At 59.0% G+C, this 115,343-nt stretch carries 89 protein-coding genes, 1 tRNA gene and 1 other RNA gene (2 of these 91 cut by a window edge); 57 read left to right on the top strand and 34 right to left on the bottom strand.

Features of this window, described 5'->3' with window-relative positions:
* From QEH57_RS04945 to QEH57_RS04935, 3 genes are all read right to left on the bottom strand, one after another.
* Nucleotides 1-674: the 5' portion of a TraR/DksA C4-type zinc finger protein gene (locus tag QEH57_RS04945; RefSeq protein ID WP_309005573.1), read on the bottom strand. Its footprint begins 97 nt before the window's first position; the window shows 674 of its 771 coding nt (coding positions 1-674); its start codon is at nt 672-674; its stop codon lies off the left edge, out of view.
* Between the two features lie 6 nt (nt 675-680).
* Complete coding sequence (gene ileS, locus QEH57_RS04940) at nt 681-3,416, bottom strand: isoleucine--tRNA ligase (RefSeq protein WP_309005572.1); 2,736 nt, start codon at nt 3,414-3,416, stop codon at nt 681-683.
* Between the two features lie 233 nt (nt 3,417-3,649).
* The gene (locus QEH57_RS04935; RefSeq protein ID WP_309005571.1) at nt 3,650-3,970 is read right to left on the bottom strand and encodes a hypothetical protein; all 321 of its coding nucleotides are present in this window, start codon (nt 3,968-3,970) and stop codon (nt 3,650-3,652) included.
* 173 nt (nt 3,971-4,143) lie between these two features.
* On the opposite strand from QEH57_RS04935, the gene aspS reads away from it, so the two are divergent.
* From aspS to QEH57_RS04920, 3 genes are all read left to right on the top strand, one after another.
* On the top strand, nt 4,144-5,949 hold the full coding sequence (gene aspS / locus QEH57_RS04930; protein WP_309005570.1) for an aspartate--tRNA ligase: 1,806 nt from the start codon (nt 4,144-4,146) through the stop codon (nt 5,947-5,949).
* Between the two features lie 281 nt (nt 5,950-6,230).
* On the top strand, nt 6,231-7,562 hold the full coding sequence (locus QEH57_RS04925) for an ammonium transporter (protein WP_309005569.1): 1,332 nt from the start codon (nt 6,231-6,233) through the stop codon (nt 7,560-7,562).
* Between the two features lie 87 nt (nt 7,563-7,649).
* Nucleotides 7,650-7,988, top strand: a complete 339-nt coding sequence (locus tag QEH57_RS04920; protein WP_191619053.1) for a P-II family nitrogen regulator — start codon at nt 7,650-7,652, stop codon at nt 7,986-7,988.
* A gap of 547 nt (nt 7,989-8,535) precedes the next feature.
* Here the strand turns inward: QEH57_RS04920 and QEH57_RS04915 are convergent.
* Complete coding sequence (locus QEH57_RS04915; RefSeq protein WP_309005568.1) at nt 8,536-9,372, bottom strand: hypothetical protein; 837 nt, start codon at nt 9,370-9,372, stop codon at nt 8,536-8,538.
* 131 nt (nt 9,373-9,503) lie between these two features.
* Nucleotides 9,504-9,580, bottom strand: a tRNA-Val gene (locus QEH57_RS04910).
* 141 nt (nt 9,581-9,721) lie between these two features.
* Here QEH57_RS04910 and ilvN point away from each other — a divergent pair.
* From ilvN to QEH57_RS04880, 6 genes are all read left to right on the top strand, one after another.
* Nucleotides 9,722-10,192: an acetolactate synthase small subunit gene (ilvN, locus tag QEH57_RS04905; protein WP_309005567.1), complete on the top strand. Its 471-nt coding sequence runs from the start codon at nt 9,722-9,724 to the stop codon at nt 10,190-10,192.
* A gap of 36 nt (nt 10,193-10,228) precedes the next feature.
* Nucleotides 10,229-11,104 carry a hydroxymethylbilane synthase gene (gene hemC, locus QEH57_RS04900; RefSeq protein WP_309005566.1) on the top strand — a complete coding sequence of 292 codons (876 nt, stop codon included), beginning with the start codon at nt 10,229-10,231 and terminating at the stop codon, nt 11,102-11,104.
* Nucleotides 11,097-12,620: a uroporphyrinogen-III C-methyltransferase gene (gene cobA / locus QEH57_RS04895; protein ID WP_309005565.1), complete on the top strand. Its 1,524-nt coding sequence runs from the start codon at nt 11,097-11,099 to the stop codon at nt 12,618-12,620. Before hemC ends, cobA begins: the two co-directional genes overlap by 8 nt.
* 96 nt (nt 12,621-12,716) lie before the next feature.
* Complete coding sequence (locus QEH57_RS04890; protein WP_309005564.1) at nt 12,717-13,814, top strand: DegT/DnrJ/EryC1/StrS family aminotransferase; 1,098 nt, start codon at nt 12,717-12,719, stop codon at nt 13,812-13,814.
* A 9-nt stretch (nt 13,815-13,823) separates the two neighbouring features.
* A complete protein-coding gene (locus tag QEH57_RS04885; RefSeq protein WP_309005563.1) occupies nt 13,824-14,486 on the top strand; it encodes a phosphoribosylanthranilate isomerase in 663 nt (220 codons plus the stop codon).
* 79 nt (nt 14,487-14,565) lie between these two features.
* Nucleotides 14,566-15,156 carry a hypothetical protein gene (locus QEH57_RS04880; protein ID WP_309005562.1) on the top strand — a complete coding sequence of 197 codons (591 nt, stop codon included), beginning with the start codon at nt 14,566-14,568 and terminating at the stop codon, nt 15,154-15,156.
* 91 nt (nt 15,157-15,247) lie between these two features.
* Here QEH57_RS04880 and ffh read toward each other — a convergent pair whose 3' ends face one another.
* Nucleotides 15,248-16,663: a signal recognition particle protein gene (gene ffh / locus QEH57_RS04875; RefSeq protein WP_309005561.1), complete on the bottom strand. Its 1,416-nt coding sequence runs from the start codon at nt 16,661-16,663 to the stop codon at nt 15,248-15,250.
* Between the two features lie 109 nt (nt 16,664-16,772).
* On the opposite strand from ffh, the gene QEH57_RS04870 reads away from it, so the two are divergent.
* The 8 genes from QEH57_RS04870 to QEH57_RS04835 all read left to right on the top strand — a co-directional run bounded on the left by QEH57_RS04870 (nt 16,773) and on the right by QEH57_RS04835 (nt 24,385).
* On the top strand, nt 16,773-17,255 hold the full coding sequence (locus tag QEH57_RS04870) for an Lrp/AsnC family transcriptional regulator (RefSeq protein WP_309005560.1): 483 nt from the start codon (nt 16,773-16,775) through the stop codon (nt 17,253-17,255).
* A 136-nt stretch (nt 17,256-17,391) separates the two neighbouring features.
* Nucleotides 17,392-18,564, top strand: a complete 1,173-nt coding sequence (locus QEH57_RS04865; RefSeq protein WP_309005559.1) for an aminotransferase class I/II-fold pyridoxal phosphate-dependent enzyme — start codon at nt 17,392-17,394, stop codon at nt 18,562-18,564.
* 32 nt (nt 18,565-18,596) lie between these two features.
* A complete protein-coding gene (der, locus tag QEH57_RS04860) occupies nt 18,597-20,003 on the top strand; it encodes a ribosome biogenesis GTPase Der (RefSeq protein ID WP_309005558.1) in 1,407 nt (468 codons plus the stop codon).
* Nucleotides 20,004-20,115: 112 nt separating this feature from the next.
* Nucleotides 20,116-21,081, top strand: coding sequence for a methionyl-tRNA formyltransferase (fmt, locus tag QEH57_RS04855; protein WP_309005557.1), 966 nt, complete (start codon nt 20,116-20,118; stop codon nt 21,079-21,081).
* Nucleotides 21,082-21,201: 120 nt separating this feature from the next.
* The gene (locus QEH57_RS04850; protein WP_309005556.1) at nt 21,202-21,816 is read left to right on the top strand and encodes a LysM peptidoglycan-binding domain-containing protein; all 615 of its coding nucleotides are present in this window, start codon (nt 21,202-21,204) and stop codon (nt 21,814-21,816) included.
* Nucleotides 21,817-21,831: 15 nt separating this feature from the next.
* The gene (locus QEH57_RS04845) at nt 21,832-22,824 is read left to right on the top strand and encodes a ParB/RepB/Spo0J family partition protein (protein ID WP_309005555.1); all 993 of its coding nucleotides are present in this window, start codon (nt 21,832-21,834) and stop codon (nt 22,822-22,824) included.
* Between the two features lie 121 nt (nt 22,825-22,945).
* Nucleotides 22,946-23,392, top strand: a complete 447-nt coding sequence (secG, locus tag QEH57_RS04840; protein WP_309005554.1) for a preprotein translocase subunit SecG — start codon at nt 22,946-22,948, stop codon at nt 23,390-23,392.
* A 69-nt stretch (nt 23,393-23,461) separates the two neighbouring features.
* On the top strand, nt 23,462-24,385 hold the full coding sequence (locus QEH57_RS04835) for an outer membrane lipoprotein-sorting protein (protein WP_309005553.1): 924 nt from the start codon (nt 23,462-23,464) through the stop codon (nt 24,383-24,385).
* A gap of 40 nt (nt 24,386-24,425) precedes the next feature.
* On the opposite strand, the gene QEH57_RS04830 is transcribed toward QEH57_RS04835, so the two are convergent.
* The gene (locus tag QEH57_RS04830; RefSeq protein WP_309005552.1) at nt 24,426-24,638 is read right to left on the bottom strand and encodes a hypothetical protein; all 213 of its coding nucleotides are present in this window, start codon (nt 24,636-24,638) and stop codon (nt 24,426-24,428) included.
* A 156-nt stretch (nt 24,639-24,794) separates the two neighbouring features.
* Between QEH57_RS04830 and QEH57_RS04825 the strand changes: the two genes are divergently transcribed.
* From QEH57_RS04825 to QEH57_RS04815, 3 genes are all read left to right on the top strand, one after another.
* The gene (locus tag QEH57_RS04825; RefSeq protein WP_309005551.1) at nt 24,795-26,321 is read left to right on the top strand and encodes a sigma 54-interacting transcriptional regulator; all 1,527 of its coding nucleotides are present in this window, start codon (nt 24,795-24,797) and stop codon (nt 26,319-26,321) included.
* A 162-nt stretch (nt 26,322-26,483) separates the two neighbouring features.
* Nucleotides 26,484-29,900 (top strand): MFS transporter, encoded by a 3,417-nt coding sequence (locus QEH57_RS04820; RefSeq protein ID WP_309005550.1) that lies wholly within the window; start codon nt 26,484-26,486, stop codon nt 29,898-29,900.
* Between the two features lie 335 nt (nt 29,901-30,235).
* Nucleotides 30,236-30,862: a ribbon-helix-helix protein, CopG family gene (locus QEH57_RS04815; protein WP_309005548.1), complete on the top strand. Its 627-nt coding sequence runs from the start codon at nt 30,236-30,238 to the stop codon at nt 30,860-30,862.
* A 98-nt stretch (nt 30,863-30,960) separates the two neighbouring features.
* Here QEH57_RS04815 and QEH57_RS04810 read toward each other — a convergent pair whose 3' ends face one another.
* Nucleotides 30,961-32,460 carry a hypothetical protein gene (locus QEH57_RS04810; RefSeq protein ID WP_309005547.1) on the bottom strand — a complete coding sequence of 500 codons (1,500 nt, stop codon included), beginning with the start codon at nt 32,458-32,460 and terminating at the stop codon, nt 30,961-30,963.
* Nucleotides 32,461-32,494: 34 nt separating this feature from the next.
* The gene (locus QEH57_RS04805) at nt 32,495-34,012 is read right to left on the bottom strand and encodes a TonB-dependent receptor (RefSeq protein ID WP_309005546.1); all 1,518 of its coding nucleotides are present in this window, start codon (nt 34,010-34,012) and stop codon (nt 32,495-32,497) included.
* 196 nt (nt 34,013-34,208) lie between these two features.
* On the opposite strand from QEH57_RS04805, the gene QEH57_RS04800 reads away from it, so the two are divergent.
* The 4 genes from QEH57_RS04800 to QEH57_RS04785 all read left to right on the top strand — a co-directional run bounded on the left by QEH57_RS04800 (nt 34,209) and on the right by QEH57_RS04785 (nt 42,116).
* On the top strand, nt 34,209-36,104 hold the full coding sequence (locus QEH57_RS04800) for a carbon starvation protein A (RefSeq protein WP_309005545.1): 1,896 nt from the start codon (nt 34,209-34,211) through the stop codon (nt 36,102-36,104).
* 104 nt (nt 36,105-36,208) lie between these two features.
* Nucleotides 36,209-38,005, top strand: a complete 1,797-nt coding sequence (gene sppA, locus QEH57_RS04795) for a signal peptide peptidase SppA (protein WP_309005544.1) — start codon at nt 36,209-36,211, stop codon at nt 38,003-38,005.
* Nucleotides 38,006-38,033: 28 nt separating this feature from the next.
* The gene (locus QEH57_RS04790; protein WP_309005543.1) at nt 38,034-38,567 is read left to right on the top strand and encodes an iron-sulfur cluster assembly protein; all 534 of its coding nucleotides are present in this window, start codon (nt 38,034-38,036) and stop codon (nt 38,565-38,567) included.
* Nucleotides 38,568-39,059: 492 nt separating this feature from the next.
* Nucleotides 39,060-42,116, top strand: coding sequence for a TonB-dependent receptor (locus QEH57_RS04785; RefSeq protein ID WP_309005541.1), 3,057 nt, complete (start codon nt 39,060-39,062; stop codon nt 42,114-42,116).
* Nucleotides 42,117-42,403: 287 nt separating this feature from the next.
* Here QEH57_RS04785 and QEH57_RS04780 read toward each other — a convergent pair whose 3' ends face one another.
* A complete protein-coding gene (locus tag QEH57_RS04780; RefSeq protein ID WP_309005540.1) occupies nt 42,404-43,453 on the bottom strand; it encodes a LacI family DNA-binding transcriptional regulator in 1,050 nt (349 codons plus the stop codon).
* Between the two features lie 227 nt (nt 43,454-43,680).
* On the opposite strand from QEH57_RS04780, the gene QEH57_RS04775 reads away from it, so the two are divergent.
* Genes QEH57_RS04775 through QEH57_RS04745 form a run of 7 tightly spaced genes read left to right on the top strand, consistent with a single transcriptional unit; the run spans nt 43,681 to nt 53,381 of the window.
* Entirely contained in the window at nt 43,681-45,438 is a 1,758-nt protein-coding gene (locus QEH57_RS04775) for a sodium:solute symporter family protein (RefSeq protein ID WP_309005539.1), read from the top strand.
* Nucleotides 45,435-46,511: a class I mannose-6-phosphate isomerase gene (locus tag QEH57_RS04770; protein ID WP_309005538.1), complete on the top strand. Its 1,077-nt coding sequence runs from the start codon at nt 45,435-45,437 to the stop codon at nt 46,509-46,511. The genes QEH57_RS04775 and QEH57_RS04770 overlap by 4 nt, the downstream gene beginning before the upstream one ends.
* Nucleotides 46,512-46,521: 10 nt before the next feature.
* Nucleotides 46,522-47,532: a hydroxyacid dehydrogenase gene (locus tag QEH57_RS04765; RefSeq protein ID WP_309005537.1), complete on the top strand. Its 1,011-nt coding sequence runs from the start codon at nt 46,522-46,524 to the stop codon at nt 47,530-47,532.
* Between the two features lie 16 nt (nt 47,533-47,548).
* Nucleotides 47,549-49,495, top strand: a complete 1,947-nt coding sequence (locus tag QEH57_RS04760) for a DUF2264 domain-containing protein (RefSeq protein WP_309005536.1) — start codon at nt 47,549-47,551, stop codon at nt 49,493-49,495.
* A gap of 19 nt (nt 49,496-49,514) precedes the next feature.
* Nucleotides 49,515-50,282 (top strand): SDR family oxidoreductase, encoded by a 768-nt coding sequence (locus QEH57_RS04755; protein WP_309005535.1) that lies wholly within the window; start codon nt 49,515-49,517, stop codon nt 50,280-50,282.
* Entirely contained in the window at nt 50,272-52,563 is a 2,292-nt protein-coding gene (locus QEH57_RS04750) for a heparinase II/III family protein (protein WP_309005534.1), read from the top strand. The genes QEH57_RS04755 and QEH57_RS04750 overlap by 11 nt, the downstream gene beginning before the upstream one ends.
* Complete coding sequence (locus QEH57_RS04745; protein WP_309005533.1) at nt 52,560-53,381, top strand: sugar phosphate isomerase/epimerase family protein; 822 nt, start codon at nt 52,560-52,562, stop codon at nt 53,379-53,381. The genes QEH57_RS04750 and QEH57_RS04745 overlap by 4 nt, the downstream gene beginning before the upstream one ends.
* On the opposite strand, the gene QEH57_RS04740 is transcribed toward QEH57_RS04745, so the two are convergent.
* Complete coding sequence (locus QEH57_RS04740; RefSeq protein ID WP_309005531.1) at nt 53,378-54,448, bottom strand: LacI family DNA-binding transcriptional regulator; 1,071 nt, start codon at nt 54,446-54,448, stop codon at nt 53,378-53,380. The genes QEH57_RS04745 and QEH57_RS04740 overlap by 4 nt on opposite strands.
* A 340-nt stretch (nt 54,449-54,788) precedes the next feature.
* Between QEH57_RS04740 and QEH57_RS04735 the strand changes: the two genes are divergently transcribed.
* The 5 genes from QEH57_RS04735 to QEH57_RS04715 all read left to right on the top strand — a co-directional run bounded on the left by QEH57_RS04735 (nt 54,789) and on the right by QEH57_RS04715 (nt 63,660).
* Entirely contained in the window at nt 54,789-57,206 is a 2,418-nt protein-coding gene (locus QEH57_RS04735; RefSeq protein ID WP_309005530.1) for a TonB-dependent receptor, read from the top strand.
* 170 nt (nt 57,207-57,376) lie between these two features.
* Entirely contained in the window at nt 57,377-58,960 is a 1,584-nt protein-coding gene (locus QEH57_RS04730) for a DUF4955 domain-containing protein (RefSeq protein WP_309005529.1), read from the top strand.
* A 6-nt stretch (nt 58,961-58,966) separates the two neighbouring features.
* Complete coding sequence (locus QEH57_RS04725; RefSeq protein WP_309005528.1) at nt 58,967-60,724, top strand: sodium:solute symporter family protein; 1,758 nt, start codon at nt 58,967-58,969, stop codon at nt 60,722-60,724.
* 21 nt (nt 60,725-60,745) lie between these two features.
* Complete coding sequence (locus QEH57_RS04720) at nt 60,746-61,762, top strand: hydroxyacid dehydrogenase (RefSeq protein ID WP_309005527.1); 1,017 nt, start codon at nt 60,746-60,748, stop codon at nt 61,760-61,762.
* An 8-nt stretch (nt 61,763-61,770) separates the two neighbouring features.
* Nucleotides 61,771-63,660, top strand: a complete 1,890-nt coding sequence (locus QEH57_RS04715) for a DUF2264 domain-containing protein (protein WP_309005526.1) — start codon at nt 61,771-61,773, stop codon at nt 63,658-63,660.
* 64 nt (nt 63,661-63,724) lie between these two features.
* Here QEH57_RS04715 and QEH57_RS04710 read toward each other — a convergent pair whose 3' ends face one another.
* Nucleotides 63,725-64,786 carry a tRNA-dihydrouridine synthase family protein gene (locus QEH57_RS04710; protein ID WP_309005525.1) on the bottom strand — a complete coding sequence of 354 codons (1,062 nt, stop codon included), beginning with the start codon at nt 64,784-64,786 and terminating at the stop codon, nt 63,725-63,727.
* Nucleotides 64,787-64,956: 170 nt separating this feature from the next.
* On the opposite strand from QEH57_RS04710, the gene QEH57_RS04705 reads away from it, so the two are divergent.
* The 4 genes from QEH57_RS04705 (at nt 64,957) to QEH57_RS04690 (ending at nt 68,250) form a co-directional block, all read left to right on the top strand.
* Complete coding sequence (locus QEH57_RS04705; RefSeq protein ID WP_309005524.1) at nt 64,957-65,556, top strand: phospholipid scramblase-related protein; 600 nt, start codon at nt 64,957-64,959, stop codon at nt 65,554-65,556.
* A gap of 274 nt (nt 65,557-65,830) precedes the next feature.
* A complete protein-coding gene (locus tag QEH57_RS04700; protein ID WP_309005523.1) occupies nt 65,831-67,462 on the top strand; it encodes an ATP-binding protein in 1,632 nt (543 codons plus the stop codon).
* Nucleotides 67,463-67,499: 37 nt separating this feature from the next.
* Entirely contained in the window at nt 67,500-68,072 is a 573-nt protein-coding gene (locus QEH57_RS04695) for a hypothetical protein (protein ID WP_309005522.1), read from the top strand.
* 4 nt (nt 68,073-68,076) lie between these two features.
* Nucleotides 68,077-68,250, top strand: a complete 174-nt coding sequence (locus tag QEH57_RS04690) for a hypothetical protein (protein ID WP_309005521.1) — start codon at nt 68,077-68,079, stop codon at nt 68,248-68,250.
* A 75-nt stretch (nt 68,251-68,325) separates the two neighbouring features.
* Here the strand turns inward: QEH57_RS04690 and QEH57_RS04685 are convergent, their stop codons facing one another.
* Together QEH57_RS04685 and QEH57_RS04680 are read right to left on the bottom strand one after the other, a co-directional pair.
* Nucleotides 68,326-69,567: a phosphoribosyltransferase family protein gene (locus tag QEH57_RS04685; protein WP_309005520.1), complete on the bottom strand. Its 1,242-nt coding sequence runs from the start codon at nt 69,565-69,567 to the stop codon at nt 68,326-68,328.
* 234 nt (nt 69,568-69,801) lie between these two features.
* Nucleotides 69,802-70,779: a DUF4105 domain-containing protein gene (locus QEH57_RS04680; protein WP_309005519.1), complete on the bottom strand. Its 978-nt coding sequence runs from the start codon at nt 70,777-70,779 to the stop codon at nt 69,802-69,804.
* Nucleotides 70,780-70,965: 186 nt separating this feature from the next.
* Here QEH57_RS04680 and QEH57_RS04675 point away from each other — a divergent pair, with 186 nt between their 5' ends.
* Entirely contained in the window at nt 70,966-73,764 is a 2,799-nt protein-coding gene (locus QEH57_RS04675; protein ID WP_309005518.1) for a sugar-binding domain-containing protein, read from the top strand.
* A gap of 83 nt (nt 73,765-73,847) precedes the next feature.
* Here QEH57_RS04675 and QEH57_RS04670 read toward each other — a convergent pair whose 3' ends face one another.
* Nucleotides 73,848-76,622: a hypothetical protein gene (locus QEH57_RS04670; RefSeq protein WP_309005517.1), complete on the bottom strand. Its 2,775-nt coding sequence runs from the start codon at nt 76,620-76,622 to the stop codon at nt 73,848-73,850.
* Nucleotides 76,623-76,858: 236 nt separating this feature from the next.
* On the opposite strand from QEH57_RS04670, the gene QEH57_RS04665 reads away from it, so the two are divergent.
* From QEH57_RS04665 to QEH57_RS04655, 3 genes are all read left to right on the top strand, one after another.
* A complete protein-coding gene (locus QEH57_RS04665; RefSeq protein ID WP_309005516.1) occupies nt 76,859-77,923 on the top strand; it encodes a hypothetical protein in 1,065 nt (354 codons plus the stop codon).
* The gene (locus tag QEH57_RS04660) at nt 77,910-78,134 is read left to right on the top strand and encodes a DUF6429 family protein (RefSeq protein WP_309005515.1); all 225 of its coding nucleotides are present in this window, start codon (nt 77,910-77,912) and stop codon (nt 78,132-78,134) included. Before QEH57_RS04665 ends, QEH57_RS04660 begins: the two co-directional genes overlap by 14 nt.
* Nucleotides 78,135-78,300: 166 nt before the next feature.
* Nucleotides 78,301-78,753 (top strand): YMGG-like glycine zipper-containing protein, encoded by a 453-nt coding sequence (locus QEH57_RS04655; RefSeq protein WP_309005514.1) that lies wholly within the window; start codon nt 78,301-78,303, stop codon nt 78,751-78,753.
* Nucleotides 78,754-79,066: 313 nt separating this feature from the next.
* Here the strand turns inward: QEH57_RS04655 and QEH57_RS04650 are convergent, their stop codons facing one another.
* From QEH57_RS04650 to QEH57_RS04640, 3 genes are all read right to left on the bottom strand, one after another.
* A complete protein-coding gene (locus QEH57_RS04650; RefSeq protein WP_309005513.1) occupies nt 79,067-79,576 on the bottom strand; it encodes a hypothetical protein in 510 nt (169 codons plus the stop codon).
* Between the two features lie 55 nt (nt 79,577-79,631).
* On the bottom strand, nt 79,632-80,726 hold the full coding sequence (locus QEH57_RS04645; protein ID WP_309005512.1) for a hypothetical protein: 1,095 nt from the start codon (nt 80,724-80,726) through the stop codon (nt 79,632-79,634).
* A gap of 174 nt (nt 80,727-80,900) precedes the next feature.
* Nucleotides 80,901-81,935 (bottom strand): AraC family transcriptional regulator, encoded by a 1,035-nt coding sequence (locus QEH57_RS04640; protein WP_309005511.1) that lies wholly within the window; start codon nt 81,933-81,935, stop codon nt 80,901-80,903.
* Between the two features lie 287 nt (nt 81,936-82,222).
* On the opposite strand from QEH57_RS04640, the gene QEH57_RS04635 reads away from it, so the two are divergent.
* Both QEH57_RS04635 and QEH57_RS04630 read left to right on the top strand, forming a co-directional pair.
* A complete protein-coding gene (locus QEH57_RS04635; RefSeq protein WP_309005510.1) occupies nt 82,223-87,181 on the top strand; it encodes a hypothetical protein in 4,959 nt (1,652 codons plus the stop codon).
* A gap of 319 nt (nt 87,182-87,500) precedes the next feature.
* On the top strand, nt 87,501-87,992 hold the full coding sequence (locus tag QEH57_RS04630) for a CHRD domain-containing protein (protein ID WP_309005509.1): 492 nt from the start codon (nt 87,501-87,503) through the stop codon (nt 87,990-87,992).
* Nucleotides 87,993-88,470: 478 nt separating this feature from the next.
* On the opposite strand, the gene QEH57_RS04625 is transcribed toward QEH57_RS04630, so the two are convergent.
* Together QEH57_RS04625 and QEH57_RS04620 are read right to left on the bottom strand one after the other, a co-directional pair.
* On the bottom strand, nt 88,471-89,319 hold the full coding sequence (locus tag QEH57_RS04625) for an HNH endonuclease (protein ID WP_309005508.1): 849 nt from the start codon (nt 89,317-89,319) through the stop codon (nt 88,471-88,473).
* Nucleotides 89,320-89,372: 53 nt separating this feature from the next.
* A complete protein-coding gene (locus tag QEH57_RS04620) occupies nt 89,373-89,924 on the bottom strand; it encodes a type I restriction endonuclease (RefSeq protein WP_309005507.1) in 552 nt (183 codons plus the stop codon).
* A gap of 397 nt (nt 89,925-90,321) precedes the next feature.
* Between QEH57_RS04620 and QEH57_RS04615 the strand changes: the two genes are divergently transcribed.
* A complete protein-coding gene (locus tag QEH57_RS04615) occupies nt 90,322-91,143 on the top strand; it encodes a transglutaminase domain-containing protein (RefSeq protein WP_309005506.1) in 822 nt (273 codons plus the stop codon).
* A gap of 284 nt (nt 91,144-91,427) precedes the next feature.
* Here QEH57_RS04615 and ssrA read toward each other — a convergent pair.
* Both ssrA and QEH57_RS04605 read right to left on the bottom strand, forming a co-directional pair.
* Nucleotides 91,428-91,786: a transfer-messenger RNA gene (ssrA, locus tag QEH57_RS04610) on the bottom strand.
* Nucleotides 91,787-91,975: 189 nt separating this feature from the next.
* A complete protein-coding gene (locus QEH57_RS04605; RefSeq protein ID WP_309005504.1) occupies nt 91,976-92,887 on the bottom strand; it encodes a cation diffusion facilitator family transporter in 912 nt (303 codons plus the stop codon).
* A 203-nt stretch (nt 92,888-93,090) separates the two neighbouring features.
* Between QEH57_RS04605 and QEH57_RS04600 the strand changes: the two genes are divergently transcribed.
* Nucleotides 93,091-94,602: a mechanosensitive ion channel domain-containing protein gene (locus QEH57_RS04600; protein WP_309005503.1), complete on the top strand. Its 1,512-nt coding sequence runs from the start codon at nt 93,091-93,093 to the stop codon at nt 94,600-94,602.
* A 246-nt stretch (nt 94,603-94,848) separates the two neighbouring features.
* On the opposite strand, the gene QEH57_RS04595 is transcribed toward QEH57_RS04600, so the two are convergent.
* The 3 genes from QEH57_RS04595 to QEH57_RS04585 form a co-directional block, all read right to left on the bottom strand.
* On the bottom strand, nt 94,849-97,203 hold the full coding sequence (locus QEH57_RS04595) for a glycoside hydrolase family 127 protein (protein WP_309005502.1): 2,355 nt from the start codon (nt 97,201-97,203) through the stop codon (nt 94,849-94,851).
* A 250-nt stretch (nt 97,204-97,453) separates the two neighbouring features.
* Nucleotides 97,454-98,434 carry a malate dehydrogenase gene (locus QEH57_RS04590; RefSeq protein ID WP_309005501.1) on the bottom strand — a complete coding sequence of 327 codons (981 nt, stop codon included), beginning with the start codon at nt 98,432-98,434 and terminating at the stop codon, nt 97,454-97,456.
* Between the two features lie 155 nt (nt 98,435-98,589).
* Nucleotides 98,590-99,651 (bottom strand): 3-deoxy-7-phosphoheptulonate synthase, encoded by a 1,062-nt coding sequence (locus QEH57_RS04585; RefSeq protein ID WP_309005500.1) that lies wholly within the window; start codon nt 99,649-99,651, stop codon nt 98,590-98,592.
* 256 nt (nt 99,652-99,907) lie between these two features.
* Between QEH57_RS04585 and QEH57_RS04580 the strand changes: the two genes are divergently transcribed.
* From QEH57_RS04580 to QEH57_RS04570, 3 genes are all read left to right on the top strand, one after another.
* Nucleotides 99,908-100,861, top strand: coding sequence for a hypothetical protein (locus QEH57_RS04580; RefSeq protein ID WP_309005499.1), 954 nt, complete (start codon nt 99,908-99,910; stop codon nt 100,859-100,861).
* The gene (locus QEH57_RS04575) at nt 100,854-101,057 is read left to right on the top strand and encodes a hypothetical protein (protein WP_309005498.1); all 204 of its coding nucleotides are present in this window, start codon (nt 100,854-100,856) and stop codon (nt 101,055-101,057) included. The genes QEH57_RS04580 and QEH57_RS04575 overlap by 8 nt, the downstream gene beginning before the upstream one ends.
* 130 nt (nt 101,058-101,187) lie before the next feature.
* Nucleotides 101,188-101,502: an HU family DNA-binding protein gene (locus tag QEH57_RS04570; RefSeq protein WP_309005497.1), complete on the top strand. Its 315-nt coding sequence runs from the start codon at nt 101,188-101,190 to the stop codon at nt 101,500-101,502.
* Between the two features lie 123 nt (nt 101,503-101,625).
* On the opposite strand, the gene QEH57_RS04565 is transcribed toward QEH57_RS04570, so the two are convergent.
* The 3 genes from QEH57_RS04565 to QEH57_RS04555 are packed head-to-tail and all read right to left on the bottom strand — an operon-like array spanning nt 101,626 to nt 104,342.
* A complete protein-coding gene (locus tag QEH57_RS04565) occupies nt 101,626-102,558 on the bottom strand; it encodes a prepilin peptidase (protein WP_309005496.1) in 933 nt (310 codons plus the stop codon).
* A 10-nt stretch (nt 102,559-102,568) separates the two neighbouring features.
* Nucleotides 102,569-103,492 carry a shikimate dehydrogenase gene (gene aroE / locus QEH57_RS04560; protein ID WP_309005495.1) on the bottom strand — a complete coding sequence of 308 codons (924 nt, stop codon included), beginning with the start codon at nt 103,490-103,492 and terminating at the stop codon, nt 102,569-102,571.
* 52 nt (nt 103,493-103,544) lie between these two features.
* Nucleotides 103,545-104,342, bottom strand: coding sequence for a transglutaminase-like domain-containing protein (locus tag QEH57_RS04555; protein ID WP_309005494.1), 798 nt, complete (start codon nt 104,340-104,342; stop codon nt 103,545-103,547).
* A 353-nt stretch (nt 104,343-104,695) separates the two neighbouring features.
* Here QEH57_RS04555 and QEH57_RS04550 point away from each other — a divergent pair, with 353 nt between their 5' ends.
* Nucleotides 104,696-104,905: a hypothetical protein gene (locus QEH57_RS04550; protein ID WP_309005493.1), complete on the top strand. Its 210-nt coding sequence runs from the start codon at nt 104,696-104,698 to the stop codon at nt 104,903-104,905.
* Between the two features lie 18 nt (nt 104,906-104,923).
* Here the strand turns inward: QEH57_RS04550 and QEH57_RS04545 are convergent, their stop codons facing one another.
* Nucleotides 104,924-105,304 carry a response regulator gene (locus QEH57_RS04545; RefSeq protein ID WP_309005492.1) on the bottom strand — a complete coding sequence of 127 codons (381 nt, stop codon included), beginning with the start codon at nt 105,302-105,304 and terminating at the stop codon, nt 104,924-104,926.
* Between the two features lie 111 nt (nt 105,305-105,415).
* Here QEH57_RS04545 and QEH57_RS04540 point away from each other — a divergent pair, with 111 nt between their 5' ends.
* Both QEH57_RS04540 and xseA read left to right on the top strand, forming a co-directional pair.
* Complete coding sequence (locus QEH57_RS04540) at nt 105,416-106,186, top strand: hypothetical protein (RefSeq protein ID WP_309005491.1); 771 nt, start codon at nt 105,416-105,418, stop codon at nt 106,184-106,186.
* Nucleotides 106,167-107,537: an exodeoxyribonuclease VII large subunit gene (gene xseA / locus QEH57_RS04535; RefSeq protein ID WP_309005490.1), complete on the top strand. Its 1,371-nt coding sequence runs from the start codon at nt 106,167-106,169 to the stop codon at nt 107,535-107,537. The genes QEH57_RS04540 and xseA overlap by 20 nt, the downstream gene beginning before the upstream one ends.
* Here the strand turns inward: xseA and QEH57_RS04530 are convergent.
* Nucleotides 107,534-107,947 carry a hypothetical protein gene (locus QEH57_RS04530; protein WP_309005489.1) on the bottom strand — a complete coding sequence of 138 codons (414 nt, stop codon included), beginning with the start codon at nt 107,945-107,947 and terminating at the stop codon, nt 107,534-107,536. The genes xseA and QEH57_RS04530 overlap by 4 nt on opposite strands.
* A gap of 115 nt (nt 107,948-108,062) precedes the next feature.
* Nucleotides 108,063-108,257 carry a hypothetical protein gene (locus QEH57_RS04525; protein WP_309005488.1) on the bottom strand — a complete coding sequence of 65 codons (195 nt, stop codon included), beginning with the start codon at nt 108,255-108,257 and terminating at the stop codon, nt 108,063-108,065.
* Nucleotides 108,258-108,578: 321 nt separating this feature from the next.
* Between QEH57_RS04525 and QEH57_RS04520 the strand changes: the two genes are divergently transcribed.
* The 3 genes from QEH57_RS04520 to QEH57_RS04510 all read left to right on the top strand — a co-directional run bounded on the left by QEH57_RS04520 (nt 108,579) and on the right by QEH57_RS04510 (nt 110,208).
* Entirely contained in the window at nt 108,579-109,046 is a 468-nt protein-coding gene (locus QEH57_RS04520; RefSeq protein WP_309005487.1) for a hypothetical protein, read from the top strand.
* Nucleotides 109,047-109,101: 55 nt separating this feature from the next.
* Complete coding sequence (locus tag QEH57_RS04515; protein WP_309005486.1) at nt 109,102-109,611, top strand: glycine zipper domain-containing protein; 510 nt, start codon at nt 109,102-109,104, stop codon at nt 109,609-109,611.
* 144 nt (nt 109,612-109,755) lie between these two features.
* Complete coding sequence (locus tag QEH57_RS04510) at nt 109,756-110,208, top strand: peroxiredoxin (RefSeq protein WP_309005485.1); 453 nt, start codon at nt 109,756-109,758, stop codon at nt 110,206-110,208.
* Here QEH57_RS04510 and QEH57_RS04505 read toward each other — a convergent pair.
* The 3 genes from QEH57_RS04505 to QEH57_RS04495 form a co-directional block, all read right to left on the bottom strand.
* On the bottom strand, nt 110,205-111,839 hold the full coding sequence (locus QEH57_RS04505; RefSeq protein WP_309005484.1) for a family 20 glycosylhydrolase: 1,635 nt from the start codon (nt 111,837-111,839) through the stop codon (nt 110,205-110,207). The two genes, QEH57_RS04510 and QEH57_RS04505, sit on opposite strands and share 4 nt — an antisense overlap.
* 30 nt (nt 111,840-111,869) lie before the next feature.
* Nucleotides 111,870-112,571, bottom strand: a complete 702-nt coding sequence (locus QEH57_RS04500; RefSeq protein ID WP_309005483.1) for an HAD family hydrolase — start codon at nt 112,569-112,571, stop codon at nt 111,870-111,872.
* A gap of 115 nt (nt 112,572-112,686) precedes the next feature.
* Nucleotides 112,687-115,343 carry the 3' portion of a hypothetical protein gene (locus QEH57_RS04495; RefSeq protein ID WP_309005482.1) on the bottom strand. Its footprint extends 2,398 nt past the window's final position, so only the last 2,657 of its 5,055 coding nucleotides appear in the window; the start codon falls outside the window, past its right edge — the gene reads right to left on this strand; the stop codon is at nt 112,687-112,689.

The following is a 115,343-nucleotide window of genomic DNA, read 5'->3' as shown; positions in this document are numbered from 1 at the left end:
TTCTCGATCTGCTCCTGCGTTTTCATGGAGTAGCGCGTGAAGGGCACGGCCATGAGGCGCTCGTCGCGGATGCGCTTGCCGGTCATTTCGCAGATCCCGTAGGTGCCGGCGAAGATGCGGTCGATAGCGGCTTCGATTTCTTGCAGGGCGTCTTGCTCGGAAGAGACCATGGAGAGGGCGAAGTCGCGGTCGAAGGTTTCGGTGCCGGCGTCGGCCATGTGTTGGCTGTAGCCGGAGAGGTCGCCCGCGTCGTCCTTGCTGGAGCGCTTGAGGGTTTCTTCGGCGTGGGCGGTGAGGCCGTGCTTGACGTGGTCGCGCAGCTCGATGAGCAGATCGTAGAAAGGCTTGAGGTCGGCGGGGACCTTGCTGGCGTCGCGCTTCTTGGTTTCGGGCGCGGGCGCGGCAGGGTTGTAGCCGAGGATATCCGCGAGGGAGGCGGCTCCGAAGCTTTGCTTCTGCTTCTTGGCTTCCGCTTCCTCGAGAGCCTTGCGAGTTTTTTCCTTAGCGGCGATATCCGCTTTGCTCTGTGACTCTTCCTCTCCGCGCGTGCTGGCTACCGCGAGCGCGTCGTCCAAGGAAAAGCCACCTGCTGCTGCGGTTGCTTTCTTCTTAGCTGGAGATTTAGCGGCTACTTTTTTGGCAGTTTTTTTGGCAGGGGTCTTCTTTTCGGGCATGTTTTATCAGGCTTTCTTTAAGGCTTGGTCGCAGCGTGAGCATGTGTGCTCGTTGTCGGTTCCGTTATTAAGTTGGGGTTCCCATCTCCAGCAGCGAGGGCAGCGGCCGCCGCTTGCTTTTTCTGCAGAAACCGAGAGTTCGGAGCCGGAATTGGCTGCGAGTTCGACTTGAGAGACGATGAGGAGTTCCTCGAGAAAATGTTGATAGCGACTGAGTCGGGAGAAGTCTTCCGAGGCGGAGTCGCCGGAGATCTTCACGAACGCGTCAAGGGAGCGACCGATTTCACCGGCGGCGCGCAAGGCTTCCAGTTTTTCGTTCACTTGGTCGCGGAAGGCGAAGAGCTCCACGAAGTCGTCGGCCAGGTTCACGTCCTGCCATTCTTTCGCTTCGGAGGGCCAGGCTTGGAGGACGAGGGCGTCTTCGGTGAAGTCGCTTCCTTCCTTGAAGTAGGCCCAGGCTTCGTCAGTGGTGAAGGGGATGATGGGCCCCATCAGACGGACGAGCGTTTTGAAGATATGGTAGATCGCGGTCTGGGAGGAGCGTCGCAGGGGAGAGTCGGCCGCCAGGGTGTACAGTCGATCCTTGAGGATGTCGTGGTACAGGGAGGAGAGGGTGACGGACGCGAACTGGTTGCAGAGCTGGTAGACCTTGTGGAACTCGTAGTTTTCGTAGGCTTTTTCGACGGCTTCGGCGAGTTCGCCGGCCTTGTGTACGGCCCAGCGGTCGAGTTCGTGGAGCTCGTCGATCTTGAGGGCGTCCTGCTCGTAGTCGAAGTCGTAGAGGTTCGAGAGCTGGAAGCGGAAGGTGTTGCGGAAGAGGCGATAGGCGTCGCCGACGCCGCCGAGGATTTGCTCGGAGATGCCGATGTCGGCCCGGAAGTCGGTGGAGGCGACCCAGAGGCGAACGACGTCGGAGCCGAACTTGTCCATGTAGTGCATCAGGGTCATGGCTCCGTCGCTCTTGGAGAGCTTGGATCCGTCCTGGTTTACGAGGAAGCCGTGGGTGAGGATGCTCTTGTAGGGAGCTCCGCCGGCGCGGATGACGCCAGTCCAGAGGGAGGATTGGAACCAGCCGCGGTGTTGGTCGCTGCCTTCCAGGTAGAGGTCGCAGGGCCAGTCGAAGCCTTCGCGTCCCTTGAGGACGGAGAAGTGGCTGGAGCCGGAGTCTATCCAGACGTCGAGGGTGTCGGTGCCGGCCTTGAGCGTTTTGCCTTTCCAGGATTCCGGAAGCTCGACGCCGTCCAGCAGCTCTTCGACGGTGGAGGTGTACCAGAGGTTGGTGCCGGCGGTGGCTACCTTGTCGGCGATGGCCTTGATGACGCCGGCGTCCATGTAGGCTTCGCCGTCTTCGTCGTAGAAAGCGGGGATGGGCACGCCCCAGGAGCGTTGGCGGCTGATGCACCAGTCTGGGCGGGCTTCGACGTTGGCGGTGATACGCTTTTGGCCCCAGTTGGGGATCCATTTAACCTTCTCGATGGCGGCGATGGCCTTCTTCCGCGTGTCGTTCTTGTCGATGGCGACGAACCACTGGTCGACCGCGCGGAAGATGACGGGCGTTTTCGAGCGCCAGCAGTGCGGGTAGCTGTGGTTGATCTTCTTCTTCTTGAGCAGGGCTCCCGCTTCGTCGAGGGCTTTGAGGACCTTGCCGTTGGCGGGGACCCAGCCTTTTTCTTCGAGCACGGATTCGCCAACGAGAAAGTCGGGGATCTGGCCGTCGTCGGCGTACTTGCCCTCGTCGTTAACGGGGCAGTAGATGTCGAGACCGTACTTGAGGCCGGTCATGTAGTCCTCCTGTCCGTGTCCGGGGGCAGTGTGGACGCAGCCGGTTCCGGATTCGGTGGTGACGTAGTCGGCGAGCACTATGGGGCTCGGCCGGTCGATGAAAGGGTGGTGGGGCTGGACGTTTTCCAGTTCCTCGCCCTTGAGCTCGTGCACGATCTTCCAGTCTTCGAGGCCGAGGTCGGTGGCGAATTGCTCCGCGAGGTCCTTGGCGACGATGTGGACCTTTTCGCCGGCGTCTACGAAGGCGTAGGTGAGGCGGGGGTGGACGGCTACGGCGAGGTTGGCCGGGATGGTCCAGGGGGTGGTGGTCCAGATGACGATGGAAAGCGGCTTTTCGATGCCGAACTTAGCTTTGTCGGCGATGTCGAAGGCGACCCAGATTGAGGGGCTGGAGTGGTCCTTGTACTCGATTTCCGCCTCGGCGAGTGCGGTGGCGCAGGGGATGGACCAGTAGACTGGCTTCTTGCTGCGGTAGACGAGGTCCTGCTCCACGAAGGAGGCGAGGGTGCGGAGGATTTCCGCCTCGTAGGCTGGGTTCTTGGTCTTATACTCGTTTTCCCAGTCGCCCAAGACGCCGAGGCGCTTGAACTGGGAGCGTTGCACGTCGATCCAGTGTTCGGAGAAGGCGTCGCACTTGTCGCGGAGCTCGGCGGTGGGAAGGTCCTTGCCTTCGGCCTGCAGTTCCTTGGTGACCTTGTGTTCGATGGGGAGGCCGTGGCAGTCCCAGCCGGGGACGTAGGGCGTGCGGAATCCTTGGGCGGCCTTGTAGCGCAGGACGATTTCCTTGAGGGTCTTGTTCAGGGCGTGTCCGAGGTGGAGCTCGCCGTTGGTGAACGGGGGACCGTCGTGGAGGAGGAAGGCAGGCTTGTCCGCGTTTTTGTCCTGCAGTTTCTGATACAACCCAATCTTGTTCCAGTGCTCGACTCTGGCTGGCTCGCGCTTGCCAAGATTTGCCCTCATCGGGAAGGCGGTTTTGGGAAGATTCAGGGTATCTTTAAAGTTATCTGACATGCCCGTTTTTAGGAATGCGCGGATACTGGCTACGGGGGGAGGCGTGTCAAGGATGGAGGGAAATGGATTTGCGGGCGGCCGCGTCGGTCGTCTTTCTCCTTCCCTTGCAGTTGGATAGGGGAAGCCTTCGATCCGGCGTCCCGCTCTGGATCGGCAAAAGGCCCGGCTAAGGCTGCGTCCCGTCACAGTCCGACGGCGCTGCGGATGCTGTGGTAGAGCTGGTGGGTGTTTTCGGGGACGATGCGGTCGACCACGATGGAGGGGGCGTATTGGTGCTCGATGTCGATGTGCAGTCCGTCCTCGGAGCCGGGGGACACGAAGTCGGAGATGAAGTCCATGCCTCCGCGGGGGCGAAGCCACTTATAATAGAGGTCAACGTTCTCCGATTGGCTCTCTATGAGGATGTCGGTTTTGAGCCGGAGGCTGCAAATGAGGGTGAGGTCGCGAAAAGACGCGAACCAGGTTGGGGGATTCAACAGTTCGTCTCTTATTATAATAGTCATAGCGCGGCGCGATTTGCCCAGTGCTTACGCGTTGCGGTATCCAAGCCTCAACTGCGCCAACTTGAACAACGGCGGCGCGGTCGGAGCGATTGATAGGATTTTCATCGGCGGGAGAATGGGTTTGCTTTCTCGGGGGGGATTTGCCCAATGTGCTGCCCTTTTTTCCAAGAGCTATGAAACGAACACATCATTGCGGCCAACTTCGCTCAGGCGATGTTGGAAAATCGGTATCGCTGATCGGTTGGGTGGACTCCATCCGCGATCACGGCGGCATTCTCTTTATCGACCTAAGAGACCGCGAGGGCCTGACTCAGGTGAAGGCGAATCCGAATAGCGACGATGCCGAGTTCAACGCGGCGATCAATCGTCTCAAGCCGGAGTCGGTCGTCGAGTTCCATGGCGAAGTGGAAGCGCGAGCCGAGGGCACTACCAACGCCAAGATGCCTACGGGCGAGATCGAGGTGCAGGTCAAGGAGGTGGTGATCCACAACATCTCCGAGACGCCGCCGTTCCCGATCGACGACGAAAAGGGCGATAAGGTCAACGAGGACATGCGCCTGCGCTACCGTTACCTCGACCTGCGTCGCAGCAAGATGAACAAGGTGGTGCGTATGCGCCACGCGACGACGCGCTCCATCCGCGACTACATGGACACGAACGGTTTCGTGGACGTGGAAACGCCGATCCTCTTTAAGAGCACGCCGGAAGGCGCTCGCGAGTACTTGGTGCCGAGCCGCATCAATCCGGGCGAATTCTACGCGCTTCCGCAGTCGCCGCAGCAGTTCAAGCAGATGCTGATGGTGGCCGGAGTGGAGCGCTACTACCAGATCGCCCGTTGTTTCCGCGACGAGGATTTGCGGGCGGATCGCCAAATGGAGTTCACCCAGCTGGACATCGAGCTCTCGTTCATCGACCGCGAGGACATGTACGAGCTGATGGAAGGCTTGATGAAGCAGGTCTGGAAGGATGTGCTCGATATCGATTTGCCGACCCCGTTCCCGCGCATGTCCTTCGAGGATGCGATGAACCGTTTCGGCGTGGACAAGCCGGACACCCGTTTCGGTCTGGAAATCCAGGACTTCTCCGAAACCTTCGCGAACTCTTCTTTCAAGGTCTTTCAGGCGACGGTTGCCAAGGGTGGCGTCGTCAAAGCCTTCAAGGCTCCGACTTTGGCCGACGTGACGCAGGGCGAGATGAAGCACCTCGAGGAAACCGCGAAATCTCTCGGCGCCAAGGGGCTGGCTTTCATCAAGGTGGCCGAAGGCGGCGAGTGGAAGTCTCCGATCGTGAAGTTCTTCTCCGACGAGGAGAAGGCGGCCCTCAGCGAGCGTCTGGAGCTGGAGGAAGGCGATATCGTTTTCTTCGCGGCTTCCGATTGGGAGCAGGCCTGTGCGATCTTGGGCCGCACGCGTCTCGAGTGCGCGGAGCTTCTTAAGAAGCGCGGTCGCCTGGAGATCCCAGCCAACCAGTTCAATTTCCTTTGGGTGATCGAATTCCCGCTCATGTCCTACGACGAGGAGCGCGGCGGTTTCGCGGCGACGCACCATCCGTTCACGGCGCCAGTGCCGGAGGACGTTCAGTACCTCGACAGCGATCCCAAGCGGGTTCGCGGCCAGCACTACGATCTCGTGCTCAATGGGGTGGAGCTCGGCGGCGGCTCGATCCGTATCCACCAGACCTCCGTGCAGAAGAAGGTCTTCGAGGATGTGCTCAAGATTCCCGAGGACGTGGTGAAGGAGCGTTTTGGCTACATGCTGGAGGCCTTCAAGTACGGCGCTCCGCCGCACGGCGGCATCGCTTTCGGTCTCGATCGCCTGGTCATGATCCTGGCTGGCTTGCACAGCATCCGCGATGTGATCGCCTTTCCGAAGACGCAGAAGGGCCAGTGCCTCATGACCGACAGCCCGACGCCGGTGACCGAGAAGCAGCTCAAGGATCTGCACATCGACACTACGGTTCTGGCCGACGACGAAGAGTAGTTCGGGGCAGCCTTCGGGACTGATTGCAAATACTTTAGGGGAGTCGCTCAAATTCGAGCGGCTCCTTTTTTGTGCTCGGTCACATTTGAGCGCCCGAGCGAGGGCGTGCGGTTGGATCTACCTAGATCACTGCTTGGCAGTAATAATATTCATGGATCTAGAGGGGCTAACTCGCGATTTTTTTGGGAGAGGAGGGCGCTGGCATGCCAGTTGCTAAATGCTCGGGGTTGTTGATCTGCACGAAGCAGCGTCAATTCCTGAATAACAACTGATAGATCCACATGAAAAACCTCCTTAGAAATGTATCTGTATTGGCCCTGGCGGGAGTGGCCGCTGCATCGGCCTATGCAGCTGACTACGAAAGCTACGAAGCCTTCGCCGAATCCGACGGCTACGCGCTTTTCACTGTAAACAACCTTTGGCTGCTTATCTCCGCTGCATTGGTTTTTACCATGCACCTCGGATTCTCCACTCTTGAGGTGGGTCTCACCCAGCAGAAGAACACTGTAAACATCCTCTTCAAGAACGTGTTTATCCTTGCGGCGGGTGTGCTCACATACGCTTTCTGGGGCTTCAATGCGATGTATCCAGGTTTTGCTGACGATTCCGCTGGCATCTTCGCGATGGGCAGCTGGTTCGGGGTCGACAACGCTGACGTCTCCCTCATGACCGACAGCTACGCTGCCTACACATGGTGGACGGACTTTATCTTCCAGGCGATGTTCGCCGCGACTGCGGCCACGATCGTGTCCGGCGCGGTTGCGGAGCGTATCAAGCTCTCTTCCTTCATGGTTTTCGCGGTGATCCTCGTGGGCTTCGCTTACCCGCTCGCAGGTTCCTGGAAGTGGGGCGGAGGCTGGCTCGACCGCATGGGCTTCTACGACTTTGCCGGTTCTTCCATCGTACACGCCTTCGGCGGTTTCGCGGCGCTCGCTTGTGTGCTCGTCCTCGGCCCGCGTAAGGGCAAGTACACTAAGGACGGCAAGATCAAGCCGATCCTCGGCCACAGCATGCCGCTCGCGACGATCGGCGTCTTCCTCCTCTTCCTCGGTTGGTTCGGGTTCAATGGCGGTTCGGTTCTTTCCGCAGATCCTTTGCTCGTCTCCTACGTTTTCGTAACGACTGCTCTGGCAGCGTGTGGCGGCGCCATCGCTTCCATGGCGACGAGCGCGATCGTGCTCAAGAAGCCTGACCTTTCCATGGCGCTCAACGGTATCCTTGCCGGTCTCGTGGGCATCACGGCTGGCGCTGACTCGGTCGGTGTCTTCAGCTCCATCATCATCGGTGCGGTCGCTGGTGTGCTCGTGGTCTTCGCCATCCTCTTCTTCGACAAGATCAAGATCGACGATCCGGTCGGCGCGATTTCGGTCCACGGTGTCTGTGGTATCTGGGGAACGTTGGCAGTAGGGATCTTCGGTGACTTCAGCGTCGGCGTTCAGCTTATCGGCACGCTCACCTACGCGGCGTTTGCCTTTGTCTTCTCGATCATCGTCTTCGGCGCGATCAAGGCAGTCATGGGAGTTCGGGTCTCGGAAGAGGAAGAATTCGAAGGGCTCGACATCGGCGAGCACGGTCAAGAAGCCTATCCGGACTTCTCCATCACTTCCCGCTAGGGAATGCCTGTAAGGTTAAGAAGGACATTTACTTGCATAAAGTAACTCAATCCGTACTAAACATCTAACCCTCAAAGTTATTTCCCTATGAAATTAGTTGTAGCCATTATCAAGCCCTTCAAGTTGGAAGAGGTTAAAGAAGCGCTCTCAGAAATCGGCATCGAAGGTATGACCGTGACCGAGGTAAAGGGTTTCGGACGCCAAAAGGGTCACACGGAAATCTATCGCGGAAGCGAGTACACCGTGGACTTCCTTCCAAAGGTTAAGATCGAGATCGCCGTTCCGGATGATATCGTCTCTAAGGCTGCGGAGGCTATCGTGAAGTCTGCGAAGACTGGCAAGATCGGCGACGGCAAGGTTTTCGTTGTACCTCTCGAGGAAGCGATCCGTATCCGTACCGACGAAGCTGGCGACTCAGCTCTCTAAGCTTAGCCCGCAAGGTTAATTCCTTTTCTGGCCGACTTTCCCGCAGGGGAAGGTCGGTCTTTTTTTTTTTGTTCATCATCAAAAGCATTGGGATTGCCGTTTGGCTGTGGGTCCGTCGCCGTGGGGACGAAGCTCAAAGAGCGAAGGCTGCTTGCGGCGTGCCGCAGATCGCTGCTCTAATATCCTGCATTGCGGCGTGGCACGAGCGCCAGCCCTGCCCTCGGGAGCGTTTCCCCGCGCAAGGGTGGTGAACTTTTTTTTCTTGTTTACGGGGAAAGGGGAAAGGCGGCGGCGCTTAGCTTCTGCGCAAAAATAATATAACGTTGGGTTTGGTTTGCGCGCGAGGCGGTTTGCGCGTGATGCCTGTGGGGCGTGCTTGTGCGTTCGGAGCGTGTATGGGCGGCGCGTTGGGGTGTTGGAGCGGGCGTTGGGGCGTCGCTGCGCGTGGGAGCGTGGCGTGCGGCGTTGGGGGAGCTGGGGGCGTCGCTTTTTTCGTCGGGCGATGGGGCGTGCTGGGGTGTTTGGCGCGGGTGCCGGGAAGACGGCTTTAGGCGACGCCGGGCTGGATGCCCTTGATTTTGTTGCGCAGGGCTTGCACGTCCTCGGGGATTTGCAGGCCGGCGTTGGCTTCGAGCGCTTCGAGCAGGAACATGTTGGCTCGCAGGCGCTCGCATTCGTGGCTTTGGTTGGCAATGCGGGAGCGACGGATGGCTTCCCCGGCGCGTACGGCGAGGTTGAGGGCGATTTGTTGCTCGCGGGTGAGCGGCGATTCCTTGACGACGAGTTCTTCCGCTTCCGCTACCAGGCTTTTGTAGAGGGTGGAGAGGTGTTGGATGAGTTCTTCGCCGCTGAGTTTGTCTTGTTCCGGAGAGTAGTAGGCGATCGCCTTCTTGAAGGTGTTCGGGTGGATGGCGGAGACGTACTGCACGGTGTTGACGTGCTGGATGAAGCGGAAGATGCGGAGCGAGTTGGGCAATTCGGCTAGCATCAGCACCATGTAGAGCAGGTAGAAAATGGTGAGCATCAGCTTGGCCCCCACGAATAGGGAGAGTCCGAGCAGGACCAGGTTGAGGAAGAGTCCGGTGAAGAGGACGATGATGGCCAGGACGCAGCGGTCGAACTGGCGGGCAAAGGGAACTGGGAAGGGCTTGAGTACTTTGAGGTCGTAGTAGCGGGCGGGGACGTCGCCGTAGACGATTCCGAGCAGGTAGAGGATTAGCGGGATGAAGAGCATGGGCCAAAGCCAGCCGCCCGTCTCGTTGATGCCGCCCCGGTAGTATTCGAAAAGCGTGCCCCCGAAGAGCAGCGCGACCGCGAAGAGCATGGCCTTTTTCCAAGGCGTGATGGGGATTGGGTCTGGCTTCGGTTCGGCTTCTGCAGGCATGTTGAGAGGGAAAAGGCCTTCATTGCATGGGCGAACGCTCCTTGTGTTTCAAGTAGAACTTGATCGCGGCGCCGTCTCTTTGGGCAGGTTCTCCGCCTGAGGCGGGAACGGATTCTTCGCGGAGCGAAGAATGGTGGACGGGAAGGGACTCGAACCCCCGACCTACTGGGTGTAAACCAGTTGCTCTAACCAACTGAGCTACCCGTCCGATGGGAAAGGCCGCAAATAAGAATCTGCCAAAGCGCCTTGGCAAGGCAAAATTTAAGAAAATTGAGTTCGGGGTAACATGCTCCTTGCATGCCCCGAACCCCTCGGCTAAGAAGTCGCCCTTTTTTAAACCTGATCTCTCATGCGACACACCATCTCCGTCCTCGTAGAAAACAAATTCGGCGTACTCGCGCGTATCGCGGGCCTCTTCAGCGGCCGCGGTTTTAACATCGACACTCTCAACGTGGCTCCGACCCACGATTCCGAGCTGTCTCGCGTAACTGCTGTAGTGCGTGGCGACGATGCTGTGCTCGATCAAATCACCAAGCAGCTCAAGAAGCTGATCAACGTTGTCGAGGTGCACGACTTCAAGACCGGGCAAGCGGTTTCCCGCGAGCTGGTTATGGTGAAGCTCAAGACCGACTCCACCAATCGCGCCGAGATCATCCAGATCTGCGACCTCTTCCGCGCGAAGATCATCAGCGTGACGCATTCCGACGTGGTTGCGGAAATCACGGGGGACGAGGGCAAGATCGAGGCTTTCCTGAATCTGATCGAGTCCTTCGGAATCATCGAGCTTGGCCGTACGGGCAATCTCGCCATGGAGCGCTAGGCTCCGCGGCTTTTGTCTTCTCAGCAAACTCTCAAGATGATCAAACCCGCTCGGGAATACGTCATCGCCACGCGCAAGAGCCCGTTGGCTATGGCCCAGACGCATCTGGCCAAGGAGCTCTTCGAGCGTGGAATGCCGGATGCGATCTTTCGTATCGAAAAAATGGTGACTACTGGCGACAAGCGTCAGGAGTGGTCATTGGAAAAGCAGGGCGGAAAGGGGCTCTTCACGAAGGAGCTCGAAGAAGCTCTGCTGGAAGGTCGCGCGGATTTCGCGGTACATAGCGCCAAGGATCTGCCCTCCGAGATGCCGGAGGGCCTTTCTCTCGCCGGCTTCTTGCCGCGCGAGACTTGCGAGGATGTTTTGATCCTACGCGAAGGCGTCGAAAGCCCCAAGCTCATCGCGACCGGGAGTCCGCGTCGCCGTATCCAGCTGCGCTACCTGTTTCCGGAAGCTGAGTTCACGGAGATTCGCGGAAATGTGGATACGCGCCTCACTAAGATTGCTCGGGGCGATGCCGATGCGACGGTTTTGGCCTCGGCCGGCTTGAATCGCTTGGGAATCGAGTCGTGGGAAGGCGTAACTTTTCGCACCTTGAGCTTGGACGAGTGCGTGCCGGCGGTCGGTCAGGCTGCGGTTGCTATCCAGTGCCGTACGGAAGATGTGGATACGTTTGCAGCCCATCTCGATGAGGAGACGGCTATTGCGGTCAATCTCGAACGAGCCTTTTTGGAGGAACTCGGGGGCGGGTGCCAAGTCGCCTTTGCTGTCAATTACGTGGGCGGCAGCTTGCGGATTTACCACAAGCAGTGCGGCAAGGAAGTGCGTTCTCTCCCGATGGAGTACGTGGCGACTCGCTACAAGAAGATTGCCGCTAAGCTGATAGAGCAGCTCGAACTCAAGGATGCCTAAGGGAATCGTTTATCTGGTTGGGGCGGGACCTGGAAATCCGGACCTCCTCACCGTGCGGGCCAAGCAACTGATCGAGACGGCAGAAGTCTTGGTCTACGACTACCTTGTTCATCCTGCTTTTACCTACCTGCTGCCGGAAGGCTGCGAACAGATCTGCGTGGGCAAGCGAAAGGGGTTTCACTCCAAGAAGCAGGAGGAAATTCAGGATATCTTGCTCGCGAAGGCCCGGGAGGGAAGGCGGGTGGTGCGCTTGAAGGGCGGGGATCCGTTTATCTTTGGACGCGGCGGCGAGGAAGCTATGGCGCTTGCCGCAGCGGGAATTCCGTTCGAGGTGGTTCCGGGCATTACCTCTGCGATGGGGGCGTCTGCGTTTAGCGGAATTCCGCTGACCAACCGCAATACGAACGCGACCTTGGTTTTCGTAACGGGCCACGAGGATCCAGAAAAGATGGATACGACGGTGGACTGGGGGAGCTTGCCCAAGAAGAACGCCACGATTTGCATCTACATGGGGGTCGCCAATATCGAGCGGATCTCCGGTCGTTTGATGGAGGGCGGTTTTCCGGGGACGACGCCGGTCGCGTGCGTGGAGTGGGCGACCATGGGGCATCAACGGATTTGTCGCGGAAAGCTGGATACTATTTCAGATACGACCAAGGCCTTTGGCCTGAAGGCTCCGGCCATAATTATTGTAGGAGAGACTGCTGCTATGAGTGAAGATTTGTCATGGTTCGAAAAGAAGCCGCTGCAAGGGCGCAAGCTCGTCGTTACGCGTAGCCAAGGGCAAGCGAGCGAATTGAGTTCGATGCTGGAAAAGCTGGGAGCGGAGGTGATTGGCCTGCCTTTGATCACGATTTCCGGAAATGTGAATCCGCAAACCGCTGAAGATGTGTTTTCGGAAATCGCATCCTACGATTGGCTCGTTTTTTCCAGTCCGAACGGGGTGCGCTATTTCTTCGAGGCTTTTTTTAAGCGCTTCGAGGACATTCGTTCCTTAGGTTTCCTGCGGATCGCGGCGGTGGGGAAGTCGACTGCGAAGGAGATCAAGAAGTATTACGTCACCACCGACCTGATACCGGACGAGGCCAATGCGGAGAGCTTGGCGGAAGCCTTGGTCGCCACGGATAGCCTCGACAGCGCCAAGGTGCTGGTCGTCGCTGGAAACCTCGGCCGCGACGTCTTGCTGGACAAGCTCGAGGAGGCGCGGGCCATCGTGGACCGTTTCGAGGTCTACAAGACGGAGCAGACGGATCTCAGCGAAAACCCGGCGGCCAAGATGTTTCGCGAGCAGGGGGCGGACGGGATCCTGTTCACGAGTTCCTCGGGCGTGCGTTCTTTCATCGACCAGGCGAAGCACCTGCAGCTCGGTCCCGACGCGCTGCGCCCCAAGACGATCAGCATTGGTCCGATCACTTCGGCTTCGATGAAGCAGATCGGCATGCCGGTCGACCTCGAGGCCAAGGAGGCCAGCTTGGAAAGTTTGGTCGACGCGGTGGTAAAGCGTTTCGGAAAGTGAGTTTTTGATTGTGGGAAGCGGCCCGGCGCCGCGATTTAGGTTTGGCGATCGCGAGGCAAGCTCGCTTTTCGCCTTTGGATTTCTGTTTTTTAAATTATGAAGGTTCCTTTTATCGATCTCAAGCGGGCCCATGAGCCGCTGAAGGAGGAGTTGCTCGCAGCGTTTGCAAACACGCTCGACCATGGCGGTTTTTGCTTGGGGCCGGATGTGGATGCCTTCGAGCGAGGGTTCGCCGAGGTGCAGGAAGTGGCGGGCTGCGTGGGTGTTGGCAGTGGGACGGAGGCGTTGCACTTGATCGCCCTAGCCATGGGCATCGGCCCTGGCGACGAGGTCATTGTGCCGGCGTTTACTTTTATCGCATCCGCTTGGTTTGCCCAGTACGTGGGCGCCAAGGTTGTATTTGCCGATATAGACCCCAAGACCTATACCATCGATCCGGAGGGACTCGAGTCGCTCATCACGGAGAAGACGAAGGCGATCGTGGTGACTCATTTGTTCGGTCAGGCGGCCGACATGGAGCCGATCCTGGAGCTGGCGTCGTCCCGTGGAATCAAGGTGGTGGAGGACGCGGCCCAGGCTCACTTGGCCCGGTACAAGGATCGCTCGGTAGGTGACATCGGAGATGCGGGTGCCTTTTCCTTCTATCCGACCAAGAATTTGGGCGGCCTGGGTGAGGGCGGCGCGGTCACGTCGCGCGACGCGGGGATGCTCGAGCAGATCAAGATCCTGCGGGCGCATGGCTCCAAGGAGCGCTACCTCAACCATTTCGTGGGCTACAACAATAGATTGGAAGGCCTGCAGGCGGCTTCGCTCAACGTGAAGCTTCCGCACTTGCGCGGGAAGACGGCTCGCCGCCAGAAGATCGCCCGCTGCTACTTGGGCGGGATCGACAATCCTAGCATCGCCTTGCCGGTGCCGGCTCGCTACGGCGAATCGGTCTACCACATGTTCACCATTCGCCACGCGGAGCGGGATCGCTTGAAGGCGTACTTGGCGGAGGAGGGGATCGGCAGCGATATCGTCTATCCTTATCCGCTCCATCTGCAGCCGTGCTTCAATTTCTTGGGTTACAAGGAGGGCGATTTCCCTGTGGCGGAGGAGTTGGCCAAGACCTGTCTCAGTCTGCCGATCGTACCGGAGCTCACGGACGAGGAGGTCAATTACGTGATCGAAAAGCTCAACGCGTTCGCCTAGGGTGGCGGAATGGTAAACGGAATCCAGTTCAAGGTTTGCGGGCTCACGCGGGCCCGCGACGCTCAGGCGGCTGCGGAGGCGGGAGCGGATTACTTGGGGTTTATTTTTTATCCCAAGTCGCCGCGCGGCATTCGGCTGGAGCGCTACCGTGATATCTTGCCCCGTTTGCCGGAGGTGCCGAAGGTGGCGGTGACGGTGGCTCCCGACCTTTATTCGCTGGCTCAGCTCGAAGGGCTCGGCTTCGACAAGTTCCAGATCCATTTCCCGATAGGGATCGTGGAGGAGGTCGAAGGCTGGTCGAAGCTCGTGGGGAAGGAAAGGCTGTGGTTGGCACCCAAGATGGCTCCGGGCGTGGCCTTCGATCCGTTGCTCCTGCAGCATGCCAGCGGAATTCTCTGGGATGCGTTCAAGCAGGACCAGGACACCTATGGCGGGACTGGGACTAAGAGCGATTGGGGGAGCTTTGCGGATAACCGGAAGCGCTATCCGGAAGCGAAGTGGATTTTGGCGGGCGGAATCTCGCCGGAGAACGCGGCGGAAGCCTTGGTGGAGACCGGGGCGGATGTCTTGGACTTCAATAGTTCACTCGAAATTGAGCCCGGGCTGAAGGATCTTGAACGAATTTCGCAGGTCAGAGTCTCTTTATCGGAAGCTGCAATGGGGAACTCCTAGTTTTTTAGTGGAGTTTTTACCCTTAGGCTACATTTATAGAAACGCTAATCTCTGCCCCAGACGCCCTATGCCAAAGACATTGCGACACAGAACATTCGTTATCGCCTCGCTCTTTTCCGTCGCATCTCTGTTCGCCCAGGATGCGGAAGAGGTCTCGCCGCTCGTGAAATCCGAAAGCCAGGCAGAGGAGAAGGCTCCTCCTGCGGAGGAGGCCACCGTGGGGACGAAATCTTTCGACGCGGAAACGGTGAACGAACTTTTCGAGACCTACAAGGCGGAGAACGAGCGGGTCGCCAAGGAATTTGCCCCGCATATGAACTTCGACGACCTTGAGGTCATCGAGCTCGGAGCGGTCAACGCCCAAGCCTACGAGGTTCGCAATCTCGACTTGCTCATCGACAAGCTGGATCCGCAGCCGCGTCGCCGCCTGGCCCGGCTGGCGGAGCTCGATCCGGTCGCCGCGGCGAACATTCGCGTAACGGCTCGCGCCGAAGAGCGCTTCTTTGCCGGAGAAAATGACTACGGCAACGACATGAACGCGGGGTCGACGGCGAACGTCGATTTCCGCAAGGTGGGCTCGGCCTTGAGCGACGCCTTGAAGAAGGCTAAGGAATCGATGCGCGAAAAGAAGGCTACGGATGACCAAGCTGCAGTGCCGACGGGCGACTGAGGCGGTTCGGTTCGCTGAGCAAATATTTTGAAAGGCGACTCCTTGCGGGGTCGCCTTTTTCTTTGGTTTCTGCGGCTCGGGGCGGCGTGGCCTAGAACTTTAGGTTGTCTAGGTTGGGCATGCCGGCTCCGCCGCCCATGCCTCCCATTTGGTTGGGGTCCATGCCGGAAGCTTTCATTTGCTTCATCATCTTCTTCATGTTGCCCATCTTCTTCCCGCCGCCTTGCATCTTCTTCATCATCTTTTTCATCTGCATGTGCTGCTTGATGAGCTGGTTGACTTCGGCGAGCTTGGTGCCGGATCCGCGGGCGATGCGGGTGCGGCGGCTGGAGTTGAGAAGCTGCGGCTTTTGGCGCTCGACCTTGGTCATGGAGAGGATGATGGCCTCGCTGCGCTTCATCTGCTTTTCGGCTTTGTCGTCCATGCCCATGTTGCCGGCCATCTTGCCCATGCCGGGCAGCATTCCCATGATGGAGGACATGGAGCCGAGCTTTTTGATCTGGCTGAACTGCTTGAGCATGTCCTCGAAGTTGAAGTCGCCCGCCATCATACGCTCGGCCATGTTGGCGGCGTCCTTTTCGTCGATGCTTTCCTGGGCCTTTTCAACCAGCGAAACCACGTCGCCCATGCCGAGGATGCGGCTGGCCATGCGGTCCGGGTGGAAGACGTCGAAGTCGTCGAGCTTTTCGCCGGTACCGGCGAACTTGATCGGCACTTCGGTGATCTCCTTCATGGAGAGGGCGGCGCCGCCTCGGGCGTCGCCGTCGAGCTTGGTCATGACGATGCCGGTCAGCTGGACGGCTTCGTTGAAGGTCTTGGCGACGTTGACCGCTTCCTGGCCGATGGCTCCGTCGACGACGAGCAGGACTTCGTCCGGATTGACGCGTCGCTTGAGCTCCTTGATTTCGTCGATGAGCTGCTCGTCGATCTGCAGGCGGCCGGCGGTATCGAAGATGATGAGGTCGTCGCCGGAGGCGGTGGCGACGCGGAGGCCTTCTTCGCCGATGGCCGGCACGTCGGGAGTGCCGCGCTTGGCGAAGCAAGGGACGTCGATCTGGCGGGCTACGGTCTCGAGCTGGTCGATGGCGGCCGGGCGGTAGACGTCGCAGGCCACGAGGTGCGGCTTGTAGCCGTCCTTCTTGAGGGCCTTGGCGAGCTTGGCGGAGGTGGTGGTCTTGCCGCCGCCCTGCAGGCCGACCATCATGATCTTGAGCGGCTTTTTCTTGGAAAGTTCGGTGGAGCCTTCGCCGAGCAGGGCGGTGAGCTCGTCGTTGATGATCTTGATGATCTGCTGGCCGGGGGTGACGGTTTTGAGCACGTCTTGGCCTACGCATTTCTCCTTTACGCGTTCGATGAAGGCGCGAGCGACCTTGAAATGCACGTCGGCGGAAAGCAGGGCGGCGCGTACTTCCTTGAGCGCTTCGGCCATGTTTTCCTCGGAAAGCTTGGCGGTGCCGCGCAGGTGGCGCATGGCGTTAGTGAGCTTGTCAGTCAGGCTTTCGAACATAAGGGGGAGACGTTAGGGCGAGAGATTGGATTGGTAAAGAGGAAGCTGAGCTTGCTTGTGAATTTCCTTCTGGATCTTCTAGAGGAAACGCGCAATGTGACGGCCCATTATGAACGAGGTATTCAAGCTGCTAGCAGAGGGCGAGCGACTCAACGAGAGCCAGATGGCCGAAATTCTCGGCTTGTCCGTGGAAGAGGTTGAGGCGCAGCTTGCTGTGTTGAAGGAGAAGGAGCTGCTTCTCGGCTGGATCCCTGTGCTCAATCCCGAGAAGGACGATTCCTTGGCGGTGCGCGCCGCGATCGAGGTGAAGATCTCTCCCGAGCGCGACGGCGGCTTCAATCGCCTGGCCCAGCGGATCAGCCGCTTCGACGAAGTGGAGTCCTGCTACCTGATGTCCGGCGGCTACGACTTGCTGGTGGTGGTGAAGGGGTCGTCCTTGCACAAGGTCGCCAGTTTCGTTTCCGAGCGCCTGTCGACCATCGAGGGCGTGCTTTCCACCGCGACGCACTTCATGCTGCGAGCCTACAAGGAGCAGGGTTACCTGATCGAGCAGCCAGCAGAGGACAAGGCACGTCTCGACGTGACGCCGTAACGGGAAGCGAATCCATACTTCGTATCCTTTCGAGCGGCCGCGACATTTGTCACGCCGCTCTTCCAGTTTCTATACGTAACCGATTTTCGAATACGCAGCCGCCAAGGAGCTGCATTTCACCAAAACCATAAATATCATGTCTCAAGCTCAAAACCGTTTTATCGCCGATCATGTTATCGGGCTCCCGCGTTCGGGAATCCGCGACTTCTTCGAGCTGGTGGCGGCGATGAAGGACGTTATCTCGCTGGGTATCGGCGAGCCGGACTTCACCACCCCCTGGCACATACGCGAGGCGGCGATCTACGCATTGGAGAAGGGGCGCACGCACTACACGTCGAACCTTGGCTTGATCGAGCTGCGTCGTGAAATCTCGGCCTACGTGGGCCGCAACTTCGGCTTGGAGTACAATCCCAACAACGAGGTGCTGGTGACGGTGGGCGTTTCGGAGGCTATGGATATCGCCTTGCGAGCGGTCTTGAATCCGGGCGACAAGGTGCTCTACCAAGACCCTTGTTTCGTGTCCTACCATCCGACGGTTTTGCTGGCCCATGGCGTGGGCGTGGCGATCAAGACGGATGCCGAGTCGGCGTTCACCTTGAAGGCGGAAGAGGTCAAGAAGTCCTGGGAGCCGGGCTGCAAGGTCCTGCTGATCAACTTGCCCTGTAATCCGACTGGCGGCGTTGCCGAACGCAAGGAGCTGGAGGAGATCGCCAAGTTCGCGGTGGAGAAGGACATGCTGGTCATCAGCGACGAGATCTACGCGGAGATGACCTACGAGGGCGAGCATGTGAGCATCGGGATCTTTCCCGGCATGCGCGAGCGCACGATTTTCTTGCATGGCTTTTCCAAGGGCTGGGCCATGACGGGCTGGCGCCTGGGCTACGCTTGCGCTCCGGCCTATTTGACCGAGGCCATGATGAAGGTGCACCAGTATTCCATGATGTGCGCTTCGATCGTGGCCCAGGATGCGGGCATCGAGGCGCTGCGCAATGGAGACGAAGCGGTGAAGACGATGCGCCAGGCCTACCAGCGTCGCCGCGACCTCGTAGTGCGCCGCTTCAACGAGATCGGCCTCACTTGCCACAAGCCCAACGCAACTTTCTACGCCTTTCCTAACATCACTTCGACGGGGCTCGACTCCACGACTTTCTCCAAGCGCTTGCTTGAGGAGGAGCGCGTGGCTATGGTACCGGGCACCGCTTTTGGCAAGTACGGCGAAGGCTTCGTGCGCTGCAGTTTCGCGACCGGCTATGACCAGATCGTGGAAGCCTGCAACCGCATCGAGCGTTTCGTCAACAATCTCAAGTAGAGCGACTTCTTTCGCGTAACAACTTTCTGGATATGAACTTCAATGTGGCAATCGTAGGCCGACCTAACGTCGGCAAAAGCCGCCTTTTTAACCGATTGGCGGGCAAACGCATTTCTATCGTTCACGATATGCCGGGGGTAACGCGCGATGTTATCACGCGGGATTTGGACGATGGTTATACGCTCATGGATACCGGAGGCATGGGCCTCGTGGAGGGGATGAGCGATACGCCGGGCAAGATCGTCAATGCGGTAGAGGGACAGATCGACTTCTCTATCGATGCGGCGGACTTGGTCCTCTTCGTCGTCGATGGTCGCGAAGGCTTGATGGCGCTCGATAAGCAGATGGCCGAGCGCCTGCGTCGCAGCGAGAAGCGTGTCCTGCTGGTGGTGAACAAGGTCGATACCGAGACGACTGCGATTAACGACAAGGAGTTCTACCGCTACGGTTTCGGCGAGCCGCATCTGGTATCCGCGGAGCACGGACGCGGGATGAGCACCCTGAAGAAGGCAATCCTCAAGCTTCGCGACGAAGTGGCAGGACCGCCGGTGCCGGAGGAAGACGACGGCAAGAAGGTGTTGAAGGTGTGCTTCATCGGACGTCCAAATGTGGGCAAGTCTTCCTTGAGCAATTGCTTGGTTCAGTCGGAGCGCTTCATCGTGAGCGACGTTCCAGGCACCACGCGCGACTCGATCGAAATGCCTTTCGTATGGAAGTCGAAGCGCGGGGAAGATTGGCACTTCATGCTCACCGACACGGCGGGCATTCGCAAGCAGACCAAGCTGAATTCCTCGGTCGAGTATTTCTCGCGGGTGCGTTCGCTTGACGCGATTCGCGACGTGGACGTGGTCTTCATGGTGATCGATGCCAAGGAAGGTCCGACCAATCAGGACAAGGCGATTGCGGGCGAGGCGACCAAGGCCAACAAGCCGGTGGTCATCGTCGTGAACAAGTGGGACTTGGCCTTGGAAGCTTGGGAGAAGGAAGAGATCGACGGTTTCGAGACTGAGAAGGATTTCCGCGAAGCCTTCGAGAAGGGTATCCAGCGCGAGCTGTTCTTTGTACCCGGATCTCCGATACGTTTCGTTTCCGCCAAGGAGGGGATCGACGTGGAGAAGATCCTGCTTTCGGCGCGTCAGCTCAACAAGCGCCAGAACCGTCGCATTCCGACCGGCCGCCTCAACAACAAGCTCTACAAGATGTCCGAGCGCCTGCCTGCTCCGAAGCGGGACGGAAAGCGCTTCCGCATCTACTACGCGGTGCACACCGGAAACTATCCGTATCGCTTCAAGATCTTCTGCAACCAGGCCAAGAAGCTGGACGACTCCTACCGTCGCTTCCTTCTCAAGGGGTTGGTGCAGGAGTTCGAGCTCGATGGATGTCCCATGGTTTTCGACTTGGTTAACAAGACGAATCCGTACGTGCGGGACGAAGACTAAAGCGGCGAGGTTCGCTTGCTCGCTCCGAGGAGCGAGCGGGATCGATTCTTCGTGGACGCGGACTCTGGCTCCGCGCTAGTTTTTTTTTGAGATGGCTTTTCGAATGATATTCATGGGGTCGGACCCCATCGCTTTACCCGGCTTGGAGTCGATTGTCGCAGGCAAGTGCGGCGACATCGAGCTGGTTGCGGTCTATACGCAGCCCGATCGCCCGCGCGGCCGTGGCAAGAAGGTGGTACCCAACGAGATCAAGACCTGGGCGCTCGAGCGTGGTTTGCCTGTCCATCAGCCGGAGAAGGTGGGCAAGGCAGAGCGTTTGGAGATCGAAGCGATGCAGGCGGACTCTATCCTGGTGATGGCGTACGGCCATATCCTGTCGCAGAAGCTCATCGATACGCCCAAGCTAGGTATTTGGAATTTGCATACATCGCTCCTGCCGAAGTATCGCGGAGCCTCGCCGATCCAGTGCGCGGTGGCGAGCGGCGATGCGGAAACCGGCGTTTCCCTGATGAAGCTCGTACGCGAGATGGATGCCGGGCCGGTACTGGACGTCGAGCGGGTGCGTATCGGAGAAGAGGATACCGCTTTGGACGTGGAGGCTCGTTTGGCGGCGGCTTGCGCGCCGCTCTTGCAGCGCGGTTTGCCGCGCGTGCATGCGGGGACGGCGGAGCTGCAGGAGCAGGACGTGTCCCAAGTGAGTTTCGTGCGCAAGCTGGGCAAGGAAGACGGGGAGTTGGACTTCCGAGCGTCCGCGGGCGTGCTGGCCCGGCGCATCAACGGCTTGTTTCCCTGGCCTTCCACGCGCGCCTGCCTCGGCGAGGTGTCGATCAAGGTTGGCCTCGCGGTGGCGGAAGACCAGTCGTTCGACCAGCCTGCGGGCACGGTCATTGGGATCGAGCCGGGAGGCTTGCGAGTCGCTTGCGGGGAGGGCTCTTTGCTGCTCAAGAAGCTGCAGCGGCCCGGCGGCAAGATGTTGCCCGCGGCGGATTTCGTTCGTGGTTTCGAGCTGCCGGAGAATGCGGTATTCGAATCGCGCGAGATGACGGAACTTGTCAGTTCCGAGCACGTCAGGGGATAGGAGTTTTTGTCGTGGGCGGGCGTCTGCCGTCCGCCTTTTTCGCGTGCGGCGCGACAAGCATGCTTCCGCATCCGCTAAACGCTTGTTTTCGAAATCAGATTTACCCAGCATTCCCGTATCATGAAACGATTCATCCCGTTATTTGCCGTCTTTCTTTTCGCTTCGGTTTCGCCTGTCTTTCAAGCGAGCGCCCAGTCTTCGAATTTGCAGTATCAAGTGGCGAACATGGTAGAGGACCAGCGCTTGATGATGGAGCAGATGCGCGGCTTGTTGGCGGAGATGGACGAGATGCGTCGCGAGAACGCTCGGCTGCGGGCTTTGGTGGAGGATTTCGAGGCGAAGGCCGCTCGCCAGTCCGGCAGCTATGCAACGGTGGCCCAGGTCAACGAGCTCATGCGCAAGACGGCGGCGGACTTGTCGGCCCGGGACGATGTGATCCAGCGCGAGTTGACGGCTATGGTGAACCGGGAGCTGCAGAAGTTTGCCAAGGACGTGCGCGAGGCGGTGAGCTCCGTCCCGACCGTGGCCAAGCCGGATCCCAACGTACGGACCAACTTCAGCGACAACTTCCCGTCGACAGGGATTCCCTACGACGTCGCTCCGGGCGACAGCCTGGCAGGAATCGCCAAGAAGTTGAATTCTCGTATCGACTGGATTCAAAACGCCAACAAGATCTCGGACCCTCGACTCCTCCAGGTCGGTCAAAAGATTTTCGTTCCTCAAGCATCCGAATAGATCCCCAGACATCACATGGCGAAAGCGAAACCCAGATTGGGTAAAGGGCTAGCCGGCCTCATCTCCGGCAACACTGCGAACAAGGCGACCGCACCGGCTGCCAAGACTTCCGCTCCCGCGAAGGCTCCCGCCAAGAAGGCGGCAGCCGCTCCTGCCAAGGCAAAGGAGACGGCCGCTCCGGTCGCCGTCGCCAAGGAGCCGTCGAGCAGCCCCGACTTTTTGGAATTGCCGGTTTCCAAGGTGGAGCCGAATCCGCACCAGCCGCGCCGCGAGTTCGAGGAGAGCCAGCTGACCGATTTGGCGGAGAGCATCCGCAGCGAGGGCTTGATCCAGCCGATCGTGGTTCGCGAGGTGGATGGCCGTTACCAATTGATCGCGGGCGAGCGTCGTCTGCGGGCTTTCAAGATGCTGAAGCTCGGCAAGATCCCGGCTCGCATCATCAAGGCGGGCGACTCTTCGTCCGCTTCCATGGCGCTGATCGAGAACTTGCAGCGCGAGAACCTGAACCCGATCGAAGAGTCGATGGGTTACGCGAGCTTGCTGAGGGATTTCGATTTGACGCAGGAGCAAGTGGCGGAGCGAGTGGGCAAGGGTCGCGCTACGATCGCGAATTCGCTGCGTTTGCTCACGCTTCCGGACGAGGTGCGCGGCTACCTCTCCACCGGCTTGCTTTCCACGGGGCACGCCAAGGTGCTGCTCGGGTTGGAGGCCAAGCAGGAGCAGACTTTGATCGCGCGTCGCATCATCGAAGAAGGTGTCAGCGTCCGCGGCGCGGAGAGCTTGATCGATTCGATGAAGCGTTCGGGCAAGGGCAAGCAAACCGGCGGGCGCAGCGTTTCGGCCGCGGAGGCGGCTGCCATCGAGGACATCGAAAAGCGCATGGTTTCCTATTTGAACGCCAAGGTGGCCCTCAAGCACGCGGCCAAGAAGGGCAAGATTGTCATCGAGTACACGGGGAACGACGACCTGCAGCGAATCCTCGACCGGATCGGTTTGGAGGAGCGCTAGGGCGTCTGGATTGCCCGATCGCTGCCCTTTCTTGCTACATTATATAATAACAATGGAAACGCCTGTCGGTTTCGGTACTTGACAAGGCAATTTCCTTTTTCGACTGTCTCCGGCTCAAATTATGGAATTTCTCAACGCCTTTCTTACAGTAGTACTGGTCCTCGTTTCGATCTTCATGATCCTTTTGGTTCTCATGCAGCGCGGTAACGCAAACGGTGGCCTAGGCGCTGCAATGGGTGGTGGCATGGCCGAGTCGGCCTTGGGCGCCGAGACTTCGAGCGTGCTGTCCAAGTGGACCAAGAACACGGCGATCGTTTTCTTCGTTCTCGGATTCGGCCTCTATCTCTCCAAGCTTCACCAGCACGAGCTCGCGAAAGTCGAGCAAGACGGAGCGCTGCCCGCTATCGAGGCGTCCGAGCCGAGCCCCGCGTCCAACGCGTTTCGCGAGCTAGTGTCGCAGGCGGAAGAGGCGGCAGAGGAGACGGAAGCTGACGCAGCTGCAGCCGCGACCGAAGCGGAATCCGCGGTTGAGGAAGCTGCCGAAAAGGTACCAGCGACTGCCGAATAGCGGACGTTCGGGAAACAATTTCAAATGGCCGGGTCTACCCTTCGCATGGGAATACGCCCGGCCTTTTTTATGTCTACTGCCAAGGGAATTTTAGGGATCGCCTTATTGCTCGCCTTGACGGCGGGGGATCTTTCCGCTCAGCGGCGGCATGGATCGAGTCCCTTGGATACGCTAGGGGAGGAGGTCAGCCAGGCGGAGGGATTGGAGATCCTGAATACGTTTCGTCGCCTAGGGATCGCGGGGGATTTCCGCCTCAGCTTCAAGCTGGAGGTTCGGCCCCGCAAGGATAAGACCCGAATCGTCTCAGGGGTTCTGCTGGGAACCCAGTCGCAGTACGGTCCGCTCTCGCGTATCGATATCGCTTTGGAGCCTGCGGACGTGACGGAGCGCGGCAACTTGGTGCCGGCGAAGGTGAAGCGCCTCTTGTTGCAGAACGGGATCTTCGCGAATGCCTTGGAGATGAACAGCTGGGAGCCGGACAGGGAGGAGGCCCGCCTTATCGAGTCGGACGCATTCTTCGAAAAGCTGGCCGGCAGCGATTTCACCATCTTCGACTTGCTGATGCCGTTTTCGTTTTGGCAGGAATTCAAGTACGAGGGGCGTACGACGATGCGGAGTCGGCCGACCCATGTTTTTAGCCTGTATCCGCCGGAGGGCGACAAGGCCCTGCGCGAACGCATTTCGCGGGTGAAGATTTATTTGGACGAGGAATTCAATGCCTTGAATCGGGTCGAGATCTACGACGGAAGCGAGGAGTTGGCGAAGACGATTACGGTAGTTGCTTTCAAGATCGTGGACGGTCAAGGCGTCTTGAGCCAAGTCGACGTGCGCAACGAACTGACTCGCGACAAGACCCGTTTCCGGGTGCAGGATGCGGCGATCGGAGTCGATGTTCCGGATTGGGTTTTCGAGCCCGAGGGGCTCGAGCGCGATATCTACGGCACGGAACTGGCTCGCCTGCAGGCTCCGGCGAAGGAGCAGGAAGTGGAGTAGCGCCGGAGGGGGGCGGCGACGGTCGAAGGGAGCGGCTTTCTTAGTAGAGGGCGCGTTCTGCGATTTGGGTGAGGCTGTCGCTGAGCGGACGTAGCAAGCGAAAGGCGTGGTCGAGCTTCCGGTCGTTGTTGAGGACGCCCATTTTCAGGATGCCCGAGCAGAGTACGGCGGTTCCTGCGATGCCGATGCAGCTAAGGCAGATCTTGGTGAAGCGGAGGGAGGCGTTCGAGTGAAGGGTTTTTAGCTTGCTCATGCGGCCGTAATTGCATGGGTGGTGCCAGATGATTTGAGGGTTTTTGTAAGTCACTCATATATAGCTGGATAGCTGCGCTTGGGATGTTTTGTAACGGGAGCAATCCGATTGTTAGGCAATCATTGACGGGAGCGGGCGCGCAAATAGTGTACAGCGATGCCACAAAAGATCTTTACCCGAGACCAATGGCCGCTTGCCCAGAAGCTGGCGGATATCGTTTATTGCAATCCCTTCGAGGAATCGCGTTGGGAGCTGGAGCGGGAGTGCTTGGGCAAGGATTACCAGGAGCGCGAGAGTTATGTAGGGCCGGGCGAAGCGGAGGAGCTCTTGGCTCCGAATTTGAAGAAGCTGATCGCTCTGGCGCTTTCGATGATGGAGCCGGCTCGGGCTAAGCTTTCGAAAGTGAAGGACGTTTCGCCGGCGGAGAGCGCGGCTTACGAGAACCTGGTCCATTTCGTGGTCTACCACGAGTTCATGGAAAAGTACGACAAGTTGATCGAGTCGTCCTTGGAGGGAAAACCGCAACCGGGTGGCGTGTCGTTTTATTATGAATACAGAGATCGCCAGCGATATTTTCTGTCGGTGCATGCGGCGACCCGCTTTTCTCCGGAACAGGAGAGCCTGTACTTCGCTCTCTATTTCCAGCTGCGTCGCGCTTGGCTGAATATTTATCGGTATTTGGTGGGGGGATCGGAAGCGATCAGCGCTTTGCGCGGCCGCATCTGGAGCAGCTGTTTCACGCACGACATGCGGCGGTATCAGAGATCTCTATACAATCGTATGAGCGATATCGTGACTTTGATCACGGGTCCTTCGGGAACGGGTAAGGAATTGGTGGCTCGCGCCGTGGGCATGTCCCGTTTCGTGCCTTTCGATCTGCAGGCTGGTAAGTTCGCAGTGGATTTCGGGGCAGCGTTTTATCCGCTCAACCTGTCTGCCCTTTCGCCGACCTTGATCGAGTCCGAGCTTTTCGGGCACCGCAAAGGCGCCTTTACCGGAGCCTTGCAGGATCGCGAGGGGTACTTCGAGGAGTGCGGTCGCTTTGGCACGGTTTTCCTGGACGAGATTGGCGAGACGGATGCGTCGATTCAGGTAAAGCTCTTGCGTGTATTGCAGACGCGCCAGTTTCAGCGCTTGGGCGATACCTCGTTGCGTCCCTTCGTGGGTAAGGTGATGGCGGCCACAAATCGGGATCTGCCGGACGAGATTGCGGGCGGAAACTTTCGGGAGGACTTCTATTTTCGTTTGTGCGCGGATCGCATCCGCACGCCTAGCCTTCGGGAGGTGCTCGCGGGGAAGGGGAGCGAGTTGGAGGTGCTGGTGCGGCATATCGCCATCAAGGTGGCAGGCCCGAGCGACGGGGATTCGTTAGCGGACGAGGCGACTTCGTGGATATCCAAAAACCTGGGACAGGCCTACCGTTGGCCTGGCAACTTTCGCGAGCTGGAGCAGTGCGTACGCAATATTCTGATACATGGGAGCTACGAAGCGGAAGACCTGAGCGTGAGTCGCGACGATGCGGTTCGCGTGCAGGAAGGCGCCGATCAGTCGCTGACGGCGAACCAGTTGCTGAGCCGCTATGCCCAGGAGGTGTATCGACGCGGGGGAAGCTACGAGGAGACCGCGCGGATCCTGCAGGTCGATCGGCGCACCGCCAAGCGCTATGTGCTAGGTGTGGAATAAGGCGCAAACAAGCCTTCAGCTGGTGGGTATGCGCATAATTTGTAGGTATGGGTTGTGTAGTTAAGGTTGGGTGTTTTGGTGTTGTGGATCTGGTAGGTTTTGTAAGGCGTTGATAATCAGGCGTGGATCCGGCCTTGGCGCGGACTGAGCGAAGGGGAGTGCATGAGCACACATGCACCTCTCTCTTCTTCGTATCGATTGATCGTGACCCAAGGCTTGAATGCCTTCGGGGACCACGTCGCAAAAATAACGGCGTCGGCTTTGGTGGCTGCGACCTTTGTGGAGCGGCAGGCTGCGGTTTGGGTAGGCGTTATTTCGGCTCTCTACGTTTTGCCGTACATCTTCTTGGCTCCGGTGGCGGGGCGTTTGAGCGACCGTTATTCCAAGGTTGCGGTGGTGCGGGGAAGCCTGCTTTTGCAAACTGCGGCGATGACGCTTTTGGCGGTGAGCGCCTTGCTGCACTCCTTCGCTGGCGTGCTGGTCTCCTTGGCTGCCGTGGCTTGCCAGTCTAGCTTTCTGGCTCCGTCGCGAAACGCATTGCTGAAGGATCTGTGCGGAGAGGCGAAGATTGGTCAGATGATGGGCTTGCTCGGGTTGGCGGGCGTGGGCGCGACTTTGGCAGGTTTGGCTTTGGGTGGTTGGTCCTTCGATCAGGTGTGGGGGGTGCTGGGTTCTCCGTGGTCGGCGGCTGCGGTTGCGGGGTTGGCCTCGGCGGCAATTTCGGCTACGGCCTATGTCGTGGTTTCGGGGATACGCTCTGGAGCGGAGGTCGGGCGCGAGTCGCGGGACCGTTTTTTATCGGTAGCTCGCGAGGTGTTGGGCCGTCCCGCGCTCCGTTGGTCTTCGTTGGGCTTGGCTTGGTTTTATGGAGTAGGGGCTTTGTTGGTGATGATCCTGTTGCAGGATAGTCGTTGGGATCATGGACAAGAGATGGGGTCTGCGAGCCAAGGCGGAATGATGGCGGCTTTGCTGGGCTTGGGGGTTGCGATGGGAAGTGGCATGGCTGCTTACCTTTGTCGGAAGCGGATCGAAGTCGGTTTGTCGTTCGTGGGAGCCGTGATGCTGGCGGCATTGGTCCCGGCAACGGCTTTGCTTTGGGAAGCGGGTCCATGGGCGGTGGGCTGCGTCTTTTTGTTGGGCGTGAGCGGCGGGCTTTTCTCGGCTCCCTTGAACGCGCTCTTTGTCGCATCGGCCCGCGACGAGGTACGGGTGGGATCGATCGCGGCGAACAATCTATTCATTAACTTGATGTCGGGGGCCTTCGTCGCTTTGGGGTCTGCGATGGGATACCTAGCCTGGAGTCCGCAAGCTCAGCTTTGGGTGGTAGCAGCGACCGCAGTGCTGGTGCTGGGCTTTATGGTCGTCTTGGTTCCGGAAAGTTTGGTTCGCGTGCTTTTGCTGGGAATCGCAAAGGTGATTTACCCGATGCGCTTGAAGGGCTTGGAGCGAATGCCGACGGAAGGAGGCGTATTGATCGTGGCGAATCACGTGAGTTATGTGGACGCATTGTTGATCTATCTCGCGTCGCCCCGTCCGGTTCGCTTTCTGGGTACGGACGAGATGCTGCGCTTTCGCTTGATGCGTTGGGCGTATCGAAAATTCAAGGTCATCGCGGTGTCGCCGAAGGGAGCGAAGGAAGCGGTGTCGAAGTCGGTGCAAGCGTTGAAGGCGGGCGATGTCGTCTGCATCTTTCCGGAAGGAGCTCTGACGCGTACCGGTATGATCATGCCGTTCAAGAAAGGCGCGGAGTTGATGGCGAAGCTTTCGGGCGCCGCGGTGTTGCCGGCATCTATCGATGGGATGTGGGGTTCGGCTTTCAGCTTCGCGGATAAGCCGTTCCGTTATCGGGCGGGCATGCCGCTGCGTCGTCCGGTTTCGATTTCGTTTGGCGATGCGTTGCGCGGTGGCGATGCGAATACGGATGCCATGCAGGATGCGGTTGCGAAGCTGGGGTATGAAGCGTTTTCGAGTCGGGCGGAGCTGGGCGCGAATCTCGGCGCTCTTGCCTTCGCTGCGCTCAAGCGACGTTTGTTTTCGCTGCGTTTGAACGACCGGGGCTTGGGGGCTTTGAAGGTTCGCAACTACGCTCTGCTTGGCCTGGGGCTTGGCTTTGCTCGCGTGATGGAAAAAGCGGATACGGCGCGGCGAGTTGGGATTCTGTTGCCTCCTGGCTTGCCAGGTTTTGCGGCCAACCTCGGCGCTTTGTGGGCGGGGAAGTCGAGCGTGAACCTGAATCCAACGGTGAGTTCCGACGTTTTCGAAGCGATGCTGAAATCGGCGGATTTGCGAACGGTGGTCACTTCGCGGAAGGTCTTGGGGCGATTTGGCGAGCTGGACTTTTCGGGTGTCGACTTGCTGTTCGTAGAAGACGTGATGCCGCAGATGCGCGGTCCTCGTTTGCTTTGGGATGCGTTTGCTTGCGCCATTTTTCCGGCCGCTTGGTTGCGTCGCTTGTATTCGATTCAGGATACGGGAGGCGACCGAGAGGCGACCTTGCTGTTTTCGAGCGGCAGCTCGGCGCAGCCGAAAGCGATTCCCTTGTCGCACCGAAACCTAGTGGCGAACGTGACCCAGTTGTCGGAGTGTTACTTGATGCGATCCTCGGATCGCGTGTTGGCGAACCTGCCGCTGTTCCACAGCTTTGGCCTCACGGGAGGCCTGTGGCTGCCTTTGCTGAAAGGGATGCAGGTGGTGTCGACGCCGTCGCCTTTGCAATCGAAGGAGAATGTGGCCGCGATTCGTGAAGAGTCGGTGAGCGTGATGCTGGGAACGCCGACCTTTTTGCGCGGCTACTTGAAGCGGGCGAGCGCGGAAGACTTTGCGAGTTTGCGTTTGACGATCGCGGGCGCGGAAAAGCTGCCTGTCGAATTGTCGGCGCAATGGGAGTCGCGTTTCGGCATTCCCGTTTTGGAAGGCTATGGATTGACGGAGTGCGCTCCGGTGGTTGCGGCGAATTGCTTGCACAGTCGGGAGATGCTGGGGCGCTATGCGCTGAGCCAAATTGGATACAAGCTGGGGACGGCGGGGCGTCCTTTGCCGGGCGTTTGGCTGCGTATCGTGGACGAGGAAAACGAAACGCAGCTGCGAGCTCGCGGCGAGTCCGGACGCATCTTGGTGAAGGCTCCCAATGTCTTTCGCGGGTATTTGGATACGGTAAGCGAAAGTCGGTTCGTCGGCGATGGCTGGTTCGATACGGGAGACGTCGGGCGATTCGACGAGGACGGTTGCCTTGTGATCGAAGGGAGGCTGTCTCGCTTCTCGAAGATCGCGGGTGAAATGGTTTCCCACACGATGGTCGAAAACGAAATCGCCAGCCTGTATCCAGAGTTGGGCTTGTTCGTGGGCGCTCGCGATTGCGAGCGCAAGGGAGAGGCCTTGGTGCTGTTGGCTACTGGGGCGATAGATCTGAGCTCACTCGCTCGTTCGCTGCGGGAACGCGGGATACCGAATTTGTGGATACCGCAAGAGGTCTTGCAGGTCGCGGCCCTGCCGCAGTTGGGGACGGGTAAGTTGGACTTGAAGCGCTGCCAGCGCCTTTGCGTGGAGCGGTCGGACGTGGAGCTAGGAACCTTGGTCTGATGGTCGCGAGAGGGTTCGGAATTGTGGATACGGTGAATGCTGTATCGACGATTCTGGTACTTTCAGTGTTTGACGAGGGTAGGCTTATTCTTGGGAAGTATTACCCATGTATCCGGTTTTATGATCTGGATACGCGAATTCGGAATGCGGGATCGATTGATGCCGAAAATCTGAATACGGGCGAATTTGGCCGCAATTTTTTGTAAAAACCGGCTGTACCCAAAAAATACTAACAGAAATAAGATTGAAAAACTAAGGTTTTTGGGTAATTGAACGCTAACTTAGGTTTAATAATTCTCACCGAATAAACCGTTAATCCAAACCATACTAAAGTTATGGCCGCAAAAAAAGGCGCTGAGAGTTCTCCTCTCACATTCGATCTAAAGGCAGATTTGATCGCTGTCCTCGACAAGTATCAAAAGCAGCTCGGTGTATCCAAAAGCGAAATTATTCGCCACGCGATCGCTGGGTTTGACTACGCTGGATTCGCTCCAGCAGCAGAAGACCACCGTCAAATTTCGGTACGTCTTCCGCTCGACCAAAAGAAGGAGCTCGTAGCGCTCGCTAAGGGCAAGAAGGTAAGCATCGGCGAACTGCTTCGCGCAGCTCTCGAGAAGCTACCAACTGTTCCTTCCAAGTCTGGAATCGAAAAGGCTGCTCCGAAGCCAAAGCCTGCCAAGAAGGCCGCTAAGAAAGCTGCCAAGAAGGTGCCTGCTAAGAAGGCTGCCAAGAAAGCCGCTAAGAAGGCTGCCAAGAAAGCTGCTCCTAAGAAGGCAGTGAAGAAGGTAGCTGCTAAGAAGGCTGCCAAGAAAGTAGCCAAGAAGGCTGCGAAGAAGGCACCTGCCAAGAAGGCGGCAGCTCCTAAGAAGGCCGCTAAGAAGGCTGCCAAGAAAGCACCTGCTAAGAAGGCGCCTGCCAAGAAGGCTGCCAAGAAGAAGGTCGCTAAGAAAAAGAAGAAGTAGTCGCTTCAATCCTTTTCAAAACACAAAAGCCGAGGCTGGTTAGCCTCGGCTTTTTTTTGCGTTGAATCTACGGCGCTACTTGGAGTCGCGACCGCGCTTTAGAGCGGCGCTTTGCGGGCTTGCTTGATGGCTTTCTTCAGGGCGCGGATGACGGTATCGAGAACTTCGATGCGGGCCAGCATTTTACAAGTGGCGGGGACTATGTGCCATGGGGCGTAATCTGTATTCGTTTTTTCGATCATCTCGTTGATCGAGTCTTCGTACATTTCCCACTTCTCGCGATTGCGCCAGTCTTCCTCGGTGATCTTCCAGTTTTTGAGGGGGTCGAGCTGGCGGGCTTCGAAGCGTTCGAGTTGGGTATCCTTGTCGATGTGGAGCCAGAACTTGAGGATGGTGGTTCCGAAGTTGGCGAGGTGGAGCTCCATCTCGTTCATCTCGCGGTAGGCGGCTTGCCATTCCTTGTTGGAGCAGAGGGCCTCGACGCGTTCGACGAGCACGCGGCCGTACCAGGAGCGGTCGAAGATGGCGATCTTGCCGCGGCGTGGCATTTCCTTCCAGAAGCGCCAGAGGTAGTGGTGGCTGAGCTCGATCTTGGTGGGAGCTGCGACGGGGTTTACTTCGTATCCACGCGGGTCGATGCTTTGCACGAGTCGCTTGATGCAGCCGCCTTTGCCGGCGGCGTCCCAACCGCAGAAGACGATGACGACTGGGATTTGGTGGGTGTGGATTTCGTGGACGAGCTCGTGGATCTTGGCCTGCTTCCGTTTGAGGGCGGCCTTGTACTTGGCCCGATCCATGGCTTCCTCGAATTTGGTATCGCCGAGGTAATCGTGGCCGATGTACGGAATCCACTGGTGGGTGACGCTTTTGTCGGCCGGGCTTTGTAGCGCTTTTTTCTTACGGTTGATGGCGCCTTGGAGGTGGTCGATGATCCGGTTGTAGATTTCGATGAGGGCGCCCTTGAAGTTTTCGGTGTCGATGGTGTGCCACTTGGCGTAGTCGCGGTCGGTGGTTTCGATGCCTTGCATGGCGGTATCGCGGTAGCTGCGGTACTGGCGGTGGCGCCGCCAGTCCTTGGCGGTGACGCGCCAAGCGGTCTTGGGGTTCTCTTCCAGTTTGCGGAAGCGCTTGGCCTGGGTCTTTTTGGATACGTCGAGGAAGAGCTTCACGATTTCCACGCCGCTGTCGTGGAGGTGCCTTTCGAAGTTGATGATGTCGGACCAGTACTGGTCGAGCTGGTCTTCGTGCAGCTTGCCTTCGGCCCAGGCGTCGAGCACGAGGTAGTAGGGGCCTCGGTCGTAGAACTGGATCTTTCCTTGGCTGGGGGTGTTGTTCCAGAAGCGATGGAGCAGGGGATAGTGGCGCGGCTCTTCGTGGGAGGCGTGGGTGGAGTAGACCTTGAAGGAACGGCTGTCGATCTCCAGCAGGATTTGGTTGAGCAGCTTGCCTTTGCTGGAGGCGTCGAGCCCTTCGATGATGACGAGGGTGGGGATTCCGAGGCGACCGGCTTCGCGCTGGACGACGCCGAGCTTTTGGGCAAGGAGCTTGAGGGGCGACTTGGTGGATTCGCTTGGAGTGGGGTCTTGGGTGTCTGTCATCTTGGCGTGAGTGGTTGTGGGCGTTTGCGGAAGCTTATGCTTGCTCGCTGTATCCAAATAATTGTTTCGATTTGATGAATTCGATGGCGGCGGGCGGGACCATCTTTTCCCAGATGGGGTCCTTTTCGGCGATGGCGCTGAGAATGTCTCGGGAGAAGATTTCGAGCAGCTCTTCGTCTATCCCGCGGATGTGCTCGATGTATCCGTTTTCCAGTAGATGGAGGTAGAGGTTGGTGAGCTGGGGCTTTACGCGGAGGTTGTTGCAGGTGATGAGTAGGTCGTCGGTGAGGCCGCCTTTGGTTTCGGCGGGGCCGCCGTTGTTGGGAGGAACGGGCTGGCCGTTGTTCTCGGCGTTCTGGATTTCCAGGTAGCGTCGATAGGCCTTCTGTTTCATGGGGTAGATGTAGAGGCGTACCGAATTCTTGAGGAGGCGGCCGAAGGATTCGAGGATGCCGCCGGCGAGGTGGGCGTAGTACTTTTCGTTGAAGACCTCGAGCAGGTTATTGATGCCCATGCAGACGCCGATCATTTCGCCGGTGTATCGACGGAAGTAGGACGTGAGGCGGTAGAACTCGAAGTAGTTGGAGATGAGCACGTAGTTGCCGGTGGCGCCGATGGTGTCGATGCGGGCGAGGTAGTCCTCGTAGTCGAGCTTCCCGGAGGCGAGCAGGTTGTTCATGGTGATCTCGGCGAGCACGATGACGTCCTTGCCTTGCACGGAGGGCTCTTGGATGAATTGGGCGCCGGAGCACTTGAGCATGTCGATGTTGACGCGGGTGACGGGGCGGAAGCTGCCGCGTTCGACGAGAATGGCCTTCTTGTAGAGGGCTTCGGAGGGTTGGGTGATTTCGCCTTCGGGGGAGAAGAGCACGGCGTTGGTGAGGCCGCGTCGCACCAGGTGGAGGTTGGCGATGCGGTCGTCGACGCCTTTGAAGGCGGGGCCGCGGAACTTGATGAAGTCGACTTCGATGCGTTCGTTGCCGACGTTGTCGACGAGGGATTCGATGAAGGCTTCGACGTTGTCGTGCAGGTAGAAGGCGCCGTAGATGAGGTTGGTGCCGAGGATGCCGACGGCGTGCTGTTGCTGCACGTTTTCCGGGTCCCACATGCGGCAGTGCAGGAGGATCTCGCTCGGCTCGCCTCCGGGGACGGACTGGAAGCGGATGCCCATCCAGCCGTGGGTGTCGTCGCCGCCGCGGTAGCTTTTGGCCTTCATGGTGTTGGCGTAGGCGAAGAAGGTCTTCTCGTGCCCGACGTCCTCTTTGAGGCGTTCCTCGAGCAGGGCGTACTCGTGGTCGATCATCTTGATGACGCGCTCGAGGGAGACGTAGCGGCCGACTTTACCGTAAATCGAATCGCTGAAGGTCATGTCGTAGGCCGAAATGGTCTTGGCGATGGTGCCGGCGGCGCCTCCGGCCTGGAAGAAGTTGCGGCACGTTTCCTGTCCGGCTCCGATTTCGGCGAAGGTCCCGTATTTCTCGTTGTCGAGATTGATAGTGAGGGACTTACGGTTGGTGGTGAGAAACTCTTGCGGTTCCGCGTGGGTATCCATGTGCGTGGTTCTTAGGTCGTTGTTTAGGCTGCGAGCTGGGGAATTTCTACGGGGCGCTGGGCTGAGTCAAACTGGGATCCGGCTTGCCGGCGACAATTGCGCGACTGGGCCGCTGGGGAAAAGGATTGCCTAGGCGATGGCGAGGGCTTGGATAGCGGGGCTTTCTGCATTTTGAACCGCGTACCCTGTTTGCGTTATGTCTACCCTTTTGATCGCCCTTGGCGTTGGCGTCCTCTACCTGATCGTTTACCATACCTACGGCCGTTTTCTGGCACGCAAGATCTTCAAGCTGCGCGATGACGTGGAGGCGCCGAGCGTGGCCTTGAACGACGACGCGGATTTCGTGCCGACGGATAAGTTCGTGGTTTTTGGTCATCACTTCACTTCCATAGCAGGAACGGGGCCGATCGTCGGGCCGGCCATCGCGGTGATCTGGGGCTGGGTGCCGGCCTTGCTGTGGGTTTTGTTCGGCTCGGTGCTGCTGGGCGCGGTGCATGACTTTGGTTCGCTGGTGGTATCGATGCGCAATCGCGGCCAGACGGTGGGGGAGATCTCGGGGCGCGTATTGAATCCGAGGATACGTTTCTTGTTTCTGTTCATCCTGTTCCTGGCTCTCACGATCGTGCTGGCGATTTTCGGTTTGGTGATCGCGGTGGTTTTCAAGAGCTACCCGGGAGCAATCTTTCCGTGTTTGGTGCAGATCCCTTTGGCGGTGGCGATCGGGGTTTGGTTGCATCGCAAGGGGATCGGCCTGCTGCTGCCGTCTTTGATCGCCTTGGCATTAATGTACCTGTCGGTGGCCTTTGGCGACAAGGAAGGTTGGATCCATGCCTTCAACATGACTTTGGCGGCGTGGCCGGTGGCCCATTGGGTGGCCTTGCTGCTGGTGTATTCCTACGTTGCCTCGGTGCTGCCGGTCTGGTCCTTGCTGCAGCCGCGCGACTTCATCAACAGCTTGCAGCTGATCACGGCGCTGGCCTTGGTGGTAGTAGGCCTGGTGGTGGCGGCCTTCGCGGGCGGGAGCCCGATCGGGGATTCGGAGCTGCGTCCGAGCCTGGAGATCGCGGCCCCGGCAATTCGCACCGGGGTGGCGGGGGCTCCGGTAATGTTTCCCTTTCTCTTTATCACCATCGCTTGCGGAGCGATCAGCGGATTTCATTGCCTGGTCTCGAGCGGGACTTCGAGCAAGCAGCTGCGTTGCGAGACGGACGCGCAGTTCGTGGGATTCGGATCGATGTTGCTGGAGGGCTTTTTGGCGACCTTGGTCATTCTCGCGTGCGTGGCCGGCTTGGGCCTAGGCATCCAGGGCGCGGGCGGCGAGGTGCTGCTGGGCGAAGCGGCCTATGCGGCGCGTTACGAGTCTTGGGCGGCTGCGGGCGGTTTGGCGGCCAAGGTGGGCGCTTTTGTGGACGGGGCGGCGAATTTCCTGAAGGCGCTCGGTTTGGCCCCGCAGTTCGCGGTTGCCCTGATGGGCGTGCTGGTGGCCTCCTTTGCAGCGACGACGCTCGATACGGCCTGCCGTTTGCAGCGCTACGTGGTGCAGGAGCTGGCCGGGACCTTCGCGTCGAAGGACGGGCGAGGCCGGCCGGTCCTGTCGGCCAATCCGCTTTCGTGGCTGACCGATAAGCACGGGGCGACGATTTTCGCGGTGCTGGTCGCGTTTTGGATGGCGGCGATTCCGCCGGAAGGGATGGAGTGGACTTGGGCAAACGTGGGGAAGGGCGGTTTGATCTTGTGGCCGATGTTTGGAGCGACGAACCAGCTTTTGGGCGGTTTGGCCTTCCTGGTGATCGCCTTTTGGATGTGGCGTCGCCGTTTGCCGGTCTGGTTCGTGGCGATCCCCACGGTTTTCATGCTGGTGATGCCGGCGTGGGCGATGGGCTACCAGCTTTTCACGGAAGGCGGTTGGCTCGCGGCGGAGAGCAAGAACTGGCCCTTGATCGGCATCGCGGTGTCTACCATGGCCCTGGAGGCTTGGATGGTGGTGGAGGCGATCCTTTGTTGGCCGAAGGCGAAGGGCGTTCTGGAGGAGGCCTTGGAGCCTCTGCCGGGGAAGGGCGCCGAGATGGACGGCGGCCGTTCCTGCTGGTAGCGGGCGCGAGGCAGCGGCTGCCTTGCTCCGCGGCCCTTGGTAGTTTAGGTTTGCGACTAGGCGCCGATGTGGGTGTCTAGGTTGTTTATCATCTATCTGTAGCTATGAAGGGATTTTTTAAGACGTTTTTTGCGTCCTTGCTGGCGATCGTATTCGCGGCGGGTGGTTTGGCGCTTTTCGTGATGGTTTTGTTCGGTGTGATCGCGTCGATGAGCCAACCGGTACCGCAAGTTGCGAACGGCAGCGTGCTGGTCTTCGACATGTCGGCCACCGTGCAGGATCGTCCGGTGGGCATGACCCGCGACGCGATCATGGACGAGGTTCTGGGCGGGGAAGGGCAGAGGAGCTTTTCCTTGCTGTCGCTCAAGCGGGCCTTGGTGGCGGCTGGGAAGGACAATCGCATCAAGGGCTTGTTGTTGACGGGGTCTTTCTCGACCGACGGCTACGGCTCCGGTTTCGCGGCATTGAAGGAAGTGCGGGAGGCGATCGAGAGCTTCAAGGAGTCCGGCAAGCCGGTTGCCGCTTACCTGGTGTATCCAAGCGCTCGTGACATGTACGTGACGGCTGCTGCGGACACGATTTACATGAATCCGGAGGGAGTGGTTTCGGACACGGGCATGTCGATGAGCTATCCCTACCTCGGCGGTTTCATGAAGAAGTACGGCATCGGGGTGCAAGTGACGCGCGCGGGCGAGTACAAGGCGGCAGCGGAGAGCTTTGTGCTGGAGGGGATGAGCGAGCCGTCCCGGGAAGCGAACGCGGCCGTGCTGGAGGACTTTTGGTCGGAATACTTGGCAGTGATCGCCGCAGGAGCGGGGATCGAGCCGGAGCTTTATGAGCGGAAGCTCAACGAGCTGGGCATGTTGGTGGCGAAGGACGCCCTGGAGCTGGGACTGGTCGACGAGCTGCTCCATACGGACGAGTTGATCGCCAAGATGCAGGCGGTTTCGAGCGTGGACGAGACGTCCCATTCCTTCGTGCAGACGTCGCTCGACGCTTACCTGCCCGCCACGGTGCGTCCGGAGTATTCGAGCGATGGCTTCGTGGCGGTGATCTATGCGGAGGGATCGATCGTGAATGGGGAGGGCAAGGACGGCCAGGTGGGCGGCAGCTCGCTAGCTCGGGAAATTCGCCAGGCCCGCCAGAACGACAAGGTGAAGGCGATGGTGCTGCGGGTAAATTCGCCGGGCGGCAGCGCCTTGGCCAGCGAAGTGATCCAGCGCGAGGTTCGACTGGCTAAGGAAAAGATGCCCGTGGTCGTTTCCATGGGTTCGTTGGCTGCGTCGGGCGGGTATTGGATTTCCGCATACGCGGACAAGATCTACGCTCAGCCCAATACCTTGACGGGCTCGATCGGCGTGATCGGCGTTTTCTTCAACTACGAGGAGCTGGCCTCTACCCATGGCGTGAATTTCGATACGGTGAAGACGACGAAGCATGCGGATTTGATGGGTCAGTTCCGGGCTAAGACGGACCGCGAGATGGCGCTGGTGCAGCGTCAGGTGGATCTGGTGTACGATTCCTTTCTGACGAAAGTCGCGGAGGGGCGTGGCCTGGAGGTGTCGGCGGTGGCGGAGATCGCGGAAGGGCGTATCTGGTCGGGAGCCGACGCTCTGGAGCTTGGCTTGGTGGACGAGTTGGGCGGCTTGGGCGACGCGATCGCCTTTGCGGGTGCGGAGGCGGGCTTGGGGGAGACGCCCGCAGTGATGGAGCTTCCCAAGGCAAAGAACTTCTTGGACGACTTGTTTCAGAACGTTTCCAAGCAAACCGCGGATGCTTCGGCTCGCGGGGCCTTGCAGCCTTTGGTTGACCTCTACCGAGAAGCCAGTGAGATGAGCTCCCGCTTTAACGATCCGAAGGGCGTGTATGCCGTTTTGCCGTACACGATCTCGATCGACTGAAATAACTTACCTGCTAGAGGAAAACGAAATGGAAACGGTACTTACGAGAGACTGTAGCGCGACGGCGATTCCCGCCGGAAACGCGGTGACGCTGGAAAAGGGGACGGGAGTCTTCATCACGCAGACTTTGGGCGGTAACGTCACGGTGCGTACGGATGCGGGCTTGTTTCGCATCGCGAGCTTGGATGTCGATGCTTTGGAGGAGGTTGACTTGGGGGAAGACGCGGCTGCGGCCGGCGATAACGGCGAGTCCTTGGAGGACCAGGTGTGGGGCGCCTTGCGTCAGTGCTTCGATCCGGAAATCCCCATCAACATCGTCGACCTCGGATTGATCTACGATTTGCGCATCGAGAAGGCGGAGGCCGGGCAATCGGAAGTGTTCGTGAAGATGACTTTGACGGCCCAGGGGTGCGGCATGGGGCCGGTGATCGCGGAGGATGCCCGGACTCGTATCAAGCAGTTGGATTCGGTTTCGGAGGCTACGGTGGACATCGTCTGGGATCCGGTTTGGAACCCGCAGATGATCTCCGAGGAAGGCCGCAAGATCCTAGGGATCACTTGATGGAAGGCCAACCCGTTTAGCGCTTGGGCGTCCCGTTGTTCGCGGGGCGCTTTTTTGCGTCTGGAGCCTGGCTTGCGGGGCGCAGCAACGCTCCTGCGAAGCAATTTTTCTTTTTTGCAGGTTTTTGAAAGTGCGGCCGGGCGAACAATGTTCGCGGCTGGGAGAGGCCGGAGGAAATTCCGAAATGAGGACATCTGCCCAGTTCCCCGCTGTTAGAGTGAAACGCCCTCCGCTAGGGAGAAGTCCCTTGGGGGCAGTCGCTGCTAATTCTTATAATGACGGAGATTATAATTATAAGTTTTATTTGACAAACGGTCCTTTCTGATAGTTATTAGGAGCCACAGTCGGATTGGATTGAACGTCCGTCTGTCTGGTTTCCCCCAAGAACCCTAACCCTATCGACTTATGAAACTATTTTCTCGTACGAGAATTGCGCGAGTTTCTGCCGACGCATGTGCGTTGCCTCGCTTTCTAACTCTACTTGTCGCCGTATTGGCTTCGGGTATTAGCGCCTTCGGCCAGGACACCGGCCGTATCACTGGGCGTGTAAAGGATGCCGTATCTGGACTCTATGTAGAAAACGTAACCGTTAGCGTTTCGGATACGGGCAACTCCACTCGGACTGGCCCGGACGGAACCTACCGCCTGACAGGCGTTGCCCCTGGCACGGTGTCCTTGGACATCGAGCACTTGGGTTACTTCGCTCGCACTATTATGGTAGACGTGCAGGCAGGGCAGAGCGTAACGCCGGCGACGATAGAGCTGAAAAGCCGCAATACTTTCGACGACGACGAAGAAGTCTTCGAGTTGGCGGCATTCGAGGTGAAGAACGAAGTCGACGCCTACAGCCGAGCGATCAACCAGCAGCGCGTGTCCGACTACAACGTCAACGTGGTCGACTCCGGCGCCTTTGGCGACGTGACGGAAGGTAACGTGGGCGAGTTCGTTAAGATGTTGCCTGGCGTGAACATCAACTATGTCGCGGCGGATGCTCGTACGATCACGGTTCGTGGCATGGCGGACAATTTCACGCCGGTGACGGTGGACGGCAATCGCATGGCGAGCGCCGCGTCCGGCGCCAAGGCTCGCGATTTCGAGCTCGAGCAGCTTTCCATCAATAATATCGAACGCGTGGAAGTCGCTAAGGTTCCCACTCCGGACATCGCGGCGGATTCGCTGGGTGGCGCGGTAAACCTCGTGAGCAAGAGCGCCTTCGAGCGTGACGGTCGCGAGATCAAGTATCGTGTATACTTCAGCGGCAACAGCGAAGATTTGGACCTGGGATCCACTCCAGGTCACGGCGACTTCAACAGCCATAAGATCAAGCCAGGTTTTGACCTGACTTATGCGGACGTCTTCAAGGACGGAACGTTGGGCGTTATATTCAACTACACGAACTCCAATCAGTTCAACGAGCAGCATCGCGTTCGTACCCGTTGGGTAACGGATAATTCAGGCGACGGCATCGGTACCCCAATGCTGCGCCGCTACTACATTCAGGATGGTCCTAAGTACACTCACCGCGAATCCTATCACATCAAGTCCGACTATAAGTGGGGCGAGAACACTGTCATTTCCGGCAGCTTGCAGTTCAACGATTACTCTTCGGAATTCCGTAATCGCAATATCACTTGGGATACTAATATCACCTCGACAACTGATAGCGATGGCAATGATCCGGACTCCGTTATCTCTCCGACTTATATGCTCGGCGACGTAGGCCGCGGCGACATCGACCTCGGCGGTTCCTGGAGAAACAAGTACGGCGACACATGGCACGGCGATTTCAAGATCAAGCACTACGGCGACGTGTGGACTTACGAAGCGGGAGCATTCTCCTCTACCGCGACTAACTTCTACGACGACTTTTCCCAAGGTATGATCATGGCGGTCATCGGTGACGACGATTACACCGGACGCTTTGAGTTCAGTAACGTTGGCGATCCTTATAATGGCGTAGTTCAATATACGCCTACTTTGACGCTCTATGATTCTAGCGGTAACGTCGACCCGACCTATGGTGTCGCGAGCCTATCGACTTTTGACTTGGACGAGGTGCAGACCCGCGAGCAAGACGCTCAGGACGATTTCACCGGGTTCAACTTCGACATGAAGCGCAACATCCGTGTTGGCGAAAACACAGGTTACTTCAAGATGGGTGTTCGCCAGCAGAAGCAAGAGCGTCACGCCAACCGCAACCGTACTCGTCTGCGTCACGTAAATTCGACATACGACGATACTGGATTGCCTGCGGAGCAGATCTATTCTGGGCAAGACGCTCTCTATATCGGCCCTGGCATTATCCAATGGCCTGACTACGAGGATATCTACGATTACTACGCAGCGAACCAGGACAACTTCGAATGGGGTAGCCGCACGACTGAAAACATCGTTGAGCTCGCGAACCAGCGCTACACGGCTGAAGAGAAGATCTCTGCCGCGTACATGATGGGTCAGTTGAACTTCATGGATTCCAAGCTGAAGCTTACTGGTGGCGTACGCTACGAGAAGACCGATATGACCGGCGAAGGTGGTTACTTCGATGAAAGCCTCGGGGAAGGGATCGCCGATGAAACGGAACGCCTCATGGCTCAGTGGAGCCAGCGTAAGGTATCTAGCACTAGCTACGATGACTTCTACCCAAGCCTCCACGCTGTTTATGACTTCAACGAGCATTTCTTGATGCGTCTCGCTTATGCGAACACAATTGGACGTCAGGATTTTAGCTCTATCATTCCACAGTTCGAAATCGATCGTCCTGCGGAAGATGAAATGGAGTCCGATGGTGTCGTGGAATTCAATAACACCGGCTTGCGTCCTCAAGATGCCGACAACTACGATCTAACCTTCGAGTACTACCCACAATCGGGCGGTTCCATCTCGGCTGGTTTGTTCCGCAAGGAAATCTCCAACTACATCGTAAGCTACAATGGTATCTTGAACCAGCTGAGCGATGCGGAGTTCGCTGCCTTCGATCTGCCAAGCTTCTTGGCTGACACTCCTGAATATCGATTCGAGACTCAGGTTAACGGTGGCGAAGCGACCATCGATGGTATGGAGTTCAGCTACTTCCGTTCTCTCAAGGGAGCTGGAATGCCTGATTGGCTGAGCAGCTTCAGCCTATTGGCCAATGCGACCTTCATCGACGTGAAGCGCAATGTTAACGGCTCCGTGATCCACGAGTTGGAAGACATGGTGGAAGAGAGCTACAACCTCGGCCTCACCTACGACCGCAAGCCGCTGAAGATCCAGTTGAAGTTCAACAGCAAGGGCGAGCAGCTCGTCGGAGGTTTCTCGGACATGAGAACCTACGATTCGAATGGTGATTTCGTGGAGAACTTCCAGCTCTACCGCGATCGCCTCGAGCAGGTCGACCTGAATATTGACTACAGCATCAACAAGAAGACTAAGATCTTCGTGAGCGGCCGCAATATCTTCAACAAGGAGCAGAAGCAGTTCGTTGCTAATGCTGACCGTAGCATCGTGGTTCCTGAGCGTATCGAAGAGTTCGGCGTACAGTGGGCCTTGGGCGTAAAGGGCAAGTTCTAGCCCCCCCCCGCCTTTTAAGACAGTATCTGAGTTTTAACTACGAACGCGTAGTCCGAAAGGACTACGCGTTTTTTTTATTGTATCCGTGAAATCACGGGAGCCGCATTCCTTGCAGGTATCGGGATATCAAATACCGGCTGATTGGGAAACGCAGGGCGAAGCTCCGGTTTTATCCGGTCGGCTTGGCGAGCGTTTTCGCAGCAGAGCGGATGGCCTTTCTTGGAGGGACGGGCCAGTGAAAGGGAATCCTTCGAACGGACGATTGGGCGATGCCCCAATCGGTCGCCCTACTGGGGGGCGGGGCCGGTCGATTCGCGCACCTTGAGGTGGGCGGGCAGAGTTACGTCGGTCAGGCCGGCGGAATCCGCTTCGATGGATTGCGTCAAGATGCGTCCCGCCTCGCGTCCCATCGCTTCGGGGTCGGCTCCGGCAGAGGTGAGGGTGGGGTGCTCTTCTTCGCAAATTCGGGTCATGTCGAAGGCGGCGATGCTGACGGATTTTCCGATTTCCACCTGATGCTGCAGGAGGAGGTTGATGGCGCCTCGGGCCATGAGGGCGTTGAGGCAGATCCAGGCGGTGGGCCGTTCTCCTGTCTGCTCGAGTATCTGCTTGGCGGCGAGGTAGCCCTCGTTGCGGTCGGCTCCGTCGAGCGTTACTTTGGCTGCCTCGCTTAGGCTGAGCCCCCGTTTGGAAAGGGCGGCTTCGACGGAGTTGAGTCGATCGTCGTGGCGTCCACGGGGGCGGCCGCCGCCGAGCCAGGCGAATTGCCGGTGGCCGAGGTCGTAGAGGTGCTTGACGAGCAGTTCGCCGGATTCGTGCTCGTTGGAAAGCACGGAGTGGCACTGGCCGGAGGCGCGGGCCGAAATGTAGACGAGCGGCCGTCCGGTCTCCAGCACTTTGGCGAGGAAGCCGGGATCGACTTCGCCCATGATGGCGATGCCGCGTACGGAGTCGGAGAAGTGGGACGCGAAACTGCTTTCGGACTGGTTGATGTCGTCCTCGGAGCCGAGGTAGACGGTCTTGAGCTTGTGTTCGAGCAGGTGCTCGTGGAGGCCTTGGTGGATGTGGCTGAAGAAGTTGCTCTTGTTGGCGAGCTTGAGGGGGGAACGCAGGATGTAGCCGATGGTGCGCTGCTGCAGTTCGCTGAGGTTGGCCTCGATTTTCATGCCCTTGGGGGCGTAGCCCTGCTGGGCGGCTAGCTCGCGGATCGCGTTGTAGGTCTTTTCGGAGATTCCCTTGGTGTGGCCGTTGAGGGCCATGGACACGAGGGCTTGGGAGCAGCCGATCTCTTTGGCGATCTGGGCTTGGGAAATGCGTCGTTTCTTCGGTTGGGTCATAAGGAAGGCTGAATTTATCAGTTTTCTCTTTATATATATCAGAATCAGTGGATTGGAAGCCGCAATTCAAGGCAGCGGCGCCTTCCTTATTCGTTGTTACTTACTTAATGAGTTGACTCTGATAAAGGCTTATAATTATAAGTTCACTTGTTTTAAGCGAAACCCCGTTTCTCGCGCTAGACTGTTCCCCCTTCGGGCGGCGCGAGAACTCTTAACTTATCAGCCTTATGGATATTACCCTCACGAATTTCGATTACGGCGTCGTCGCCTTTTATTTCTTGTTCATGTTGGCGATAGGCTTGCTCTTTCGTAAGTTTATCGGAAACACGAGCGACTTTTTCCGTGGCGGAGGGCAGATGTCCTGGTGGATGGCGGGCAGCAGCGCTTTCATGGTGCAGTTCAGCGCCTGGACCTTCACCGGTGCGGCGAGCAAGGCCTACAGCGACGGGCTTTTGGTGCTGGTCATCTTTTTCGGCAATGCGGTCGGCTTTCTGGCGAACTACTGGTATTTCGCGGCGAAGTGCCGGCAGACCCGAGTCGTCACGGCGGTGGAGGCGATGCGGATTCGCTTCGGCAAGACCGCGGAGCAGGTTTTCACTTGGCTGCAGCTTCCCATCGGGACGCTTTACGCAGGAATTTGGTTGAATGGACTCGGCGTGTTTTTCAGCGCCGTCTTTGGGTTCGACATCAAGACGACCGTTCTAGTTACGGGCTTGGTAGTGCTCATTCTCTCTGTGACAGGGGGGAGCTGGGCGGTCGTCGCGTCGGACTTCATGCAGGTCTTGGTTTTGATGCCGATCAGCGTGGTCGCTGCGTTTTTCGCCCTGAGGGAAGTGGGCGGGGTGAGCGAGTTGGTGGAGCGCTTCCCGGCGGACCGCTTTTTTGGCGGCGACACGAATTACTCTACCTTGATTTGGATTTGGGTGGTGGTGATCTTGCTCAAGCAGTTCGCTTCGACGAACAACTTGATGGACGCGTCCCGCTATCTCTGCGCTCGCGATACCAAGGAGGCCCGCAAGGGGGCCTTGCTGGCCTCGGCTCTTTTCGTGATCGGGCCGGTCGTTTGGTTCGTGCCTCCCATGGCTTCGGCGATTTTGTATCCAGATCTTGGGGAAATGTTTCCGCAGCTTACGAACCCCCAGGAAGCCAGCTATGTGGCGATCTGTATCATGACCTTGCCGGCTGGCATGCTCGGCCTGCTCATGTCGGGGATCTTTGCGGCGACGATGTCGTCGATGGATAGCGGCTTGAATCGCAATGCCGGTATCTTCGTGCGCAATTTCTACTTGCCGTTGATTCGCCCGAAGGCGGACGAGAAGGAACTGCTTTTGGTAGGCAAGATCGCCACCGTGGTCTTTGGTCTGTGTATCATCATGGCCGGTATCCAGTTCAGCCAGCTTAAGGATATCGGCTTGTTCGACTTGATGCTGCAGTTCGGGGCGCTGGTCGCCATTCCGATGCAGGTCCCCTTGATCTGGGGTATCCTCGTGAAGCGAGTGCCGGACTGGGCGAGCTGGGTGACGATCGTAGTGGGGCTTTGCGTTTCCTTCGTGATCAAGACCTGGATGACTCCGGATTGGGTGCAGAGCTTCCTCGGTTTGGAAACCTCGTTCTCGGGGCGCGAAGCGAGCGATCTGTCTTTGATCCTCGGCGTGGTGATCAACCTTACCGTCGGTTCGGCCGTGTACTTGGGGTCGTCCATCTTCTACAAGGACCAGAGCGAGGAGCGCAAGGAGGAGGTCGACCGCTTCTTCGAGGATTTGCACACTCCGGTGGAATCGAGCGAGACGGGGTCTGAAGAGCGCGACTCTTCCCAGGGCAAGGCTTTGGGTATCCTCTCCATGATCTACGGCGGTTTCGTTTTCCTTCTGGCCGCGATCCCTAACCCGATGCTGGGACGCTTTGCCTTCATGTTCTGTGGACTGGTGTTGTTGGGAATTGGATACGCATTGATGCAGACCGGAAAAGGAAAGGCGAAAGCATGATGCTAACGCGAAAGAGTCTCTTGCCTTTGCAGGCAAACCGAGTGTGGCGCAGCTATTTGGGCGGGTGCACCTTGGACCGAATCGAAGGCAAGCCGGCTCCGGCCGATAGCCATTATCCGGAGGATTGGATCGCTTCGCTCACGCGGGCCAACAATCCAGTGGAGAGCGATCCGGACGAAGGTTTGGCGAAGGTGCATAACGAGGAAGGCAAGCTGGTTCCGTTTAGCGACCTGGTAGCGAAGGAGCCGGAGTTTTACCTGGGCAAGGAGCACGTGGAGCGTTTCGGAACGGATATGCGCATCTTGGCGAAGTACTTGGATTCGGCGATCCGCCTGCACTTCCAGGTTCATCCCACGGCGGACTTTTCCGCCAAGCACTTGGGCGTCAACAAAGGGAAGACGGAGGCGTACGTGATCTTGGCCATTCGCGAGGAAATCAAGGATCCTTACATCTATGCAGGGTTCCAGCGTCCTCCCAGCCGCGAGCAGCTGAAGCGCTGGATAGAGACGCAGGACATCGCGGCCCTGGAGTCGTGCTTCGACAAAATACCCGTTAAGGTCGGGGACGTTTTCCTGATACCCGGCGGCTGTCCTCATGCTTTGGGCGAAGGGATCTTGATGGTCGAGCTCATGGAAGCCAGTGACTTGGTAGTGCGATTCGAATTCGAACGGGGCGGATACGTGCTGCCCGAGGACTCGCGCTTCATGGGGCGCGGTCTCGACTTTTGCCTGAACGTCTTCGACCTGGAACCGAAGCAGGCTGCGGACTTCGTTTGCGAGCCGCGTGTCCTGCACGAGTTTGCGGACGGATCGGTGCAAAGGCTTCTCGTGGGTGCGGATCGAACTCCTTGCTTCGAGGCTCGCTCGACCCGTATCGAAAGAATGGTTACGAAGTACGAGGAGGGATTCTACATCCTGGTAGTCACTGAGGGATCGGGAACGATCGAAGTAGGCGGGCAGCTTTGCGAGGTGAAGCAGTACGACCGAGTATTCATCGCGGCGGAAGCGGGTGAGGTAACATTTAAGACGACGGGAGGGCTCGAGTTTCTGGAGCTGGCCGGTCCTGTCATTTGAGGAATTTGCAATGCAGTCTACGAATTTAATAGTATTGTCGCAGATCGAGATCGAGACCTTCCTCGTGGAAGGCCGATTGGAGCGTCTGCGCGAGTTGATCGCTCCTTGTCGCGTAGTGGACGCGGAGTCCTTTACGGACGCGTCGTGGCTTGAGCTTCTGAAGGAAGCGAACCCGAAGATTTTGGTTGCGGGTTGGAAAACGAAACCGTTGCCGGCGAATGCCTGCGCGGAGATCGCTCCAGCCCTGAAGTACATTTGCTACCTGCCGGGGTCGATCCGTAAGCTCGTGCCGCGCGAGCTGATCGAGCAGGGAGTCACGGTTACGAATTGGAGCTCTTCGATCAGCCGTACGGTTGCGGAGTGCGCCTTGCTGCTAAGCTTGGCCTGTATGCGCCGGGTTGCCTATTGGTCGCATCAGATGCACGACCAAGGGGGATGGAAGGACGTGAAAACGGTGACGCAGTCGCTGTTTGACCGCCGCGTTGGTATCCACGGCTTCGGAGCGGTGGCCAAAGCTCTCTTGCCGCTGCTAAGGCCCTTTACCGATAAGATTTCCACTTATACCGAAGGGGTGCCGGAGTCGGTCTTCAAGGAGTACGGCATCCGGCAGGAAACGAGCCTTGAGCGACTCTTTGCGGAGAACGACGTCGTCATCGAGCTCGAGGCCCTCACGCCCGAGCGCGAAAAGATCGTCGACGAGAAATTGCTGCGCAGCATCCCGGCTGGCGGCGCTTTCGTGAACGTAGCCCGCGGGGCTTTGGTTGACGAGGATGCTTTGTTCCGAGTGGCTCAGGAAGGTCGATTGCAGGTCGGCTTGGACGTCTATACGGTCGAGCCCTTGCCGGCCGACCATCCGTTCCGCGGCTGCCGCAACATCGTCTTGCTGCCGCATTTGGGCGGGCCGTCGACGGACCGTCGTCGCGATGCCGCGGACCATAGCTTGGAGAATCTGCGTCGCTTCCAAAGCGGCGAGCCGGTGCTGCAGCCGATCACTCTAGAGATCTACGATCGCTCAACTTAATCGAATCTACAGGAAAATGGATACAATCGAAATGTTACCGCGCTTTTTTGATGGTGCAGACGCTCGGCGGGATTCGGTTCCGTCGTCGTACCGGACTTGGCAAAACCACGCTCGTTCCCTGATCGAGCCCTTGGCTGCCTTGATGGAGGAGGGCAAGTCCCAGCTCGATATCGAAGGGATGGCGAGCGATCACGATGAGAATGCGGACCGGCTCGAAGCCTTGGCTCGCCCGTTCGTTCTCTTTTGCCACTGGGAGCGTTCCACTCGCTATTTCAAGGACGAAAAGGACGATGCCTTGCTAGGCAAGTCGAAGGACTGGTTTCGCAAAGCCCTGTTGCTGGGAAGCGATCCAAACTCGGATCAGTTTTTTGGATACGCGGCGAACTTTCATCAGCATTCCGTAGAGATGGGGTTGCTGGTGATCGGCTTGGAGCTCAGTCGCGATTGGCTTTGGGACGAGCTAAGCGATGAGGAGCGGGAGCAGATCTTGTCCTGGCTCGAGTCGGACGTGGGCAATGGGCACCATTGGAACAACCATATGTTCTTTGGCATCTTCGTGCTTGAGTTCCTGCAGCGCGAAGGCCGTCGCCGGGCTGCTTACCGTGGGGTGGTGAATCGCTGGTTCGAGGAGCTGGAAGGCATGTACGCCGACGAGGGATGGTACATGGACGGCATGAACCAGGCGTTCGATTTTTATAACGCCTACGCGTGGCACTACTACAGCTTGTGGTGGGTGGCCCTGTATGGGGAAACGGATACGGGACGTTGCGAGCGCTTCAAGGCCCGCACCCGCCGCTTTCTGGAAGATTATCCCAACTTTTTCGCCAAGAGCGGTGAGCATCCCGCTTTTGGTCGCTCTATCGCTTATCGCTTCAATGCGACCGCTCCGTTTGGTCTGGCCCAAGCTTTGGGAGCTTCGCCCCTCGAGCCTTCCCGCGCTCGTGGCCTTTGCCAGCGGAGCTTGGAGTTTTTCTTGTCGAAGCCGATCCAGCAAAGCCAAGGATGCTTGTCGTTGGGCTGGTATGACGAATTCCTGCCGATGGTCGAAGTGTATTCGACGGGTGGTTCGCCCTATTGGGCCGCCAAGGCCTTCTCGCCGCTTTTGCTTTCGCCGGACGACGCGTTTTGGAGCGAGGAAGCTGCTCCGGTCGAGGACGGGAAGGAATCCCGAGTCCTCGCGCTCAAGGCGCCTTGTTTGATCGTTCGCCAAGTGGACGGCGAAGTTGAGATTATTAACGCCGGATCGCAAATCGCATCGACGAACACCCGTTTCGGTCCGCACAAGTGGGGCCGCTTGAGCTACAAGAGCGCTTGGGGCTTCGCCTTGTCGAAGGATCCAGCGATGTATCCATTGGATGGAGGCCTTACCGCCCAGAAGCTTGGATCCTCGGTCGTATACGGCCGCCACTATACGGCTCCCTTCGCGATCGAAGAGGATCGCATGGGTTGCTTGTACAGCCTTGGCGGTAAGCAGGAGCAGTTTCAGGTATCGGTTGAAACGAGAGTTTGGTGGAAGGGCAACTGGCAGTTGATTGTCCATCGCGTCATCGCCAAGGATGCCGCGACGCTGCGGCACGGAAGCTACGCGTTGCCGGTGGCCGCTGAGCAGAAGGCGGACCTTTCGAATTCCTTCCCCAGGGCTGCGGCAAGCAACGGAGAGCGTTCGCTTGCCTTGCAATCGGTTTGTGGCTTCAGCTCGAGCTTCTTCGATGCGCGACTGAGCGACTCGGACGGCCCGAGGCGTCACATCCAGACGCCTTACCACGCGACGGCCGTGCTCGAAACGGAAGTGGCTGCGAACGAGACGCGCGACCTCGCGGTCTTGAGCTTTGCAGGGACCTGCGAGGAAGAGGGGCAGGCTTGGTCGTTTGATTCCTTGGAAGACGGGGTCTGGCGTTTGAGTCACCCGGTTCATGGTACATGGCTAATTGAGGACGAATCTCTCCTCGCTGTAAGCAAATAGTAGATACAAAGGAAAAATTATGATTTCAGAAAAATTGAAGGGTAAGCGAGTACTCGTGACAGCGGGCGCTCAAGGTATAGGAGAAGCGATTTCGCGTCAGTTCATCGAGGCAGGAGCCTTGGTGGCCATCCACTATTTCTCCAGCGATAGCGTGGCCAAGTCGTTGGTAGAGCTCGCCGAGTCGAAAGGCTTGAAGGCGGTCGCGGTGCAGGGAGACCTGTGCAAGCGCGAGGATGCCCAGAAGGTTGCAGCGGAAGTGAAGGCGGCTTTGGGCGGTTTGGACATTCTGGTGAACAACGCCGGTTCGCTCATCGGCCGTCGCGATCTGGGCACCATCGAGGATTCCTTTTGGAAGTCGGTCTGGGACGTTAACGTGACCTCTAACTTCCTGATCACCCAAGCGGTATTGGACATGTTGGTCGTCAACGAGAACAGCAGCATCGTGAACCTTTCCTCCTTGGCTGGCCGCAAGGGAGGCCATGCTGGATCGATCGTCTACTCGGCTGCGAAGGGCGGCATCTTGACCTGGACCCGTTCGCTCGCCACCGAGCTTGGACCGAAGGGCGTGAGGGTAAACGCAATCGCTCCGGGCCTGATCCTGGGGACGTCCTTTCACAATACGCACACGACGCAGGAGTCGGCGGAGGCGACGATCAAGTCTCTGCCGCTGGAACGGGCCGGCAATCCGGACGACGTGGCCCGCGCGGTGCTTTTCCTAGCTTCTGAATACGACGGATTCATCAGTGGCGCGACTTTGGACATCAACGGAGGCGTATATGGTTGCTAGAATTTTATCGCTAGGGGTTGCGGCAGCTATCGCTGCGAATGCGGCCTTCGGATTGAACGAGCGCGAGTACTACTACACCTACGACGGCTTCGAGCTTCCGAGCCAGGTGACCATGCCTGCGAAGGAAGTCCATCCCTCGCTTTGGTTTTCGGCGGACGAGGCTGCAGCCCTTGCCAAGAAGAAGGACGCCGACGATGTGGCGGCCGCTTATTGGAAGGAGCTGGCAGGGAGCGAGTTCGTATTGGCGGAGCTGCCGCCGATCCCTTCGCTGGTGGACGACAAGAAGGTCGTGCACAAATACTACGGAACGCTTACCCAGGTCGCGGCCTACAACGCGTTTCTGTATCAAGTATCCAACGACGGAAAGAAGCAGGCTTACTTGGACAAGGCGGTCGAGGCGCTGAAGCGTGGCTACGCCGGACCGCTTTACCAGCTGGACCCGATCGTCAAGGGAAGCGCTGTGGACGAAATCTACCAAGGCGTTTGGGCCCAGAGTTTTGCTGCGGCTTACGACTGGGTGCAGCCGGCTCTGTCCAAAGAGGACGACGCGATTATCCGCGGTCATCTGGTCGAGCATACTCAATACATGTATGAGAATCTTTGGTCTTGGGCAGGCAGCCCTCATAACCACCTTTCTAAGCCGGCTTGGGGATTGGGAAGCATGGCTTTGTGCTTGTCGGACCATCCCGATGCGGAAGCTTGGTTGGAGAGGGCCGTTGCGGCCTCGAATGCCAACACGCGTTATTTCTTTAGCGGAGATGGCGTGTACCGTGAGGGTTCGTTCTACTACCTCTTTTCTTTCATTAATTTCGTTCCTTTCCTGTATCACTACGAAAATGCGGCAGGCTTCGATGGATTCTCGGTTTTCCAGCCAGCGTTCGAGTGGCCGATCGTTACCCGCAATGGGAAGGGATGGACGCCGAACATAGAGGACAGCTTCATCAAGCCGTACCCGTCTCAGTTGGTTGCGGGAGCATTTCGCGATAAGCCTACGAGCTTGCATTCCAGCGCTCCGCTTTCCGAAGTCCTCCAGTGGAACTTTCACAGCACCGACTATTCCGCTTTCGACAAATCGGAGGCGAAGACGGGGTACAACTATACGGGGGCCAGTTGGGATTATCCGAAACCCTTGATGGAGTACTTGTGCTACCAGCCGGACATCGTCGCGACGCAGCCCGATGTTTCTCCGGTGCAGTTTCTCGAATCGGGACAAAGTGTCTTTCGAAGTGATTGGAACTATAACGATCCGAATTCCCGCACGCTTTTGTTCCAGGCCGTTGCGGAAGCTGACAACCACGAGCACTACGACCACCTGAGCTTTATTTTGCAGGCTGAGAATCAATTGATGTCATCGGATTCCGGATACACGAGAGCGAGCTATGGTCAAGCGATCCGCAGGGAATGGTACTTGACCGCGGAAGCGCACAACGTGGTGCTGGCTAACGGCAAGGCTCCCGGCGATGTTGCCCCCAACTTGGCTCCGATTTCGCGTTCGCGCTTGGTTTCCCCGTTTTTCTCCTGCGAGATCAAAACCGCTCGCTATGCGGACGGCGGCGAGCACCAGCGCTTGATCGCTATGCTGGAAGGGGATCGCTTCGCGGTTCTCGACCAGGTGGAGCTGCCGGCAGCGGGCCAAGTGGAGATTGTCATGCATGGCGGTCGGGCCAGCCTCGACGTGGTGGACGATTTGTACGCTTGGTCGTATCAGGACGACGACTACGGCTCCGCTGCTGGGTTGCGTCAATGGTTCTGGGGCAAGGGATTTCGGACCAAGGAATTTTCTGGCGAGCTGACTTACATCAAGGGCGACTACGCAGCCTTTCCTTACCTCAAGCACATCAAGAACGGGACGGCGGATGCCTTCGGCTTGACCTTGCTCGATCCCGTCGCGGCCACTGAGCAGGGCGAGGCCTACGCTTACGAACGCAAGTCGGAGACCGCGGTGGTGGTTCGCAATGCGGCCGGGAGCGAATGGATCGCAGCCAATCGCACGGGCGCTGCCATCGGCGAATCGGTTTGGAAGACGGATGCCCTGTTCTCCTTTTTCAAGGTTTCCGATAGCGGCCTGCTGCGGGCGGCGGCCGTGGAAGGCGAGTACGTTCGCATTAGCAAGGACCTCGAGTTCCAGTTCAACGGGCCGGCTACCATCGCTGTCGAGTCCGGGGCTGCCGGCTTGCAGCTTTACTACTCGGTTGCCAATCCGGTGCAGGGAATCGCCCGCGTTTCGGGAAAAGTCTATCGACTTGATCTGAGCGATAGTGGTTTGATCGTCTTCCAATGAAGCTAGCCTTTACTACCTTAGCCTGTCCCGAATGGGACTTGGAGACAATTATCCGCAAGGGAGCCGAGTACGGCTTCGATGGAGTGGACTTTCGGGGAACCGGTTCGGGGATCGACATCACCGAGCAGCCGGAGTTTACCGCTGGCATCGAGGCGACTCGGGCATTGATCGCGGAGAGCGGATTGGTCGTGAGCGGAGTGAGCTCCAGTATTCGCATTTGCGATACGGATAAGCTCGAAGCGAATCTGGAGGAGGCGCGGCGGACCATTCCCGTGGCGCTTGCCTTGGGAGCGAAGCAAATTCGTGTTTTCGGATACGGTGACGAGGGCGCCTCGCGGGCTGAGTGGGTCGCGCAGGGGGCTCGCTGCATGCAAGCGATCTTGAAGCTGGAGGGCGCCGAGCAGCTCGACTGGCTGCTGGAAATGCACGACTACTGGGTGGATTCGGCGGACTGCCGAATGTTGCTCGACGCGGTGGGGCATCCTTGCTTTCGGATCCTTTGGGATATCGGCCACACGACGCGGATCGGTACGGAGTCGCCCGAGACCACCTTTGCTCAGCTGGGATCCTTTATCCCCTGCGTGCACCTCAAGGATGCGGTTTTCGACGAGAGCCATGAGTTCGCGATGAAGGACGGCTGGCGCTACGTCCTGCCGGGCGAGGGGCAGCTTCCGCTCGCCAAGGCGGTGGCGACGCTTAAGTCAGGCGGCTACGCGGGCTGGTACGTATTCGAGCACGAGAAGCGTTGGCATGCGGACTTGGAAGAGCCGGACGTGGCCTTGCAAGCATACGTGAAGTGGTTGCGGAGCCTTTCCTAAGCGACAGGGCTGGGCTTGGCGGCGGCGCTGGTGTCGCGCACGCTGAGGTGGGCAGGCAGGGTTAGGTCGCAGAGCGATTCCATCTCCTGCTCGATGGCCTGCATGATGATGCGTCCTGCTTCGATGCCGATCTTCTCCGGGTCGGCTCCGGCGGAGGTGATCTCAGGCCGTTCCTCGATGCAGACGCGGGTCATGTCGAAGGCGGCGAAACTGATGTCGCCCGGGATGCGGAATCCGTTCTGGAAAAGGTAGTTGATGGCGCCGCGGGCCATGAGGGCATTGAAGCCGATCCACGCGGTCGGCATGGCTAGGCCTTTCGCTTGGGCGGTCTGGTGGATCTGCTGGGCCGCGTCGAAGCCTTGGTTCCGGTCCGCTTCGATGGTGGCGATATTGAAGTCGGCTTCCAGGCTGAGTCCTCTTCGCTGCAGGGCCTGCAGCAGGGCTCCGAGCCGCTCCTCGCGTCGTCCGCTGGGGGTGCCGCCGATCCAGGCGAAGCTGCGGTGCCCGAGCTGGTAGAGGTGCTCTACCAGGAGTTCCGCGGTATCGGCCTCGTTGGAGAGCACGGAGTGGCATTTGCCGGTTTCCCGAGCCGAAATGTAGACGAGGGGCTTTCCGAGCAGCCGAAGCTCGTCGAGCAGCTTTCCGTTGATCTGGCCCATGACGGCGACCGCTTTCACGGTTTCGGGCAGGTGGTCGCGGAGCGAGCCTTTGCCGGCCTTGAAGTCGTCTTCGGAGCCGAGGTAGACGGTCTTGATCTGATGCTGGCTGAGGTGCTCGTGCAGGCCTTGGTGGATGTGGCTGAAGAAGTTGCTCTTGTTGGCCAGCTTGAGAGGGGAGCGCAGAATGTAGCCGACGGTGCGGATGCGCTCCGCCGCGTCGTCGTCGAGCTTCATGCCGCGGGGAGCGTAGCCATGCTGGGCGGCGATTTGGCGGACCCGTTCCAGGGACTTGGGGGCGATGCCCTTGGTGCGGCCGTTGAGGATGAGGGAGACCAAAGCTTGGGAGCAGCCCGCCTCCTGGGCGATTTGGGCTTGGGAAACTCTTTTATTAGGTTTGGCGGCGCTCATGATCGAAACAAACTAATATCTATAAGTTTATTAGGAGCAAGGTTTAGTTAATAAAACTTCGAGAACGCTATAAGTAACGGATAGCTAGTGATTAATGTTATTAAACGGATTCGGTAGGGTCAGGGTTTTAGTTGATAATATGAATGATAGGCTTAATAATTATTAATTTTAAATTGACGAGGCGGCTTTTCTTGGGCGTGTTTCGGAGGGTCGCCGCGCTGTTTCGCGGCGGCGTCTTGTCCTACTAGGGGAGCGCTGTCTGGCGCTTCTCAATCGTCGGCAACAGGCCTGAGCCTGTTTGGCGATCCTACCAGAACCCCCCAAGAAAACAAAACTCATCATGAAACTGAGTCCCCTTGAGAAATTGACCCGTCGCGGGTCCAAGCTAGGAGCGGCTGTGGCCGGTTCTTTGTTCGCTGCCTCTTTGGCGACGCCTGCCTTTGGGCAGGACGGAGAGGAAGAAGTCTTCACCCTGAGCCCGTTCTCGGTCACGGCGACCGACGAGGGCGGCTACTCGGCGGCGGAGTCCATCACCGGCTCGCGTATCCGCACCCGCATCGCGGAGCTGCCCTATGCGGTCAACGTAGTGACGAACGAATTTTTGGAGGACTTCGCGGCGGACTCCTTGGACGACCAGTTCGCCTACGTGAGTTCGTTCGCGGGCGACGAGGTGGAAGGATGGTACCAGCTGCGAGGATTCAAGCAGCAGACGCAGCTCCGCAACGGCTTTACCCGCCTTGGTTTGATCGATCGCGTCACGGTTTCCCGCGCGGAGGTGATCAAGGGGCCGGCGGCCGGAAGCTACGGCAAGATCAATCCGGGCGGCATCATTAACATCGTGACCAAGTCTCCTTCCGCGACCCCGCAGCAGGAGTATTCCGTAGAGCTCGGCACCGACGACTACACGCGTCTTGCGGTGGCGACGACCGGGCCGCTCACGAAGGACGAAAAGCTGCTCTACCGCTTGGACGGCGCTTGGCTGACGCGCGACGACTGGGGCTTCACCGGTCGCGACCAGTTCGCGGTATCGGGAGTGCTGGAGTACAACGTATCCGAGAACACCCAGATCACTTTGGAAAAGGAGTACCTGGAGCGCTCGCAGGCTCGCGGGCGTTCGCTGCTGCCGATTCGCAACAGCGACGGGGGAGAGTACCTTCGCCTCGCTACGGAGCTTTACGACTACAGCTTCCTCGGCTCCGAGGAGATCAACGATCGCGATATCGATACCACGGATCTGCGCTTCTCCCACAAGTTCAGCGAGACCTTTTCCATGCGTGCGGCCTACAACAACTACGACCGCTACTTTGACCAGTTCACCGGCTACCCCGGCGAGGTCGCGGTGGACTTCGGCGATCGTACGGCGGATGAAATCACCGCGGAAGTCGTTTTCGAAGAAGGCGTCGTGCGCTATGTCGAGCCGGTCAACTACGAGATTTGGGAATCGGGAGATTCCTTCCAGGTCGACTTCCTCAAGGAGTTCAACACGGACCGTATCCAAAATCGCCTGCTCGTTACCTTCGACAAGAACGAGCAGCGTGACATCCGCGTTCGTTCCCGCTTGAACCGCAATACTACGGCGGAGCAGCAAGCGATGTTGGAAGAGCGCTTCGGAATCGATATCACGAACAAGGACCTGCGTCGCAACTCCTTCTTCAACGCCGTGCAGGACCGTCGCTTCGACGTATCCAATCCCGACTACAGCTGGATCGACCAGCAGTCCCGCGACCTCATCCGAGAAACCGACACCTTCGGAATCGTAGGCGACAACACGGATCCGGTCGGTATCGGCGTAGTCGATACGAATTCGGATCGCACGGTTGACGTGGAAGGCGTGTTCATCGCGAACCAGATGAAGGCTCTCGACGGCGACTTGAACATCAACATGGGCCTTCGCTACGACGAGGTGACCACGGACCTGTACAATGCTCCGTTCAGCTTGAGCTCCTCGGCCCAGAACACGCCCAGTACGACTAGCGAATCCGTTTCGGAGCAAACCTACCAGTTCGGCGTGAACTACAAGCTGGCCGAAGGTTTGATGGTGTATGGAAATACCAGCACGTCTTTCTTGCCGAGCCGCGATTTCAACACGGTGGATCCGGTCACGGGTGAGCCTTTGGCCGAAGCGCAGATCTTCGAGAACGAAAAGGGCGATGGCATGGAGATCGGGTTCAAGGGCGACGGATTTGGCGACAAACTTTCCTTCACCTTGGCCTACTTCGACATCAAGCGCGAGGACGTGGTGATCAACGTGAGCGCTCCGGACCCTGCAAACCCGGGCGAGACCTTCACCTACAAGGCCCAGAACGGCTTGGAGCAGGCGACCGGCTACGAATTCGATTTCAACTACAAGGTATCCCGCTCGCTCAGCGTGACGGGCGGTATCGGAATCGTGGATTCGGAAATCGCCATCACCGATAATCCGAATCTGGAAGGCTTGCCGGTCGCGGAAATTCCTGACTACAGCGCCAACGTCGTGATGAAGTACAGCGTGCGGGAAGGGAAGGCAAAAGGCTTGTTCTATACCTTCGGCATTCGCGATACGGGGGAGTCCCGCTACACGAATTCCAGCGGGCGCCATGCGATCATCCAGGATGGCTACACCCTTTTCGAAGGCGGGGTCGGCTACAACTGGGGCGAGCAGCGCAAGCACACGCTGCAGCTTACCGCTAAGAACATCTTCGACGAGGAGTACACGCGGGCCTCGGCGAAGCGCGGCGACCCGCAGCGCTTCATCTTCCGCTACCGCGTCAAGATGTAGGTCTTGGTCGAGACCATCGATTTCGAGGGCGGGAGCGTATCCCGCCCTTTTTATTCCTACTATTGCGAATGAATCTGATTTGGCTTTCCTAACAGGCAGTTCCGTTCTGGTTTTCGCCGCAGCGTTCCGGAAAGCCCAAGCCGTGAACCCTTTATCGAAAAAGCAAAAACATGAAGTCCCTTTCTCCACTGGTAATTCTCGCTTCGCTCCTATCCATGCCGGCTTGTTCGGACGGCCGGGGAGAGTCGGCGCTTTGGCGGGAGTTTGTCGAAGCTTCGGAGCGGGGAGGCTCCGCGACCTTGCCCGACTATTCCTATGCGGGCTACGACTTCATGGATTCGCCGATTCCGGCGGGGCCTGCTCGGGTGTTCAAGGTGGAAGAATTCGGGGCGAAGGCGGACGATGGCGTATCGGACCGGGATGCGGTACAAGCTGCCTTGGACGCAGCGTCGAAAAAGGGCGGGGTGGTCCTTTTCCAAAGAGGTAGGTATCTGCTGAATACACTGGACGGGGAGGAAGCTCCGCTCCGCTTGAGCCAGGGCAATGTGGTCATGCGCGGGGCGGGTTCCGGAGAAGAGGGGACCCACCTGGTGTTCGAACGCCACCTCGAGCCCGAGTTTCCGGACCGCATGTATTCGACGCCGTTCATGTTGCATGTCGAGCCGACGAATACCCAAGAGCGATTTTTGTCGAAAGTGGTCGGCAAGTCCGAGCGCGGTTCCTTCGAGCTGACGGTGCAAGATCCGTCTCCCTTTGCTGCGGGCGACTGGATTACGCTGCGCTTGCGGGATCCGAAAGCGGTTCCCGCCTTCTTTGGCGACCGCCCAATCCGGCCCGAGTGGAAGCGCCTGGTCTCCGACGGGATAGGCGTTTCCGAGCGGCATCAAATTGTATCCGTAAACGGCAATACCCTGCGCCTGCGGGCTCCTTTGCAAGTGACGGTCGATCCGCAGTTCGGTTGGTCGGTGCAGGACTATCCGGCGATTGAGGAAGTGGGGATCGAGCAGCTGCGTTTCGTGGGCGGCTGGAAAGGGGACTTCGTGCACCACCGCAGCGCCTTGGACGATGGCGGTTGGAGCGGGATTCGCCTGCACAGTGTCAGGAACGGTTGGATACGCGATGTCGTGATGAACGACTGGAACTACGGTATTCGCATGGACGATTGCTCGGCCTTTAGCGTGCTCAGGTTGCGGCTCGGAGGAACGCTGGGCCACCACGCCGTGCACGCTCGCGGCGGCTACGGCGTACTCTTCGGCTTGGTCGCGGACACGGCGGGCCATTTTCACGGGCCTGGAGTAGGCTATATGAGCGCCTCTACCGTCTTCTGGCGTTTCGAGCATACGCCTAAGAACTCCTTCGATGCCCATTCCACGGGGCCGTACGCGACCTTGCTGGATTCCTGCCGCGGCGGTTGGAGGTATGGGCGCAGCGGCGGACCTTTGGTAGGCATGCCGAACCACCTGCGCGGATTGACCCTATGGAACTTCGAACGCACGGGAGGCGAGGAGACTGAATTCGATTTTTGGAGACAGGAGTACAACAAGCGCGACCTGTTCCTCGATGCCAACATCGTAGGGTTTCATGGGAAGGAAACCCGTTTCAACGAAGCCAACTTGGGCACCCTGGAAAGTCTTGGCCAGCCGGTGCAGCCGGAGTCTTTGTTCGAAGCTCAGCTCTCTTTGCGATTGGGTCGTGTGCCGGCTCACTTGGAAAAGGAGCTGGAGCTTTGGCAGTCCGCTTCCTCTGAAAACTAATTGATTATGGATATATCCCTTACCCAATTCGACTACGGGGTAGTCGGCTTCTATTTCCTGTTCATGCTAGCCATCGGGCTTCTGTTTAGGAAGTTCATTGGCAATACGAGCGACTACTTTCGCGGGGGAGGTCAGATGTCGTGGTGGATGGCTGGCAGCAGCGCCTTCATGGTGCAGTTCAGCGCTTGGACCTTTACGGGAGCGGCGAGCAAGGCCTATCAGGACGGGGTGCTGATCCTAGTCATCTTTTTCGGCAACGCGATCGGATTCCTCGCCAACTACTGGTACTTCGCGGCGAAGTGTCGGCAGTCGCGGGTGGTGACTCCAGTTGAGGCGATGCGTATCCGTTTTGGAAAGACAGCGGAGCAAATGTTCACTTGGCTGCAGATTCCCATCGGAACCTTGTACGCGGGGATTTGGCTGAACGGGCTGGGCGTTTTCTTTGCAGCGGTGTTTGGCTTCGATATCGAGACAACGGTTTTGGTGACTGGCTTGGTGGTGCTTTTCCTTTCGGTAACGGGGGGAAGTTGGGCCGTGGTCGCGTCGGACTTTATGCAAGTTCTGGTGCTGATGCCGATCAGCGTGGTTTGCGCCTTTTTCGCCTTGAAGGAAGTCGGTGGGGTCGAGGCATTCGTGAACGAGTTCCCAGCGGACCGCTTGTTTGGCGGCGATACGAATTACTCGGCGCTCATCTGGATCTGGGTGGTGGTGATCATCGTCAAGCAATTCGCCTCCACCAACAACCTGATGGATGCCTCGCGCTATCTCTGCGCTCGCGATACGAAGGAGGCGCGAAAGGGGGCCTTGCTCGCGTCGGCGCTGTTCGTGATCGGACCGGTGGTCTGGTTTGTTCCGCCGATGGCCTCAGCTATCTTGTATCCAGATCTTGGATCGATGTTTCCTCAGTTGAACAACCCCGAGGAAGCCAGCTACGTCGCCATTTGCATCCTGACCTTGCCTGCCGGCATGCTGGGCTTGTTGATGTCGGGCATATTTGCCGCAACCATGTCCTCGATGGATAGCGGCTTGAACCGGAATGCCGGCATTTTCGTACGCAACTTCTACTTGCCGATCATTCGGCCCAATGCCGACGAGAAGGAGCTGCTCTTCGTGGGCAAGATCACGACCTTGGTGATGGGGGGCTGCATTATATTGGCAGGTATCCAGTTTAGCCAACTCAAGGACATCGGCTTGTTCGACTTGATGCTGCAGTTTGGAGCCTTGGTGGCCATCCCGATGCAGGTGCCTCTGATCTGGGGCTTGGTGGTGAAGCGAGTGCCGGATTGGGCCAGCTGGGTTTCCATCGTGCTCGGGCTCTGTGTATCGTTTATGGTGAATACGTGGATGACGCCGGAGTTCGTCCACGAGCTGCTCGGTTTGGGCACGGAGTTTTCCGGGCGCGAGGCGGGCGACCTGAAGCTAATCCTAGGCGTCGTGATCAACCTCTCCTTCGGTTCGCTGATCTATCTCGGCTCCAGTTTCTTCTATACGGAACCGTCGAAAGAGCGGAAGGCGGAGGTCGATACCTTTTTCGAGAACCTCAAGACTCCCGTGGAAGCGAGCGAAACGGGATCGGGCGAGAAGGACGCCTCTCAGGGAAAGGCTTTGGGTATTCTCTCCATGATTTACGGCGGGTTCGTGGCCTTGCTCGCGATCATCCCGAATCCGCTCAGCGGCAGAATAGCCTTCCTCTTTTGCGGAGGAGTGTTGTTGGTAATTGGATACGCCTTGGCTCGTACGGGGAAGCGCCCCGTGAAGCCGTAGTCGAGGCATAGGACCGTTTTTATGAATCTGAAATCAACCAATCTCATTGTCGTTACTCAAAGGGAGAGCGAAACCTTCCTGAGGGAGGGACGTCTGGCAAAGATGGAGCAACTGCTGGAGCCATGTCGCGTGGTGTCGGCCGAGGATTGCTCGCCGCAGGAATGGGAGTCGGTGTTGCGGGAGGCAAATCCGGAAATCGTCGTAGGCGGCTGGGCTATGAGGCCGCTGCCGGCGAATGCCCTGTCGGAGTTGGCTCCAGCCTTAAAGTATGTCTGCTACCTGGCGGGCTCGGTGCGCCACCTCGTTTCTCGCGAGCAAATCGCAGCAGGGCTGCTGGTAACGAACTGGGGGAACTCGATCAGTCGGACCATATCCGAATGCGCTCTTTTGCTTACGCTCAGTTGCATGCGGCGGCTTACCTATTGGGCCGAGCAAATGCATGACAAGGGAGCCTGGAAAACTCCGGCGACCGAGACCCAGTCTTTGTTCGACCGCCGCGTGGGGCTGCATGGCTTTGGGGCAATTGCCAAGGAATTGGTGCCGCTATTGAGGCCGTTCACTTCCCGCATCTCCGCCTATACGGAAGGAATGCCGGACGAGGTGTATCAGGAATATGGAGTCGAAAAGGCCGATAGCCTGGAAGCCCTTTTCGCGAACCACGACGTCATCATCGAAGTGGAAGCGTTGACGCCGGCGCGGCACAAGATCATCGGCGAAGCGTTGCTGCGCAGCATTCCGGCTGGCGGGGTCTTCGTGAACGTGGCCCGAGGCGCATTGGTGGACGAAAACGCTCTGGTTCGGGTGGTCAAGAGCACGGATTTGCAGGTCGGCCTGGACGTATTTGCGATCGAACCGCTACCGGTGGACCACCCCTTGCGCGGCTGCCGCAACGTGACCTTGCTGCCGCACCTCAGCGGGCCGACCACCGATCGCCGCATCGATTCGGCGGATCGGGCCATCGAGAACCTGCAGCGGTTTCGGGAAGGCAAGCCCCTTATCGCTCCCATCACTTGCGAGGTCTACGACCGCTCGACCTAAACCTTTTCATGAACGAAGATTCGATTCCCACCGCCGACTCCGTGCCGGCTAGCTACCGCTATTGGCAAAACGCCGCGAAGGGCTTGCTGGAGCCATTGCTCGCATTGATGCAGGAAGGCGAAGCCCATATACCGATCCAGGGCAAGGCCAGCGACCACTGCCTCGACGCCGATCGCTTGGAAGCTTTTGCCCGTCCCTTTTTACTCTTTTGCCACTGGGAGGTTTCCTTGAGGAACTACCGGGAGGAGAGCGACCTGGACGCCTTGGAGAAGGGGAAGGCTTGGTTTCGCAAGGCCTTGCTCCTAGGGACGGATTCGCAGTCTGATCAGTTTTTTGGATACTCGACGAACTACCGGCAGCACTCGGTGGAAATGGGGCTGCTGGGAATTGCCTTCGAGATGAGCCGCGAGTGGCTGTGGGATGGGCTGGACGCGGCGGAACGCGAGCAGGTTTTGCTTTGGCTGGAGTCGGACGCGGGTAATGGGCATCACTGGAACAACCATCTCTTCTTTGGCGTTTTCTTGTTGGAGTTTTTGGCGGCGGAGCGTGGGGAGAATCCCCGCTATCGGGCCGCGATCGATTGGTATTTCGAGGAGCTGGAGAGGATGTATTCGGGCGATGGTTGGTACATGGATGGCAGCAACCAGGCCTACGATTTCTACAATGCCTATGCGTGGCATTTTTATCCCTTGTGGTGGATACGGCTCTATAGCGAGAAGGACGTAGAGCGATGCCAGCGCTTTTCCGATCGTACCCGTTTGTTCCTGGAAAACTACAGCCTGTTTTTCGCGGACAACGGGGAGCACCCTGCGTTCGGAAGATCCATCGCCTATCGTTTCAATGCGACGGCGCCGATTGCCTTGGCCTACTTGGTGGGCGCGTCGCCGCTCAGTCCTGCGGAATCGCGGAGTTTGTGTACTCGCAATCTCGAGTTTTTCCTGACGCGGCCGATCGAACAAAGCCAAGGCTGTTTGTCGATAGGTTGGGTGGACGAATTTCCCGAGCTGGCGGAGAGTTACTCCTGCGGCGGCTCTCCCTATTGGGCGGCCAAGGGCTTCGCTCCCTTGCTGCTGCCGCCGAGCGATCCATTTTGGACGGAGGAAGCAGCTGCGCCGGAAGGAGATCGCAGCGTTGCCTTGCAAGGCCCGAACTTGGTTGTCCGCAAGGTGAACGGCGCTTCGGAAATCGTTAACGTCGGTACGCAGATCGGTTCCTCGAATACCCGCTTTGGCGTCCACAAATGGGGTCGCCTGAGCTACAAGTCGGGCTGGGGCTTCACACTGCCGAAGGGTGATGGCCTGTATCCACTGGATGGATCGCTGACCGCTCAAATGAAGGGAAGCGAGCTTGTCTACGGTCGCCATGGTACGGTGCCTTTGGCGCTGGAGAGCGAGCGCATGGCCTGCATGTACAGTTTGGGCGGCAAGGTCGACGGGCTGCAGGTGAGCGTCGAAACGAGCCTCTTTTGGAAGGGCGATTGGCAGCTCGCGGTACACCGGTGTCGGGCCTGCCAGGACGTGACGCTGCGCTTTGGTTCGTATTCGCTTAGCTATGACGAGGATCAATCGATCTTGGTTGAACGTGGCGAAACGATGGTGGAGGCGCGGACGGACGAGAAGGCGATGGTGTTGCAGATGGTAGCGGGTTACGAAGCGGTAGGGCTGGACGAGCGAGCGAGTGAAAGCGACGGACCGCGCCGTAGCATTCAAGCTCCGTTTCACGTGACAGGACTGCTGCTCGGGGAGCTGGGGGCGGGCGAGTCGGTTTGCTTGGTTAGCCTAAGTTACGCCGGGGCGAACAGCGAGGCTGCGAAGCCGTGGAAGATTCTGTCCTGCGACGATGAATACATTCAGGTCGAGCATCCGACGCTGGGAGTCTGGGAAGTCCGCGACTTCTAGTTGATCCCGTAGCGCGGAGGATTTGCCCGCGTTTTAAGTCGAGATCGCTGGCTTCCGCGACGCGCTAGCTTTCGCAGTTGGGGCGGGCGATGACGCCGGCGTAGGGTTCGTCGGCGAAGAGTCCGTCGCCGTCTTCTGGCATGTGGCGGTCGCAGATGTCGAAGAGCTGGCTTTTGCTTTTCGCCCGGCGCATTTCGTAGAGGAACTTGCCTTCCGGGTCCACGCCTTGGCCGACGAAGTTGAGGTACTTCTTCATCTTGTTGACTTGGGCTTGCTCGGGCGCGTGCGGCTTGGCGACGGCCGCGTAGAGGTCCTTGACGTAGCGGTTGACTTGGTGAAGTGGGATTTTGGATACGGGGAGGCCGGCTTGGTCTTCGCGTATCTGGCGGAAAATCCAGGGGTTGCGGATTGCGTGGCGTCCGACCATGACGCCAGCGGCGCCGGTGTAGTCGAGGACCCAGCGGGCTTTGGCGGCGGAGGTGACGTCGCCGTTGGCGAGCAGGGGGCAGTTCACGCGTTCGGCGGCTCGCTTGATGAAGTCGTAGTGGACTTCGCTGCGGTACATTTCCTTGACGGTGCGCCCGTGGAGGCTGAGCAGGTCGACTTGGTGCTTGTTGACGAGGTCGAGCACCGCTTCGAAATTTTCGGTATCGGCGAATCCGATACGCATCTTGACGGTGAAGAGTCCGGATACGGTTTGGCGCAGGGCGCCGAGGACTTGGTCGACCTTTTGCGGGTCTCGCAGGAGGCCGCCGCCGCATTGCTTCTTGTAGACGGTGGGTGAGGGGCAGCCCATGTTGAGGTCGACGCCGGCGATGGGGTGCTTCTGTAGCTCCTTGGCGGTGCGGGTGAGGTGGAAGATATCCTCGCCGATCATTTGGGCGAAGACGGGGCGTCCGGTGCGGTTTTCGGTGACGGCCTCGAGGATATGCTTTTCGAGGCGGGACTGGACGTGCACGCGGAAGTACTCGGTGACGAAGTAGTCGGGGGCGCCGCAGTCGGCGATGACGGCCATGAAGGGCTTGTCGGTGACGTCCTGCATGGGCGCGAGCGCGGTGAGCGGCTGCCCGTCCTGGATGGGGGCGGGGAGAGGAGTCTTGGCTCTGCTTTCGTTTGCTGCGCTCATGGGAGCGGGTTGATGGAGCGAGTCGGGCAAAAAGTGAAGGGCGAAATTGAGGGGGCGGGAGGCCAGACCTCTGCCCGTGCAATCCGTTTTCGGTTTTCGCGGCGTCTAAAGGGGAGTGCGCGGCAAATGGAAGTTGCTTAGGTTTAGGAACTTCGCTTTTCTGGCCGGCCATGGAACCCGTATCGAGCTCTCCACTTTCCCTCAACGCGTTCGTCGTCAAAGAGCATGTTGGCATGTTTAAGGCGGCCAACAACTACGACATGTACGATCCGGAGAGCGGCAGGCTGGTGCTGGAGTGTCGCGAGGAGAAGCTGGGGGCCTTCACGAAGCTGCTTCGCTTCACGGACTACAAGCGGATGACGCCTTTCCACATCGAGATTCGGGAACCGGGCGGGAAGACCTTGATCGAGATCAAGCGCGGGGGTTCGTTCGTGCTCTCGGAGGTGGAGGTCTTCGATGGTAACGGCGAGCTGCTGGGCAGCTTCAAGCAGAAGTTCTTTTCCCTCGGCGGCAAGTTCGACGTGTATTCGGCCTCCGGTGAAGTGCTCTGCTCGCTCAAGGGCAAGTGGACAGGCTGGGATTTTTCCTTCGGGATCGGCGGTACGGAGTTCGCCCACGTGAACAAGCAATGGTCCGGCTTCGGCAAGGAGTTGTTCACATCGGCCGACAATTACCTGCTGCGCATCGATCCCTCGCTGGGGGCGGACCATCCGCTGCGCAAGCTGATCGTTGCGGCGGTGATGTGTATCGACATGGTGCTCAAGGAGTAAGCGGACGTTCTAGGCGCTTCATGCGCTTGGGGTAATCTGTCTGGAACTAGGGCGAAGCACTTATTCGCGAAACTTCCGGCCCCGCGTTTGAAATTGGGGCGTTTATCGATATAAGTAGGGTTCCCGGACACGGGTTATGCCGAGAACGTTCTGTCGATGGAGTTCCGGCCTGAATTTTAATCCCTTTCTCATGTTGAACCGTTCGCCGCTTGACCGCTCTGTCTCCTATCAAAACGATTTACCGCAGGCGGAAAGGGGGTGGCTTGCCGCCAAGTTGAGCAAGCTGCCGGGCATCGCCGCGGCCCTGGCGGACTGCCAGGATGTGGACGCGGTGATGCGCGAGGCGGTACTGCAGGCCCAGACGCGTCTGGGATTCGCCCGCTTGGGAATTTGGCTGTTGGAGGAAGGCGGCGTTTCTGCGGTTGGCACCTATGGGGTAGGCTTGGACGGGAAACTGGTGGACGAGCGGAGCGACCGGATCTTCGACCACTCCGGTTTTATCCGGAACATGATGGAGTCGTGGAGGGAGCCGCCGCACTACTTCGAGAAAGCGATGGGAAACCTGCGTTCGGCGGAAGCGGCGGTGATTGGGAGGGGGCGTCACGTGACGGTACCGCTCTTGGAGAAGGACGAGGTTTTTGGCTTCGTAGCGGTGGACGATCTTCTGCCGACCGATTGCGTGAACGATCGGACGGGACCTTTGCTGTGCCAATTTGCCCAGGTAGTCGCGTCGGCCTACCGAGCCCGCAAGAGGGAGGACGAGCTGGCCCGCCTGCGAGAGGCGGCGGCCGAAGCGGAGCGGGTGCAAAGCGAGTTTTTGGCGATGATGGGGCACGAGGTTCGTACGCCGTTGAACGCCATGATGGGTTATGCCCAGTTGCTCAAGTCGCGTCGGCCCGGGGGGGAGGTCGAGGGGATCGCCAACACGATCGAAGATAGCGGGCACCACATGAAGGGCTTGATCGACAGCGTTCTGGAGTACTCGCACCTCTCGAGCGGCGACGTGAAGCGCTGGTACAAGCCTGGGGACCCGATCCAGGTGCTGGAGTCGACGGTGCAGAGCTTCGAGGAGATGTATCGTTCCAAGGGCTTGGATCTGGACCTTTGCTTCGAGGGAAAGCGCGTTCCGGTGCTGTTCGACGCGGTAAGCTTGCGGCAAGTGGTTGGCAACCTCCTGCAAAACGCCTTGAAGTTCACGGAGTTCGGCGGCGTGCAGGTTAGGGTATTCTCGAGAGTCGAGAGGGATACCTCCGAATTTTTCATCGAAGTGAAGGACACGGGCATCGGCATCGACCAAGAGCACCAGCAGAGGATCTTTGAGCCGTTCCGGCAGGTAAGGCGCGATCGGGAGCGTTCCAAGGGAGGGATCGGCATGGGGCTGGCTATCGTGAAGCGCCTCGTCGCGGCTATGGACGGCGAAATCGCCTGTCGCAGCGTGGGCGAGGTCGGCACGGTGTTCACCATCGACCTGAAGTTCGAGAATGTGATGCCGGTCGAATCGGGAGACACGGGGGACGGAAGCGTTAAGGACAGGGCGAACCTACGGGTGTTGATCGTAGAGGACGACGAGATCAACTTGGAGGTGCTCCAGTCTATGGCGAAGTGTCTTGGTTTCGTGAATACAGACTTTGCTCGCAACGGCGTGGACGCTCGCAAGCTGCTGGCGGAGCACCCTTACGATATCGTATTGATGGATGTGCAGATGCCGCGGCTGGATGGGCTGAGCCTTACCCGTATCGTTCGTTCCGGTGAGGTTTGCCCGATCAACCGCGAGGTGCCGATCGTCGGCGTGACCGCCTACTCGAGCAAGCACGACCGGGACGAGTGCTTGATGGTAGGGATGAACGACTACCTGCCGAAGCCCATCATGCTCGACTCCTTGCGTCGGGTGATGGATCTGGCCTGAGCAATTTGGCTTTCTCTTTCCGGCAGAAAGGAGTTTTATGATGCTTGTTATGGCGGGAGTTAAAACGATCGAGGACGCTTACGACTTTATCCAGGAGGTGGGGATCTGCACGATTTTCAGCGAGGGTGTGCAAGGAGTGAGATCTTTCTGGGACGCGGTGGACCTGCCGGATCGAGAGGGCGGACGCACGAAATGGGGCGCCCGCATGGAAGCCGTCTGGGCTTGGAAGACCGAGTTGCCGACCTTGTATCCAGACGACGTATACTACGGAAAAATCCCAGGCGGGCATGCGGCGCTGATGAGCATGCGCTACCTGAAGGAGGTGCACTTTCCCAAAAACGCTCGCCCAGTGTCGACCTGCAAGCCGCTCGCCCAGCAGGTGTACGAAATCGTGCGCTTGAGCCCGGGGACCACGGCGGAGATTCGCCGGGAGGCGATGGAGCGCTTTGGTTGCAGCAAGAGCCGTTTCGATACGGCGCTCAAGGAACTGCAGGTGAGCTTGAACATGGTGCGGCTCAACGAGCCGGATTTGAAGAAGGACACGTGGGTTCCTTTCGAGGAGGTGTACGGCGAGCTCGGCCTCGAGAGGGAAGGGGGCTCGGATGTTTGAAAACGTGATCGGGTTTCTTTTTTCCGCCCTGCTGGGGATCGCCCTCGTGGTGGTGATCGCCCTGCTGGCCCGCCGGGAGATGGTTAAGCATACCAAGGCGAACGAAAAGGATCGGGAGCGCGAGAAGGCGGGCGAGGCGGAGAGTCGCGGCGCCGACGACGGTCCGAACGTGGGCTGAACGCTCCAGCCCTCGGCCCGGACGCTAGCTAGCAAAGCCCCGGCTTTTTTGCGGATGCTGGCGGGAAGCCCCGGCTTATTGAGGGATGGTGCCTTCCACGCCCGGATGTGGCTTGTGCAAGGTGCGCAGCTGTTCGCTGAGCCAGATCTTGCGCTTCCAGCGGGCGTTCTTGGAGGACATGTCGATTTGGTAGAGGCTTTCGTCTTCGCCCTGGGGCTCGTCGATCTTGAGGATGCGGCAGAGGTTGAGGGCCAGCCATTTCTCGATCTTCAGCACGACCAGCTTCTTGCGCAGGCGTCCTTGCACGTCGCGGTTGAGGATGGTGGGAATTGTGTTGAGGGTGAGGATTTCGTCGATGGCGGTGTTGGCCATCTTAACGCGTCCTTCTTCGCTGGCGTAGAAGTGGCTGACCGCGAACACGGTTTTGCCGGGCTCGATCTGCTTGAGGAATTGGCAGGACTTCACCACGGTGGAGCCGGTGCGGACCATGTCGTCGAAGAGGATGATGTCGTGTCCGCGGATGTCCTCGAAGGTGGTTTCGCTCTCGGCGTGCAGCTTGATTTGCACTTCGCGCTCGCCGGTGCGTTCCTTGTCGAGCAGGACGAACTTGGCTTTGGGCAGGCCGAGTCGCTTGAACATTTCCTTCACGAACTCGCGGGCTCCCTTGTCCGGGGCGCAGAGGGCGAGGCCTTCGCCTTCGTCGCCGTAGTCGACGATGTCGGAGTTGAGGAAGTAGTCGACGTAGATCTCGTAGGGGATGAGGTCGTAGAAGCGTCCGCCGAACACCTCGGTGAACATGCTGCGTACGGACTTGGAGTGGTTGTGCACGGTGAGGACCGCGTCGACTCCGGAGAGCTTGAGCAGCTCGGCGTAGAGCTTGGCGGTGAAGGGCTGGCCGTCGAATTTCTTGAGGTCCCGGGCGTCGCGGTCGTGGGCGGTGTTGCCCAGCTCGGGGCGGGCGCCGCGGTCTTGGGCACTGTAGAAGAGGTCCGGCTCTACCAGGATGACCTCGGCGGCGCCGTTTTCCTTGGCGGCGCGGGCGATCATGAAGGTGCGCATGGCGAGACTCTGGCGGCTCATGCCCAAACTGCTGGCACTTACGATGATGATGGATTTGCCTTCCATCTTGTAGCCGATTTTGTCGAAGTCGGTCTCGTCGGAAATGAAGCGCGGGCAGAACTCGGTGTTGGCGAAGCGTTTCATGCTGATCTTGTCAGCCACGTCTTCGAGCTGTCCCATGCCGTAGGCGACATCGATTGCAAAAGGGTCGTCTGAAGAGTTGCCGACGACGATGTATTTCGGATCCAAGAATTTCACTGCTAGCTTTCGAGAACGGGAGGAGGGAGGAAATCGAACGCGGGTTTTTCCCGAGAGCCCAATGATCAAGCGGTGGATAAGGAGGAGGGCGAGTCTTTTTCTTGGAATAGGGGATCTTCGGGGGCGTTAAAGCGAGTATCCTCGGCTTTCCCGATTCCGCGTCCTTCGGCGCAACGGGGGGCTCCCTGCGGAATCCTGGGCGATTCACCGTGGGTCCCTCGGGGGATCCGTTGCCTAGGGATTAGGGGCGAGCGGGGCGAAATGCGGGCGGCTGCGAATTTTGTCGTCGATGCGGGAATTTTCCTGGGTCGCGGGCCAGTCCAGCTCCGTATCCAGATAGCCGAGACGGTGGAGAACTTGGCCGATCCTTGCGGGAAAGAGGGTGTCGAGAAAGGGGCTGAGTGGCTCGTCCCTCATGCGGTTGACATGGCCTAGGAGGGTAGTGGCGCAGTTTTGCCGCAGGGTCGCGTAGAATTGGGGCCGCTGGTGTAGGTCGTTCGCGGCGCGGCACAGCTCGAGGAGGAGTTCGCGGGCGAAGCTTTGCTCGACCCGCAGGGGAAAGGAGTAGACGCGGTCGCCCCGGTGCAGGACGCGCAGGCCGAGGAGGTCGCGCTCGCTGCCGAAGAGGTAGATCAGCTCGAACTGGCGGGCGGCGCCGCCGAGTAGGCTGTAGTCTTCGCCGACCTCCCGTCTGGCCTCGACGGAGAGGGCGAGCTTGCGGCCGTCCGCAAAGCCGAAGCTGAGCATGACGTGGGCGGCCCGCTCCGAATCGCCGAAGGGCACCACGATCAGGTCGAGGCCGGAGAGCTGGCTAAGGTCGAAGGTTTCGGACCTCCAGCGTTCGCGGAAGGTGTCGGCGGATTGCCAATCGAAGTCGCGCAGCTTGCTGGCGTGGAGCTGCTGGTCCTGAATTTCGAAACGGGCGAGCTGGGCGAACTCCGGCATCCAGTTCCGCTCGTTGCTTGGGGCCTGCCAGGCGTAGCTTGCCGCTGTCACGACGCTGAAGCCGAGGATGAGGCCGGCGGCTTGCTTCAATCCCGAGTAGCGGGCCAGGGCCAGCCAGGGCAGCAAGGCGCCGAGCAGGGAAACGAGCGGCGGGAGGCCCAGCCTCTCGCCGAAGTAGAGGGTGGAGGCGAGGAGGGGAACGAACAGGAGCGCCCAGCCGCAAGCCTTGGCGGTACGGCGTATCCAATTGTTTGTGTCGCTCGTCATCTCAAAATCTCAGGTGGGAAGGGGAATCGGTCGCCGTTCTTTGTGCAGGCGAGCTACGAGCTTGTCGATGCGGGAATGGCCGGGGAGTGTGGGAGTGGGGCTAGCTCGGAGGGCGTAGAAGTCGTACGATCAGAAAATCTGAGGTTTGTCAGGCTCGGGACGGCCGCCATATATCTCGGATATCCCATGTCGATCCTACGAACGAACGAATCTAGAACTCTCTCGCTTGCTGGCCAATGGCGCCTGGCCTTGGATCCGCTGTGCGTCGGCGTATCCGAAAAGTGGTTTCAAAAGCGCTTGGAAGCGCTTGTTTCCTTGCCTGGATCCCTGGATGGCCAGGGGAAAGGCGATGCGGTGGACGTGGGCACGGAATGGACCGGTACCATTTTCGACCGATCCTTTTACGAGGCGCCGGAATACGCTCCTTACCGCGAAGCTGGAAACCTGAAGATCCCGTTTTGCTTGCAACCGGAAACGCGGTACGTGGGGGTGGCCTGGTATCAGCGGGATGTTGAAGTTCCAGCCGACTGGGCGGGCCGGAACATCCGTCTGCGCTTGGAACGGGTACATTGGGAGCTTGCCGTTTGGCTCGATGGAAAAGCGCTCGAAGGAGGCGAGAGCTTGTCCACGGAAGTTGAAATTGATTTGGGGCGTTTGGAGCCGGGTCGCAGCTACCGTTTATCCCTGCGGGTCGACAATCGGCTTCGTATTCCGGTGGGCGAGAATGCCCATAGCGTGAGCGACCATACTCAAGGAAATTGGAACGGCCTGATCGGGCGTATCGAATTAGTGGCTACGGATTCGCTGCGATTGCCTTTCCTGGATATACATCCCGAGGTCGAGACCCGTTCTGTCCTTGTTCGAGGTCGGCTCGAAGGTCGAGCGCTTGAGGAACCGGTGGATTTGAGAGTGAGAGCGCTCGCCCGCAACGATCAGGAAACGCAGGCTGAGACCGAATGGATCGTCTCGCAGCAGTGCGAAGTGGACGGGAAGGGAGCGTTCGAGAAACGGCTTGAGCTGGGCGAGAGCGCCTTGTTGTGGGACGAGTTTTGCCCGCATCTTTACGAGTTGGAACTGCGGTGCGAGGGCGTCTGCGAGCGGGAGCGTTTTGGCCTGCGGGATTTCTCGGTCGAGGGAAGCCAGTTTTGTATCAATGGAGCGAGGACGTTTCTGAGGGGGACCTTGGACTGTTGCGTGTTTCCTTTGACCGGTCACCCGCCCATGGAGGTAGAGCCTTGGATGGAGATTTTGAGCCAAATCAAGCGACACGGCTTCAATCACGTCCGGTTCCATTCTTGGTGTCCTCCGGAGGCGGCCTTTGTAGCGGGCGACGAATTGGGGCTCTACTTTCAGGTCGAATGCGCGGCCTGGCCAAATTCCGTAGCGGTACTAGCCTTTAACTCCCCCGAAGGCATCGGCGATGGAAAGGAGGTCGACGCATGGGTCTATCGGGAGGGCGAGCGCATCCTTCGCGCCTACGGAAACCATCCTTGTTTCGTCATGATGGCTTGCGGAAACGAACCTGGGGGACCTTGTCACGAGTCCTTCCTGGGCGATTGGGTAGAGCATTTTCGGGCTCGGGACCCGCGTCGCTTGTACACAGGGTCGGCAGGGTGGCCGGAGTTGGAGGCGAACGATTTTCAAGTCATATCCGAACCCCGCATCCATCAATGGGGCGACGGTTTGAACTGTCGTCTGAATGGAAGCCCGCCTGCGACGACTTTCGACTACGAGAACTGCGTGGCGAAACGCCAGGTGCCTGTCGTGGCCCACGAAAACGGGCAATGGGCGGCGTATCCACCAGTCTATGACACGGTAAAGTATGCTGGCCACCTGAAAGCGAAAAGCTACGAGTTGTTCGCCGATCGCCTCGCGGCGAGCGGACTTTTGGAGCAGGCCAGAGCGTTTGTGAAGGCGTCAGGGAAGTTACAGGCCTTGTGTTACAAGGAAGAAATCGAGTCTGCTCTGAGAACGCGCGGTATAGGCGGATTCCAGCTTCTGGGATTGCAGGACTTTCCCGGGCAGGGTACGGCGCCGGTCGGCTTGCTTGACGCGTTTTGGCAGAGCAAGGGGTACCTCGGCGCGGAAGCGATGCGTCGGTTCTGCAGCGATGTCGTAGTTCTTGCTCGCTTGCCCAAGCGGGTCTTTGCGACGACGGAGAAGCTGGAAGTTGGAATCGAGTTAGCTCACTACGGAGGGCAGGATTGGAGCGATGCGGTAGTGGCCTGGAGGCTGCTTTCCGAAGTGGGTGACGTTTTGGTGGGAGGCGAATGGGACTGCCCGCTCTTGAGGCGCGGGCGTTTGTGTAAGTTGGGGTCTTTACAGTGTTCCTTGCAGGGGATTCCGGCTCCGGCTCGCTGTCGCCTAGAGGTAGAAGTTCGCTGCGGCGATCGAGCAGCTTGCAACGACTGGGATCTTTGGGTTTATGGCGAGATCGTAGCTAAAGCTAGAGAGTCCCTTCTTGTATCCAGTATTCCTGACGCGATTGCCTCCTTGGAGGCGGGAGAGCGCGTCCTATTGGTCGCGGACCAGTTGCTTAAGGGCAAGGAGGTCGCTCTCGGATTTACTCCGATCTTTTGGAATACGGCTTGTACCCAGCAGCAAGCGCCGCACACCCTGGGAATTCTTTGCGATCCCAAGCACGCTGCGTTTCGTTCATTTCCGACCGAGGGCCACACGAACTGGCAGTGGTGGTATGTCTTGAAGGGGACAGCGGCGATGGATCTGGCCCCGTTGGGCGTAGAGGTGGAACCCATCGTGCAAGTTATCGACGACTGGTATCAGGGCCGGCGCCTTGGGCTGGTTTGGGAAGCTCGGATGGGGAAGGGGAAATTGCTTGTGTGCAGCGTTGATCTACGGGAGGTGGACGGCTGTCTCGTCCGCAAGCAACTTCGAGCCAGCTTGCTCGAGTACATGGATAGCCCGGACTTCGAGCCAAAGATATGTTTGGCTCCGACGGACCTACTTAAGCTCGAAGCGGATTAGAGCACTGCAGAGTGTGGCCAACAGTCGTCGCCCTGCGAGCTGACATCGCGAGAGAGCGGGCCAGCTCGAAGGGGAGGCTTCCCTTACTTTCCGCTTAGGGCTTCAGGGATGAGGGCGGAGACCTGGATGGCGGCGAGGCCCCACTGGGCGGCATCGTTGGTGGAGACCCATGCCGCTTCGTCGACGGGATTGAGCGCGTCGGAACCGTCGATGCGATGGGTCTTCAGTTCGACGCGGGAGCCCCATTCGTTTTTGTAGAAGGCGTCGACGGCCCGTTTAGCGAGGCTGGGGTCGTCTTTCATGTAGGAGGCGTAGGCGGTGATGCGGGAGTGGGAACTCTCGAAGCCGGGTCCGCGGAAGGTGATGCCGAGGGCTTCCTTGACTTGCTCGTCCGGCGCGTTGCAAAGGGTGCAGTACTGCAGCCAAGCCGCTTCGAACTCGGGAACGTCGAGGCACTGTATCAGTTCGGCGCATACGGCAGGAAGGCCGAACATGATGCTCAGGTGCGAGATGCGGTCCGGCTTTTCGTCGATGGGCACCATTTTCTTGCTCTCCGGATCGTAGTCGAAGGCGGTGGTGAAGAAGCCCCATTTGGAATTGCCGATCGCTCGCATGGTATCCTCGATCCAGCCGCGGTACTTGGGGTCGCCGGTGCGTTCCCAAGCGGTGAACCAGTTGGATACGGCGGCTCCGTAGTCGGTTCCTGGAGACATGATGGACTGCTCGGGAGTGAAGGGTTCGCCGGGGAGCTTGCGGCGCGGGTTGAGGGTGCCGAGAGCCTTGTCGGCTTCGATGACTTCGTCGAGCACGTCGCCGGTACGCTCGTCGGTGGTGAGGAAGTAGTGGAAGCGCCGGTTCATGGCGGTGCTGATGCGCAGCTGCTTGGCGCTGCAGCCCCAGTGTTGTACGTTGTGGCGGGTGCCGAGGCCTTTGAAGCGGCCGAGGTGGTAGATGTCTACGTCGCGGTTGTGGCGGTTCATGGCCTCTGCCAGGCGGAAGGCTTTGCTGTCGCCGGTGCGGAGGAAGCTGTACCAGAGCCACATGTCGGAGGAGAGTTCCGAGTTGTCCCAAGCGTAGCCGCCTATGTCGTAGCGCCAGACATGGCGGTCTTCGTCGTAGGTGTGCATGACGTCCCCGTAGTCCCAGAATCCATACCAATGGCGTTGTTCGACTTGCTCGTGGTAGAAGTCGACGGACCAGTCTAGGCGGTCTTCCAGCTTGGAAAGGGCGGGAGTGGAGCGCTTGGGCAGGTCCCACATGATGCTGAAGACTTTGGCGCGGTGGAGGTCTTCGGGGCTGGGGACGAGCTGCGGCGGATGGGCGGTGAATTGGGCGAGCTCGGCCAGTCGCTCCCGAGAAGGGGTGGCATCGTGGGCCCAGAGGTAGATGTCGGTGCTGCGGGCGACTCCATGGGGAGTGCCGAAGCCCGGCTCGTAGTCTTCGTAGGTGATGTTGAGGGCGTCGAGCTGCTTGGCGTAGGGCTTGTCGGGTACGCTAGTTTTGATGCCGGGAATATCGGTGCCGGGGAGGGGGCCTTCCACGTCTTGGCCGAGGCCGTCGTGGTAGAAGCGGATATCCATGGGCGGAGAGTCCGGGGACCACATCCAAAGGGTAACCTCGGCCGCGTCGGTGGCGGCGTCGCGGATGTCCAGCTGGGTGGGATGAAGTTTCCAGAAGTCGCGCATGCCGAAGGAGACGCCGCCGCTGGCCCCACCTACGTAGCCGAAGCCGTTGGCCCGCTCGCCTTGGTCGGCGGGGATCCAGCCTTGGCCGGCCTTGGTCCGCTTACGCAGGGAGAAGCCGTTGGCGTTGGGCTGAGCGAGGGTGAAGTCTCCCCAGGTAGGTACCCAGTGGATACGGCTGCTTACGTTGCTTGGCCAAGTGGTGATGTCGGGCACCTTTTGTCCGGCGACCTGGGCTTTGCGTACCTCTTCGCCGGAGTCGCGTCGCAGTCCGGTGAGGCCTTGCACGGCTTCGCCCCAGATGCCTTCACCTTGGCCCGCGAAGCGGACGTGGCGGTCGTAGAACGCGTCTCGCATGGGGACGTGGAATCGCACGCCGAGGGAGCTGATGAAGTCTTTGTTCTCGTCGCCGTCGAAGACGAATGTATGGGCCATGCGGATACCTTCGGAGCCGGCGTGGAAGTAGAGTCGCACGGAGAAGGGCAGCCAATCGCGTTGGCCGGAGGTGCGGTGGGTGCCGGTGACTTTGACCACGGCTCGCACGGGGCCGGACTGTTCGACGGATACGGTTTCGATCTCGCTGGTGAAGGTTTCGACCCGGGCTCCTCGTTCCGGTGAATCCTGGCGGCTGCCGGCGAGCAGGCCGTCGGTGAGGATGGGCTGGCCGTTTCGGGTGACGGAGGAGATGAGGGCGGCTCCGCTGTGCGGCAGTTCGCAGCGGATGGCTCCGGTGTCCACGAGGGTGGAGGAACTCGATTCGCTGACTCGGATGGGGTGGGAATGGTTTGCGGGCGTACCAGCGGCGATCTCGTAGTGGTCGGCTGCGGGCGCGTCGGGGGCGAGGGCGTGGCCGGTCCACTTCAGGCTGCCGTCGGGCCAGGTGGCGGTGGTCCAGCTTTGCAGGGGCACCGGGGCGCCGTCAGGGGTCTTGAGGGTGAAGCTCGTGTCGGCGGGGCGCTGCCCCTGGGGCCAGGCTACGCCGAAAGCGGTGCCGGCGTGGGCTTGGGGTTCGCCTTCGAGCCAGCGCAGCTGGTTCTTGCCGGCGACGGGCTTGGGGTAGCTCTTTGGGGTTCGGGTCCCTGCAGAGCGGTCGTCCGCGCCGGATACGAGGGACTTCGCGGAAACGGCGAGCAGGGATGTGGCGGAAATGAAGCTGCGGCGGCAGATGTTTTTCATGGGCGTTGTTGGGGGCCTTGGTTTTAAGCGGGACGGGAGTGGGGCTGAATCGGGAGACGGTCGGGAGACGGCAGCATAGCTAGCTTTCCCCGTTTGTCATACCGCAGGCATACTAACAGGAAAGGCGGGCCCGGGGGCGAGAACTACATTTGTCAGACAGTAAGAGGGGTTGCCTCCTAGCTGCTTTTTGGCGCAATGTCGTCCTCGGAATTCAACGCTAACTTGGAAGGACTCTTATGGCTTTAAGATTGGGCGAATACGTGCTGCGGGGTGAGATCGACAACCGGCGACGCTACGCGACGACGGGCTGGCTGGAATTGAGGGGCAGCGGAGACGTTTTGCGTCTGGAGCTGACCGGCGACCTGGACGATGACCTGAAGGGGAAGCTCGTTCGCTTCGAGTGTTCGAAAAGTGGATACAAGTCGCTCGAGGAAAAGGCAGCCGAGCCGGGCCAGTTCCCGGATCGCTACGTCGGCGCCACGGGAGAGATGACGGCTGAGCATCGGGTGAAGCTGTTCGACTGTCCGATCGAGGAGTTCTACCTTCGCTGCAAGATGGGAGAGCCGGCCCCTACCTTTTGGCGGCGCTGCTTGTACCTGGAGTGGTTTGGCAATTGCGGCCGGGTACTGGTGGAGTTGGCGGACGCTACAGTTTGGATCGTGGAAGGCGACGAAGACAGCGAGCGGATGCTGCGCTTGCCGGATATCACGGAGGGACCGGAGGAGCTTGAAGCCGCCGAGGACGAAGAGGCGGGAGCGCCGGAAATCGAAGTGGTGGAGATCCAGCGCCTCGACGACGAGACGATGCGGGTGACCCGCTCGGTCGTTGCGGAGCAGGAAAGCGACAGTAGCGACGAGGAGGATCCGTATTCGCTTTTCTCCGACGACTTCAAGAAGATGCTAGGCGTGTCCGGAAAGCAGGAGGGCGAGGGGGAAGCGATGTTTCTCGAGGAAATGGAGACGATGGAGGAGATTTGGGAAGGGAAGGCCAAGGGGGATCGACTCGGTGCCTTGCTGGGGCCGGCTCCGGATTGGGAAAAGGCGAGCGACGAAGCGGTGGAGGCTGCCCTGAAGGCGGCGATCGGAGCTCTGGGCCTGTATAACGTTGCGTATCACGTTTGCGAACACATGTCGCCGCGGGAGGCTTGTCGCTACCTCTTCGAGGAGCTGGGAGATTGCGAGGTCCACCATCAAATGCAAGGGACCTCTTGGTTCAGCCATTTTTCGACCCACGAGGGCTGCAAGCAGTGCGAGGAAGAATTTACAAAGGAATGGGAGGACGATAACGATGGAGATCGATGAGGATAAGCTGGACGAAACGGTACTGGCCTTGCTGCACCTAACCCTGCACGACGGCTGCCGCGCTTGGAAGGGGCACGATTGGGAGGTGATGAACCGGCTATACGAGAAGGGCTTTATCGACAACCCGAGGGGAAGGGCGAAGTCGGTGCTGTTTACGGAGGAGGGCCTGCAGCGCTCCCAGGAGTTGTTCGAGCGCCTGTTTACGAAGTAGGGCTTGCAGGCTCGAAAGGGAGGCGACCTCCAGCGCCGGCGGTCCAATCGGGGTGTGGCATTGAAAACTGCACGGCTGGGGTGCGGATTGCAGGAGTCGAAGGGCGTTTCGCAGGCGTAGCGTAGCGGCGATGGGCTCTGGCGCGAGAGATGCGATAGGGATGCCCATGAAAACGATATCCCAGAAACGAACTGTATTTTCCAAGCATCTCGCAGGCCTCTGCTGTGTCGGAGTGGTCGGCTTCGGGCTGGTCGCTTGCTCGTCCTCCGGCTACCACGAGCGTCGAGGGGCCGCTGCTGGCGCCGCAACGGGAGCCATCATCGGTGGTATCATCGGTCACCAGTCGGGCGAGGACGGCGAAGGTGCGGCGATCGGCGCCGCGGCCGGCGCTATGATCGGCCGGGAAGCGGGGCGAGCCAAGGACGAGTCGGACTACCGTAGTTCGGACGAGCGATCGGTCGACCGGGCGATCGACTACGGAGACTTGATGACGGACGCGGAAAAGGATCGGGTTCGCGCCCGAGCGGGCAAGGACATCATCGTTGACTGGGCGGCCTACCTGACCCCCGACGAGAAGCGCAAGCTGATGGACCGGGCCGGCACTTCGGTCGGCGGTTAGAGCGCTGGCGCCGCGGGACGCTAGAGGTCGAGGCGCGGTCTGGAGCTCTGCGTGACGTGGAACCGCTGGTGGTGTGGGTCCTTTGCGTTTTTCTGCAAAAAACCTGTCACCTCGGGGAGGAGGCGGGGCACTTGTTGGTATAAGTCAATTAACAACGATAATCCGCTTAACCACCAACACTATGATACTCGTCATCGCTTACTCCGTTCTGATTCTTGTCTGTCTTTCTTGTACCCTGATTGCGGATACGAAAAACGCTTAATCGTTTTGCTCGCTCGCATTGCGAGTTGAGCCTCCGGAGCTCGGCCTGTTTTCAGCGCCGGGCTCCTTTTTTGCGTCGGGGTGCGGGGGCGGTTGTACTGGCGAGGCGGCGTCGCCGGGAGCGGGGGCGCTTCTTGGCGAGGAACGAAAGCCAGGCGAAGCTATCGTCGGGCAAGTAGCTGAGCCAGCGGTACAGGGGATAAAGGATGGCGACGATGACGATGAGCCAGAAATGGATCGGATCGAGATCGCGGATGGCTAGGAACAGGCTGAAATCGCTCTTCTTGCCCGCTATGGCACGGTTGCCTAGGACGATCACGTCGATCTCGGAGCCGACCCGGTGGCCGCGGGCGGCGGTGACGTCGAGGCGCCTGCTTTCGCCGGGGAGCGTGAAGTAGCTGCGTTGCTGGTGGCGCCTCGGGGACCTTTTTTCCGTGATGGTGACGCGGTGCTCGCTGCCGTTTTGGGCAAGCGAATGAGCGTTGGTCCAGAAGTAGGAGAGGAAGAGGATCGCGGCGAGGGGAAGGAGAAGAGTGAACTTGGAGGGGCGTTTGTCTTTCAAGCGTTCGGGCTGCTTTTGCTTTCTCGGTCGAAGGGGAGTTTTGTTAGGGATCCTTTTAGTCGTTTGTGGTGCTTAGGCGATAAAAGTAAGAATGCGTATCGGGGACTTGGATACGGACTTGTCCGTTTTCGAGTTGAGTGCCAGGGTGCAGCTGTTGTCCGTCGCCGTCGAGGAAGGCCGTGTCGGGAAGGGGCACCCAGGCGTCGGCGTGCAGATTGGAGCAGGTTTGGATTTGGAGGGCTCGGCGCGGGCCGTTGCTGGGGAGCTGCAGGGCTAGGACGAGTTGATTGGATTCGAGTTGGAAGCTCCAAGGGAGCTTTCCGGCGTGCTGGGCGGGGAGGTCGAAGGCGAAGAGCATCTCCAGGGGAATGCCGCTGGGGTTCGTGCTTGTGGCGTCGCCGGGGCTGTAACCGTTTTGGCTGAGCCACTGGCCGAATGCGTTGGGGGCGGTGAAGGTGGCTTCGGCGCGGCTGAAGCCTGCAATGCTGGAGGTCAAGGTGCCGTTGTTGTCGGGCAGGGATTGGGAACGGCTTTCGTCAATTTCGCTAAGGAAGGTGACTCGGTAGTCGCTGGTCGTTTGGTGGCGGGCGGTTTCTACGACCGAGAGCGTCAGGTCGGCGCCGGTCGCGGGGTCGATGCGGTCGGGCGGATTGTTTGCTACGTTGATCTGTTGGGTTTGGGTGCGGCCGTCCAGGGTTATCTTGGCGGTGAGTATTCCGGCGATCGGGTAGGAGCGGAGGCGTTCGGGCTCTAGGATGCGGCCATCGCTGGCGACGGGGTGGGCGGCACCAAGGGTGTCGAGCCTCATGCGCAGGGCCGAGCTGCTCTTTTCGAAGATAACCTTCTTGGTGCCGACGCCGGGGATGTAGACGTTAACTGTGTTTTTGAAGGCGGTGGGCGATTCGCTGATGTTCGCACCGGTGAAGCGGATAGCGGTGACGCGGTTCGTGGAGGGGTCGAAGCTAAGCTCGGCGTCGAGGGTGCCGCTGTGGTGGATCGTTTGCTGGGAGGTGTCGCCTTTGCTGTAGCTAACGGTTCCAGTTCTCTCGCTGTCGACGAGGGTGAAGGTAACCGGGACCTCGGCGGCGCAGGCCAGCAGGGTCGCCAGCAGGGTCGCGCCGGTAGCGAGCAAGGTGTGGATTCCAGTCACGAGTTTATGAAACCGAGGATGCTCGATTAGTCAATCGAGGGGCGCTTGCAGGCCTTGGTGGCCGCCCGCTCGCATTGCGCCCCGACCGCAAGAGGTGAGGATTGACACTTTTAAAGAGAGGAAGCCGCCCGTGCGGTTGCCGATGGGGATGGAGGCGAAGGTCCCGCGGTGTCTTCAGCTGGAAGCCGTCAGGCCGAGTGGGGCCGGCGGGCTTGCGGCGTCGGGGGCCGTTAGGCCGTTGCTCTCGTCCTGCGGAGCATCGCTGGCATCTGGGAATGGCGCGTTGCCGGACCGGCGATATTGAGCGAGGATTTCTCGGTACCTTCTTGGCGAGTAGCCTTGGCTCTTCTTGAAGATGCGGGTGAAGGAGATCGGGTCGCTGTAGCCGAGCTGTTGGGCGATGTCCTTGACGCTCAGGTTCGTTTCGTAGAGCAGGTCGCAGGCTTTGCGGATCTTGAGTCGGATGAAGAAGGCGAGGGGGGATTGGTTGGTCTTTTCCCGAATGATCCGGGTGTAGTGAGGCACGGATTGGGCGGCGCGCTCGGCGAAGTCGGCAGTGCCGAGATCCCGGTGGAGGTTCTGCTGCATGAAGCGGAGGGTCTCCATGGCCCGTGCTTCCGAATTGCGGGCATCCCGGTGGGTGGGCACTTCGTGAAGCTTGATGGCGCTGACGATTTGCAGGAAGGCGGCTGACAGAGCCTGCAGCCCTGCGTCTGTGTAATTGTATTGGGTGCAGGAATAGGCGGCTTCGAAGGCGTTGAGTATCCGGTCCGTGTCGGGGATGAGGAGGATGGGCTGCTTGGGGCTGAGGCCCAGGGTTTCGGCGACTCGGGCGGATTGGCTGCCGTCGAAATGAATCCAAAAGAGCGACCAGGGGGTGTTTCGCTTGGCGCGGTAGAGGTGGGGGTGGTTGGCGGGGATGACGACCGCGTGGCCCGCTTCGATGACGTGCGACCTGCCGAATACCTGGAGTCGGCCCTTTCCCTCGATGCAATAGAGAAGGATGTGCTGGGGGGCTCCCGAGAGGCGTTTTACGAAGTGGGAGGGAGCGTTTCGGAAGGAGCCGATATGGGTGACGAACAGGGATTCGACAAGGGGCAAGGTACGGCAGCGCTCGACGACGGCGTCGGGAAGGATCGTGAGCCGCTGCTTGGAAAATCCGACTACGACGTCTGCTGGTGTTGCTGGGCGGCTCTCTGGCTTGAACATGTTGCGATGGCAACGATCAGCTACCTTTCGCGCTTTCATTTTGAAAGCTAAATTTGAAGGCTGGCAGCGGTAATTTCGCCGGCCCGAGCGGGATGGTACGGGACCTTCCGTATCCCTAGCGCTCGAGGAGCGTGCCTGCCCTTTCGTCGCGCTTGTCAGAAGGAAGTTTTTTTGTTTTATTAAGGCACTCTATGAGCTCTTTGTCGCCTTTTCGCTGGTCGCCGTTGTGCCTATTGTTTTCCCTTTGCTCTCTTGCTTCGCTGTGGACTGCCCGAGCAGAGGAGATCGTGCTCTTCCCCTACACCGTGGGTTCGGACTCGGGCACAGCAATCTACTCGGTGGAAGAGGGGAGCTGGCGTTGGTGGTACAAGAATGTCATGCATTCCAAGGTTTCCCCGAACGGACAGGAGGTGGCCTACGTTTTCCAGAATGGCGATCAACAGGACTTGCTGGTGGCGTCTTTCGACGGGCAGAACCCACGGGTCGTCCGGGGCGGATTGAGGTTTTTGTCTTCGTTGGCGTGGTCGCCGGACGGAACGCGACTCGCCTTCAAGTCGGGACTCATCGATGACGAAGCGGTGCGCGTCATCAACGTGGATGGCACCAACGAGCAGGTGCTGGAGACGGATATCACGGGTACGCAATTATATTGGTCTCCAGACGGAACGAAGGTGGCCTACTTGGGAAAGCACATCGGCTTCAACGGAACGCTCTTCAACTACCAAGGGGGCGGTCCGTCCATCTACTATTTCGATTTGGCAGGAAACCGGGAGGTGGGCCCGTTGTTTATGCCTTATGGTAGTCGAAGCACGAGCGTTTTTCCCTACACCAACGAGCACGATGTCACGCTGGACTACACGGAGTGGGTCCACACTGCGGTTGACGTTTCGAGTTTTCTCTGGGACCCCTCGGGAAACTACTTCCTTGCTGCGATCAGCACCTTCAGGACGATTTATCCGATCAACCCGAGGAATTGGTCGAACGTCGGAAACTCCTTCGAGGAGGCTCGCCAGTATGTGGGAAACCTGGCATTGATACCGGTATCGGGAGGAGCCCCGAGGTATTTGACTTCCAATTCCTTGGGGCGAGACGTGCGGTCTCGGGGGGCGCTTTCGAATCTCCAGCTCTACGCCTGGTCGCCCGACCAAACCGAAGTGCTGGGCAGGTACACTCCTGGCAGCGTGGAGAACGTCGTGATCGGTCGCGACGGGAGCGTTAAGCCGTTCCCGTTCGTGGATGGGGTAATTTTGAATTCAAGCGTCCAGTGGGTGGAGCGCAACACCTTGAAGCTTGCCTTGGAGCTTTCGGAAACCGATGTCGCGCTCGGCGAGGTGGTGGAGGCGACCTTGACAGTCAGCTCGACGATGGCGGATCCGTACACCATCGCTTTCGACGACCCCTTGCTGGTGCCGGAGGTCGATGGGGTGGTGGCGATCGAGGAAGTGGATACGCCGGAGCCCTTCGTGCTCGATGCGGACGAGCCGAGTCGCAGCTTTTCCGTTTTGGTCCTCATGGAGAAGAAGGGGGCGGTGTCGCTTTTCAGTTCCGCGGTGGGCACCGGGCCGGATGGGGAGACGATCTCGCTGATCGCGGATGCGAGGCTAACCAGTTCGCCCTTGGCGGTCACGCTTTCGGTCACGCCGGATGAGACGGTGGTCAACCAGACGGAAGACAGCAAGAAGACGGATCCTTGCCTGCAGCTGGAGGCGGATCGGGATCCGGAGTCGGATTGGACAGACTGTATTGAAATTGTGGCTACGGTGAAGAACGAGGGCGAGGAGACGGTGACGAATGTCAGTTTTCCTGGCGGGGAGGATGTGCTGAGCCTGATCACGAGCCTCGACCTGGACGAGCCGGGAGTGCCCTTGGTGCAGCTCGCCTTCGACCCCAGCTCTGGGATCGACGATCAGACGGGGCTGGCCAAGCTCGTCGACCTCGAGCCCGGCGAGGAGCTCACCTACACCTGGCAGATCGGCACCATCGGAGCGCCTGCGGAGCTGGAGCTGGAAGGCCTAGCGATAGGCGGGCTGGGCGAAGGCAACGTACGTGGGTACAAGGAAGCGGAGTTTAAGCTGATCGAAGAAGTCCTGCTGGAATGGGGGATCAAGCCGCGTGACAACCGTACCAGCTATCTCTCGGGCCAGAACGTCTGGGTGGACGCCTACATCGAAAACGTATCCGAGGAATCGGGGAGCCCGCAGGATCTTCTTGTCATGGTTTATCAACTACCGGAAGGAAATGTGGGTGGCGGCTATTTGGTGGAGAGCGAGGAGAATCTCGCCCAACGCAAGCCAAGCGAGGATCCCGATACCTACCAGTTCTTCGTGCTGCCCGCCGAAGGCGAGACGCGAAAGGACCTGCAGGCCTTCTTTCGGACCTTGGAAACGGACAAGCCTTCGACCGGCCACGTCGAGTACGGAGTGCGGCTTTGGGTGATCGAGGAGGACGAGACCTTGTCGGACGCGGACGACCAGGCGCTGCTGAACGACGAGGAGGGCTGGAGGCGCGCGTTCGAGGTTAGCCTCGCGGCCCAGCCGATGCCGGACCGGACCTACTTGCTCGACGATTGTCTGGATCGAGGGTGGCCCGCTGCCCTGTGCGGGGTGAGCAGCGGACTGGTCAACAAATTCGGTCCGGGCTTGATCGACCTCTTGGCTTACGGGGTGGACCTAGGCAAGGACACCACCAACCTGAGCATTCTCATGCTCTCCGAAACGGTCGAGGCTATGGTTGACCTGTGGGAAGGCATCCAGGGGGACGAAGCGGCGCTGGCGGCGTTTACGCAGGAAATGTATGTGAACTACCGGACCCTGGTGGAGCTCGGCGTCATGGCGGGCGACGCCGGATCGAAGACGCCAATGGCGATCGAGCAATTCAGCCAGATTGCGATCGGAGCTTTTGCCGACTTTATGTACAAGCTGGAGACGGGCGACGCCGAGCAGCGGCAGATCCTCATCGGCGAGTTCCTGGGAGCGAATCCGGATCTGGTCCTGGAGCCTTTGATCATGCTGCGTGGCTTTCGGTCGATGCGCATCGCCATGCATGAGATCGCAGAGGGCAGCGCCGACAACTTCATGGCGGCCGCCCAGAAGCAGCGGGCCGAGCAGGTCCTGAGCACCACTGCGACGCGCGTGGATAACGCCTTCAGCGCGGGAACGGATGCAGCCAAGGCTCTGCGGGCCGGTGATGTCCTGACCGACAGCATGTTGCTGAAGATCTACGGCATCAGCAAGAAGCAGCTGAAGGCCCTGCAGGAGATCGCCCAGGAGTTCGACATCGTATTGACGTTCCGGTCACGCAATCCCTTGTCGGTCGACTTGCTGGAGAAGGGGCTCGCTCGCTTCAAGCCGCAGGCCTTGAAGCACAAGACCATCAACGACATCGACATCGAGTTTCTCGGCTATCCGGAAAACGCCCGGGCGACCATCGGCATCGTGGAGCCTCCCAAGTCCCTGCAGGGGATCGCGGACGAGGAGGACTTGCGCAAGGCGGTGGACGCCTATGTCGACGAGCTGGCCAAAACCCACCCCAAGCTGGCCGATGACGACGTGCTGCGCTACGAAGTGGCGGACCGGCTGAAGACGCGAGCCGAGGAGTGGGACGAGCTGGTGCCGAAGGATAAGGTCACGGGCGAGGTTGCCGAGACCTACAAGATCTCCGTGGCCTTCGACGCCCAGACGCAGTTTGCCAGCAAGGCCGGCAAGTCGATCAAGGTGGACGATGTGCGAACCGTTCGCCAGAAGCCGATCGAGTCCTTCACGGACCCGGTGACCGGCGAGACGCGGCGACGGTTCGAGTTTTCCACTACCGGCCCCGCTAGCGAGGGCGCCGCAGCCTCGGAGTTCAAGGCGATCACGGGCGACGTCGATTTCCTGGCGATTCTAGAGCCGAACGGTATGATGATTACGAATACGAAACGCCGCGTCGAGATCTACGAGGCCCTCGCCAGCGCCGTCGGTATCCAGCACGGGGAGAGTTTCACCTTCTTCCTGCAGCATGCCCGGGAGAAGTACTTGCGCTGCTGCGTAGCCGGGGCGCCCGATGCGGAGGCCATGGTGGCGATCGGTCCGGGCAAGCGCCAAACGCCGCGGGCTGCCTATTTCGTAGACAATTCCTCCCTCATGCGGGACGGGCCCAACAAGCGTTTTCTGGGCGTTCAGAAGACGGTGCGCGACAAGTTTTTCCGACCGGTGCGCAAGAAGGGCGAGCCGGTGAAGATCCGCCGCGAGGATGTGAGCGGCGAGTTCATGTTGCTCGACGGTTATCCGCAAGGAGTCTCGGTGAAGGCGAACTTGATCAGCTATTTCCAGCCCAAGATCTACCGCCAGCTTTTGTCCGAGTGGGTGAAGCGTTTCACGTTCTTCTCCCCGACTTATGTGCTGCGCGTGCTGGAGGGCAACGAGCCCCAGTCCGACGATCAGGCAAGTGACCCGCGTATCTTTTCGGCGAATACAAGCAGTCGCGTTCAGCCTTTGTCGGATGGCGATGCGGTATTCAGCGTGGATGGGCCGATCTTGCAGATCGACGAAGCGACCGGCTTGGAGTCCCTGCGGGTGTGGACGGAAGGCGAGGGCTGGCAACCGATCGATCGGGCCAGCGCTTTGGCGTGGGGCGATGCGTCGCTCCCGGACCTCGGTCCGGCCTCGCCGCTGGCGAGCCCTGCGACTGCAGGCGCGGTTGAACTGGAAACGCTCAGCCTGGCTGAACTCGAGGCGACGGGACGCTTGTTCGAAGTGGGGGACCGTGTCGTGATCGATCCAGGACGGACGAACGAGGAGTACGCAGTCGTGATTTCGGTCGAGCCGCTGTTGTTGAGTGGTCCGCTGGCCTTTGCTCACGAGGAAGGCGCCATGGTCGCTTTTGTGGAAGCAGGGGTGGTCGATTCCGACGGAGATGGACTTACCGATAGCGAGGAAGCCCTGCTCGGGACCGATCCAGGCTTGGTCGATAGCGATGGCGATGGCCTGAGCGACAAGGTCGAGCTTGCCTATGGAACGGATCCCTTGGACCCGAGCTCACGCTTCGAGTTTGCGGATACGCTCCTTGCTGGAAGCGGGGGCGAGGGACTGCTGCAATGGAAGGCTCGGGCGGGCAAGCTCTACACCTTGGAAGGTAGTTACGATTTGGATACCTGGTTTCCGCTTGAGACGAGGGCAGCCGAATCGGATGGAATGATAGAGGTGCTGGTCGATTTCCTCACCGATGACGGGATTACGCGATTCGTTCGCCTGCGCCTAGGGGACTAAGTAATCGGTCTCCTCGCGAAGGGGGGCTGGCTGGCAGGACGAACGGCGTCCAATGGAAGTATCGAGTCAAGAAGACGGCCGCTCATTCGCCGATGATCCAGCCACCGTATTACCGTTAAGTAGGCCTTACACAAATGGCGTTTCTTTACGGAAAAGGGATGCCCTAGCTTATGGGGCCTAATAACGATGCTTCGCAAGTTCTTGAAGGGGTGCGTGTACGGGGATTGGACCACCAGACGGGCCAGCTTTGGCACTGCCGATGCTGTAGTGCTCCTGTACTCATCGCTATCTCTGCGTTTGCAACTTAACCCAACCAAATATGAAAAAATTAGTCACCCTCATCGTTTGCCTGACTTTTGCGGCAGCGTCCCAAGCTGTTGTTTACAATCTAGAAGCTACCCTGAGTGGGACTCAGGAGGTTCCGCCCAATGCTTCCCCAGCGACTGGCTCTGCCACCATAACTTACGACGATTTCACCAAGGTGCTTTCGTGGGCAATTAATTGGTCCGGACTTCAGGGTACGCTCACTGTCGCCCACTTTCACGGTCCAGCTGCCGCAGGGGTTAACGCAGGCGTCCGGCTGCCTTTGCCTTTGGTCGGGAATTCTTCCATCAGCAGCGCCGTAATTTCAGATGCGGAGGCAACCAATTTGCTGGCTGGCAACTGGTACATCAACGTTCACACGGATCAATTCCCGGGCGGGGAGATCCGCGGTCAAGTTTACCGAACTCCCGATGCCGGATCGACAATCGCCCTCCTTGCGGCGGGCTTGCTAGGATTGGTGGCGCTTCGTCGCAGGTTCATGCGGTAGTTGCTAATCGAATACCGACACTCACAGGGCCACCTCATGCAGGTGGTCCTTTTTTTATCTGCCGCCACTGGGGGACGTTCAAGCGAAACCGCTCGCAGCGCCGATTGCGCACCTACATCTTTCTGTTAGGGTGAAGTCTGCTTCACTCTTCAAAGGGTGTCTCGGAGGGTGCATTTGCCGAGTTTTAGCTGTATTCAAAGATCCATGCAGGAAGGTTGATTTTCCCCCTTTTTCGGTGTTTTCGGCTTTAGATCGACGGGTCGAACTAGCGATGATTCGTCCAATGGGAAATTTGCTCCGAGTAGCTGAGCTTTTCAGCTTGGCGGGTCTTGTTGAACTTGCCTCCGGCGAAGTGGTGCGGCGGAACTACGCGGTCCGAGCTTCCACCACCGGGGATGCGTTCGTCCTTGCTTGTCAGCTTCGCCTGAATCGTCGCACTCCCGACTTGCCGGCCGAACAAATATTGTACCGCTTACGCTTAGGCCACAAAAACGTGGGTGCGATGGTATTCCAAGAAAGCCTGTGAGGGTGTAAACCGGACGGGTAGGGCGATTCTTTTTCCTTCGAACTGCAGAAAGTTCTCTGAGATAGAAGTCACGGACGTGAGATCTCGAATATTCTTGGATACGACAACCCTAAGTTTTTCATCTAAGGTGATGAGGCCTTTGTCGAAAGCGGCGTCTTGGGTTTTGGCGAGGCAGAGCCCGTTGCTCGGATTGAGTTTTTCTTCGGCATTGCTCAAAGCCCAGGGTTTGATGTGGCTAGCGGTTAAGAGTGGGGGCAGGGGATTTCCAGTTATGCAGCAGGCGCTTCGGTAGTTCTGCAGCGTCATTTGACGGAAGACGTTCTGGTTGAAGCGGGCTTTTATAGTGCGGAGCGTTTCTTTGCCTTCCTGGCCTTGCCAATTCTCAAGAAGGTTCTTGGGGATCGTAAGCTTTCGCTCGAGTTTTGCGGATAAGTCTTTCGCGTCGCCTTCGAAAGAAGCGTAACGCTCCAATAGCACGCTCTCATAGGCATGTTGAATCAAGAACTCCTGATACGCTCGGATGGCGGCCGTGCAGTAGCCGTTTTGCAGGTAGCTTCTGGGGATCCCACGAACCACCCAAATGCTTTTCCGTCCGAGGTGCTTTTGCTGGTTGGTGACCTCGTACAGCTCGTTGAGGCGACTGATGGAAGTGACGGAGTAGATGTCCTGGCAGTCCTCGAAACCGAGCGGTTCGTATTCAATCATCCGCGACAAATGCTCAAGAGCCTTGAGGTAGGAGCTCGCCTTCCCGCTGCCGGGAAGGTTGATGGCTTCAAGGTGCTGTTGGAAGAGTTGTCGCATCGAATCCGCTAAGGGGGATTTGAGTTTTGAAGAATGCCTCTTGGTGCCTGTGGTCAGTTCGGTGACGAGCGCAGTGGGGAGGTTTGTGGCGGTGGAGTGGGGCTTTTGCCGGAGCCATCGTCGTAGTAGTCGTAGGTGGCGATTTCCTTTTGCTCGTCGGTGTAGCCTTTGGAGCATCGATAGCGTTGCCAGAGCTCCTCGAGGGAGAGAAATTGGTCGAGGGGGATCTCGCGTTCGACAGGATCGGAAAGGTCGGTGCGATCATACTCGAGGAAGTCGTATCCGTTTGACGAATACGCGAAGGGGATGTCGAGAACTTTGGCGTATTCAAGGACTTGTGACATGCCATGGCCGAGCGCATGCTTGTTGTCCTTGGCCTCGATGACGGCGAGGGGAAGGTTTAGTTTATGGAAGAGCAGGTAGTCGGCCTTCTTGGCTTTGCCGCGATGGATGGATTTGCCTCTTACGGTGACGCGACCGGCCGTGAGGTAATGCTCCTCGAGGACTTGCGTCATAGTATCCCAAGAACCTTGCTTGTCCTTGTCGATGGCGGGAGTTATGAACTTGGTGCGGATATCGGCTTCTGTGAGGGCTTTTTTGTTCATTTCACTCGAGTGGATGCTCAGAAAAAAGGCCCTGAGTGTAGATTTGCGAGCTAAAGGTTTTTACTTAGGAGCGATTTCTTTGGTCTGAGGAAAATCGAGTTTACCGAAACGTATCTTACAGTGGATGTCTTAGGCTCGCGTATCATGTGCTATTCCTCGTCTATTCGGTCAGCTGTTGCCGGATCGTGTATCCAGTAATCAGAGCTAGCTCAAGGTTGGGGCCCTTCGACACGCTCAGATCTCTTCGTCGAGGATGATCTATGCTTCTAAAGGAGGCTCTGGGGCGTTGTTGCATGGCTGCTTCCGCGACTGGGGGGCAGGCAGCGGGGATTGTGAGAGCTAGGGGTAAATTTCCGGCGGGTTCTGTCGAATGAGTCTGTGGAACTGACTCTTTGATATGGCTGCGCGAAAATATGGATCTGGATACACGCCAACGGTGAGGGAGCTGGCTTGGTTCGGTGCGTGGAGCTTGCTGGTGCTCGCCTTGGTTTACTTGGCCAAAACCCATTTGAATTGGGAAGCTCGTTCGGACGTGGCAGAGGTTGACGCCAGGGGAATGGTCGCGGCCGAGCCCGTTGAATTGATTGGTCAGCCGCAGATCGAATTGGGAGAGGCGGCAGTTTTGGAGGTGCCGGTTTCGGAACGCTCGAGTGGCCATGCGGTGACATTGTCGTCGAGCGCGATGTCTTCAGTGTTGGAGAGTTCGAGCGTGGAAACGGTCGCGAGCGGTAAAGGAGGCTGGAGACCGGATAGTGCGGAGGTCGCAGGGGATGCGCGACGGATCAATCCGGAAGAGGTGCGGTGGCTTCAGGAGAGATTGGACGCGTTGGAGTCTGGGGTGACTTCGCTGTCCGTTAGCGAAACCTATGAAACGGTACGGAGGATTGCTCGGAGGGTGGGTGGCATTCCGTATTCGGCACAGTCGCACGGTTGGGGATTGCCGGAGGAGACCTTGCGTCGCAACGAAGGGGATTGTGCAGACAAGTCGCTGCTCTTGGCTGAGCTATTGGTGAAAGCGGGAGTCGAGGAGGTTGCCCTGTGTATTGGCGTATCCGAAGACTACCTACCTGGCGAGCCGGGGCACGCATGGGTGCAGGCGATGATCGGGAAGCGGCTTTGGCGAATAGAATCGACCAATGGTCACATGCGAGTGGCGAACTCGGACTGGATCTTGGACAAGTTCGAGCCAGTGGCGACGATCTGGCGAACGAAGGATTAAGGCCTAGGTCGTGACCGTTGGAATCGCCCCAAAGGGCGATGCAATCAAGTGCGTATTAGGAAATGGCTACGGTGGATTGTGTGTCCTCCTGCACTCTGCGAGTTTCCGCCTTCGACAAGACTTCTTACTGGCGGAGCCAGCCGAAGCCGTGCGCAGAAGCGTTATGCGCAGGAGAAAGCGCTTGCGCAATGAGGTCTGAATGGGCCCACCGTCGTCGAGACTATGGCGGGCAGCCTTCGCCAAGACTTCTTACTGGCGGAGCCAGCCGAAGCCTTGGCGAAGGCTGGTGGAGGTGGCGGGAGTCGAACCCGCGTCCCTCGAGCCTTCACATAAGGCGTCTACATGTTTGTTTTCGTTTTTGATCTCGCCTCTCGGTCGCGACGAAACCGCGCTACCTTCGAGGCCAGCCTCTTGGTGAAGTACGGCCGAGGCGCAAGAGGCGCCCGTTCTCGGCTATGCTCGCTGGTCGTCGCTCCGCTCCGCCTAGCGAGTATCGGCGGGGGAACGTAGCGCTATATTAAGCAGCTAGAGGCATTTCTTCGTGTGTGCCATTTGTGTTTTTGATAGACGATTTAAGAGGCCAACTATCATCCTCTACATGCAGCCAGATGCTCCAACTTGAGGTCGAATCCGGAACACCCCCATTAGCCAGCGTCGCTGGTAAATCGCGAAAAAGTGAATGGGTGAAGTTGGAATCGGAACTTCGGTTGTGGTTGCCGCTTGGGAGCGGCGTCTTGACTGGAAGTCAAAGAACAGGCCGCCGAATGTGGCGGCCTTTTTTTAGAAAGCAAGTTTTTGCTTGGGTTCCCGCTGGGCGCAGCGAAACGGGGTCCTAGTGGGAGGCCACGAGGCGGGTTTCCTTGCGCCGGGAGGCTTCGGAGGCGCGCTCGAACTCGAGGGTGCTGTGGGTGATGGAGAAGCGTTCGGCGAAGAGGCCTTTGAGCTGCCGCTTGATGTCGCGCTGGCGGTGGGTGATGTCGTCGTAGATGACGACGTGGGCTTCGAGGGCGCGGTGCGACTCGTCGAGCTCCCAGACGTGCAGGTGGTGGAGGTCGTTCACGCCGGTGATGGATTCGGCTTGCTCCTTGACCTGGGTGAGGTCGATGTCTTCGGGAGTGGCTTCCATGAGGGTGCGGCTGGTCTGGGCGAGGCGCTTGAGGGAGCTGAGGATGATGAAGGCGGCGATGGCGAGGGTGAGCAAGGGGTCGATCCAGGTCCATCCGGAGAGCAGCATGAGGGCGCCTCCGAAGAGCACGGCGAGGGTGGGGGCGGCGTCGGCGAGCTTGGGCTGGAGGGCGGCCTTGAGGTTGAGGCTGCTTTTCGTGGTGGCCCAGAGCAGGCCGACGGTGGTGAGGTCGACGAGCAGGGCGATGCTGGCGCCGAAGACGACCCAGCTGCTGGCGACGGGCACGGGATTTGCGAAGCGCTCGATGGCGTGGCTGACGAGGAAGAGCCCGATAATTACGAGCGCGGTGAGCTGGATGAGGGCTCCGATGAGCTCGGCCCGGCGGTAGCTGAAGGTGTACTTGGCGTTGGGGCGCTTGCGGGAGATGCGTTTGGAGATGGAGGCGACCACGAGGGAGGCAGCATGGTTGGTGTTGTGCAGGGCATCGGCGAGCAGGGCGGCGCTGCCGGAGAGCAGTCCGGCGACGAATTGGAAGACGGATAGGCCGAGGTTGGCGGCGATGCTCCAAGGCTGCGGGCGCGACTGGGCGTCGGCTTGGGTTGGGTGCTTGTGTGGCATGGCTTTGTCGATTCGGTTTTCTTGTCTTTTGCAGGGTGGGTTTTGCAAGCTGCATGGGCCCGGGGCGGTCTTGCCCCGGGCGAGCCGCTTTTCATCGTTGCATTACAAGGTTCGCGCCAACTGGGGTGTTTAAGTTAGAGAAGGGGCGGGAGTTATGGAAAATCTCAGTTGCGGGCGGGGCGGGGTTGGGTAGGGTTTGCTCTATGTTTGACCTGTTTACCCCATTGTTGCTTCAAGCGGAGTCTTCGAAGAGCGCGACTTGGTCCGAGATGGCTGAGCAGTGGATCGTTTCGGCCTGGGAGTCGTTTCGCGGCTTGCTGGTAGGAGAGGACCTTTATATCCAGCTCGGGGCCATCGCGGGCGTGGCGGCCCTGGCCTACGTGCTGCACTTTGCCTTGAAGCCTTTGTTTCGGAAGGTCACGGAGGCGATCGAGGAACGGGACGACTGGGTGGAGTCGGCCATCGACTGGGTCAGCGACAACTTTTTCCGCATTGCCTTGGCGTCCTTGCTTTGGTCGGTGTCGATCTACTTCGACGGGCGCAACGAGCAGCTGGCGGTGGTGGCGGCTCTGGAGTCGGGTCAGCCGGCGGCGGCCGTGATGGCCGAGGGGCAGGTGGCGGCCGAGAAGGCGGTCGAGGCCAAGAACTACATCCTTTTGCGGGCGGCGGCCAGCTTGGCGACCTTGATCCTGCTGTCGGGGGCGCTGCCGCGTCCGATCCGTACGCGCGCCTACTTCAAGACGCTCTATTTCGTGACGGCGGTGCTGCTGGTGTTGAATTTGCTGGGGGTTTGGGAGGTGATCCGCGATGGGCTGGATAGCCTGCAGGTGCTGCCGGTGGCGGAGGGCGAGTCGACTCGGGTGACGGCCTTGACGATCGGTAAGGGTATTTTTGTAATTCTAATCCTGATACCGCTGACGGGCTGGGTGATGCGTTTGGGAGAGGGGCGCGTGAAGAAGTCGCCCGCTTTGACGCCGGCTTTGCAGATGCTGGTAATCAAGGTGTTGAAGGCGATGGTCGTGGTGGGGGCGATCCTGTTTGGGATCAGCTCCATGGGGATCGATCTTTCGGCGCTAGCCTTCATGGGGGGGGCGGTCGGCCTGGGCTTGGGCTTCGGCTTCCAGAAGGTGGTTTCGAACCTTATCAGCGGGGTTATCCTGCTGAGCGATCGCTCGATCAAGCCGGGCGACGTGATCGAGGTGGACAACACCTACGGCTGGATCAACAAGCTGAGCGCTCGCTACGTGAGCGTGATCACGCGGGACGGGATGGAGCATTTGATCCCGAACGAGACTTTGATCACGGAGAAGGTGACGAACTGGTCGTTTAGCGACGACCTGGTGCGGGTGCGGGTGCCGTTTGGCGTGTCCTACCATGCGGACGGGAAGAAGGTCATGGAGTTGGCCAACCGGGCGGCGGCCGAATGCAAGCGCGTGGTTCGGGACAAGCCGCCTAGCTGCTGGCTGTTGAATTTTGGCGATAGCTCGGTGAACTTCGAATTGAGAGTTTGGATACGAGACCCTGCGAATGGGTTGGGCAGTATTCGCAGTGAAATTTACATGCGGTTGTGGGAGCTTTTTAAGGAGAACGATATCGAGATCCCATTCCCGCAGCGCGACATCAACCTGCGCGGCGGCAAGCCGATCGAGGTGGTGATGAAGCAGCCTGACGCGAAGCCCGAGGAAACGGCTGAAGCGAAGCCTCAGGAGAGCTAGCGGGGACGTTTGCTCGCAGGGTGCGCCTTCCTTTGGGGAGGGCGCGAAGGGGATTTCGCGGAGGGTTTGGGATTGTTGGGTTTGGGGCGGTGGAACGCTCGCGGAGATGATCTTGCAATGCGGCGTGCCCGGCGGTCACGCCCTACCTTTTGGGGAGGCGTAGGGGGAGGTTGTGGATCGTGTTTTTGGGGAGGTGGAACGCTGGCGGGGATGATCTTGCAATGCGGCTTGCCCGGCGGTCACGTCCTACCTTTTTTGACGGCGTAGGGAAATGCCGAATACCATAGGGCTCGGGCGTTGGTCTATGGTTTGGATGCGTACGGTGAGTGGCTTGCCGGGAGCTATCAGTTCGGCGGGGATGGGGAAGGCGATCTCGTCGAAGCTGTCGGGGTGCTGGGCGGAGAGCTCGAGAGCGCCGATTTTGGTGCCGTTTACTTGGATGCTGCAGGCTTTGCCCCATTCGCTGCCGAGATACTTAAGGGCGATCTCGAGGGGAGCGTCGCCGGGCTCTCTCATCGTGTATTCAAACCATTGGGACGTTTCGCGGTAGCGTTGACCAAGTTGAGCGCCGCTGCGGGCGTCTTCTCCGCGGTAGTCGTGCTCGACTTCGGATTGTTGTTCGCCGGGGGCGATGCTGTCGAGGGTGCGGGCAGCGAGGGCGAGCTGGATTGATTCCTTTCGGGCGAGTTCGTCCTGGATGCGGGCGTAGCTCGAGGCGTCGACGCTTTGCCAGTAGGTGGTGTAGCGGGTTTCGTGGATTTGGTGGAAGGGCTCCAGGAGGATGGGGCGGTCGGGGGCGGGGCGGATGTCGCCGCTTAGCTGGAAGTGTAGTGGCTGACCGGTTACGAATTTGGCTCGGGAGGCGAGTTCGTGGGAGTCGCCGATGAGCATGGGGGCTTGGTCGAGCGGGAGGTAGGCGCCGGGGGCGATGTGTTCCATGCGGCCGTCGCCGGCGAAGAGGCCGGGCGTTTCGCCTTCGGACACTCTTTGGGCGAGCACTATGGGGCCGTAGAGAAAGGAGAAGAAGGGGGATCCGTCGGGGAGTTGCTCGGCGCGGATTTGCATGGGGAGGTTGATACGGAGGGTGTCGCCCGCTTCCCATTGTCGGGCGATGCTGGCGTATCCGGAATCGTCTGCGGAAACGGGGATCGCTTTTCCGTTGAGGGTGATTTGGAAGGCGTCGGTGGTCCAAGCCGGGCGGCGGATTTTTAGGGCGAGCTTCTTTTGGGCGGGGGCGGCGTGGATGGTTATTAAGGTGGAAGGGGATTGGGGAAAGGTGGTGGTTTGGCTGAGCTGGAGGCCTTGCTCTTGCCAGTCGAGCGAGCTGGCGAGGAAGAGGTTGAGGTAGAGGGTGTCGTCCTGCTTGGCGTATACGAACTCCGAATACCGACCTGGGTTTTCGATGCCGGAACCCACGCAGCACCAGAAGGCGTTTTCCGGAACGGAGTAGACGCGGTAGTGACGGGGACGCATGGGGGTGAAGTAGACGAGGCCGCCGGTTTGTGGGTGCTGGGCGGAGAGGATGTGGTTGTAGAGGGCGCGTTCGTAGTAGTCTACGAGGGAGGCGGAGGGCTCAGCCTGGTAGAGCAGGGTCGTGAGGCGGAGCATGTTGTGGGTGTTGCAGGTTTCGGGGCCTTCGCGGGATTCGAGCATGATGCGAAAGTCGTCGGCGGGATGGAAGTGTTCCCGCACGGAGTTACCGCCGATGGAAACGGAGCGGTGGTTGACGACGGTGTCCCAGAAGAAGCTGGCGGCTTGGTGCAGTTCCTCGTCGTGGGCTGCGAGGGCGGTGCGCTGGAAGCCGATGACCTTGGGGATTTGGGTGTTGGCGTGGAAGCCGGTGAGCTTGTCTTCGCCGGCGAGGAGGGGATCGAGCAGTTCGCGGTGGGTGAAGCGGTAGGCGAGCTCGAGGTAGCGTTTGTCGCCAAGTTTTTGATACATCTCTGCGAAGATCTCATTCATGCCGCCGTGCTCGGCGAAGAGCATTTGCTGGAGCTGCGCTTCGGTGAGCTTGGAGGTGACCGCGTAAGTCCAGTCGGCGAGCTTTACGAGGAGGTCGCGTGCTTGTTCGCTGCCGGTGACGAGCCAGGCGTCCTTGAGTCCGGCGTAGGTTTTGTGGAGGTTGTACCAGGGGACCCAGGCTCCGTTGAGAGAGAAGCGGTCGGCTTTGATCTGGCCGGCCTCGAGCTGGGCGATGAAGCTTTGGGAGTTGGGCACGCCGCCGAGGTAGCCGGTGCCGTGGGCGTCTTGGCAGCGCTCGAGTTCGCCGAGCATGTAGTGGAGGCGTTCGAGCAGGAGTGGGTTGTCGCTTTGCAGGGAGAGGGTGGCGTAGGTGGAGAGAAAGTGTCCGGCGGAGTGGCCGTCGAGACCGGAGGATTCCCAGTTTCCATATTGGGGAGCTTTGGGTTCGAGGCCGGCGGCGATGTGGAAGGGTGCGAGCAGGCGGTCGGGATCGTGGGCGAGCACGTAGTCGACGTTGGTCTCGATGGATTGGCGGAAGGGGCCGGCCTCGATGGTGACGGCGCTGGGATGGAAGAGCTCGGCGGAGGGGAGCGAGGCGTGAACGGCGAGGAACGTAATGGCGATGGCAAGGTTTCGCATAGGACTGGCGTTGGCGGTTTGCTTGGCTGCGAGCGCTGCTTGGCGGGGCTCTTTTGGAAGCGGACGCTAGGGCAGGTGGCGGGGCTTTGCCAGTCGGAGGCTTGGCTGGGGGGCTTAAACGTTAAGTGGAGTTTCTGGGTTCTAGGTTTTGGGTGCTGGGTGTTTGGGAGCTGGGGTTGGGGGTGGGACGAAAAAAACGCCAGTCGCGGAGGCGGCTGGCGTTTGGGGGAGAATGTGGTTGGGCCGGAGCTTAGAGGAGGTCGGAGACCATCTTCTTTTCTTCGAGCAGTTCGGCTTCGGTTTCCTTGATCTTCTGTTGGCTGAACTCGTTGATCTCGAGGCCTTCGACCACGGAGAGCTTGGAGCCGTCGCTCTTGATCGGGTAGGAGTAGATGAGGCCGGGCTCGATGCCGTATTGGCCGTCGGAGCAGATGCCGACGCTGAACACGTCGTCCGAAGCGGTGGGCTTGATGATGTTGGCGACGGTGTCGATGGCGGCGTTGGCGGCGGAAGCGGCGGAGGAGAGTCCGCGGGCCTTGATGATGGCGGCCCCGCGCTGCTGCACGGTGGGGATGAAGTCGTCCTTGTACCAGGCTTCGTCGGTGATGACGTCGGTGGCTGCCTTGCCGCCGATGGTGGCGTCAAAGTAGTTTGGATACATGGTGGAGGAGTGGTTGCCCCAGATGGCGAGGTTCTTGACTTCGGCGATGTCGACGCCGGCCTTGAGGGCGAGCTGGGTCTTGGCTCGGTTTTCGTCGAGCTTGGTCATGGCGAACCAGCGATCCTTGGGGACGTCCGGCGCGTTGTTCATGGCGATGAGGCAGTTGGTATTGCAGGGGTTGCCGACGACGAGGGTGCGGATGTCGGAGGCGGCGTTTTCCTGGATGGCCTTGCCTTGGGAGGTGAAGATCTTGCCGTTGATGCCGAGCAGGTCCTTGCGTTCCATGCCGGCCTTGCGGGGGACGGAGCCGACGAGGAGAGCCCAGCTGGCGCTGTCGAAGCCTTCGTTGAGGTCGCAGGTGGGGACGATGCCTTTGAGGAGGGGGAAGGCGCAGTCTTGCAGTTCCATGACGACGCCTTCGAGGGCTTTCATGGCAGGCTCGATTTCGATGAGCCGTAGCACGACCGGCTGATCCGGCCCGAGCAGTTGTCCTGACGCGATGCGTACGAGGAGGGAGTATCCTATTTGGCCGGCGGCGCCGGTGACTGCCACGTGTACTGGGTTTTTCATAGCGAGCTCGAAGCTAGGCGGGCTCGTAATGAAGGCGAATCAAAAGAACAAGCCGCGCTAATAAATAGCGCGGCCTGTTGGGGGAGATTAGCTGGGCTTCAAGCGACCTTAAGCATGGCGTACCAAGACGGCGCGCCGGGCGCTCGGACCTGACCTTAGGCGGATGCGAAGCGGGCTCCCATCTTCTCGTAGGCGGAGAGGATGGCGGCTTCGGTGGTTTCCCAGTCGATGCAGGCGTCGGTAATGGACACGCCGTAGGCGAGCTCTTCCTTGGGCGCGGGGAACTTTTGGTTTCCGGCGTGCAGGTTGCTTTCGACCATGACGCCGATGATGGAGTCGTTGCCAGCGGTGATCTGCTCCATGATGTCGTCGAGCACGATGGGCTGGCGGTTGTGGTCCTTGTTGCTGTTGCCGTGGCTGCAGTCGACCATGATGGCGGGAAGCAGGCCGGCTTTCTTGAGGTCGGCTTCGCACTGGGCGACGCTTTGGGAGTCGTAGTTGGGGCCGCCGCTGCCGCCGCGCAGGACGACGTGGCAGTTGGGGTTGCCCTTGGTGGTGACGGCGGATGCTTGGCCGTCGGTGTTGATGCCGAGGAAGGTTTGGGAGCCGCTGGCGGCCTTGATGGCGTTGACGGCGACGCCAACGGTGCCGTCCATGCCGTTCTTGAATCCGAGGGGCATGGAGAGGCCGGAGGCCATCTGGCGGTGCGTCTGGGACTCGGTGGTGCGGGCTCCGATGGCGGCCCAGGACACGAGGTCCGCGATGTACTGCGGGGTGATGGGGTCCAGGAGCTCGGTGGAGGTGGGGAGGCCGAGGTCGATGACTTTGCGTAGGAACTCGCGGGCGACGCGCAGGCCTTTCTTGATGTTTTCGCTTCCGTCGAGGTCGGGGTCCATGATGAGGCCCTTCCAGCCGAGGGAGGTGCGGGGCTTCTCGAAGTAGACGCGCATGACGAGGCAGATGCGGTCCTTGACCTTTTCGCTCAGGGCGGCGAGGCGTTTGGCGTATTCGAGGCCGGCTTCGGTGTCGTGGATGGAGCAGGGTCCGATCACGACGAGAAGGCGCTTGTCGCCGCCGAAGATGATCTCGTGGATCTCGTCGCGCGACTTTGAAATGAACTCCGCTTGCGCTTCCGTCTTGTCGTACTCTGAGATGAGCTGACGAGGGGTTGGGAGAGCGTCGGTGCGAGTGACGTTTATGTCGGAGGTGTTCTTCACTGGAGGCGTTATTGGTGAAGCTGGCAGCAAATTTCAAATGGAATTCCCCTAATTCTGCAGGAAAGGGGGTGGAATTTGGGCAAGAAAAAGGCGGATCGCCTACCCCTAAGCGATCCGCCACTCGTTTTCTTAGTTACCCCAAAATTCTCGCTAGGCGAGAAAGTGTTTGTTGTTGCGGCGACTTGATGGAGCATTTTTTACCTCTGTCAAATATAAATTCGCAGGCGTTTGCGGAATCGCGCAGCCTGTTTTTCCCATGCCTAGATCACGTTATTTCAAGTACCAAGCCGGGGCGCAGTTGAGCGTTTGCGGACCGGATGCCCAGGAGTTTTTGCAGGGGCAGTTTTCCAACGATCTGTCCGCCATGACGGTGGACCAGGTGGTTTACGGGCTTTGGCTCAACCGCAAGGGGAAGATCGTAGCGGACAGCTTCGTCCTGCGCCGCGGGGAGGACCAGTTCGTCCTGCTGAGCTATTTTTGCGGAACCGCTGCGATCCACGAGCGGCTCGATGCCTACCTCATCATGGAGGACGCGGAGCTGGAGGCGGCGAGCGAAGGTCCGCGCGGAATCAGCGTATGGGGCGAAGCGGCACAGGCCCGGGCCTGCGCGGCGCTGGGGATCGAGCTTCCGAGCGAAGGCGCCTTTTGCGAAGGGCAGGGCCCTGTGGTTGCGTTTTGGGGACGCCGTGGCGCGGAGCCCGTCTTGGAAATACTCTTTCTAGAAGGGAAGGGAGGGGCGGAGGCTCGTATTGAAGATGTGGATGCGTGTTTGGCTGAACTCGGGGCCGAGGCATTGTCGGAAGATGAGCTCGCGGCGCTGGCGATTGAAGGAAAGACGCCGCAGATCGGGCGTGGGTTTGGGGAGCTGGATTTGCCGCAGGAGCTCGGACTGGAAGTCGACGCGGTTTCGTTTCGGAAGGGCTGCTATCTGGGGCAGGAAGTGATGGCTCGCTTGCATGCGATGGGCAGGGTGCGCAAAGGATTGCGAATTGTGGGTATCGAGGATCCCACTACTTTTTCCCAGGCGGAGTTGCCAGTGGACCTGCTGGACGATGCCGGCAAGCGGCAGGGGCAGCTGCGCTCGGTGGCGTATTCGAAGTTTGGAGGCGTGGGGTTGGCGGTCGTCAGCAGCGGTTTCGACGGGGCTTGCTTGCGGGCTGGAGAGGTGGAAGTGAGCTTGCGGAGGGAAGGAGACGCGAGCGATGACTGAGGTCGAACAAGTGGCGGCGGCGCTGCGTCAGCTCGGCGCCGAGGAGGCTCAGGCTCAGGTTATGGCGGCTCAATTGATCAAGCGGGCGGGCCAGATCGCGGAAGAGCGAGGGATCGAGAAGGTTGCGGCATTGGCTGAGCTTTTGCGTTTGGTGAAGGCTGGCAGGGAGGGCGAAACGCACGAACCCAGTAACTAAGGGGGCTGGAGGCCCATATTTATCGCGAAAACGGCGCGTTTTGTTTTGACCGATCAATTTTGCCGTATTCAGTTATCCCTCGAATCTATCTCTGGTTCTACCCTAACATAGCTATAATAATACTCCGCATATGAATAAATCTGAACTTATTGCCGAAATCCAAAAGAATCTAGGAGACTCCTCCAAGGCTGAAGCTGAAAAGGCTTTGAGCGCCGTGTTGTCCTCTATCAAGACTGCTGTTAAAAAGGCGGCCAAGGAAGTTAAGCTCCGCGACAAGGATTCCAAGGACGCTGTTGCAATCCAGCTCGTTGGTTTCGGCACGTTCTCCGTGGGCAAGCGTTCCGCTCGCACCGGTATCAACCCGCTCACCAAGGAGCCTCTCAAGATCAAGGCTAGCAAGAACGTTAAGTTCAAGGCTGGCGCTGGCTTGAAGGAGCAACTCTAGTCTTCGACGCTTAGAATTTAATGAGACCCGTGGTTTAATCGCCACGGGTTTTTTCGTGCCCGCAGCTTGGATACAAATGCGAAAGCGGGGGGGACGTCGCTGAGATTGCCGGAGGGCCGGCTTTTAGAGGCGTTGCGAGATCTCGCGGTAGAGCGTTTCGAACTGGGAGAAGTATTGGAGGACTTCCGTTTCAAGCAGGAAGGCGTAGAGCAGGGCTCCGCCGGAAAGCATGGGGCCGAAGGGTATATGGCGTTCTAAGCTTTGGTCGTCGTCTTCGCTTTCCGTTTTGGGGGTGGCCGGGACGGATGGTGTTTCCGTTTGGGGTCGGAACTTTTTGACGATGCTCCAAAACAGCAGGCCGATGCATCCCAGCAAGGCACCGCCGAAGATGGAGAAGATGGCTCCTTGCCAGCCGAGGAAGGCGCCGATGCCGCCGAGCAGCTTGACGTCGCCGAAGCCCATGGCCTCCTTGCGCAGTATGGCTTCGGCTAGGAGGGCGATCCAGAGGATGGTGGCGGATCCGATGAGGATGCCGATGGCGGAGTCCAGGGCAGCCTTGACGCTGGCGAATGCGAATTCGCTTCTGGCGACGTCGTGTAGTTCTGGAACCAATACGGAAAGTCCGAAGCCGATGGCGGCGAGGCCGATGGAAAATCGGTCTGGGATTTCCATGTGGTCGAAGTCGATGAAGCTGGCGCAGACGAGCATGGCTGAGAACAGCATGAGGCAGAGCGCCTTCAGTGGGGAGTGGGAGAGCCAGGCGGCGAGGAAGAAGAAGCCGGTCAGGGCTTCGACGAAGGGGTAGCGAAAGCTGTAGGCTCCGCCGCAGCAGCGCGCTTTTCCCCGCAGAATGAACCAGCTGAGGATGGGGATGTTGTCATACCATGCGATGGCTTGTCCGCAGGCGCAGGTGGACCCTGGGCTTACGATGGATTTACCTGCAGGTATTCGATAAATGCATACGTTTAGGAAGCTGCCGACGATCGCTCCCATGACGAATGCGAAACTGGGCATGAGCCAGGGAAACTCTCCTTCGATAAACTGCAGCGTATCCATCTTTTGCGGGCTAGTGGCTTTGCAGAGCTTGGTTGGCGGCCGCTTGCATGATATCGGCGGGCGCCTCGGCGCCGGTCCAGATGGAGAGCGACTTGGCTCCTTGATGGACGAGCATGGCGAGGCCGTTGCCGGCTTGGCCGCCGGAAGCGACGACCGCCTTCATGAGGGCGGTGGTGGGCGGGTTGTAGATCATGTCGAAGCAGGTCGCGTTTTGCGGTATCTTGCTTTCGGGTATCGGCGTGGGGTCCTCTGGCTTGAGTCCGAGCGAGGTGGCGTTGACTAGGAGAGCGTTTTGCGGGAGGGAATCGATAGCGTTGGGGGCGAGGGCCTGCAGGGGGATGTTTGCCGCGCTTGCGATGGGAGCGAGTTCGGAAATGAGCTGCTGGAGCCGATCTTGGTTTCGGTTGACGATAGTCAGGCTGGCGCAGCCGGACTGGAGGGCTTGGATGGCGGCGGCGCGGGCGGCTCCGCCGGCGCCGAGAAGGATAAAGTCGGAGCCAGCGATTTCGCGGTCGAGCTGGATCTTGATGCCTTGGGCGAGGCCGTAGCCGTCGGTGTTGTAGCCGGCGTATCCAGTTTCTTGGCGCTTGAGGGTATTGACGGCGCCGATGGGCTGGGCGGCTGGGTCGATGCTTGCGACTGCGGGGAAGGCGATTTCCTTGTGGGGAACGGTGAGGTTGAGTCCGGCGAAGCCTTTGCTGTGGAAGATGGGGAGGGCTTCGAGGAGCTGCTCGGGCTGGATCTCGAAGCGGAAGTAGCGCCACTGCGCGAGCTCCGGCTGCGATGTGGCGAGCTGCGCGATGGCGGCGTTGTGCATCTGCGGGCTGATGGAGTGGCGTACTGGTTGTCCCAATACAGCTAGGCTGGTGCCGGGAAAGTTCCAGCGGCGCAGGTCTTCGAGCGTGTAGGTTTCGTCGGCTGAGTAGCTGAGCATCGGAGCTATCGTTGCGTGCCCGCTTTCTCAGGCGAGAAAAATATTGCCCGGATTACTTGCTGGGGGAGGCGCTGTGAGCGGTCTGGAAGTCTTGCACGAAGCTGGCGAAGAGCTGGGATTGGCCTTGCTGTCCGGCCGCAGCGTAGTGGTTGGCGAGATTTTGGCAGCAGCGCGTGAGGACTTCGCGGATGGGGCTGGGGGCGATGTTTCCGAGTTGGGCGGCGGAGAGGTAGCCGCTGGAGTAGTCGAGCAGCTGGCCCGGCGCGATGAAGTGGCCGCGCTTGAAGGCATCTATATAGAAGGGGAGGTCTTCCTCGAAGGAGCCGACCAGGAAGTGTCCGGGGTAGGCGATGGGGTCGAGGTCGGCCCCGACGCGTTGGCCGACGAGGAGGTAGAGGATGGAAAGGGTGATGGGGAGTCCTTTTTTCGTTTCGAGGACTCGGTTGAGGAAGCTGTTGTCCGGATTTTCGTAGTCTTCCGCGTTTCCGCGGAAGCCGAACTCGTGGAAGAGGACGCGGTTGATCATCACGCAGCGTTCGCGCGGGGAGATCGGGTTGGCGATGAGTTCTCGGCAGCGGTTGGCGATGGCGTCGACTTGGGTGCAGATGTCCGCGGCGGTGACTTCCGGGTAGGCGACGCGGCAGAGCATGATGATGCCGGTTTCCAGTTCGTAGTTTTGGGAGCGGATGAACTTGCGGAACTCTTCGCTCGGGTTGGCGTTTTCCACTTCGCGCAGGATGCGCCGGGCGTGCAGGGCCAGCATGCGGTTGCTGCCGTTCGCGAGTTCGTCGAGGAAATCGCAGGCGGGGGTGCCGATTTTGGTGAGTTCTGCGACGAGTGCCTTTTGCACTACGGGACTTGGGTCGTCGAGCAGGCTTCTGAAAGCGTCACGCCTTTCTGTTGTAAGGTCGATAGGTGGCACATCTTTTAGTGTGGCGATCGGCGGGGGATTGGCAATCGGTTTGGGCGCGGATTTGCGAGAATTTTAGCGGCGCTGCGAGGCTGGGTGTAGTTGCGGAGTGGGGATGGGGGAGGGCGCGGAGCGTTTTCCCTGCCGCGGGTATCGGCGTTTGGATGAGAGCTTGCTAAAAAAGCGCGAAAGGGGCGGTCTCGATTTAAGTGAAGGTCGTAGACGCCGTTTAACGTAATGGGGATTATTGAATCCACCGAAACAGAACGGATTCTGACAAACATCACACGAGCATGGAACAGCTCTATCCAAGAAACATTTTAGAACGGCACTATCCGATCTTGCGCGAGCAGCGCGAGAGGGAAGAGCGCGAGGAAGAGGAGGAAGCTCACCAGTCATCGGCTGGGAAGTCTCCTTACTTTAGCCCGCGCGAGCCTTCGCTGCACGAGAACGAACCGCTACGTGGCGGGTCGGTTGGGCGTACGCTGAATACGATCGCCTAGGATCGCGAAAACGAGCGGCTAAGCTTCGAGCCCGGATTGTACGGTCTCGATCAGCTGGCTCGTCGAAAACGGTTTGGAGATCAAGCCGGCTATTTGTCGGTCGCCCAGTCGTTCCTTGATCTCTTCGCCGAAGATGCCGCTCATGGCGAAGACCTTGAGGTCGGGGGAGACGAGGCGCAGCTTGTCGTAGAGGTCTTCGCCGTAGCTGTCTTCCAGGTTCATGTCGAGCATGCAGGCGGCGATGGAGTCTTTGTTGCTTTCGAGCACGGCGAGGGCTGTTTTGGCGTCCGAAGCTTCGAGGGTTTCGATGTCGATGCTGTTCAGGATCGCTTGCAGTACGGCGCGGATACCTTCCTCGTCGTCGATTATCAAAATAGCTCCCTTTGCTGCTGCTTGCATAGGTGTTTTTGTTCGGTTAAAATCTCGTTAAGTAAAGCCCTTACGGCGAGATTGTTTGAATTTAGCGCAAACGCTTAGAGGCGAAAATTGTGAAAACCCTTACGTCACCACATGGTGAATACGGAGCGCTTTAGCGTCGCTCGGATCGGCGGGACTGGACGGGATAGTTTTGTTGCTTTCCGCAACCCGCTGTGGATGGTCGGTGGGGAAATGACGCGACTTCAGTTCAAGATAGCGATCGCCTCGGCGCTCTTCGTATTTGGCGTGCTCGGAGCGTGGGCGCTTTGGCGTTACCGCGAGTACCTGAATCGCGAGCAATTGATGGCGGTGGTGGAGTCGTTTGCGGCGATGGGGCCTTGGGTGTTCTTCAGTCTGATGGCGGTGCTGCCTTTGTTTTGGATGCCCTTGTCTCCGTTTTTGATTTTGGCGCCGGCCTTTGGGATCGAGACGGCGATCGTGGGCTCCACCTGCGCCTTGACCTTCAACGTGCTCATTTCTTGGTTTGTATCCGGAAAGTGGTTTCGTCCGCTTTTCGAGCGGTTGGTGAACCGCTTCGGTTATTCGGTGCCGGACATCTCCGGTCGGCGCATGCTGGGGTTCGCCTTGTTGCTGCGGATCACGCCCGGGGTTCCGTTTCCGCTGCAGAACTATTTGCTGGGCTTGGCTGGGATGCCCTTGGGCCAGTATTTGGCGGTGTCGCTGCCGATCATCTGGATCATTTCCTCGAGTCTTATCTTGCTGGGCGAGTCGATCATGAGCGGCAATGCGCGTTTGGCGATCATTGGCATTTTTGTAGCGGTAGCTGTGGCCTTGGGCTTCCGTTATTGGAGGGGTAAGCTGGAAGCGAAGAACGGTATAGGAAATGGCGAAGCAGAAGCTTGAAGAGCTCTTTGACGACGTGCCCCGGGTCTCGGTCTCGAAGTACACGGCGGCTATCAAGAAGATTTTGGAGGGGCGGATTCCGCCGGCCTGGGTGATCGGCGAGATCTCGAACTTGCGCAGCCAGAGTTCGGGGCATCTGTACTTTTCGCTGAAGGACCCGGGGGCTCAGGTGCCGGCGGTGATGTTTCGCGGGCAGGCCTCGCGGCTTGGCTTCGTTCCGAAGGAAGGGATGCAGGTTTTGGCCCTGGGCGAGATCAGCGTGTACGAGCCGCATGGCCGCTACCAGTTGATCGTGCGGGAGATGCAGGAGAGCGGCGAAGGTCGGCTCTTCAAGGAATTCGAGCGGCTGAAGCGAAAGTTGGCGGACGAGGGCTTGTTCGATGCGGCCCGCAAGAAGCCCTTGCCGGCTTTGCCGTTGCGGGTTGCGATCGTGACCTCGCCTACGGGAGCGGCGCTGCAGGACTTTATCCGGATCTTGAAGCGTCGCTCGTGGGGCGGGCGCTTGCACGTGTTTCCGGCAAAGGTGCAGGGGGCGGGATCCGCCCAGGAGATCGAGGAAGCGATTCGCTACGTGAACGAACTGGGTGGCTACGACTTGCTGGTGATCGCCCGTGGCGGTGGAAGCATCGAGGACCTGTGGTCGTTTAACGAGGAACGCGTGGCTCGCGCTGTATCCGAATCGTCGATACCGGTGATTTCGGGAGTGGGGCACGAGATCGACTTTACCTTGGGAGACTTCGCTGCTGACGCTCGGGCGGAGACGCCGTCCGCCGCGGCGGAGATGATTAGCAGCTCCTATATCGAAACGGTGGACCGGCTGGAGGCGGCTCGGGTGGGCTTGCGCGATGCGGTGGACGAAGGGCTGCGGGAGTACCGTCGGGAGGTCGATCGCTTAGGCCGGGCCTTGAAGGCGGTTTCGCCTGTATCCGCTTTGGAGCGGGCGTTTCTGCGGGTGGACGAATTGAGCTCCCGCTTCGGGGCGGCTTTTCGCGCGGCGGTTTACGATCGCCGGAACGAGTTGCGGGCTTTGGACGAGCGTCTGCGGGCTCAGGACGTGGGGAATCGGATTTCCCGTTTGCGCGAGCGGCTCGATCGCTTGGAGCGTCGCCTGGACCGAAGCTTGGTGGAGCGGGTGGTGGCCTTGCGCTCGCGGCTCGACGTGGCGGGGGCGACCTTGCGGGCGATCAGTCCGGAGGCGACCTTGAAGCGTGGATACGCGATCTTGGAGGACGAGTCCGGCAAGCCGTTGGCGTCGGTGTCTTCGGTCAAGAAGGGGGCGAGCTTGCGGGCGTCGCTAAGCGACGGGCGCCTGACCGTGTCGGTGGACGCGGTGGAGGCGAAGGACGTTTAAGCGGCGACCTGGATCTCGTCGAGGACGTGGGTGGCGAGATGGATGTTCGAAACCTTCAGGATGAGGCGGGAGCTGGATCCTTCTTCGTCTACGCTGGCGTACATGTAGTCGATGTTGATGCCGGCTTCGGAGAGGGCGCGGGTAAGGAAGGCGAGCTTGCCCTTGCTGTCCTGGGTTCGGATGGAGAGGACTTCGTCGATTTCTACGGAATGGCCGGCTTTTTCGAGGGATCGCTTGGCTGCGACGGGATCGCAGGCGGTGAAGCGGAAGCGTCCTTGGTCGCTGCCTTCGGATACGGTGAGAGCGTTTAGGCTGACGTCGTGAAGGGCTAGGGTATCGCTGAGGGCGGCGATGGCGCCGGGGGTGTTTTCGATGGAGATGCTAAGCTGGGTCTTGATTTCGTAATTCATGGGTTCTGGGCCGGCTATGGAGATCCTTGTTAGAGCGAGTGGTTCCTTGGGTGAGGCAAAAAGAAAACCGGAGCGGTGGGCTCCGGTTCGAAAAAGCTAGTTTTATCGGTAGAGCTCAGTCAAGTGGGGAGCCGAAGGAGAGTCCGCGGCGCGTGAAGTAGCGGGCGATCCGGTCGTGGCGTACCAGGCGCTGCAGCTGCGGGCGCTTGAAGCTAACCGATTTGGCGGCGGCGTTGCCGTTCGAGTCGGCGAAGCTGAAGATGCGAAGCGGAGGATTGAAGAGGGTAGTTCTGGTTTTGAGTTCGTTCATTTGAGGTTTCTTGAGTTAGGACTGAAATCTAAGGGTAGGTCCTTGTTCTGTAAAGAGTTGGGGAGGCATTTTCCGTTAATTCGACGGGTTTGATCAGATTTTGACTAATCTCTTGTTAAGACGCCTGAAACGGGACTTGGTTGCGCGAGCCTTGACTAAAACCTGCGGTTTTTCTCTAGTGATAAACTCTGTTACCCCATTTCCGTTACCGCTATGAAACATTTGGCTTTCCTCTCCTTGCTTGTGTGCAGCTTTTTAGTCCTGGTCGGGTGCGCTTCGAGCAAGCGTCCGACGGTCCATTTCCCGGCCGGACATTCGGGGATGGCCCATAAGCTCGAGAAGGGAAGGATCGTGGGGGTGCGGGATGTGGTGATCGACGGGCAGTCGAGCTTGACGGGCGCGACGCTGGGCGGGGCAGTCGGCACGGCGGTCGGGGTGGCGGCGGTAGGGCCGATCGAGGACCAGCGGGACCTGCGCCAAACCATCGGCACGGCGGCGGTCGGCGGGGCGGTGGGAGCGATCGTGGGGCAAGTAATAGAGAAACGGCTGACGGAGCGGCGCGGGCAGGAGCTTTCGATCGAGATGGAAGGGGGAGAGCGGCTGGTGGTGGTGCAGGAGCTCGGCGAACGGAGCTTCGAGGAAGCGGAAACGGTTTACGTCTACACGACCCGGATGGGAAACTCGCGGGTGTTTCACGAGGACGAGGATCCGTACATGGATCCGGATACCAAGGCCTATATCGTGAACGACGAGCTGGAGGAGGCGGAGTTCGAGCCCGTCACCTGGTGAGCGTTTCGTTACTTGCCTGAATCCAAGCCTAGGCTTGCTACGTAATATCTTTTCGATGGACAAGAACATCGCAAAAGCGACGCGCTTGATGGCGCGAGTATCGGTAGGCCTGGCATTGCTTCTGTCTCTGCAGGGGTGCGTTTCCAAGGCTTACCAGACTGTTCCCCGCACGACGTCCGGAAAAATCCAGCAGGTAAACAGCGGTACCGTCGTGGCAACACGGACGGTCGTGATCGATGGGGAGGCCGGATACCTTGGCCGCACCAGCGGAGCGATCGTGGGATCGGCTGTTGGCCAGACTGCTGGCAAAGGGACTGGACGAACCTTAGCGGCGGCGGGTGGGGCCGTCGTGGGAGGGATCGTGGGTGGAATGGTCGAGAAGGAGCTTAGCAAGAAGGTAGCTCAAGAGTTGACGGTGGACTTGGACGATGGCCACACGGTGGTGGTCGTGCAGGAAACCAAGGACGTCGGATTCGTGGAAGGAGATCGCGTAAGCGTAACGCACACCCCTTCCGGGGAAGCCAATGTGTCGCATGCCCACTACGAGACGGACGGAATCTACTGAAAGGTATCGAGAGTTATGGAGTGCGGTGGGAACTGCTAAACTCTAGCTCTAGACAAGCGGAGACAGGTTTTGGCCTGTCTCCGCTTTTTCTTTATTGTTGAACGTGTGAAGGCAGGCGCGGGCGGCGTTCGTTCTTCCCTAGGTATGAGCTTGAAGATAGGGGACAAGGCGCCGGGATTCCGGTTGGAAAGTACAGGTGGGGGATTCGTTTCCTTGGAGGATTTGAAGGGGAAGCCCTTTGTCCTCTACTTTTATCCGAAGGACTTCACCTCGGTCTGCACGAAGCAGGCCTGTTCCTTTCGGGACCAGTTCGAGCATTTGCGGGAACTGGAGGTACCGGTGTTTGGAGTGAGTCGCGACAATTTGGACACGCATGCTCGATTCAAGCAAGAGCATCAGCTGCCCTTCGAGCTGCTGGCGGATGTGGATGGCTCGGTTGCCAAGGCGTACAAGGCGCGGATTCCGCTCGTAGGCGTTAACAAACGAGTGACGTATCTGGTAGACGCGGAGCAAGCGATCGCGGCGGTGCACGACGAACTGCTGGGGGACGAGTCCCACGTGGCTGCGGTGCTGGCGGCTCTCACGCAGCGGTCTTAGTTTGAAGGGAAGTGGGAGACGCTCTCTTCGAGGCCTCCGGGGCGATTACGGGCAAGCCAATAATGGCGGTAGCGTTCGATGTGATCCTGAGGAAGGGGCGGCGGGCTTTGATAGGAGAGGAGGGCGATCCCCTTTTGGGCGGCGTAGGCGAGGAGGTCGCGAGCGAGCGCCAGTTCACCGTTTGCTTGGAGGGCTTGGAGCGAAGCGAGGGCTCGAGCGAGCTCTTCGTGGCGGAGTTGCTCCTTTAGGGCGGCGTAATCGGCGGGCTTCGCGAAGAGGATCTTGTTGAGCCAGCTTTGGTTGTGCAGGTAGCTCGAGAAGCCGCTGGCTATTTCGCTGAGGCGTAGAATGGTCGCGTATTCAGATTTCGATACGGGATGGGGAATGAGCTGGGTAGCGGCGGCTTCGAGCTCGAGGGGGCGAGCGCAGTCGGCGTTCCAGGCGCGTTCGGCGGCAGCGAGGATGGGGACGATGCTGAGGAGGTGGGACTGCTGGTGCCCGTTGTCGCCCCAATCAGTGAGCAGGAGCCCTTGGGCGGAAAAGCGTTGGGCGTTGGTGGCGGCTTGGTCGATATTTGGGAGGGCGGTATAGAGGCGGCCGCCGATGCTGTTCCAGGTGGAGGTGCCGGGCACGACCATGAAGGTGGCCTGGGCGCGGCGCATTGCTTGGCAATGGTCGGCGAAGGGGTGGTCAACTTCGTAGCCCCAGAGAAGAGCGGTAATGTCTGGTCCTAGTTCGGTGGCGAGTTCCGGTTGGTTGATGATGATGTCGCCCCAGAACTGCATGGAGTAGCCGCGGTCTCGTACTTTTTTTTGGATACGCAGCAGGTGGTCGAGATAGACGCGGGTTTTGCCGCGTGCGGCGACTTCGGCTGCGGAGTAGCCTTGGCCGAGCTCCCAAGGCTCGTCGCCCCCCACGTTTAGCTGGCGGCTGGTGAAGTTGGGGAGGAGCTCCGCGAAGAGGGAGTCGACGAAGTCGGCGGTTGCGGCGGTGGGCTTCAGGGTGCTGCCGTATTGCTTCCAGCCGGCGATGGGGTGCTCGAAGCCGCGAGGAGATTCGGCGAGATGATGGTACTCGGGGTGGCGAAGCCAGCGCTCCATGTGTCCGAAGCTGTTCTGGTTGGGGACGAGTTCGATGAAGCGCTCGCGGCAGTAGGCGTCGAGCTCTTGGATGTCTTGAGGCGAAAGGGGAGATGCGTCCTGCCAGACGCGTGGGTGTTCGCGGTAGGCGAAGGTGTGCTCGGTGTAGAGCTGCAGTTGGTTGTACTTGAGGGAGGCGAGGAGGTCGACCAGTTGGAAGAGCGATTTTTGGGTGGGGACCTTGCAGCGGGAGATGTCGAGCATGTAGCCGCGAACGGGAAGGTCGGGCCAGTCCGAGATTTCGAGGCAGGGGATGTTTCGAGGGTACTGGTTTAGGATTTGTTGGAGGGTGGCCTGGGCGTGGTAGGCAGCCTGGGGCGTTGCGGCGTCGATTTGGATGCCGTCGGGCGAAATGGATAGGGTGTATCCGTTTCCTGGAGCTGTCTGGCTTTGGGTGGAGACAGGGGCAGCCGGTACGGCAAGTTCGCCAGAGTGGAACGCGAGGCGCTTGGGAAAGGGGAGAAGGTTTATCCTTTTATCCGCAGAAGTCACAGGCGTATGGGATGATTGGGAAATGGCTATTCAAAGGGATGCGAGGAGCTCGGGTAGTTGTTTGATGGATGCGATCTCGTGAAACTTGCTGTGCTCGTTGGGGACGGTTTCGACGCGTTCGTGCTCCCAGGTGAGGTGGTAGGGGATGTGCACGCCGTAGCCGCCGAGTTCGAGGACGGGAAGGATGTCGGATTTGAGGGAATTTCCGACCATGAGGACTTGGCTGGGCTCGATGCCGTGTCGCCGAAAGATGCGGGCGTAGTCTTCGCTGTTTTTGTTGGATACGACTTCGATGTGCTTGAAGTGCGAGGCGAGGCCGGACCTGGCGATCTTGCGTTCCTGGTCGCGGAGGTCGCCCTTGGTAATGAGGATGAGGTCGTGGGTTTGGCCGAGGTCGGCGACTGTTTCTGCAGCTCCGTCTATGAGCTCGACGGGGTGGGCGAGCATGTCTTTGCCGAAGTCGATGATACGGCGGAGCTCTTCCGCTGGGATGGCTCCGTCGGTGAGCTTGATGGCGGTCTCGATGCTGGAGAGAGTGAAGCTCTTGACGCCGTAGCCGTAGAGCTCGAGGTTGCGCATTTCGGTGCGGAAGAGGGTGCTCTCGACAGTCTCGGCGTCGTGGTACTCGGCGAGGAGCTGGCAGTACTTGCGATGGTGCTCCTCGAAGAGGTTTTCGTTGTGCCAAAGCGTATCGTCGGCATCGAATGCGATGGTGTGAAAGGTGGCTGTCATTGTTCGCTGTTCGCGGTAGCTTGCGGACCGTTTTTCATTATCAAAATGAGACGGAATGTATCTGGTTTTAGGATACGGTTTTGGTTACGGTGGGTGCGAAAGTTCCTGAAGCGCTTTACTGGAAATTTCCTGCGGGATGTAGACGGACGAAGACTTTGGAGGATTGAGGTGTGAGTGGGATGCTGGTCGTTTTCTTTTCGGTGGAGTTGCGAGTGGTTATGGGGGCTACTTCCCAGTAGATTAGGTCTTCTGAATAGAATAGTTCGAAGCTTGTTCGTTCGTTTGGCGTCCACGAGCATTCCAATGTCGAAGGGGTCGCTTGCGCTTCTAGTTTTGGGGCTTCGAGGATCTGAGTACTGGGATTTTTGGTCGATACAGTGAAGGAGGGAAGCTCCAATTCTCCTTCGTCCCAGATCATGGTAACTGAGTAGGTTCCGGCGTGCAGTTGGGAGAGTGGAGAGAGGACGAGGCGGTTCCCGTTTTCGTCAGGGATCTGCTCACCGTTGCGCTTCCATAGGTAACGCATTTTCGGATTGTCGACGTCGATGGCTAGGGTCGTTGTCGAACCTATTTCCGCGACTAGGTTTCTGGGTTGCCTTGTGACGGCAGGAGGGCCTTCGAAGGAGTAAATCCTAACGGAGGACTTTTTCGAATCGAAGTCGAAGGAGGTGTTTGCAAAGCGGTTGCCGAAGCTCGCTCCCAATGAATCGTCGAAACGAATGCCTGTCGAAGTATCGATCTCTCCGGTCTCGGTGAAGATGAGTCTTTCTGCAAGTATTCGACCGTTGGGGAGCGTCCTTATGAAGCGCGTGTGGAATCGGGGGTGGGAATCGCTACGAAAGGTTGTGTCGCGGCTGCCGTCTGGATTGAATCTTTGAATCGTTAAGGAATCGGCTGTTTGGGCCAGGATTTTGCCAGTGCGGTCGGTGGTGATATTGCGGAGCGGTTCCGCGTTTGGATCGAAAGCAAAGGAGTCGTCGGCAGATCCATCTGCGTTAAGTTTGAATAAGCGGTTTGGCTGTTCCTGAAGGATGTAGATATTCCCCTCTGGCCCGACGGCGGCGGAGGTGAACCACGCGATATGCGGAAGCGTTCCAGACTTGAAGGTCGGGTCAATTGATCCGTCCAGAAGATATCGCGAGACACGGGTTGTGCTAGGGCGACTGGCTATGGTGAGAAGGCCTGGTTTCTCGCCTTCGTGCCTGAACACTAGGGGGACTCTTCCTGTCAAGTTATCAATCTCCCAACGGACGACGAAGGATCCTGATGAGTCCAGGAGGTGAACGGTGTACACGTAATTAAACTTAGTTAGTGCGGCAAGGTAGTCTCCGTCCAAAGCGATTATGTCTATCAGAGAGTGTCCGTTTAGGTCTTCCAGATCGGTCTTGAAGGCTGTGTCGAGGGTGCCGTCCGCGTTCATCTTTGCGATGGGGCCGGTCTCGTATCCGTTTACGTGAGTACCTGGGTGGGCAATGAAGAGCGCGTTTCCGTCTCTGTTCGAGCGAACGAAACTTGGCTGGGCAGGAACAAAATCAGTGAGAGTTGTGGTCGCTACGAGCGTCCCGTCCGGGTTGACGAGTACGGCGCCCGATTGGTTCGAGCCGTCTCGGGTTTTCCCGAGTAGAACAACTTGCTCGCTCGGTAGTGCATGAATTGAACTATAGGCGAGTAAACCAGTGAAGGAAGAAGGTGTATTGAAATTATGACTACCGTCCGCTTGTATCCAAAATGTTTTGGTTTCCTTGAAGCTATCCCCTTTATAGGCGACTAAGTAGCGTTTTGTGTCGTCGTTGCCGACAGCCGCGAAAAACTCCGCGTAGGGTACCGTCCAGTCAGTGAGGTCGATGGTCCATTTTTCATCGCCGCCTAGGGTGCGGGCGATGAGCTTATTTTCGTCGGGAAGGTTGTATAGTACGGTTCCGTCGGCCCATATGGCGGTCAGATGCTCGTCGCTTGAACTGTATCCGAAATAGTATCGGTTGTTTTCTGCGGCCGCTGCTCCATCCGCATCGATACGCGAGACATAGTTGTCTCTCAGGTTCATTAGCGTGTAGGTTCCGTCGTCTAGTTGGAGCGAAAGGGGACCGTAGAATTGGTTGGCTCCGTACAAACCGGTGAACTGTTCGTTTCGTTTAAGTTCTTTCGTTTCGCCTGATGGCGAGATTTCGACGGCTTGGAACCCAGTGTCGACCCATGTCGTACCATCGGGCCATTGTTGGAAGGTGGGAAGCGGCAGGAATCGTCCTTCGATGGTGTGAGCTCCGAACGTGTCATCGATTGTATAATCGGTATTGAGTCGGACAAAGCGGGTTACCTTCAATGAGCCTTCTGGATAGAAATCCGTGTATGCGAATTTAGTTCCGGTGCGATTGCATATATAGAGTTTATCGTAGCCGTTTGGGAGAGCCGGCGTGGGCAATAGGATCGGGTCCGAAGCGCTCGCGTCAATGTAGTGGTATTTAAATACGGTTTCGAAACCGTCGGAGCTTTTGGTGGTTTTGGTGAGATAACCGCCCTGCTCGCTGGGGAGGATGTCGAAGATATGGCTTTGTTGCTTGGCTGTGATTTCGAGGGATACGGCGCGCTGCGAGTATTCTGTGGGGGACGTGAGTAGGGCTGGTTGGGACCAGCTGCTACCAAGCTCGTTGGTGGCTTTTAGTCGGTAGGTTCCGAGGCTTTGGAGACCTGCATCGTCAATGCTTAGTCGGGGGAAACTTTCGCCTGGGATGGGGATGCCATCACGATACCATTGGTATTTGGGAGCGGGAAGAG

Source organism: Pelagicoccus sp. SDUM812005, from assembly GCF_031127875.1.
GTDB lineage: Bacteria > Verrucomicrobiota > Verrucomicrobiia > Opitutales > Opitutaceae > Pelagicoccus.
The sequence above is the reverse complement of the archived record's forward strand: the minus strand, read 5'-3'. Positions and strand labels throughout refer to the sequence as shown.

Coding starts and splice junctions, on each gene's coding strand:
- QEH57_RS04750 (WP_309005534.1), top strand. CDS start 50,272: ATGGTTGCTAGAATTTTATCGCTAGGGGTTGCGGCAGCTATCGCTGCG.
- QEH57_RS04770 (WP_309005538.1), top strand. CDS start 45,435: ATGATGCTAACGCGAAAGAGTCTCTTGCCTTTGCAGGCAAACCGAGTG.
- QEH57_RS04575 (WP_309005498.1), top strand. CDS start 100,854: ATGACTGAGGTCGAACAAGTGGCGGCGGCGCTGCGTCAGCTCGGCGCC.
- QEH57_RS04545 (WP_309005492.1), bottom strand. CDS start 105,304: ATGCAAGCAGCAGCAAAGGGAGCTATTTTGATAATCGACGACGAGGAA.
- QEH57_RS04665 (WP_309005516.1), top strand. CDS start 76,859: ATGGCTTTAAGATTGGGCGAATACGTGCTGCGGGGTGAGATCGACAAC.
- QEH57_RS04520 (WP_309005487.1), top strand. CDS start 108,579: ATGGCCCATAAGCTCGAGAAGGGAAGGATCGTGGGGGTGCGGGATGTG.
- QEH57_RS04835 (WP_309005553.1), top strand. CDS start 23,462: ATGTCTACTGCCAAGGGAATTTTAGGGATCGCCTTATTGCTCGCCTTG.
- QEH57_RS04530 (WP_309005489.1), bottom strand. CDS start 107,947: ATGAATTACGAAATCAAGACCCAGCTTAGCATCTCCATCGAAAACACC.
- sppA (WP_309005544.1), top strand. CDS start 36,209: ATGAAGGGATTTTTTAAGACGTTTTTTGCGTCCTTGCTGGCGATCGTA.
- QEH57_RS04705 (WP_309005524.1), top strand. CDS start 64,957: ATGGAACCCGTATCGAGCTCTCCACTTTCCCTCAACGCGTTCGTCGTC.
- QEH57_RS04540 (WP_309005491.1), top strand. CDS start 105,416: ATGGTGAATACGGAGCGCTTTAGCGTCGCTCGGATCGGCGGGACTGGA.
- QEH57_RS04695 (WP_309005522.1), top strand. CDS start 67,500: ATGATGCTTGTTATGGCGGGAGTTAAAACGATCGAGGACGCTTACGAC.
- QEH57_RS04825 (WP_309005551.1), top strand. CDS start 24,795: ATGCCACAAAAGATCTTTACCCGAGACCAATGGCCGCTTGCCCAGAAG.
- xseA (WP_309005490.1), top strand. CDS start 106,167: ATGGCGAAGCAGAAGCTTGAAGAGCTCTTTGACGACGTGCCCCGGGTC.
- QEH57_RS04780 (WP_309005540.1), bottom strand. CDS start 43,453: ATGACCCAACCGAAGAAACGACGCATTTCCCAAGCCCAGATCGCCAAA.
- QEH57_RS04500 (WP_309005483.1), bottom strand. CDS start 112,571: ATGACAGCCACCTTTCACACCATCGCATTCGATGCCGACGATACGCTT.
- QEH57_RS04830 (WP_309005552.1), bottom strand. CDS start 24,638: ATGAGCAAGCTAAAAACCCTTCACTCGAACGCCTCCCTCCGCTTCACC.
- QEH57_RS04810 (WP_309005547.1), bottom strand. CDS start 32,460: ATGACAGACACCCAAGACCCCACTCCAAGCGAATCCACCAAGTCGCCC.
- QEH57_RS04935 (WP_309005571.1), bottom strand. CDS start 3,970: ATGACTATTATAATAAGAGACGAACTGTTGAATCCCCCAACCTGGTTC.
- QEH57_RS04720 (WP_309005527.1), top strand. CDS start 60,746: ATGAATCTGAAATCAACCAATCTCATTGTCGTTACTCAAAGGGAGAGC.
- QEH57_RS04595 (WP_309005502.1), bottom strand. CDS start 97,203: ATGCGAAACCTTGCCATCGCCATTACGTTCCTCGCCGTTCACGCCTCG.
- QEH57_RS04765 (WP_309005537.1), top strand. CDS start 46,522: ATGCAGTCTACGAATTTAATAGTATTGTCGCAGATCGAGATCGAGACC.
- QEH57_RS04625 (WP_309005508.1), bottom strand. CDS start 89,319: ATGCGACAACTCTTCCAACAGCACCTTGAAGCCATCAACCTTCCCGGC.
- QEH57_RS04820 (WP_309005550.1), top strand. CDS start 26,484: ATGAGCACACATGCACCTCTCTCTTCTTCGTATCGATTGATCGTGACC.
- fmt (WP_309005557.1), top strand. CDS start 20,116: ATGGGGTCGGACCCCATCGCTTTACCCGGCTTGGAGTCGATTGTCGCA.
- QEH57_RS04710 (WP_309005525.1), bottom strand. CDS start 64,786: ATGAGCGCAGCAAACGAAAGCAGAGCCAAGACTCCTCTCCCCGCCCCC.
- QEH57_RS04640 (WP_309005511.1), bottom strand. CDS start 81,935: ATGTTCAAGCCAGAGAGCCGCCCAGCAACACCAGCAGACGTCGTAGTC.
- QEH57_RS04590 (WP_309005501.1), bottom strand. CDS start 98,434: ATGAAAAACCCAGTACACGTGGCAGTCACCGGCGCCGCCGGCCAAATA.
- QEH57_RS04805 (WP_309005546.1), bottom strand. CDS start 34,012: ATGGATACCCACGCGGAACCGCAAGAGTTTCTCACCACCAACCGTAAG.
- QEH57_RS04790 (WP_309005543.1), top strand. CDS start 38,034: ATGGAAACGGTACTTACGAGAGACTGTAGCGCGACGGCGATTCCCGCC.
- QEH57_RS04915 (WP_309005568.1), bottom strand. CDS start 9,372: ATGCCTGCAGAAGCCGAACCGAAGCCAGACCCAATCCCCATCACGCCT.
- QEH57_RS04670 (WP_309005517.1), bottom strand. CDS start 76,622: ATGAAAAACATCTGCCGCCGCAGCTTCATTTCCGCCACATCCCTGCTC.
- QEH57_RS04775 (WP_309005539.1), top strand. CDS start 43,681: ATGGATATTACCCTCACGAATTTCGATTACGGCGTCGTCGCCTTTTAT.
- QEH57_RS04715 (WP_309005526.1), top strand. CDS start 61,771: ATGAACGAAGATTCGATTCCCACCGCCGACTCCGTGCCGGCTAGCTAC.
- ileS (WP_309005572.1), bottom strand. CDS start 3,416: ATGAGGGCAAATCTTGGCAAGCGCGAGCCAGCCAGAGTCGAGCACTGG.
- QEH57_RS04740 (WP_309005531.1), bottom strand. CDS start 54,448: ATGAGCGCCGCCAAACCTAATAAAAGAGTTTCCCAAGCCCAAATCGCC.
- QEH57_RS04605 (WP_309005504.1), bottom strand. CDS start 92,887: ATGCCACACAAGCACCCAACCCAAGCCGACGCCCAGTCGCGCCCGCAG.
- QEH57_RS04885 (WP_309005563.1), top strand. CDS start 13,824: ATGGTAAACGGAATCCAGTTCAAGGTTTGCGGGCTCACGCGGGCCCGC.
- QEH57_RS04755 (WP_309005535.1), top strand. CDS start 49,515: ATGATTTCAGAAAAATTGAAGGGTAAGCGAGTACTCGTGACAGCGGGC.
- hemC (WP_309005566.1), top strand. CDS start 10,229: ATGATCAAACCCGCTCGGGAATACGTCATCGCCACGCGCAAGAGCCCG.
- QEH57_RS04725 (WP_309005528.1), top strand. CDS start 58,967: ATGGATATATCCCTTACCCAATTCGACTACGGGGTAGTCGGCTTCTAT.
- QEH57_RS04655 (WP_309005514.1), top strand. CDS start 78,301: ATGAAAACGATATCCCAGAAACGAACTGTATTTTCCAAGCATCTCGCA.
- QEH57_RS04745 (WP_309005533.1), top strand. CDS start 52,560: ATGAAGCTAGCCTTTACTACCTTAGCCTGTCCCGAATGGGACTTGGAG.
- der (WP_309005558.1), top strand. CDS start 18,597: ATGAACTTCAATGTGGCAATCGTAGGCCGACCTAACGTCGGCAAAAGC.
- QEH57_RS04735 (WP_309005530.1), top strand. CDS start 54,789: ATGAAACTGAGTCCCCTTGAGAAATTGACCCGTCGCGGGTCCAAGCTA.
- QEH57_RS04850 (WP_309005556.1), top strand. CDS start 21,202: ATGAAACGATTCATCCCGTTATTTGCCGTCTTTCTTTTCGCTTCGGTT.
- QEH57_RS04920 (WP_191619053.1), top strand. CDS start 7,650: ATGAAATTAGTTGTAGCCATTATCAAGCCCTTCAAGTTGGAAGAGGTT.
- secG (WP_309005554.1), top strand. CDS start 22,946: ATGGAATTTCTCAACGCCTTTCTTACAGTAGTACTGGTCCTCGTTTCG.
- QEH57_RS04760 (WP_309005536.1), top strand. CDS start 47,549: ATGGATACAATCGAAATGTTACCGCGCTTTTTTGATGGTGCAGACGCT.
- QEH57_RS04870 (WP_309005560.1), top strand. CDS start 16,773: ATGAACGAGGTATTCAAGCTGCTAGCAGAGGGCGAGCGACTCAACGAG.
- QEH57_RS04570 (WP_309005497.1), top strand. CDS start 101,188: ATGAATAAATCTGAACTTATTGCCGAAATCCAAAAGAATCTAGGAGAC.
- QEH57_RS04815 (WP_309005548.1), top strand. CDS start 30,236: ATGGCCGCAAAAAAAGGCGCTGAGAGTTCTCCTCTCACATTCGATCTA.
- QEH57_RS04510 (WP_309005485.1), top strand. CDS start 109,756: ATGAGCTTGAAGATAGGGGACAAGGCGCCGGGATTCCGGTTGGAAAGT.
- QEH57_RS04845 (WP_309005555.1), top strand. CDS start 21,832: ATGGCGAAAGCGAAACCCAGATTGGGTAAAGGGCTAGCCGGCCTCATC.
- QEH57_RS04660 (WP_309005515.1), top strand. CDS start 77,910: ATGGAGATCGATGAGGATAAGCTGGACGAAACGGTACTGGCCTTGCTG.
- QEH57_RS04675 (WP_309005518.1), top strand. CDS start 70,966: ATGTCGATCCTACGAACGAACGAATCTAGAACTCTCTCGCTTGCTGGC.
- QEH57_RS04550 (WP_309005493.1), top strand. CDS start 104,696: ATGGAACAGCTCTATCCAAGAAACATTTTAGAACGGCACTATCCGATC.
- QEH57_RS04580 (WP_309005499.1), top strand. CDS start 99,908: ATGCCTAGATCACGTTATTTCAAGTACCAAGCCGGGGCGCAGTTGAGC.
- QEH57_RS04680 (WP_309005519.1), bottom strand. CDS start 70,779: ATGACGAGCGACACAAACAATTGGATACGCCGTACCGCCAAGGCTTGC.
- QEH57_RS04730 (WP_309005529.1), top strand. CDS start 57,377: ATGAAGTCCCTTTCTCCACTGGTAATTCTCGCTTCGCTCCTATCCATG.
- QEH57_RS04515 (WP_309005486.1), top strand. CDS start 109,102: ATGGACAAGAACATCGCAAAAGCGACGCGCTTGATGGCGCGAGTATCG.
- QEH57_RS04600 (WP_309005503.1), top strand. CDS start 93,091: ATGTTTGACCTGTTTACCCCATTGTTGCTTCAAGCGGAGTCTTCGAAG.
- QEH57_RS04525 (WP_309005488.1), bottom strand. CDS start 108,257: ATGAACGAACTCAAAACCAGAACTACCCTCTTCAATCCTCCGCTTCGC.
- QEH57_RS04630 (WP_309005509.1), top strand. CDS start 87,501: ATGAAAAAATTAGTCACCCTCATCGTTTGCCTGACTTTTGCGGCAGCG.
- QEH57_RS04620 (WP_309005507.1), bottom strand. CDS start 89,924: ATGAACAAAAAAGCCCTCACAGAAGCCGATATCCGCACCAAGTTCATA.
- ffh (WP_309005561.1), bottom strand. CDS start 16,663: ATGTTCGAAAGCCTGACTGACAAGCTCACTAACGCCATGCGCCACCTG.
- QEH57_RS04865 (WP_309005559.1), top strand. CDS start 17,392: ATGTCTCAAGCTCAAAACCGTTTTATCGCCGATCATGTTATCGGGCTC.
- aroE (WP_309005495.1), bottom strand. CDS start 103,492: ATGCTCAGCTACTCAGCCGACGAAACCTACACGCTCGAAGACCTGCGC.
- QEH57_RS04615 (WP_309005506.1), top strand. CDS start 90,322: ATGGCTGCGCGAAAATATGGATCTGGATACACGCCAACGGTGAGGGAG.
- aspS (WP_309005570.1), top strand. CDS start 4,144: ATGAAACGAACACATCATTGCGGCCAACTTCGCTCAGGCGATGTTGGA.
- QEH57_RS04890 (WP_309005564.1), top strand. CDS start 12,717: ATGAAGGTTCCTTTTATCGATCTCAAGCGGGCCCATGAGCCGCTGAAG.
- QEH57_RS04565 (WP_309005496.1), bottom strand. CDS start 102,558: ATGGATACGCTGCAGTTTATCGAAGGAGAGTTTCCCTGGCTCATGCCC.
- QEH57_RS04925 (WP_309005569.1), top strand. CDS start 6,231: ATGAAAAACCTCCTTAGAAATGTATCTGTATTGGCCCTGGCGGGAGTG.
- QEH57_RS04800 (WP_309005545.1), top strand. CDS start 34,209: ATGTCTACCCTTTTGATCGCCCTTGGCGTTGGCGTCCTCTACCTGATC.
- cobA (WP_309005565.1), top strand. CDS start 11,097: ATGCCTAAGGGAATCGTTTATCTGGTTGGGGCGGGACCTGGAAATCCG.
- ilvN (WP_309005567.1), top strand. CDS start 9,722: ATGCGACACACCATCTCCGTCCTCGTAGAAAACAAATTCGGCGTACTC.